The 111,812-nt window shown below is 69.4% G+C and carries 111 protein-coding genes and 2 pseudogenes (1 of these 113 running past the window's edge); 61 read left to right on the top strand and 52 right to left on the bottom strand.

The genetic code is table 11. The features are described from left to right. On the top strand, positions 1 to 2,048 hold the 3' portion of the coding sequence (locus ELQ90_RS00565; RefSeq protein WP_128493329.1) for a TM0106 family RecB-like putative nuclease. It extends 1,576 nt beyond the left edge of the window; 2,048 of the gene's 3,624 nt are visible here — the last part of the coding sequence; its start codon lies off the left edge, out of view; the stop codon is at positions 2,046 to 2,048. Here ELQ90_RS00565 and ELQ90_RS00560 read toward each other — a convergent pair. Next, positions 2,038 to 4,338 carry a nuclease-related domain-containing DEAD/DEAH box helicase gene (locus ELQ90_RS00560; RefSeq protein ID WP_243695942.1) on the bottom strand — a complete coding sequence of 767 codons (2,301 nt, stop codon included), beginning with the start codon at positions 4,336 to 4,338 and terminating at the stop codon, positions 2,038 to 2,040. The genes ELQ90_RS00565 and ELQ90_RS00560 overlap by 11 nt on opposite strands. Next, complete coding sequence (locus tag ELQ90_RS00555; RefSeq protein WP_128493328.1) at positions 4,293 to 4,511, bottom strand: hypothetical protein; 219 nt, start codon at positions 4,509 to 4,511, stop codon at positions 4,293 to 4,295. The genes ELQ90_RS00560 and ELQ90_RS00555 overlap by 46 nt, the downstream gene beginning before the upstream one ends. A gap of 330 nt (positions 4,512 to 4,841) precedes the next feature. On the opposite strand from ELQ90_RS00555, the gene ELQ90_RS00550 reads away from it, so the two are divergent. The 4 genes from ELQ90_RS00550 (at position 4,842) to ELQ90_RS00535 (ending at position 8,252) form a co-directional block, all read left to right on the top strand. Further along, positions 4,842 to 5,864: an aldo/keto reductase gene (locus tag ELQ90_RS00550; RefSeq protein WP_128493327.1), complete on the top strand. Its 1,023-nt coding sequence runs from the start codon at positions 4,842 to 4,844 to the stop codon at positions 5,862 to 5,864. Next, complete coding sequence (locus tag ELQ90_RS00545) at positions 5,858 to 7,102, top strand: MFS transporter (RefSeq protein WP_166408738.1); 1,245 nt, start codon at positions 5,858 to 5,860, stop codon at positions 7,100 to 7,102. Before ELQ90_RS00550 ends, ELQ90_RS00545 begins: the two co-directional genes overlap by 7 nt. Before the next feature lie 59 nt (positions 7,103 to 7,161). Continuing rightward, complete coding sequence (locus tag ELQ90_RS00540) at positions 7,162 to 7,485, top strand: hypothetical protein (RefSeq protein ID WP_128493325.1); 324 nt, start codon at positions 7,162 to 7,164, stop codon at positions 7,483 to 7,485. 92 nt (positions 7,486 to 7,577) lie between these two features. Further along, the gene (locus ELQ90_RS00535; RefSeq protein WP_128493324.1) at positions 7,578 to 8,252 is read left to right on the top strand and encodes a DUF6766 family protein; all 675 of its coding nucleotides are present in this window, start codon (positions 7,578 to 7,580) and stop codon (positions 8,250 to 8,252) included. A 13-nt stretch (positions 8,253 to 8,265) separates the two neighbouring features. Here the strand turns inward: ELQ90_RS00535 and ELQ90_RS00530 are convergent, their stop codons facing one another. Next, complete coding sequence (locus ELQ90_RS00530; RefSeq protein WP_243695941.1) at positions 8,266 to 9,807, bottom strand: MFS transporter; 1,542 nt, start codon at positions 9,805 to 9,807, stop codon at positions 8,266 to 8,268. A 32-nt stretch (positions 9,808 to 9,839) separates the two neighbouring features. On the opposite strand from ELQ90_RS00530, the gene ELQ90_RS00525 reads away from it, so the two are divergent. Both ELQ90_RS00525 and ELQ90_RS00520 read left to right on the top strand, forming a co-directional pair. Then, positions 9,840 to 10,130, top strand: coding sequence for a hypothetical protein (locus ELQ90_RS00525; protein ID WP_128493323.1), 291 nt, complete (start codon positions 9,840 to 9,842; stop codon positions 10,128 to 10,130). Positions 10,131 to 10,159: 29 nt separating this feature from the next. After that, entirely contained in the window at positions 10,160 to 10,585 is a 426-nt protein-coding gene (locus ELQ90_RS00520; protein ID WP_128493322.1) for a YchJ family protein, read from the top strand. A gap of 27 nt (positions 10,586 to 10,612) precedes the next feature. Here the strand turns inward: ELQ90_RS00520 and ELQ90_RS00515 are convergent, their stop codons facing one another. Continuing rightward, the gene (locus tag ELQ90_RS00515) at positions 10,613 to 11,140 is read right to left on the bottom strand and encodes an SRPBCC domain-containing protein (RefSeq protein WP_128493321.1); all 528 of its coding nucleotides are present in this window, start codon (positions 11,138 to 11,140) and stop codon (positions 10,613 to 10,615) included. Positions 11,141 to 11,536: 396 nt separating this feature from the next. Here ELQ90_RS00515 and ELQ90_RS00510 point away from each other — a divergent pair, with 396 nt between their 5' ends. The 3 genes from ELQ90_RS00510 to ELQ90_RS00500 all read left to right on the top strand — a co-directional run bounded on the left by ELQ90_RS00510 (position 11,537) and on the right by ELQ90_RS00500 (position 13,460). Further along, positions 11,537 to 12,214: a nucleoside/nucleotide kinase family protein gene (locus tag ELQ90_RS00510; RefSeq protein ID WP_243695940.1), complete on the top strand. Its 678-nt coding sequence runs from the start codon at positions 11,537 to 11,539 to the stop codon at positions 12,212 to 12,214. 128 nt (positions 12,215 to 12,342) lie between these two features. Then, positions 12,343 to 12,840, top strand: a complete 498-nt coding sequence (locus tag ELQ90_RS16760) for an SRPBCC family protein (protein ID WP_208020532.1) — start codon at positions 12,343 to 12,345, stop codon at positions 12,838 to 12,840. Beyond that, positions 12,840 to 13,460 (top strand): dihydrofolate reductase family protein, encoded by a 621-nt coding sequence (locus tag ELQ90_RS00500; RefSeq protein WP_128493320.1) that lies wholly within the window; start codon positions 12,840 to 12,842, stop codon positions 13,458 to 13,460. The genes ELQ90_RS16760 and ELQ90_RS00500 overlap by 1 nt, the downstream gene beginning before the upstream one ends. 130 nt (positions 13,461 to 13,590) lie before the next feature. Here ELQ90_RS00500 and argG read toward each other — a convergent pair whose 3' ends face one another. From argG to ELQ90_RS00480, 4 genes are all read right to left on the bottom strand, one after another. Further along, the gene (gene argG, locus ELQ90_RS00495) at positions 13,591 to 15,024 is read right to left on the bottom strand and encodes an argininosuccinate synthase (protein ID WP_128493319.1); all 1,434 of its coding nucleotides are present in this window, start codon (positions 15,022 to 15,024) and stop codon (positions 13,591 to 13,593) included. A gap of 128 nt (positions 15,025 to 15,152) precedes the next feature. Further along, the gene (locus tag ELQ90_RS00490) at positions 15,153 to 16,322 is read right to left on the bottom strand and encodes an ATP-binding protein (RefSeq protein ID WP_128493318.1); all 1,170 of its coding nucleotides are present in this window, start codon (positions 16,320 to 16,322) and stop codon (positions 15,153 to 15,155) included. 114 nt (positions 16,323 to 16,436) lie between these two features. Continuing rightward, positions 16,437 to 17,588, bottom strand: coding sequence for a diacylglycerol/lipid kinase family protein (locus ELQ90_RS00485; protein ID WP_243695939.1), 1,152 nt, complete (start codon positions 17,586 to 17,588; stop codon positions 16,437 to 16,439). A 158-nt stretch (positions 17,589 to 17,746) separates the two neighbouring features. Continuing rightward, the gene (locus tag ELQ90_RS00480) at positions 17,747 to 18,607 is read right to left on the bottom strand and encodes a helix-turn-helix domain-containing protein (protein ID WP_128493317.1); all 861 of its coding nucleotides are present in this window, start codon (positions 18,605 to 18,607) and stop codon (positions 17,747 to 17,749) included. Between the two features lie 82 nt (positions 18,608 to 18,689). On the opposite strand from ELQ90_RS00480, the gene ELQ90_RS00475 reads away from it, so the two are divergent. Beyond that, on the top strand, positions 18,690 to 19,100 hold the full coding sequence (locus tag ELQ90_RS00475) for a DUF6157 family protein (protein WP_128493316.1): 411 nt from the start codon (positions 18,690 to 18,692) through the stop codon (positions 19,098 to 19,100). Between the two features lie 18 nt (positions 19,101 to 19,118). On the opposite strand, the gene ELQ90_RS00470 is transcribed toward ELQ90_RS00475, so the two are convergent. From ELQ90_RS00470 to ELQ90_RS00445, 6 genes are all read right to left on the bottom strand, one after another. Then, entirely contained in the window at positions 19,119 to 19,550 is a 432-nt protein-coding gene (locus ELQ90_RS00470; RefSeq protein ID WP_128493315.1) for a DUF6264 family protein, read from the bottom strand. 29 nt (positions 19,551 to 19,579) lie between these two features. Next, positions 19,580 to 19,840, bottom strand: a complete 261-nt coding sequence (locus ELQ90_RS00465) for a Txe/YoeB family addiction module toxin (RefSeq protein WP_128493314.1) — start codon at positions 19,838 to 19,840, stop codon at positions 19,580 to 19,582. Beyond that, positions 19,837 to 20,088 carry a type II toxin-antitoxin system Phd/YefM family antitoxin gene (locus ELQ90_RS00460; RefSeq protein ID WP_128493313.1) on the bottom strand — a complete coding sequence of 84 codons (252 nt, stop codon included), beginning with the start codon at positions 20,086 to 20,088 and terminating at the stop codon, positions 19,837 to 19,839. The genes ELQ90_RS00465 and ELQ90_RS00460 overlap by 4 nt, the downstream gene beginning before the upstream one ends. Positions 20,089 to 20,147: 59 nt before the next feature. Continuing rightward, positions 20,148 to 21,179, bottom strand: a complete 1,032-nt coding sequence (locus tag ELQ90_RS00455) for an LLM class flavin-dependent oxidoreductase (RefSeq protein ID WP_128493312.1) — start codon at positions 21,177 to 21,179, stop codon at positions 20,148 to 20,150. A 65-nt stretch (positions 21,180 to 21,244) separates the two neighbouring features. Then, the gene (locus ELQ90_RS00450; protein ID WP_128493311.1) at positions 21,245 to 21,442 is read right to left on the bottom strand and encodes a hypothetical protein; all 198 of its coding nucleotides are present in this window, start codon (positions 21,440 to 21,442) and stop codon (positions 21,245 to 21,247) included. Between the two features lie 150 nt (positions 21,443 to 21,592). Beyond that, complete coding sequence (locus ELQ90_RS00445; protein WP_166408734.1) at positions 21,593 to 22,576, bottom strand: Ldh family oxidoreductase; 984 nt, start codon at positions 22,574 to 22,576, stop codon at positions 21,593 to 21,595. 292 nt (positions 22,577 to 22,868) lie between these two features. Between ELQ90_RS00445 and ELQ90_RS00440 the strand changes: the two genes are divergently transcribed. From ELQ90_RS00440 to ELQ90_RS00385, 12 genes are all read left to right on the top strand, one after another. Beyond that, positions 22,869 to 24,203: an MFS transporter gene (locus ELQ90_RS00440; protein ID WP_128493309.1), complete on the top strand. Its 1,335-nt coding sequence runs from the start codon at positions 22,869 to 22,871 to the stop codon at positions 24,201 to 24,203. Between the two features lie 96 nt (positions 24,204 to 24,299). Next, positions 24,300 to 25,166 carry an N-acyl homoserine lactonase family protein gene (locus ELQ90_RS00435; RefSeq protein WP_128493308.1) on the top strand — a complete coding sequence of 289 codons (867 nt, stop codon included), beginning with the start codon at positions 24,300 to 24,302 and terminating at the stop codon, positions 25,164 to 25,166. Further along, complete coding sequence (locus ELQ90_RS00430) at positions 25,163 to 26,080, top strand: SDR family NAD(P)-dependent oxidoreductase (RefSeq protein WP_128493307.1); 918 nt, start codon at positions 25,163 to 25,165, stop codon at positions 26,078 to 26,080. Before ELQ90_RS00435 ends, ELQ90_RS00430 begins: the two co-directional genes overlap by 4 nt. Then, positions 26,077 to 27,042 carry an NAD(P)-dependent oxidoreductase gene (locus ELQ90_RS00425; RefSeq protein ID WP_128493306.1) on the top strand — a complete coding sequence of 322 codons (966 nt, stop codon included), beginning with the start codon at positions 26,077 to 26,079 and terminating at the stop codon, positions 27,040 to 27,042. Before ELQ90_RS00430 ends, ELQ90_RS00425 begins: the two co-directional genes overlap by 4 nt. Further along, positions 27,039 to 27,476, top strand: a complete 438-nt coding sequence (locus ELQ90_RS00420; RefSeq protein WP_128496813.1) for a cupin domain-containing protein — start codon at positions 27,039 to 27,041, stop codon at positions 27,474 to 27,476. Before ELQ90_RS00425 ends, ELQ90_RS00420 begins: the two co-directional genes overlap by 4 nt. Further along, positions 27,473 to 27,874 carry a carboxymuconolactone decarboxylase family protein gene (locus tag ELQ90_RS00415; protein ID WP_208020531.1) on the top strand — a complete coding sequence of 134 codons (402 nt, stop codon included), beginning with the start codon at positions 27,473 to 27,475 and terminating at the stop codon, positions 27,872 to 27,874. Before ELQ90_RS00420 ends, ELQ90_RS00415 begins: the two co-directional genes overlap by 4 nt. Further along, a complete protein-coding gene (locus ELQ90_RS00410; protein WP_208020530.1) occupies positions 27,871 to 28,821 on the top strand; it encodes an NAD(P)-dependent oxidoreductase in 951 nt (316 codons plus the stop codon). Before ELQ90_RS00415 ends, ELQ90_RS00410 begins: the two co-directional genes overlap by 4 nt. Positions 28,822 to 28,914: 93 nt before the next feature. Further along, entirely contained in the window at positions 28,915 to 29,643 is a 729-nt protein-coding gene (locus tag ELQ90_RS00405) for a GntR family transcriptional regulator (protein ID WP_128493305.1), read from the top strand. Between the two features lie 137 nt (positions 29,644 to 29,780). After that, positions 29,781 to 30,548: a carboxymuconolactone decarboxylase family protein gene (locus ELQ90_RS00400; RefSeq protein WP_128493304.1), complete on the top strand. Its 768-nt coding sequence runs from the start codon at positions 29,781 to 29,783 to the stop codon at positions 30,546 to 30,548. A 168-nt stretch (positions 30,549 to 30,716) separates the two neighbouring features. Next, positions 30,717 to 31,388: an HAD-IA family hydrolase gene (locus tag ELQ90_RS00395; RefSeq protein ID WP_128493303.1), complete on the top strand. Its 672-nt coding sequence runs from the start codon at positions 30,717 to 30,719 to the stop codon at positions 31,386 to 31,388. Between the two features lie 44 nt (positions 31,389 to 31,432). Beyond that, positions 31,433 to 32,260: a MerR family transcriptional regulator gene (locus ELQ90_RS00390; protein WP_208020529.1), complete on the top strand. Its 828-nt coding sequence runs from the start codon at positions 31,433 to 31,435 to the stop codon at positions 32,258 to 32,260. 49 nt (positions 32,261 to 32,309) lie between these two features. After that, entirely contained in the window at positions 32,310 to 32,648 is a 339-nt protein-coding gene (locus ELQ90_RS00385) for a nuclear transport factor 2 family protein (protein WP_128493302.1), read from the top strand. Between the two features lie 13 nt (positions 32,649 to 32,661). Here the strand turns inward: ELQ90_RS00385 and ELQ90_RS00380 are convergent, their stop codons facing one another. Next, positions 32,662 to 33,753, bottom strand: coding sequence for an epoxide hydrolase (locus ELQ90_RS00380; protein ID WP_128493301.1), 1,092 nt, complete (start codon positions 33,751 to 33,753; stop codon positions 32,662 to 32,664). Continuing rightward, positions 33,750 to 34,628, bottom strand: a complete 879-nt coding sequence (locus ELQ90_RS00375; RefSeq protein WP_128493300.1) for a helix-turn-helix transcriptional regulator — start codon at positions 34,626 to 34,628, stop codon at positions 33,750 to 33,752. The genes ELQ90_RS00380 and ELQ90_RS00375 overlap by 4 nt, the downstream gene beginning before the upstream one ends. 176 nt (positions 34,629 to 34,804) lie before the next feature. On the opposite strand from ELQ90_RS00375, the gene ELQ90_RS00370 reads away from it, so the two are divergent. Continuing rightward, complete coding sequence (locus ELQ90_RS00370; protein ID WP_128493299.1) at positions 34,805 to 35,656, top strand: SDR family NAD(P)-dependent oxidoreductase; 852 nt, start codon at positions 34,805 to 34,807, stop codon at positions 35,654 to 35,656. A gap of 68 nt (positions 35,657 to 35,724) precedes the next feature. Here the strand turns inward: ELQ90_RS00370 and ELQ90_RS00365 are convergent, their stop codons facing one another. From ELQ90_RS00365 to ELQ90_RS00350, 4 genes are all read right to left on the bottom strand, one after another. Then, positions 35,725 to 36,426 (bottom strand): potassium channel family protein, encoded by a 702-nt coding sequence (locus ELQ90_RS00365; RefSeq protein WP_128493298.1) that lies wholly within the window; start codon positions 36,424 to 36,426, stop codon positions 35,725 to 35,727. Further along, complete coding sequence (locus ELQ90_RS00360) at positions 36,419 to 37,732, bottom strand: TrkH family potassium uptake protein (RefSeq protein ID WP_341810143.1); 1,314 nt, start codon at positions 37,730 to 37,732, stop codon at positions 36,419 to 36,421. Before ELQ90_RS00360 ends, ELQ90_RS00365 begins: the two co-directional genes overlap by 8 nt. A 62-nt stretch (positions 37,733 to 37,794) precedes the next feature. Further along, positions 37,795 to 38,742 carry an aminotransferase class V-fold PLP-dependent enzyme gene (locus ELQ90_RS00355; protein WP_424980705.1) on the bottom strand — a complete coding sequence of 316 codons (948 nt, stop codon included), beginning with the start codon at positions 38,740 to 38,742 and terminating at the stop codon, positions 37,795 to 37,797. A 59-nt stretch (positions 38,743 to 38,801) separates the two neighbouring features. Then, a complete protein-coding gene (locus ELQ90_RS00350; RefSeq protein ID WP_128493296.1) occupies positions 38,802 to 39,155 on the bottom strand; it encodes an ArsR/SmtB family transcription factor in 354 nt (117 codons plus the stop codon). 80 nt (positions 39,156 to 39,235) lie between these two features. Here ELQ90_RS00350 and ELQ90_RS00345 point away from each other — a divergent pair, with 80 nt between their 5' ends. After that, complete coding sequence (locus ELQ90_RS00345; RefSeq protein ID WP_243695938.1) at positions 39,236 to 40,570, top strand: NAD(P)-binding domain-containing protein; 1,335 nt, start codon at positions 39,236 to 39,238, stop codon at positions 40,568 to 40,570. A 3-nt stretch (positions 40,571 to 40,573) separates the two neighbouring features. Here the strand turns inward: ELQ90_RS00345 and ELQ90_RS00340 are convergent, their stop codons facing one another. Further along, a complete protein-coding gene (locus tag ELQ90_RS00340) occupies positions 40,574 to 40,972 on the bottom strand; it encodes an arsenate-mycothiol transferase ArsC (protein WP_128493295.1) in 399 nt (132 codons plus the stop codon). Between the two features lie 43 nt (positions 40,973 to 41,015). After that, entirely contained in the window at positions 41,016 to 41,690 is a 675-nt protein-coding gene (locus ELQ90_RS00335; protein ID WP_128493294.1) for an arsenate reductase/protein-tyrosine-phosphatase family protein, read from the bottom strand. Between the two features lie 49 nt (positions 41,691 to 41,739). Between ELQ90_RS00335 and ELQ90_RS00330 the strand changes: the two genes are divergently transcribed. From ELQ90_RS00330 to ELQ90_RS00320, 3 genes are all read left to right on the top strand, one after another. Beyond that, positions 41,740 to 42,498 (top strand): aquaporin, encoded by a 759-nt coding sequence (locus ELQ90_RS00330; protein WP_128493293.1) that lies wholly within the window; start codon positions 41,740 to 41,742, stop codon positions 42,496 to 42,498. 11 nt (positions 42,499 to 42,509) lie between these two features. Then, positions 42,510 to 43,913, top strand: a complete 1,404-nt coding sequence (locus ELQ90_RS00325) for an FAD-dependent oxidoreductase (protein ID WP_128493292.1) — start codon at positions 42,510 to 42,512, stop codon at positions 43,911 to 43,913. Positions 43,914 to 44,002: 89 nt separating this feature from the next. Next, entirely contained in the window at positions 44,003 to 44,704 is a 702-nt protein-coding gene (locus ELQ90_RS00320) for a GAF and ANTAR domain-containing protein (RefSeq protein ID WP_128493291.1), read from the top strand. A 134-nt stretch (positions 44,705 to 44,838) separates the two neighbouring features. Here the strand turns inward: ELQ90_RS00320 and ELQ90_RS00315 are convergent, their stop codons facing one another. Beyond that, the gene (locus ELQ90_RS00315) at positions 44,839 to 45,714 is read right to left on the bottom strand and encodes an NAD-dependent epimerase/dehydratase family protein (protein ID WP_128493290.1); all 876 of its coding nucleotides are present in this window, start codon (positions 45,712 to 45,714) and stop codon (positions 44,839 to 44,841) included. Between the two features lie 57 nt (positions 45,715 to 45,771). Beyond that, positions 45,772 to 46,518 (bottom strand): SDR family oxidoreductase, encoded by a 747-nt coding sequence (locus ELQ90_RS00310; protein WP_128493289.1) that lies wholly within the window; start codon positions 46,516 to 46,518, stop codon positions 45,772 to 45,774. A gap of 140 nt (positions 46,519 to 46,658) precedes the next feature. On the opposite strand from ELQ90_RS00310, the gene ELQ90_RS00305 reads away from it, so the two are divergent. From ELQ90_RS00305 to ELQ90_RS00295, 3 genes are all read left to right on the top strand, one after another. Beyond that, positions 46,659 to 47,477, top strand: a complete 819-nt coding sequence (locus ELQ90_RS00305; protein WP_128493288.1) for a helix-turn-helix transcriptional regulator — start codon at positions 46,659 to 46,661, stop codon at positions 47,475 to 47,477. A gap of 34 nt (positions 47,478 to 47,511) precedes the next feature. Continuing rightward, entirely contained in the window at positions 47,512 to 49,191 is a 1,680-nt protein-coding gene (locus ELQ90_RS00300; protein WP_128493287.1) for an ABC-F family ATP-binding cassette domain-containing protein, read from the top strand. 158 nt (positions 49,192 to 49,349) lie between these two features. Beyond that, the gene (locus ELQ90_RS00295) at positions 49,350 to 50,354 is read left to right on the top strand and encodes an aldo/keto reductase family protein (RefSeq protein WP_128493286.1); all 1,005 of its coding nucleotides are present in this window, start codon (positions 49,350 to 49,352) and stop codon (positions 50,352 to 50,354) included. Between the two features lie 111 nt (positions 50,355 to 50,465). Here the strand turns inward: ELQ90_RS00295 and ELQ90_RS00290 are convergent, their stop codons facing one another. Both ELQ90_RS00290 and ELQ90_RS00285 read right to left on the bottom strand, forming a co-directional pair. Continuing rightward, positions 50,466 to 52,136: a sialidase family protein gene (locus ELQ90_RS00290; RefSeq protein ID WP_128493285.1), complete on the bottom strand. Its 1,671-nt coding sequence runs from the start codon at positions 52,134 to 52,136 to the stop codon at positions 50,466 to 50,468. 182 nt (positions 52,137 to 52,318) lie between these two features. Further along, positions 52,319 to 53,329, bottom strand: coding sequence for a LacI family DNA-binding transcriptional regulator (locus ELQ90_RS00285; RefSeq protein WP_128493284.1), 1,011 nt, complete (start codon positions 53,327 to 53,329; stop codon positions 52,319 to 52,321). A 156-nt stretch (positions 53,330 to 53,485) separates the two neighbouring features. Here ELQ90_RS00285 and ELQ90_RS00280 point away from each other — a divergent pair, with 156 nt between their 5' ends. The 4 genes from ELQ90_RS00280 (at position 53,486) to ELQ90_RS00265 (ending at position 59,002) form a co-directional block, all read left to right on the top strand. Continuing rightward, positions 53,486 to 54,880, top strand: coding sequence for an ABC transporter substrate-binding protein (locus ELQ90_RS00280; RefSeq protein WP_243695937.1), 1,395 nt, complete (start codon positions 53,486 to 53,488; stop codon positions 54,878 to 54,880). An 86-nt stretch (positions 54,881 to 54,966) separates the two neighbouring features. Further along, positions 54,967 to 55,845: a carbohydrate ABC transporter permease gene (locus ELQ90_RS00275; protein ID WP_128493283.1), complete on the top strand. Its 879-nt coding sequence runs from the start codon at positions 54,967 to 54,969 to the stop codon at positions 55,843 to 55,845. Between the two features lie 2 nt (positions 55,846 to 55,847). Then, complete coding sequence (locus ELQ90_RS00270) at positions 55,848 to 56,789, top strand: carbohydrate ABC transporter permease (RefSeq protein WP_128493282.1); 942 nt, start codon at positions 55,848 to 55,850, stop codon at positions 56,787 to 56,789. A gap of 5 nt (positions 56,790 to 56,794) precedes the next feature. After that, on the top strand, positions 56,795 to 59,002 hold the full coding sequence (locus ELQ90_RS00265) for a glycoside hydrolase family 2 protein (RefSeq protein WP_128493281.1): 2,208 nt from the start codon (positions 56,795 to 56,797) through the stop codon (positions 59,000 to 59,002). Positions 59,003 to 59,029: 27 nt separating this feature from the next. On the opposite strand, the gene ELQ90_RS00260 is transcribed toward ELQ90_RS00265, so the two are convergent. Genes ELQ90_RS00260 through ELQ90_RS00250 form a run of 3 tightly spaced genes read right to left on the bottom strand, consistent with a single transcriptional unit; the run spans position 59,030 to position 61,377 of the window. Then, the gene (locus ELQ90_RS00260) at positions 59,030 to 59,332 is read right to left on the bottom strand and encodes an EthD domain-containing protein (protein WP_128493280.1); all 303 of its coding nucleotides are present in this window, start codon (positions 59,330 to 59,332) and stop codon (positions 59,030 to 59,032) included. A 60-nt stretch (positions 59,333 to 59,392) separates the two neighbouring features. After that, entirely contained in the window at positions 59,393 to 60,820 is a 1,428-nt protein-coding gene (locus tag ELQ90_RS00255; protein ID WP_128493279.1) for a dihydrolipoyl dehydrogenase family protein, read from the bottom strand. Beyond that, positions 60,817 to 61,377, bottom strand: a complete 561-nt coding sequence (locus ELQ90_RS00250) for a hypothetical protein (RefSeq protein WP_128493278.1) — start codon at positions 61,375 to 61,377, stop codon at positions 60,817 to 60,819. The genes ELQ90_RS00255 and ELQ90_RS00250 overlap by 4 nt, the downstream gene beginning before the upstream one ends. A gap of 126 nt (positions 61,378 to 61,503) precedes the next feature. On the opposite strand from ELQ90_RS00250, the gene ELQ90_RS00245 reads away from it, so the two are divergent. Continuing rightward, positions 61,504 to 62,046, top strand: a complete 543-nt coding sequence (locus tag ELQ90_RS00245; protein ID WP_243695936.1) for a TetR/AcrR family transcriptional regulator — start codon at positions 61,504 to 61,506, stop codon at positions 62,044 to 62,046. A 9-nt stretch (positions 62,047 to 62,055) separates the two neighbouring features. Here the strand turns inward: ELQ90_RS00245 and ELQ90_RS00240 are convergent, their stop codons facing one another. Continuing rightward, positions 62,056 to 62,496: a hypothetical protein gene (locus ELQ90_RS00240; RefSeq protein ID WP_128493276.1), complete on the bottom strand. Its 441-nt coding sequence runs from the start codon at positions 62,494 to 62,496 to the stop codon at positions 62,056 to 62,058. 123 nt (positions 62,497 to 62,619) lie between these two features. Here ELQ90_RS00240 and ELQ90_RS00235 point away from each other — a divergent pair, with 123 nt between their 5' ends. Further along, positions 62,620 to 63,429 (top strand): hypothetical protein, encoded by an 810-nt coding sequence (locus ELQ90_RS00235; RefSeq protein ID WP_128493275.1) that lies wholly within the window; start codon positions 62,620 to 62,622, stop codon positions 63,427 to 63,429. A 353-nt stretch (positions 63,430 to 63,782) separates the two neighbouring features. After that, a complete protein-coding gene (locus ELQ90_RS00230) occupies positions 63,783 to 64,961 on the top strand; it encodes an RtcB family protein (RefSeq protein ID WP_128493274.1) in 1,179 nt (392 codons plus the stop codon). 36 nt (positions 64,962 to 64,997) lie between these two features. On the opposite strand, the gene ELQ90_RS00225 is transcribed toward ELQ90_RS00230, so the two are convergent. From ELQ90_RS00225 to ELQ90_RS00215, 3 genes and pseudogenes are all read right to left on the bottom strand, one after another. Then, positions 64,998 to 65,609, bottom strand: a complete 612-nt coding sequence (locus ELQ90_RS00225) for a J domain-containing protein (protein ID WP_128493273.1) — start codon at positions 65,607 to 65,609, stop codon at positions 64,998 to 65,000. A gap of 79 nt (positions 65,610 to 65,688) precedes the next feature. Beyond that, positions 65,689 to 65,981, bottom strand: a pseudogene (locus ELQ90_RS00220) (DUF4287 domain-containing protein). Positions 65,982 to 66,103: 122 nt separating this feature from the next. Beyond that, complete coding sequence (locus ELQ90_RS00215; protein ID WP_128493272.1) at positions 66,104 to 67,186, bottom strand: fatty acid desaturase family protein; 1,083 nt, start codon at positions 67,184 to 67,186, stop codon at positions 66,104 to 66,106. Between the two features lie 349 nt (positions 67,187 to 67,535). On the opposite strand from ELQ90_RS00215, the gene ELQ90_RS00210 reads away from it, so the two are divergent. Next, positions 67,536 to 67,802, top strand: coding sequence for a hypothetical protein (locus ELQ90_RS00210; RefSeq protein WP_128493271.1), 267 nt, complete (start codon positions 67,536 to 67,538; stop codon positions 67,800 to 67,802). 162 nt (positions 67,803 to 67,964) lie between these two features. Here the strand turns inward: ELQ90_RS00210 and ELQ90_RS00205 are convergent, their stop codons facing one another. Further along, positions 67,965 to 68,729, bottom strand: coding sequence for an SDR family oxidoreductase (locus ELQ90_RS00205; protein ID WP_128493270.1), 765 nt, complete (start codon positions 68,727 to 68,729; stop codon positions 67,965 to 67,967). A 100-nt stretch (positions 68,730 to 68,829) separates the two neighbouring features. Between ELQ90_RS00205 and ELQ90_RS00200 the strand changes: the two genes are divergently transcribed. Further along, positions 68,830 to 69,687: a helix-turn-helix transcriptional regulator gene (locus ELQ90_RS00200; protein ID WP_128493269.1), complete on the top strand. Its 858-nt coding sequence runs from the start codon at positions 68,830 to 68,832 to the stop codon at positions 69,685 to 69,687. 38 nt (positions 69,688 to 69,725) lie between these two features. Continuing rightward, positions 69,726 to 70,121, top strand: a complete 396-nt coding sequence (locus tag ELQ90_RS00195) for a DUF3054 domain-containing protein (protein WP_128493268.1) — start codon at positions 69,726 to 69,728, stop codon at positions 70,119 to 70,121. Here the strand turns inward: ELQ90_RS00195 and ELQ90_RS00190 are convergent. Then, a complete protein-coding gene (locus ELQ90_RS00190; protein WP_128493267.1) occupies positions 70,115 to 70,573 on the bottom strand; it encodes a DUF4260 domain-containing protein in 459 nt (152 codons plus the stop codon). The two genes, ELQ90_RS00195 and ELQ90_RS00190, sit on opposite strands and share 7 nt — an antisense overlap. A gap of 105 nt (positions 70,574 to 70,678) precedes the next feature. Here ELQ90_RS00190 and ELQ90_RS00185 point away from each other — a divergent pair, with 105 nt between their 5' ends. Continuing rightward, positions 70,679 to 71,248 carry a TetR/AcrR family transcriptional regulator gene (locus ELQ90_RS00185; protein ID WP_128493266.1) on the top strand — a complete coding sequence of 190 codons (570 nt, stop codon included), beginning with the start codon at positions 70,679 to 70,681 and terminating at the stop codon, positions 71,246 to 71,248. Between the two features lie 22 nt (positions 71,249 to 71,270). On the opposite strand, the gene ELQ90_RS00180 is transcribed toward ELQ90_RS00185, so the two are convergent. Continuing rightward, positions 71,271 to 72,065, bottom strand: coding sequence for an aggregation-promoting factor C-terminal-like domain-containing protein (locus tag ELQ90_RS00180; protein WP_128493265.1), 795 nt, complete (start codon positions 72,063 to 72,065; stop codon positions 71,271 to 71,273). A gap of 382 nt (positions 72,066 to 72,447) precedes the next feature. Further along, positions 72,448 to 72,870, bottom strand: coding sequence for an META domain-containing protein (locus ELQ90_RS00175; RefSeq protein ID WP_128493264.1), 423 nt, complete (start codon positions 72,868 to 72,870; stop codon positions 72,448 to 72,450). A gap of 160 nt (positions 72,871 to 73,030) precedes the next feature. Between ELQ90_RS00175 and ELQ90_RS00170 the strand changes: the two genes are divergently transcribed. Continuing rightward, positions 73,031 to 75,112, top strand: a complete 2,082-nt coding sequence (locus ELQ90_RS00170) for a hypothetical protein (RefSeq protein WP_128493263.1) — start codon at positions 73,031 to 73,033, stop codon at positions 75,110 to 75,112. 94 nt (positions 75,113 to 75,206) lie between these two features. Here ELQ90_RS00170 and ELQ90_RS00165 read toward each other — a convergent pair whose 3' ends face one another. Further along, positions 75,207 to 75,866: an SDR family oxidoreductase gene (locus tag ELQ90_RS00165; RefSeq protein WP_128493262.1), complete on the bottom strand. Its 660-nt coding sequence runs from the start codon at positions 75,864 to 75,866 to the stop codon at positions 75,207 to 75,209. Between the two features lie 133 nt (positions 75,867 to 75,999). Between ELQ90_RS00165 and ELQ90_RS00160 the strand changes: the two genes are divergently transcribed. Together ELQ90_RS00160 and ELQ90_RS00155 are read left to right on the top strand one after the other, a co-directional pair. Beyond that, complete coding sequence (locus tag ELQ90_RS00160; protein ID WP_128493261.1) at positions 76,000 to 77,043, top strand: NADPH:quinone reductase; 1,044 nt, start codon at positions 76,000 to 76,002, stop codon at positions 77,041 to 77,043. Between the two features lie 169 nt (positions 77,044 to 77,212). Continuing rightward, positions 77,213 to 78,859 (top strand): sensor histidine kinase, encoded by a 1,647-nt coding sequence (locus ELQ90_RS00155; protein ID WP_128493260.1) that lies wholly within the window; start codon positions 77,213 to 77,215, stop codon positions 78,857 to 78,859. 92 nt (positions 78,860 to 78,951) lie between these two features. Here ELQ90_RS00155 and ELQ90_RS00150 read toward each other — a convergent pair whose 3' ends face one another. Beyond that, entirely contained in the window at positions 78,952 to 79,410 is a 459-nt protein-coding gene (locus tag ELQ90_RS00150) for an ArsR/SmtB family transcription factor (protein ID WP_128493259.1), read from the bottom strand. A gap of 387 nt (positions 79,411 to 79,797) precedes the next feature. Between ELQ90_RS00150 and ELQ90_RS00145 the strand changes: the two genes are divergently transcribed. Next, positions 79,798 to 80,481, top strand: coding sequence for a hypothetical protein (locus ELQ90_RS00145; RefSeq protein ID WP_128493258.1), 684 nt, complete (start codon positions 79,798 to 79,800; stop codon positions 80,479 to 80,481). Positions 80,482 to 80,567: 86 nt separating this feature from the next. Next, on the top strand, positions 80,568 to 81,992 hold the full coding sequence (locus tag ELQ90_RS00140) for a signal peptidase I (protein WP_128493257.1): 1,425 nt from the start codon (positions 80,568 to 80,570) through the stop codon (positions 81,990 to 81,992). Here the strand turns inward: ELQ90_RS00140 and ELQ90_RS00135 are convergent. Both ELQ90_RS00135 and ELQ90_RS00130 read right to left on the bottom strand, forming a co-directional pair. Beyond that, positions 81,958 to 82,719, bottom strand: coding sequence for a glycoside hydrolase family 26 protein (locus ELQ90_RS00135; protein WP_128493256.1), 762 nt, complete (start codon positions 82,717 to 82,719; stop codon positions 81,958 to 81,960). The two genes, ELQ90_RS00140 and ELQ90_RS00135, sit on opposite strands and share 35 nt — an antisense overlap. Next, positions 82,716 to 83,192: a hypothetical protein gene (locus ELQ90_RS00130; protein WP_128493255.1), complete on the bottom strand. Its 477-nt coding sequence runs from the start codon at positions 83,190 to 83,192 to the stop codon at positions 82,716 to 82,718. The genes ELQ90_RS00135 and ELQ90_RS00130 overlap by 4 nt, the downstream gene beginning before the upstream one ends. 100 nt (positions 83,193 to 83,292) lie before the next feature. Between ELQ90_RS00130 and ELQ90_RS00125 the strand changes: the two genes are divergently transcribed. Continuing rightward, positions 83,293 to 84,618 (top strand): acyltransferase family protein, encoded by a 1,326-nt coding sequence (locus ELQ90_RS00125; RefSeq protein WP_128493254.1) that lies wholly within the window; start codon positions 83,293 to 83,295, stop codon positions 84,616 to 84,618. Positions 84,619 to 84,628: 10 nt separating this feature from the next. Here the strand turns inward: ELQ90_RS00125 and ELQ90_RS16850 are convergent. Then, positions 84,629 to 85,036: pseudogene (locus tag ELQ90_RS16850) on the bottom strand (glycosyltransferase); the annotation flags it as partial. A gap of 1,154 nt (positions 85,037 to 86,190) precedes the next feature. On the opposite strand from ELQ90_RS16850, the gene ELQ90_RS00115 reads away from it, so the two are divergent. Beyond that, positions 86,191 to 86,898 carry a GAF and ANTAR domain-containing protein gene (locus ELQ90_RS00115; RefSeq protein WP_128493252.1) on the top strand — a complete coding sequence of 236 codons (708 nt, stop codon included), beginning with the start codon at positions 86,191 to 86,193 and terminating at the stop codon, positions 86,896 to 86,898. Further along, on the top strand, positions 86,895 to 87,602 hold the full coding sequence (locus ELQ90_RS00110) for a GAF and ANTAR domain-containing protein (RefSeq protein WP_128493251.1): 708 nt from the start codon (positions 86,895 to 86,897) through the stop codon (positions 87,600 to 87,602). Before ELQ90_RS00115 ends, ELQ90_RS00110 begins: the two co-directional genes overlap by 4 nt. Here the strand turns inward: ELQ90_RS00110 and ELQ90_RS00105 are convergent. Then, the gene (locus ELQ90_RS00105; RefSeq protein WP_128493250.1) at positions 87,599 to 88,174 is read right to left on the bottom strand and encodes a hypothetical protein; all 576 of its coding nucleotides are present in this window, start codon (positions 88,172 to 88,174) and stop codon (positions 87,599 to 87,601) included. The two genes, ELQ90_RS00110 and ELQ90_RS00105, sit on opposite strands and share 4 nt — an antisense overlap. A 382-nt stretch (positions 88,175 to 88,556) precedes the next feature. Here ELQ90_RS00105 and glgX point away from each other — a divergent pair, with 382 nt between their 5' ends. The 5 genes from glgX to ELQ90_RS00080 all read left to right on the top strand — a co-directional run bounded on the left by glgX (position 88,557) and on the right by ELQ90_RS00080 (position 93,899). Continuing rightward, positions 88,557 to 90,761 (top strand): glycogen debranching protein GlgX, encoded by a 2,205-nt coding sequence (gene glgX / locus ELQ90_RS00100; RefSeq protein ID WP_128493249.1) that lies wholly within the window; start codon positions 88,557 to 88,559, stop codon positions 90,759 to 90,761. Between the two features lie 233 nt (positions 90,762 to 90,994). Further along, positions 90,995 to 91,528: a hypothetical protein gene (locus tag ELQ90_RS16845; protein ID WP_243695935.1), complete on the top strand. Its 534-nt coding sequence runs from the start codon at positions 90,995 to 90,997 to the stop codon at positions 91,526 to 91,528. Positions 91,529 to 91,609: 81 nt separating this feature from the next. Then, a complete protein-coding gene (locus ELQ90_RS00090) occupies positions 91,610 to 92,455 on the top strand; it encodes an NAD-dependent epimerase/dehydratase family protein (RefSeq protein WP_128493248.1) in 846 nt (281 codons plus the stop codon). Positions 92,456 to 92,625: 170 nt separating this feature from the next. Further along, on the top strand, positions 92,626 to 92,922 hold the full coding sequence (locus ELQ90_RS00085; RefSeq protein ID WP_128493247.1) for a DUF6412 domain-containing protein: 297 nt from the start codon (positions 92,626 to 92,628) through the stop codon (positions 92,920 to 92,922). Positions 92,923 to 93,092: 170 nt separating this feature from the next. Then, complete coding sequence (locus ELQ90_RS00080; protein ID WP_128493246.1) at positions 93,093 to 93,899, top strand: YidC/Oxa1 family membrane protein insertase; 807 nt, start codon at positions 93,093 to 93,095, stop codon at positions 93,897 to 93,899. 31 nt (positions 93,900 to 93,930) lie between these two features. On the opposite strand, the gene ELQ90_RS00075 is transcribed toward ELQ90_RS00080, so the two are convergent. Next, the gene (locus tag ELQ90_RS00075) at positions 93,931 to 94,638 is read right to left on the bottom strand and encodes an alpha/beta hydrolase (protein WP_128493245.1); all 708 of its coding nucleotides are present in this window, start codon (positions 94,636 to 94,638) and stop codon (positions 93,931 to 93,933) included. Positions 94,639 to 94,736: 98 nt separating this feature from the next. Continuing rightward, positions 94,737 to 95,516, bottom strand: coding sequence for a glucosamine-6-phosphate deaminase (locus tag ELQ90_RS00070; protein WP_128493244.1), 780 nt, complete (start codon positions 95,514 to 95,516; stop codon positions 94,737 to 94,739). 55 nt (positions 95,517 to 95,571) lie between these two features. On the opposite strand from ELQ90_RS00070, the gene ELQ90_RS00065 reads away from it, so the two are divergent. Then, a complete protein-coding gene (locus ELQ90_RS00065) occupies positions 95,572 to 96,318 on the top strand; it encodes a GntR family transcriptional regulator (RefSeq protein ID WP_128493243.1) in 747 nt (248 codons plus the stop codon). Here the strand turns inward: ELQ90_RS00065 and ELQ90_RS00060 are convergent. Beyond that, positions 96,269 to 97,051 (bottom strand): sugar isomerase domain-containing protein, encoded by a 783-nt coding sequence (locus ELQ90_RS00060; protein ID WP_128493242.1) that lies wholly within the window; start codon positions 97,049 to 97,051, stop codon positions 96,269 to 96,271. The two genes, ELQ90_RS00065 and ELQ90_RS00060, sit on opposite strands and share 50 nt — an antisense overlap. After that, positions 97,042 to 98,904, bottom strand: a complete 1,863-nt coding sequence (locus ELQ90_RS00055; protein ID WP_128493241.1) for a PTS transporter subunit IIC — start codon at positions 98,902 to 98,904, stop codon at positions 97,042 to 97,044. Before ELQ90_RS00055 ends, ELQ90_RS00060 begins: the two co-directional genes overlap by 10 nt. Positions 98,905 to 99,160: 256 nt before the next feature. Between ELQ90_RS00055 and ELQ90_RS00050 the strand changes: the two genes are divergently transcribed. Continuing rightward, entirely contained in the window at positions 99,161 to 99,505 is a 345-nt protein-coding gene (locus tag ELQ90_RS00050) for a hypothetical protein (RefSeq protein WP_128493240.1), read from the top strand. Next, positions 99,505 to 101,901 (top strand): phosphoketolase family protein, encoded by a 2,397-nt coding sequence (locus ELQ90_RS00045; RefSeq protein ID WP_128493239.1) that lies wholly within the window; start codon positions 99,505 to 99,507, stop codon positions 101,899 to 101,901. Before ELQ90_RS00050 ends, ELQ90_RS00045 begins: the two co-directional genes overlap by 1 nt. Positions 101,902 to 101,914: 13 nt before the next feature. Here the strand turns inward: ELQ90_RS00045 and ELQ90_RS00040 are convergent, their stop codons facing one another. Next, positions 101,915 to 102,256, bottom strand: a complete 342-nt coding sequence (locus tag ELQ90_RS00040) for a winged helix-turn-helix transcriptional regulator (protein WP_128493238.1) — start codon at positions 102,254 to 102,256, stop codon at positions 101,915 to 101,917. A gap of 116 nt (positions 102,257 to 102,372) precedes the next feature. Here ELQ90_RS00040 and ELQ90_RS00035 point away from each other — a divergent pair, with 116 nt between their 5' ends. Then, on the top strand, positions 102,373 to 103,032 hold the full coding sequence (locus ELQ90_RS00035; protein ID WP_128493237.1) for an FMN-dependent NADH-azoreductase: 660 nt from the start codon (positions 102,373 to 102,375) through the stop codon (positions 103,030 to 103,032). Positions 103,033 to 103,172: 140 nt separating this feature from the next. Here the strand turns inward: ELQ90_RS00035 and ELQ90_RS00030 are convergent, their stop codons facing one another. After that, positions 103,173 to 103,907, bottom strand: a complete 735-nt coding sequence (locus ELQ90_RS00030) for a CBM35 domain-containing protein (protein ID WP_128493236.1) — start codon at positions 103,905 to 103,907, stop codon at positions 103,173 to 103,175. Positions 103,908 to 104,252: 345 nt separating this feature from the next. Here ELQ90_RS00030 and treY point away from each other — a divergent pair, with 345 nt between their 5' ends. Both treY and treZ read left to right on the top strand, forming a co-directional pair. After that, positions 104,253 to 106,772, top strand: a complete 2,520-nt coding sequence (gene treY / locus ELQ90_RS00025) for a malto-oligosyltrehalose synthase (protein WP_128493235.1) — start codon at positions 104,253 to 104,255, stop codon at positions 106,770 to 106,772. Between the two features lie 183 nt (positions 106,773 to 106,955). Beyond that, positions 106,956 to 108,854, top strand: a complete 1,899-nt coding sequence (gene treZ / locus ELQ90_RS00020; protein WP_128493234.1) for a malto-oligosyltrehalose trehalohydrolase — start codon at positions 106,956 to 106,958, stop codon at positions 108,852 to 108,854. A gap of 31 nt (positions 108,855 to 108,885) precedes the next feature. Here the strand turns inward: treZ and ELQ90_RS00015 are convergent, their stop codons facing one another. From ELQ90_RS00015 to ELQ90_RS00005, 3 genes are all read right to left on the bottom strand, one after another. After that, positions 108,886 to 109,512 (bottom strand): DinB family protein, encoded by a 627-nt coding sequence (locus ELQ90_RS00015; RefSeq protein WP_243695934.1) that lies wholly within the window; start codon positions 109,510 to 109,512, stop codon positions 108,886 to 108,888. A gap of 57 nt (positions 109,513 to 109,569) precedes the next feature. Beyond that, positions 109,570 to 111,207 carry a molybdopterin-dependent oxidoreductase gene (locus tag ELQ90_RS00010; protein WP_128494064.1) on the bottom strand — a complete coding sequence of 546 codons (1,638 nt, stop codon included), beginning with the start codon at positions 111,205 to 111,207 and terminating at the stop codon, positions 109,570 to 109,572. 219 nt (positions 111,208 to 111,426) lie between these two features. After that, entirely contained in the window at positions 111,427 to 111,750 is a 324-nt protein-coding gene (locus ELQ90_RS00005; protein ID WP_341810217.1) for an HNH endonuclease, read from the bottom strand. Between the last annotated feature and the right edge of the window lie 62 nt (positions 111,751 to 111,812).

Here is a 111,812-nt window from a genome sequence, read left to right as displayed (position 1 = left end):
TCGAGCCAGGGCAGCCGCTCCCCACGGCGGGCGAGCCGCAAGCGCCCGAGCCGTCACCGCTCCACGACGAGTTGAGCCGACTCGCAGGCGACCCGCTCGACCCCGAGCGCGACGTCGACCACGCCGCGCTCGCCCTGGCGGCCGCGGCCATCGACTACCACCGGCGCGAGCAGAAGGTGTTCTGGCAAGAGCACTTCGACCGCCTCGTCGCACCCCTCGACGAGTGGGCGGACGTGCGCGACGTGTTCATCGTCGACTCGGCCGAGGTCGTGCGCGACTGGTACCGCGAGGGCAACCAGCGCACCGACCGCCGCGTCCTCCGCCTGCACGGAACGCTCGCTCCCGGCAGCTCGCTCAAGCCGGGCAGCGAACTCAACGCGCTCTACGCCTACCCTGCGCCGTTCACGAACCCCGGGGCCAGCCAGGGCGCGCGATCGTGGACGGGTGTCTCGGTGCAGGCGAACGACGAGGAGGGGACGATCGTCGTCGTCGAGAACCTCCGCGGCGGGCGCGATCCGTACGACGACGTCCCCGTCGCGCTCACTCCGGGGGCGCCGCCGCGCGCTGGAGCACAGGCCACGGCGATCGAGCACTGGGGTCACCGCATCGTCGACGCGATCACCGCATCGGGCGGCGCCGTCGGGGCTGCTGCATGGCCGGCGGATCCGGTGGTCGACATCCTCCGGCGCACGCCGCCACGAACTCGCAGCGGCCGACCGCTCCCGCACTCGCTCGGTGAAGACGGCGTGCCCCGCACCATCCCGGACGTCGTCGCCGCGCTCCTCGATCTCGATCGCTCCTACGTCGCAGTCCAGGGTCCGCCCGGCACCGGCAAGACGTACGTCGCCACCCACGTCATCGCCGAGCTCGTTCGCGAGCGGCGCTGGGCCGTCGGCGTCGTCGCCCAATCGCACGCCGCGGTGGAGAACCTGCTGTCCGGTCTCGTGCGCAACGGACTCGCCCCGTCCCTCGTCGCGAAGGCGCTGAGCGCGAGCGTCGGCCCCGACGACGCCGACCGCCCCTTCACCGTGCTGCCGAAGAACGGGCATTCCGCGTTCGCGGCCGAACGCGTCGCGGCCGGCACCGGATACGTCATGGGCGGAACGGCGTGGGACTTCAGCAACACCGACCGCTTCGGCCGCGAGCAGCTCGACCTGCTCGTCGTCGAGGAGGCCGGCCAGTTCTCGCTCGCGCCCACGATCGCCGCGAGCGTCGCCGCCAAGAACCTGCTCCTGCTGGGCGATCCCCAACAGCTCCCACAGGTCACGCAGGGCATCCACCCCGAGCCCATCGACACCTCCGCTCTCGGTTTCGTCGCCGACGGCGAGGACGTGCTCCCGCACGACCTCGGATACTTCCTGGCACAGAGCTGGCGGATGGATCCGGCGGTCACTGCCGCCGTATCCGACCTCTCCTATGCGGGTCAGCTGCACTCCGCTCCCGCCACCCGCGAGCGCCGACTCGACGGACTCGCCCCGGGAGTGCACGTCGTTCCCGTCGAGCACGAGGGCAACGCGACGCACTCACCGGAAGAGGCCGACGCCGTCGTCCGCATCGTTCACCAGGCCCTCGGGCTCGAGTGGACCGATCCGGGCACGATCCTCGACGGGGCGCCGCTCGATCGTCACCCGCTCGCGCAGTCCGACATCATCGTGGTCTGCCCGTACAACGCCCACGTCGGCGAGGTGCACGAGGCGCTGCGCCGGGCCGGACTGCCCGACGTGCGTGTCGGAACCGTCGACAAGTTCCAGGGACAGGAGGCCGTGGTCGCGGTCCTGTCGCTTGCGGCGTCGTCACCCGCCGAGGTGCCCCGCGGCATGTCCTTCCTCCTCATGAAGAACCGGCTCAACGTCGCGATCTCGCGGGCCAAGTGGGCGGCTTTCCTCGTCTACAGCCCGGCGCTCACCGAGTACCTCCCGCACACCCCCGCCGCCCTCACGGAGCTGAGTGCGTTCCTCCGCCTCCTCGACAGCGCCGTCAGCGACAGCACCGCCACGGACAGTGCCATCACGGACGGTGACGTCACCGACAGCGCCATTACCGACTGAGCGGTCGCGGTCGATCGACGGGTGCGGGCGTGCCCACGACGCCGACCCAGAGTCCGTCCCGCGCCCGCGTCATCGCGACGTACAACTCGCGCCGTTCTCGTTCGGCTCGCTCGCGAGTCGACTCGGATTGGGTGGCGGAGATGTGCCTGCCAGCGCCGGGAAGGTGATGGGACTTGAGGCGGGGGAGCAGCACTTGCTTGAATTCGAGCCCCTTGGCCCGTTTCACCGTGCCGACCTTCACAGCGTCGACGAACGACCCGTCGTATTTCTCCAACTCGATCGTCGGGATGCGAGCGGCCTTCAGAGCGCTGAGGACTGCACGGACGTGCCAGGTCGTGAGCGTGAGGACACCGATGTCCCCCAGTGACACATCCGGCCGCGAGATCAGAGCCCGGATGCGCGAAACAATCGTCTCATCTTCGATGGTCTCGCTCGTCGACCGAACAACGCTCGGAACCTCTCCGTTGCGGGTGACGGTCGTCGGGCGATCCGCGCGCTGCTGCATGCCTTCGATATCGGTGAACTCGTCACCGAGCACCATCGACTGGGCGAAGTCGACGATCTGGGCTGTATTGCGGTAGTTGACGTCCATGACGACGCCCCGGCCCTGCAGCGAGAGGCCGACTTCAGACAGGGTGTACCCACCCGGGTAGATGCTCTGCTGGCCGTCGCCGATGAGAGTGAACCCGTCTGTCTCGGGCCCGACCAGCGAATACAGCATGCCGATCATCGCGCACGACAGGTCTTGCGCCTCCTCGACGATGACCGAGGAGTAGCCGGTCAGGGGCTGCTTTCGAAGGGAGGCGGCCGCAAAGAGAATCAGGTCGGGGAAGTCGGCGACTCCGAGGCGACGTAGATTATCGGTGTAGGCGACGAAGAGCCGCCATACCTCGCGCCGCTGGTCGAGCGTCAACCTGCGGCGGCGACCCGGCCGCGCGCATTCGGCGTATTGATCAAAGGTCGAGAGGCCGCGTCCCTTGATGACGTACTCGATCTCCTCGCTCCAGTACGTCGAATTCGAGTCCAGGGATGCGAGCGGGCCACCTCGCCCGACCGTGCTCCACGCAGTGGCGAAGGCGTCCTTCGCCTTTTCCGGATCGAGCCGGATCTCGATGCCGCGCTCGTCCAGAATGCGACGAGCGAACTGATGGACGCCTGAAAACTCGACGCGATCCACGAGTTCGGGGGCGAGGCGCGCGAAGTTCGCCCGCAAGACCACCGGGAGCGTTCGCACATACGTCGTGACGAGCACCTTTCCCGGTCGTGAGCGCGCAAGGTATGCAGCACGGTGGAGGCCGACGACTGTCTTCCCCGTCCCTGCGGAGCCTCGGATTCGGGCAGGACCGTTGAAGCTCCGGCGAACGAGTTTCGCCTGATCCGGGTGGAGGAAACTCATCCAGTGTTCGATGGGCTGGGCCAGGGCTGCCTCGAGAAGAGCCGAATCGACCTCGTCTTCGTCGAGCAGTGGTGCATCGAAGTCCTGTGAGTCGAGGACGGGTTCAGGTACTTGTGCGGTCACCGAATCGGTCTGAAGGCCAGAACCCAGCGCGGGGAAATGCAGCATCGTCGCTGCGAGCACCGCATCGACCTGTGCAGGGGTCAGGCGGGTCCCCCGACGCGAGATGTGACGCAGGATGTCCCCCTCACCGACGATGTCGACGGTACTGATCGAGTGGTGGATCCCCGTGCGGTCGGCCATCACCATGATGGGACGAACCTCGCCGGGGGCGAGCCCGACGGTGGCCAGTGCGGCTTCTGCGCCGAACGCGAGATCGGCGAGCCGCAAGACGTCATCCGTCACGTCCTCCTGATCGCGGAAGCATCTGCCGAGGACGACCTGGAAGTCCTTCCACCACTTCGTGTCGACGATGAAGACGCCGCCCGGCCCCACGACGACGAGATCGACTTGAGCTCGTCTACTGCCAGGCCATTGCCTGTCGGGCAGGAGGTGGTAGCCCCGACCGGCAAGCCGGGAGAGGCCGTCGGCTACCCGACGCTCAGACACTGCCGCAGCCCCGTAACGCCCCGCCGCTGCTCGAGCTTCGGCGGCAGCCCGATCGTGAGCGAGCGCGAGCTTGCGCTGGCGAGCAGACTCTTGTCCCGCCGAATACCCAGCCGACATCGAAGCCTCCCCCTCTGAGCGATCACTCCTCTCATCCTGCCGAGGAAAGGCGGCCGAAAGCTCGCCGCAGGAGAGGCGACTACCCGAATTGGGGTATCCGCCCCGTGTCCTGCCCGCCGGCTTCAGCCGCCGAACAGCCTCGAGAAGAAACCGTTGCCAGGTGACCAACCGACGGACTCGAGCGCTGTGGCCACGGGTTTCTTGACCTCGTCCGTCGTGAACGCCCAGCCGTAGACGCGGCCGTTTCGGGTGCCGTTGCGATCTGTCTGCTGCGTCTCAACGGCCGCGCCGAGTTGGAAGGACATGCGCTTCCCCGGCCCACTGTGCCAGGACTTCGACATCCCCCACGCCCTTGACGTTCGCGTGGGCCTCCGACCGCGATGACTTCTCGTGGAACTTCCACGTCGCCTTCTCCGGATCGAGGACCACGCGGAGTTCGTAGTCCTCCTACGCCGTCCCGGCCTCGTCGAACTCGCATGGCGTGCTGGGCCGCGACGCGTGCATGACCGGTCCGCTGTTCCCGATCGGTCGCTGAGCTTGTCGAAGCGGGTCGCGGGGGGTCTGCGGTTCCGTGCCCTTCGGAAGACTCAGGGACCGTGACCTTCGGCAGGCTCGGGCGCCACGTGTCCACCCGTCGTCGGGTGTCGGAGGCACGGCCTACGCTGGAGGACATGGAGAAGCGCATTCTCGGTCGCACTGGTGCGACCGTCTCGGTCATCGGACTCGGTACGTGGCAGCTCGGAGCGGACTGGGGTGACGTCTCCGAGGCGGACGCGCTCGCGGTCCTCGACGCGTCGGTCCAGGCGGGGGTCACGTTCTTCGACACCGCCGACGTCTACGGCGACGGCCGCAGCGAGAGCCTCATCGGCCGCTACCGCACGCAGAACCCCGGGGTCGACCTCACGGTCGCCACGAAGATGGGCCGCCGCGTCGATCAGGTGCCGGAGAACTACACGCTCGAGAACTTCCGTGCCTGGACGGATCGCTCGCGCCGCAACCTCGGCGTCGACACCCTCGACCTCGTGCAGTTGCACTGCCCGCCCACGCCCGTCTTCTCGAACGACGCCGTCTACGACGCGCTCGATACCCTCGTCGACGAGGGCGCGATCCGCCACTACGGCGTGAGCGTCGAGACCGCGGAGGAAGCGCTCGCCGCCATAGCCCGACCGGGTACGGCCACCGTGCAGATCATCCTCAACGCCTTCCGCCTCAAGCCGCTCGACCGCGTCCTGCCCGCCGCGGCGGAGGCCGGGGTCGGCATCATCGCGCGCGTCCCGCTCGCCTCCGGCCTGCTGAGCGGCAAGTACACGACCGAGACGACGTTCGCGGAGAACGACCACCGCACCTACAACCGCTCGGGTGGCGCGTTCGACGTGGGCGAGACGTTCGCGGGCGTCGACTTCGAGACGGGTGTCGCGGCGGCGCAGGACTTCGCGGCCCTCGTCGCAGGCGAACCCCTCGCGGGTCCCGACGGCGAGCCCGACTCCGGCGAGTTCAGCACGGCGCAGGTCGCGCTCGCGTGGGTCGCGCAGCAGCCCGGCGTCAGCACGGTCATCCCGGGTGCCCGCTCGGTCGAGCAAGCCGCGGCGAACGCCGCAGCGGGCGACGTCCCACCGCTGAGCGACGGCTTCCAGTCGTCGGTCCGCGACCTGTACGACCGATACTTCCGCGCGGCCATCCACCACCGGTGGTAGCGGGCGGGCGCCGGAGACTGGGCCCGGCGTTCGGCAACCTCTTCACGTCGAACCTCGCCTCGAGTCTCGGCGACGGCATCGCACGCACGGCCGCTCCACTCCTCGCGGTTCGTCTCACCGACGATCCGCTGCTCGTCTCCGGGATCGCGGCGCTCGCGATGCTGCCATGGCTGCTCTTCGCAGTGCCCGCCGGCATCATCGTGGACCGGATCGACCGGCGCACGGCCCTCGCGCTCGCGAACGGAGGCCGAGCGGCGCTCGCCGGTGTGCTCCTCATGCTCTCGGCCACAGGGTCGCTCACGATCTGGTGGCTGTACGCGATCATCTTCCTCTACGGCATCGGCGAGACCATCTACGACGGGGCGATCCGCGCGATCGTGCCGAGTGTGGTCACCCGCACGGAGCTCCCGCGAGCGAACTCGCGCATCGAGGCGGGCGAGCTCGTCGTGCAGAACTTCCTCTCCGGTCCGTTCACGTCGGTGCTCTTCGCGGTGTCGGTCCTCATCCCGCTCGGCGCCAACATCGTGGTCTACGCGGGCGCCGTCGTCCTCGCGGTGCTCCTGCCCACGGCCGCGGCGGGCACGCACCTCAGTGGTGAAGCGGTGGATCGGGTGCAGTGGCACCGGCAGTTCGCAGACGGCTTCCGCTTCATCTTCGCGAGTCGCATGCTCACGACACTGCTCGGCCTCAGCACCTTCATCGGCCTGTGCGTCTCGGCCGCGACAGCGAGCTTCGTCCTGTACCTCCTCGACCGGCTGGCGCTCCCCGAAGCCCTGTTCGGGCTCTTCATGCTCACGGGAGCGGTGGGCGGCATCCTCGGCAGCATGGTCGCGCAGCGCCTCAAGGAACGCTGGGGTGCAGGGCTCACGATGGCCGTCGCGAACATCGTGGCGACGCTCGGCTTCGTCTTCGTGGGCCTCGTCCCCACGCTCTGGGCCGCGGGCGTCGGCTACTTCGTGACATCAGCGGCGATCCTCGTATGGAACGTGCACGTCATGTCGCTGCGGCAGAGTGTCATCCCGAGCCGGTTGCTCGGGCGCGTGCACGGATCGTGGCGCACGGTGCTGTGGGGATCGATGCCGCTGGGGTCGCTCATCGGCGGTGCGCTCGGTCGTATCGATCTGACCGTGCCGTTCATCGTCGGCGGTGGGGCGGCGACTCTCGCGGCCATCGTGTTCTTCCGCTTCCTCACGACGTTGCCCAACCCCGAGGACGTCGACAACGGCGACTCCCGCTGACTCCGCGTCGAGGTTCCGGCGGCGGCCGCGAGGACGTGAGGCGCTGATACCGTGATCTGATGCCGTCCGAAGCTTCCGACCCGCCCGTCGTCGTCCCCGACGAACGGAGGAATGCTCCCTGGCGGGTCGTGATCCTGTCGGCCATCGCTCGATTGTGCGAATCCGTGGCCCGAGGGGCGAGTCGGCTCGCTGAACGATCGAGGACCGCGGCCGGCATCGTCGGCGACGAAGTGAGCGGGGTCGTCGGCGATGTCGTGACGGATGACGAGATCGAGGCGGCGCGGAGGCTCTTCGGGGTCGGCGCCGAACCCGTCGACCGGGATCCCTCCTGGGAAGCCGGGACGAGCGTGCAAGCCTTTCCGACGACTGACCCGAGGCCCTAGCCTCGGGTCAGTCGCACCATCTTCTTCTCCTGGACGGCCCTGATCGTCGTCGGACTCGTGTACATGCTCGCTGTCGGCTTCTCGGATCTCGCATCTTGAGGTGGCTCAAGGAGCAGGGGCTCAGCCTGTTCTTCCTGGCGATCTTCCTCGCGGCGCTCATCGGCCAGTCGGTCTTCGGTCTCCTCGCGTACAACGAGGACCAGCTGTCCCATGGAGCCCCGCCCGTCTCGTACATCGAATTCGTCACGTCGTCCGACTTCGTGGTGGATGTCGCCGAGAACTGGCAGTCCGAGTACCTCCAGTTCTTCCTGCTGATCCTCGCGACCATCTGGCTCGTGCAGAAGGGCTCGACGGAGTCGAAGCAGCCCGGCCAGGAGGGCATCGAGTCAGACGAGGAGCAGGACATCCGCGGCGGTGCCGAGTCGGACTCGCCTCGCTGGGCTCGGGTCGGCGGATGGCGGACGGTCGTCTACTCCAACTCGCTGCTCATCGTCATGGGCGCTATCTTCGTGCTCTCGTGGGCGGCGCAGTCGGTCGCGGGCGCCGCGTCCTTCAGTGACGAGCAGGTCGAGCACGGCGAAGCGGCGGTGTCGTGGGCCGAGTACGTGGTCTCGCCGGACTTCTGGAACCGCACGCTGCAGAACTGGCAGTCGGAGTTCCTCGCCGTCGGGAGCATGATCGCTTTCTCGATCTACCTGCGGCAGCGAGGGTCGCCCGAATCGAAGCCCGTCGGCACTGCGCACGACGAGACCTCCGCCGAGGGGTGAGGGCCGAGGCGGACTACCGGTCGCGCGGTGACCCCTCTGCTCCTCGCGTCGGAATCCCCACGACGAACGACACCGCGAGCGCAAGGAGCGCCACGACCGCCGTGTAGCCGAGCGTCGCGACGAAGGGCGCGACCGGCTGTCCCGAGTCGATGACCCACTCGCCCGCGACCGCGCCGGCGCTCACGACCGAGCCCACCGCCGACAGCGATGTCACGAGAGTGAAGACGAGCCCCGACAGCGCGAGCGACACGCTCGCGCCGACGGCTTCCGAGAGGGAGAGGGCCGAGGTGTTGCGCCCCTCCTCGCCGCGTTCCGACGAGGCGAGGACGATCGTCGTGATGCGCGGGAACATGAGGCCCATCCCCCCGCCCGCGAGGAACCAGCCGACGACGGCGACGATCGGGTGCAGCGAGAACGCGGCCGTGGCGACCTGCACGACGGTTCCGACGAAGAGGAAGACACCACCGGCGCGCATGAAGACCCGGTGAGGAGTGCCGTCGCCCGCTCGGCCCTGAATCGCGGAACCGCTGGCCCAGGCGATGGCGCCGGCCGTGAGCGTGACGCCCGACAGCCACGGCGGCAGGCCGTACCGGTCGTGCAGGAGGAGGGGCAGATAGACCTCGGCGGCGAAGAACGCGGCGGCGATGAGGCCGCGGAGGAGGACGGCGGCGGGGAGTCCGCGTCGAGCCGTGAAGGTGCCGCGCGGCAGCAGCCGGTGGACGAGCAGCGCGATGACGACGAGCGCTACGGCGCCCGCGACCCAGCGCACGGCCCCGGGGAGTTCGCTGCTGAGACTGAGGCTCACGACGGCGACCGCGACGGCCGCGCCGAGGGCGAGTCGCGTCGAGTCGCCGAGGCGCCGCACGTCGCCCGGTGGAGTCGATGTGATCACGTCGTCGCGCTCCGACGATTCGTCTCCCGCGGGGGCGAGCGATCGCAAGGCCGGCGCGACGAGCACGAGCGCGACCGCGACGAGCGCGACGACGCCGAGGAAGACCCACCGCCACCCGACCGTGTCGGCGACGATGCCCGCGACGAGCGGTCCGACCATCGAGGGGACGACCCACGCGGCGGCATACGCGGCGAAGATCTTCGGGTGCAGAGGCGGCGGGTACAGCTTCGCGACGAGCACGTAGATCGCCACGGTCATCGCGCCGGACCCGAAGCCCTGCACGAAGCGGCCGGCGACGAGCATGGGCATGCCCTGGGCGAAACCCGCGATGATGAGACCCACCGTGAAGACGAGGACCGCGGCGATGAGTGGTCGCGAGGGCCCGCGGCGATCCGCCCAGATCCCCGCACCCACCATGCCGACGACGCTCGAGGCGACGGGAGCGGCGAAGGCGAGCGAGTAGAGCGCGGCTCCGTCGAGTTCGTCGCTCACGACCGGCATGACGGTCGTGACGGCGAGCGACTCGAACGCGGAGAGGGTGATGAGCGCGCACGTGCCGATGGTGGTGAGGGCGAGCCCGCCCGCCAGGATGCCGCGGGGAAGGACGTGGCCGTCGCCGGATCGGGGCGCGTGGGAGGCGGGGGACGGATCGGGAGTGCTCACAGTGGTTCGAGCCTATGGGCTAGCGTCGAGCGGTGCCCTCCTACCGCGTGACGATGACCATCGGGATGCTGAGGCCGGGATCCTCGCCCGAACAGGTGCAGCCGACGGCGGCCGATGCCGCCGCCGAGATCGCCGTGCTCGAGTCCTCGACTGTCGACGTGACGCGCGGGGAGGCGCGACTCGTCGTGCGGTTCACGGCCGACGACCCGGAGCTCGCCCTGCAGGTGGCGCGGCACGTCGTCGCCTCGACCGATCGGGTGGCGCACATCACGTACTCCACGGTCACGGAGCGCGACGGCGGGACGTGGCGCCGGGTCGGCTGACGGGCCGTGCCGCTGGTAGCGTGCGGGGAATGGTCACGAAGGATCCGGGAGAGACGCGCGTGACGCTCTCCGACGACGACCGCTGCCCGTGCGGGAGCGGCGACCCCTACGGGCGGTGCTGTGGTCCGCTGCACCGGGGCGAGGCGGTGGCGCCGACCGCCGAGCGCCTCATGCGCTCGCGCTTCACCGCGTTCGTTCTCCACGACGCGCGCTACCTGCTCGCGACGTGGCACCCGACGACGCGGCCCCCGCGGCTGCACCTCGACGCCGACGTGCGCTGGCAGCGGCTCCTGATCCTCGGCCGCTCCGGGGGCGGTCCCTTCGACGCCGATGGCACGGTCGAGTTCGAGGCGATCTTCCGCACTCCGGATGGCCGCGGCGTGCAGCACGAGAACAGCCGATTCGTGCGCGAGGACGGCCGCTGGTTCTACGTGAGCGGCGTCGTCGACGACTGACCCCGCCGATGGCACTGCGCCAGCGGGTCAGTGGATCTGCGTGATCTGTCCGGCGTAGTACGAGGACTGCGCCGGGTAGTAGTCGTCGAACTCGGGGAGGGCACGGCCCGACCGCGCTGCGACGAGCATGTCGAGGTAGTACTCCCAACCGGGGCCGATGCTCGCGACCATGTCGGCGACGGCCTCCCGGTCCGTTCCGAGGTGCTGGACGAGGGTCAAGCGGGTGGGGTCGGCGTCGCCGGACGGGGCGTCGATGAGGAGCTCGAGTCGCCACTCGCCGTAGTCGTCGAGCATCGTGACGGCGAGGCGCCGTTCCGGCTCGCACGCGTCGATGCGCAGCTCACTCGTCGGTGTGCCGTCCTCGAAAGCGAGACGTACCGCGACGATCTCGCCGACGCGCCCGTCGCCCTCCCACGGGCCGAACCACAGTGCCGTCCGGTCGGAGGCGGTCACGTCTCGCCAGACGGCGGCGGGGGAGTCGGTGAACTCGCGGGAGATCGCGACGTCGTAACCGTCGGTGCTGCGGCGAATGTGACCGGTGGGACGAGGACTCATGAGGGCCTCCGCTTGTGGTGCGTCGGGATGAGGACCGATCCGCGTCGATGCGGACGCCCACATCGTACGCCCGGGACCACCCCGCCGGACAGAGGAAAGCGGGTCGCGTGACGAGGGGTACCCGGGGAGTCGGGGCGGGCACGACGCAACGGACGCCGTGTCGGTCCAGCGTCCGTCGTGCGCCTGTCGCACCCCCCGAACCACTCGCGGACAGTGGCCGAACGAGATCCGCGAGGACTCTCCTCCATTCGATACCGACCGGAGAGTGGTGTCACGCCCCCATTTGCAGGGGGTGCGTTCCGGTCGGTCGTCGGCTAACGCACGCGCCACGAGTGCGTCCGGGCGCGCGGTCGCGTAGCGTCGTGACCCGTGAGTGGCGACGGGGAGAGGGCGAGCGTGTCGGTTGACCGAGTGACGGGGGCGTCGGCGGAGACCGGGCGCGACCAGCCCGTGATCGCCGGTCTGGACGCTCTCGTGGCGGACATCGAGGCACGCGCTGAGGCCGCGGCGGGCGCCCGAATCGTCGTCGGCATCGCCGGGGCTCCTGGTTCCGGGAAGTCGACGGCCGCCGCCGCGGTGATCGATCGTCTCGGCACGGAGGCCGCCCTCGTGCCGATGGACGGTTTCCACCTCGCCGACGAGCAGTTGCAGGCCCTCGGACGGCGGGACCGGAAGGGCGCCCCCGACACGTTCGACGCGGCCGGGTATGTCGCCCTTCTCGCCCGCTGCCGCGCCGCGGGGAGGGACGTGGTCTACGCGCCGCGATTCGTCCGGGAGATCGAGGAGTCGTACGCCCAGGCGATCGCGGTTCCCCCGTCCGCCCGCGTCGTCCTCACGGAGGGCAACTACCTCCTCCTCGACGTGGAGCCGTGGAACGAGCTGGACCGCGTGACCGACGTGCGGTACCACCTCGACGTCGACGAGGACGTCCGACTGGAGCGACTCATCGCGCGCCACGTCGCGTTCGGGAAGTCCCCGGAGGAGGCTCGCGCATGGAGCCTCGGTCCCGACGAGGCGAACGCGCGCCTCATCGCCGCGTCGGCGCACCGAGCGGACGCGCTCCTCCGTCTCTGACCGCCGCCTCCGCCGCCCGCTCCGCCGCCCCGTCGGATCGCTGACTCTGCTGAACGCGTCGCTGGGGTTCGTGGTCGGTTTCCCTTCGACGGGCTCGGGGAGCGTCGGGGTCACCGACCTCAGGCAGCGTGACGAATCGCGGCGGCGATCTCTGCGGCCGCCGCATCGACGTCGCGGGCGACGCGGTCGTCGTCGCCGCCCTCCGAGTCCCGCACGAAGGCGGTCACGCCGCGCTTCGTACGTCGTCGACATCGGTCGCGACCGCAAGTGGGTGTGCCGGAGTTGTTGAATGTCGCCGATCGATCCAACGCGCACGAGCCGATCTTGCACACGTACCGATATGGGTATATGTTGTTGTCATGGCTCGAGCAGCGACGACATCAGACGTCTTCAACGCGGCAATGCTCCATGGTGAGCATCGCGGGGACCCGAATGCGTTCGGGTCGGTCCTCACGTTCGAATCGGACGGCGATGCGACTCGGATCGAGATGCGTACGGTGTTCCCCACTACGGAACTCCGCGACGAAGCGATCGAAAAGCACGGCGCGATCGAGGGTGGCCGGCAGACCCTGGGTAACCTGGCCGACTACGTCGCAGAGCTCGTTCGGACCGGAGCAATCGACTGATGGCCGGAACAGTCTTCTTCAGCGTCTCGATGTCCCTCGACGGGTTCATCGCGCCCGATTCGCCTGAGGAACTGATGGGGCAGCAGTGGATGGAACTGCAGCACTGGGTCTTTCGGCAACGGTTCTTCCGCGAGAATCTCAAGCTCGGAACGGGCGGAGAGGAAGGGCGCGATAATGACATCGTGCGGGAGACGTTCGAGCGCACCGGTGCAAGTGTGATGGGCAAGCGCATGTTCGACGCGGGCGAGCAGATGTGGCCCGAGGATCCACCGTTTCACACGCCTGTGTTCGTTGTGACGCACGAAAAGCGTGCCCCCTGGGTGCGGCAGGGTGGGACCACTTTCCACTTCGTGAACGACGGCATCGAGTCCGCGCTCCGGCAGGCCAGGGATGCAGCCGGTGATCGAGACGTCCGCGTCTCGGGCGGCGGAGAGACCATTGTGCAGTATCTCAATGCCGCCTTGGTCGATGAGTTCCACGTGGCGCTCTCGCCCGTGCTATTTGGCTCGGGAATCCGGTTGTTCCGAGGCGTGGAAGCGGGTCGAGTGGCGCTCGACCTGGTCCGCGCGGAACCGTCGCCGAAGACGACCCACCTCTATTACGCGGTGCATGCGCGGTAATCGCGGCAGAAAAGAGAGCACCACGTCAGCACCTCGACGGATCTCTTCCGACGTTACGTAGCGTGATGGGTGAGCGAGTCGCGGTCCCGATGGGCGACGACGATGAGCGCGCTTATGCGCGTGCTGTTCGTCAGTCCGTGCCGGAGTCGAACGCCGCGCTCTCGGACGCGGCGTCCGTCGCGCGCTCGAGCGCACCGGCGGCCGACTCGTCGGACTCGACGATCTCCTCGGCGTGGCCCGCCTCGAGGCTGCCGACGAGCTCCGCCGTCGCTCCGCCGATGATGCCGGACGCCGCGTACTGCTCGAGTCGGGCGCGCGAGTCGGCGATGTCGAGATTGCGCATCGTCAGCTGTCCGATCCGGTCGCCGGGACCGAACGCCGAGTCGCCGACGCGCTCCATCGAGAGCTTGTCGGGGTGGTAGCTGAGCGACGGGCCCGTGGTGTCGAGGATCGTGTAGTCGTCGCCGCGACGGAGGCGGAGCGTGACCTCTCCCGTGACGGCGGAGCCGACCCAGCGCTGGATCGACTCGCGCAGCATGAGCGACTGCGGGTCGAGCCAGCGTCCCTCGTACATGAGGCGACCCAGGCGGCGGCCCTCCGCGTGGTAGTTCGCGACGGTGTCCTCGTTGTGGATGGCGTTGAGGAGGCGTTCGTAGGCGATGTGCAGCAGCGCCATGCCGGGGGCCTCGTAGATGCCGCGGCTCTTCGCCTCGATGATGCGGTTCTCGATCTGGTCGGAGACGCCGAGGCCGTGTCGGCCACCGATCGCGTTGGCCTCGAGCACGAGCTGCACGGCGTCCTCGAACTCGGTGCCGTTGATCGCGACGGGCCTCCCGGCCTCGAAGCGGACGGAGACGACCTCGGTCGCGACGTCGACGTCGTCTCGCCACGCGGCGACGCCCATGATCGGTTCGACGAGGTCGAGACCGGAGCTGAGCTCCTCGAGCAACTTCGCCTCGTGCGTCGCGCCCCAGATGTTGGCGTCGGTGCTGTACGCCTTCTCGGTGGCGTCGCGGTAGGGGAAGCCGCGCGCGACGAGCCATTCGCTCATCTCGGTGCGGCCGCCCAGCTCGGTGACGAAGTCCGCGTCGAGCCACGGCTTGTAGATGCGCAGGCGCGGGTTGGCGAGGAGGCCGTAGCGGTAGAACCGCTCGATGTCGTTGCCCTTGTAGGTGGAGCCGTCGCCCCAGATGTCGACACCGTCCTCCTTCATGGCGCGCACGAGCATCGTGCCCGTGACGGCGCGGCCGAGGGGCGTGGTGTTGAAGTAGGTCTTCCCGCCCGAGCGGATGTGGAACGCGCCGCACTGGAGGGCGACGAGGCCTTCCTCGACGAGAGCGCTCTTGGCATCGACGAGCCGCGCGATCTCGGCACCGTACTCGGTGGCGCGACCGGGGACCGAGGCGATGTCGGGCTCGTCGTACTGACCGATGTCCGCCGTGTACGTGCAGGGCACCGCGCCCTTCTCGCGCATCCAGGCGACAGCGCAGGAGGTGTCGAGCCCCCCCGAGAATGCGATGCCGACTCGTTCACCGACGGGGAGACTGCTCAAGACCTTGGACACGAGACGAGTTTACGGGAGAGCGAGCCCCCTCCTCCGCATCGTGACGCGGTGGGCGACGAAGTCTCGCCTCGTGGCGGGCACTCGCGTGATCAGGAAACCATGCTCGCGCCGACCAAAAATCGCTCCGGCTATTCGAGCATCTGCCGGTCGATGAACGCTGCCATGCCGGGCACGGTGAATGCCACGACGCCGTGCTCCGGGGCGTACACGAGACCTTTTGCGATGAGAGAAGCGCGCGTCGGTCCGAGGCTGGTGAGTTTTCGGGAGAGTCTCGCTGCGATCTCGCCCGAAGGGCTTCCGTTGTCCCCATCGGCCGCCATCGCCCGAAGATACGCCTGCTCTGACCGCGTCGCCCGATCCCATCGAGCGCGAAAGAAGCCGTTGTCAAGTTGGTTGTTTCCCTGCGCCACGCCCAGCCGCGCGGCGGCTTCATCGATCCGAGGACCCGTGGCGGCATTCCACGTCTCCTGACCGAATTGCTGGAGAAAGTACGGGTATCTGCCCGACGCTCCTACCACGACCTCGACCGCCGCGTCATCCCACTCGGCTTCCTCGAGGGCTGCAGGGATGGTCAGGGCCTCGGCGACGACGTCCGCGTCGAGCTGCTGAATGCGAGTGTACTGGAACCGCTCAGCATAGGATCGCGCCTCTGCGAGGATGCGAGGAAGGCTGGGTAGACCTGCGAAGGCGAACAAGACAGGCCAGTCGTCTTGCGCGGCAGCATGTGCGACGGTGCAGAGGGTCGCGAGTTCACCGTCATCGAGGTCTTGTGCTTCGTCGATGAGAATGGCTAGCCCGACCTCTTCTTCGGCCGCGGCCTCGGCGAGGTCCTTGATGAGCTTCTTGAGATCTGTCTCCAGGATGCCCGTGTCTGCGCCACCCCCGGGCGTACCCGATAGATCCATCCCGAAGCCCCAGGTTCCTGTCGCGTCGTATGAAGCTTTGAAACTCAACGCGGTTCTGAGGCCTTTGAGGAGGCGTCGTCCAGCGCTCGGTCGAGCGAGGTCGGCGAGCGATGCGTAGAGTGCCTCACCGATGAGTTCACGGAGGCTCTTGCCTGTCCCTGCCTCGACTTGAGCGACGATCCAGTCCTTCCTGGCAGCGTTCCGCCGGAATTCCGACAGAAGAACCGTCTTTCCCACTCCGCGCAGGCCGTACAGGACGAACGGTTGATCGGTACGGCCAATACGTACTCTCTGCAGAGAGGTATCCCACGCACGCAGGGCGTCGTCGCGACCGACGAGAGCTGCAGGTTTGCGGCCGGCACCGGGAGAATAAGGGTTGCGAACCGGATCCATGAGGCGTGTCCTCCCGTGCAAGCTATAGCAATTTATAGGCAAGTATAGCGAAACGCTATACTGTCGCAGTTTTGCTTATACACAGTCGGGTAAAGGCGCGGACGGCCCGTGGCTTCAGGTGTCGGCGGGGACGCGAACCGTGAGACCGCCGGGGATGACGCGGGCCTTGAACGCCGTGGCCCTGCCGAAGTCGTCGCCGTCGAGCTCGATCTGCTCCGGCCGGCGGAGCTTCACGATGAGTTCGCGACCCTTCACGTAGTTGAGTGCATCGACGTCCTTCGTGAGCATGAGGCGGCCGAGCTTGCTGCGCCGGAGCACCCCGTTCTCCCACAGCACCTTCACGCCGATCTGCAGCCAGCCGATGAAGCCCTCCGGGCGCAGGAGCACGATCTCGAAGTAGCCGTCGTCGATCACGGCCTCCGGGAGGAGGAGGACGTTCGCCTGGAGCGTCCCGGTGTTCCCGACGATGATCGTGTGGGCGCGCAGTGAGCGAGCCGGGTTGCCGTCGACCGAGTAGCGCAGTCGCAACTGGTTCTTGTCGCGGAGCGCCTTGAAGATCGCGTCGACGTAGGCGAGCCAGCCGACCTTCTTCTTGAGTTTCTCGTCGGTGTTCGCGAGCATCTTCGCGTCGAGCCCGAGGCCCGCCATGACGAGGAACGCGTGCCGGCTGATCTTCCCGTTCTCGTCGCGGATGTCCATGAGCGCGATGTCCATGTTGCGGTTCTTGCCCGCGAAGGCCGCGTTGACGGACGTGTCGAGGTCGTCGAGCGTGAGGTTCAGGTTGCGGGCGAGCAGGTTGCCCGTGCCCGAAGGAAGGAGTGCGAGGCTCGCGTCGCTGTCGTACATCGCCTCGGCGACGGCGCGGACGGTGCCGTCACCACCGGCGGCGAGGACCATCGAGGCGCCTTCCTCGAGCGCCTTCTTCGTGACACCGGCTCCCGTGTCTTCGACGGAGGTCTCGAACCAGAGGGTCTCCTGCCACCCCGCCGACTCGGCCTCTCGGGCGACGGTGGCCTTGAGGACGTCGACGTCGACCTTCACGGGGTTGTAGACGACGGCGGCGAGCTTGTGCTCGGGCTCGGGTGGCGGCGCGGGCGCCTCCTCCTCGGCGTCGGCGGGTGGTTCGCTGTCCGTCTCCGGCCCGCCGGCCGCCTCGGACTCGTTCATTGCGAAGACGCCGTCGTCGCCCGTGGTGACTTCGGCGGTGCCCTCGTTCATCTCCGGCTCGTCGTCGGCCGGGCGGTCGGGAGTGTCGTTCGCAGTCATTCGGAGCCTTCTCGCTGTGGGGGTCGTTGAATGGAGCTCGGCGCCACGGTGCGCGACTTCCGAGCGTACGGCCATCGGCCGCGAAGACGCGTCCCCTTGACCGACGTCGAAAAGCATCCGCCGACGTCCGGGAGGGGAACGGTGGACCCGATCCGTCGTCATCCGGGCAACAGGCTCAGCGCTTCGCGGCGGTACGCGTCGGGCGAGATTCCGGCGACGGTGCGGAAGTCGTTCGTCAGGTGGGAGTGATCCGCGTAGTTGAGCTCGGCGGCCAGAAATGCGAGGTCATCGTCGGGGCGTGCGACGAGCAGGCGGGCCAGCTCTTGGAGGCGGATGCGGCGGCTGACCCACTTGGGGCCTCGCCCCAGCGTCTCGGCGAAAGCACGCTGGATTGTGCGCTCGCTGCAGTGGAAGTGGTCGGCGAGTGCTTTCCCGGTCCGTTCGTGGAGGCGCGTGCGCAACTCGTCGAGCAGCGCGTTCGCGAGGAGACCCGATTGCGTCGGCGACCTCCGCGCGACGATTCCGGCGATCACGTGGTCTGCCCGCTGGGCCTTCGCCGCAGGATCGGCCGCGGACGCGAGAGAACTCATCAGCTCGTGAAGCGACGCGTCGAGCTCCGGTGTGAGGGCCACCGTCGAATCCGCGACGCTCGACGGGGCGAGATCACCGAGGACCGCTAGGCCGGCGGGCCTCAACCGAACGGCGAACACCGCTCCGCGTCCGAGAATCGTCCGCCTCCACGCCCGCGCGTGTACGCCCGTCACCACGAGAGGGGCCGGTACGTTTCCCTCCTCAGTCGTGAGGGTGATCGCAGGGAGGTCGATGACGCGCTGAGTGAGCCGTTCGTCCTCGTCGAGGTCCCAGGACACGTGCCAGTACTGGTCGACCACTGCGGACACGGACGGATTGGGGGCGATCCAGTTCGCCGCGAAGCGCTCGAGTCGGGCAGGGAACAGGACGCCCGACCGCTCATCGGGCACGATGGGCCGCCTCGCCTCATCGCCTGCGCTCGTGGTCATGGCCCCTAGTCTCGTCGACGGACAGCGGCACCGTGTCGTCTTTTTTCTAGCCCGTATCCGAGCATCCGCGGAGACTGTGGGCATGGGAAGCACTGTTTACACGGCGACGTTCATCGCGGTCGCGGAGGACTGTCCGACGGCGGGTCCCGAGGAGCCGCCCGTCAGCGCGAAGGGCCCGACGGTGGCCTCGCTCCAGTACGAGCTCATCTCGCAGCGTCCGTACGAGCTGACGAGCGACGACGTGTTGTTCGAGGTGTACGCCACCCGACAGGGCATACCGGAGGGCGACCGTGAAGCCGCGCGCGCGGCCTTCTTCGCGAAGGACCAGGCGTGCTTGCGATCCTCCCCGCTCGGGAAGCGGTACGGCTGGGGCATCCACCATGACAGCGACGGGCGGGTCGCGCTCGTGCCGCTCGGGTCGGACGACTACGAATCGTTCGTCGGCGACGCCTCACTGAAGCAGCTCAAGGCGATGCGTTCGAAGCGCGCCTGACTCGAGCCGGTCGCGGCTCTAACGGCCGAGGCTCGCCTGCATGAGCGCGATCGCCACTCCCCAGACGGCGAGAGCAGCGACCGCGCCGACGAGCGGCACCCACCATGCGCGCTTGCCTCGCGTCAGTCGCGCGATCGTCCACACGATCGCGGCGACGAAGACGACGGGAGGGCCGGCGAGCGCCAGGAGGTAACCGACGGTCATGAGGCTGTAGTCACACGTGCCCGACATGCACCCATCGCTGATCATCGCGAAGAACAGCGAGATGAACGCCAGGAACACGAACCCGATCACACCGAGGACCATGAGGACGATCGACGCCGTGACGTCGACCTTCCGGCCCGTCGACCACGGAGCCGAACGACGCGGCGGCGGGTCCCCCGGTCCAGCGAGGGGCGGAGTCGATCCCTGCGGCGTCGACTCCGGGACCGTCGGTTGCTGCGAGGACATGCGGCGACCCTATCGTGCGCTCGGCAGGCTCAGTAGTGGTCGCGGGCCTGCAGGATGACGATGTGCGTGTCGGTCACGAGGTAGACCACGCGATTCGTGTCGTCGATGCGGCGGGACCACGCGCCCGACAGGACGTGCTTCAGCGGCTCCGGTTTGCCGATCCCCTCGAACGGATCGCGCAGGATGTCGCGGATCAGGAGGTCCAGCCGCTTCAGAGTCTTCCGGTCCTGGCCCTGCCAGTACGTGTAGTCCTCCGACCCGTCCTGGTCGAAGGCGAGCTGGCGGCTCACGCCTCGTCGAGCTCGTGCGTCTCGAACTCGCCGCGGCGCGCCCGTTCGAGTGAGGCGAGCAAGCGCTCGGCGCCCTTCGCGTTCCGCAGGAGATACGCGGTCTCTGTGATGGCGTCGTAGTCGTCCTTCGATATGAGGACGGCGTTTCCGTGCTTCGAGACCACTTCGACCGCCGAGTGGTCGTCGTTCACCTGCTGGATGAGTCCGAACAGGTTGCGTCGCGCTTCGGTCGCCGTGATCGCGGTCATGACGCAACTCCCTCGGGTGGTACAGGAAAGCGTACCACTGATACGCGATCCAGCGGGCTTCAGCGGTTGGGCTTCCAGCCGATCGCGGGGGCGACGTGCTTCGTGATCGTCTCGAGGAGGTGGGTGTTGTACTCGACGCCCAGCTGGTTCGGGACCGTGAGGAGCACGGTGTCGGCGGCCTGCACGGCGGCGTCCTTCGCGAGCTCCTCGGCGATGACGTCGGGATCGCCGATGAAGCTGCGGCCGAAGCGCGCGAGGGTGTTCGCGTCGAGGTAGCCGACCTGGTCGGAGGAATCGGCGGCCTCGCGGCGGCCGAAGTAGGCGCGGTCCTCGTCCGTGACGATCGGCAGGACGCTGCGGCTGATGGAGACGCGGGGCTCGCGCTCCCACCCGGCCTCGGCCCACGCGGAGCGGAACATGGCGATCTGCTCGGCCTGGAGCTCGTCGAACGGCACGCCCGTGTCCTCCGTGAGGAGCGTCGACGACATGAGGTTCATTCCCTGCTGGGCCGTCCATACCGCCGTTGCGCGCGAGCCGGCACCCCACCAGATGCGGTCGGACAGGCCAGGTGCTTGCGGCTGGATCGCGAGGGGCTGGTCGACGCCCGTCATGAGCGTGTTCGAGCGAGCCATGCCCGCACCCGCGATCGCCTCGCGGAACATCGCCGTGTGCTGGTGCGCGATGTCCGTGTCGGTCTCGCCGTCACCCGGCACGTAGCCGAACGCCTTGTACCCGTCGACCGCGGTCTCGGGTGATCCCCGGCTCACGCCGAGTTGCAACCGTCCGGCGGAGATGAGGTCCGCGGCCGCCGCGTCCTCCGCCATGTAGAGCGGGTTCTCGTATCGCATGTCGATGACGCCCGTGCCGATCTCGATGCGACTCGTCTTCGCTCCGACCGCCGCGAGAAGCGGGAACGGTGAGGCGAGCTGCCGCGCGAAGTGGTGCACGCGGAAGAAGGCCCCGTCGACGCCGAGCTCCTCCGCCGCGACCGCGAGGTCGATCGACTGGAGCAGGGCGTCGCCACCGGTCCGGGTGCGCGACCCGGGTCCCGGATGCCAGTGTCCGAACGAGAGGAAGCCGATGCGTGTCATGCCCCGTGCAGCGTCGGCAGGCTCACGGTTATTCCATACGCTCGCATACACCGAGCGAGCGTCGATCAGGCGGGAGGACCCGGATTGCGGTGGAGCGGACGCCGGAACTCGTGGTCCTCACCGAGCTCGCAGTCGCACCACACCCGGATCGAGCGCCGCGTCTCGACGGTCGTGATGACCTCCACGTGTCCGCGGATCATCGGTCCCCCCGAATACATGCGGGAATCGATGTCGACGGCCTCGAGCAACTCCGTGCTGACCATCTCGTCTCCCTCTTTCTTCTCTCCCATTGCTGGGCCCCCCGATTGTCGGATTCGTGAGCGATGCGTGAGTGTCGCTCACTTGAGAGAGGGGGGCGAGGCGTGATCATGACGCGGGTTCCGCCCTTCGACAGGGTCCGCCCGTCGGCAGGCTCAGGGACCGAGGGCGCGGATGGCGTCGAGGACGGCGTCGCCGACGTCGATCGAGCCGCGGGCACGGCGCTCGTTGCGGAGAGCACGGGAGCGGTCGAACGGCAGGCGTACGGGCGACGAGGGGTCGAGCGGTCGGGAGGCTCGGACGGTGTCCGCGAAGGCCGTCGCCTCGCGTTCCAGGTGCCCGGCGTCGGCGAAGAGGTCCGAGCGCATCGCGACGATCGACATGCCGAACCCGGAGAGCTCGGGCGGGAGGGCCGAGGATCCGGCGTGCATGCCGAGGAGTTGGACGGCCATGGCGAGGCCGCTGCCGCGGTGCCCGCCCCACGGGGCGAGCGCGCCGGCGAGAGCGGCGACGGGATCCGTCGTCGGAGCGCCGTCGGCGTCGAATGCCACGCCGGGCGGGAGAGGCCGCCCATCGCGAGCGGCGAGCACCGTGTCGGCGTGTGTGATCGCCGAGGTGCCGATGTCCCACACGATGGGTCGATCGGTCGTCGGGACGGCGATGCACACCGGATTCGTGCCGACGAGCCGTTCCCCGCCTCCCGCCACGGCGACCCACGGCGAGGCGTTCGACGTCGCGATCACGACGAGTCCGGCGTCGGCGAGCGGTTCCGCGTAGTAGGACAGCATGCCCGTGTACCAGATGTCGCGGACGGCGACGGCGGCGAGACCGTGCGCGAGGGCCTTCTCCCGCACGAGTTCGGCGGCGAGCGGTGCCGCGAGGTAGCCGACCTCGTCGTGAGCGTCGATCGTCGCCACGACGGATGAATCGCGGACGACCTCGGCGCGCTGAGACCCGCGAGGACGCGTCTCGAGTCGGTCCGCGATGCTGAGCACGCGAGCGAGGCCGCTGTAGACGAGCCCGCGCAGCTCGCAATCGAGGAGGTGGTCGACGATCGTGTGCGCCTCCGCCGGTGCGTAGCCCAGCCGTTCGAGCGCGCCCGCGCCGAGGGACTCCGCGTCCGTGATCGAGATCTTCACGGCTCGTCTCCCGTCTGCGTCGATGATGCCGACGAGGGGAAGCGGGTGTCGTCGTCGACGGTCTCGACCACGGTGCGGACGCGGTCGAGATTGTCCGACAATACGTCGGACATGGAGCGGAGGGCAAGAGAACGTCGTGTCGAAACGGGCCGAAATTGCCGATCCGACGTGTTGGAGGGGCCGGAGTCACGGAGCCCTCACATCCGCTATTGACAGATTGTCGGACAATCGTGTTTGCTAACGTGCAGCACCGGCCGCCACCAGGGTCGGTCCCCAGTACAAGGAGGTACTCGTGGCTCAGCCCACCAACTCTGCCGAGCAGAGTCGTGCGAAGGTCGGCCTCGCCGTCGGCATCGGCAACTTCATGGAGTGGTTCGACTTCGCCGTCTACGGCTTCTTCGCCGCGATCATCGGTGCTCTGTTCTTCCCGCCCGAGACCTCGCCGTTCGTCGCGATCCTCTCGTCGCTCGCCGTCTTCGCCGTCGGCTTCGTCATGCGCCCGCTCGGCGGATTCATCCTCGGCCCGATCGGCGACAAGTACGGCCGCCGCATCGCCCTCTCGGTCTCGGTCCTCACGATGGGCATCGCGACGACGCTCATCGGCCTCACGCCGACCTACGAGACCATCGGCGTCTTCGCCCCGATCCTCCTCGTGGTGCTGCGCTGCTTCCAAGGCCTCTCGGCCGGTGGTGAGTGGACCGGTTCCGCAGCCTTCCTCGTGGAGAGCACCCCGACGAACCGCCGCGGCGTCTACGCGAGCATCATCTCCGGGACCGCCGCCCTCGCGACGATCGTCGGAAGCCTCTTCGCGCTCTTCCTCAACAACACGCTCTCGGAGGAGGCGCTGCTCAGCTGGGGCTGGCGTGTTCCGTTCCTCATGGCCGCTCCCCTCGCGCTCATCGGGCTCTACATCCGGTGGAAGCTCGGCGAGACGCCCGTCTACCAGAGCGTGCAGGCGAAGGGTGAGGTCAAGCGGAACCCCCTCACGGGTCACTTCCGCAAGAACCTCAAGCCCATCCTGCTGACCCTGGCGATCGCCGCCGTGCAGGGCCTCGGGTTCTACTACCTCGCGACCTACGTCGTGAACTACCTGACGACCACGCTCATGATCGAGCGCGGACCGGCCCTCACGATGAGCGCGATCGGCCTCACGGTCTACATGATCCTGTGCCCCATCGCGGGAGCGCTCAGCGATCGCCTCGGGCGGCGGAAGCTCAACCTCACGGGCACGGCGCTCTACGTCCTCCTGCCGATTCCGGTCTTCATGCTCATGTCGGGCGGCAACGGCTTCGCGGTCGTCCTCGGGATCGTCCTGCTGTCCATGGCGCAGTGCCTCGTGAGCGTCACGACGGTCGTCATGCTCGTCGAGCTCTTCCCCGCGTCGAGCCGCTCGTCCGCGAGCGCCATCGGCTTCAACTTCGCCCTCGCGTTCATCGCCGGACCCGGTCCGTTCATCGCGACCTGGATCGCCGGCGCGACGGGAAGCGCCGTCGCGCCCGCCGGGTACATGGTGCTCGTCGCGCTGCTCGCGCTGCCCGTGGTCTGGAAGTGGCTGCCGGAGACCGCCGGCCGTGACATCTCGGCCGAGCACCATGCAGCGGAGACGGACGACGCTCTCGTGCGATAGTGCGACGAGACGGATGAGCAGGCCGCGTGCTGCCCACCTCAGGGCGCACGCGGCCATCATCCCGGCAGCGGCCGGGAGCGACAGGAAAGGAACGCGGTGACGCACACGACAGCGAAGTCGGACGCCCTCTACGAGGTCACGATCGTGAAGTACGGCACGAGGCAGGGCCACCGGAGCGAGATCTACCTCAACCACCACCTGTACGGGCGGCCGGACGAACCGCTCGACATGGACTACTTCGTGTGGGTCGTCCGGAACGCCGAGCGCACCGTCGTCGTCGACACCGGGTTCTCGCGAGCCGGCGGCGACAACCGCAAGCGCACCTTCCTGATCCAGCCGGCCGAGGCCTTCGCCCACCTCGGCATCACCCCCGAGCAGGCGCCGCCCGTGCTCGTGACGCACGCGCACTACGACCACATCGGCAACCTCGACCACTTCGATTCGTCCACCGTCACGATCGCGGCCTCGGAGTACGCGTTCTGGACGTCGCCGCTCGCCGTGCGGAAGCAGTTCCACCACTCCGTCGAGGACGCCGAGCTCGATGCGCTGCGCGCCGTGCACGACGGCGGCCGGCTTCGCACCTTCGAGGGCGAGATCGAGATTGCGCCGGGCATCACGATGAGGGAGGTCGGCGGTCACACGCCCGGGCAGAGCGTCGTCTTCGTCGATACCGCTGAGGGTCGGGTGCTCCTGGCGTCCGACGCGGTGCATTACTACGAGGAGTACGAGGACGACATCCCGTTCGCGTTCGTCGCGGACCTCCCCGCGATGTACCGCGGCTTCGACCTCATCACAGACCTCGTCGCCTCCGGAGAGGTCGCCCACGTGGTGCCGGGGCACGACCCCGACACCCTCAATCGCTTCACGCCCGTGACCGATGGCCCGCTCGCGGGACTCGCGGCCACGATCGGCGGAACGGCAGCGACGACGCCGACGCACTCGACGAAGGAGACCATCGCATGACCGGAACCACCAGCACGACCCGCCGCTTCGAGGGGGCCGTGGCCGTCGTGACGGGGGCCGGCAGCGGTCTCGGTCGCGCGTCGGCCGTCCGGCTCGCGAGCGAGGGGGCGCACGTCGTCGCCGTCGACGTCAACACGGCGGCCGTCGAGGCTCTCGTCGCGGAGCTGCCGACCGCGAGCATCGCGGTCACCGCCGACGTCTCCGACGAGACGGCGGTCGACGGCTACATGCGAGCGGGCATCGAGGCCTTCGGCCGCATCGACGTGTTCCACCTCAACGCCGGCATCTTCGGGAGCTTCGCCCCGATCCCGGACCTCGAGGTCGATGACTTCGAACGCGTCATGGCCGTCAACGTGCGGGGGCAGTTCCTCGGTCTGCGGGCGGCGCTGCGGCACTACCGCGACCGGTCGGAGTCGGCGGGCGAGCCCGTCCCCGGATCCATCGTCTTCACGGCGTCGATCGCGAGCCTCCGCGGCTCCGCCGATCTGCTGCCGTACCAGACGTCGAAGCACGCCGTCACGGGACTCGTGCACGGCGCCGCCGTCTACGGTGGTCCGCTCGGTGTGCGGGTCAACGGCGTCGCCCCCGGCATCGTGCCGACGGAGCTCTTCGCCGCCGCGGCGACCACGAAGGGCGGCGGCAACGACATGACAGCTCGTGCCTCGACCACGCCGCTGCGGCGAGCCGGCACCCCCGAGAACATCGCCGGAGTCGTCGCGTTCCTGCTGAGCGACGACGCCGCGTACACGACGGGCGAGATCGTGAGTGCCGACGGCGGCGCGTCGATCGTCAACACGGTCCGTCCGTCCGGCGGAGCCGGAGCCTGGGACCCCACGAGCATCGACGACGGACTCTACGGAGAGGGCTGGCGCGGTACGCCGAGCGGCCACGAGAACGAGGGGAGCGCATCATGACGGATGCGGACACGACCACACCGAGCATCGGGTTCATCGGGCTCGGCAACATGGGCGGCCGGATGGCCCGCTGCATCACCGCAGCGGGCGTTCCCGTCCTCGGCTTCGACACGCGTGCCGAGTCGATCTCCGGCGCGGGGGCCGACGCGGCCGCGAGCGCCGTCGATGTCGTCGCGGCGAGCGACGTCGTCCTGCTGTCGCTGCCGGACAGCCGCGTCGTCGAGGCCATCGTCTACGCCGAGGGTTTCCTCGACGCCGTGCACGACGGCCAGGTGATCGTCGACCTCAGCACCTCGTCACCCGACTCGACCCGCGCGATCGCGACGAAGGTCGCCGAACGCGGCGGCGTCTACCTCGACGCGGGCATCTCGGGCGGTGCGGCCGCGGCCGAGAAGGGCACGCTCACGCTCATGGTCGGTGGCGACGGCGACGCTCTCGAGCAGGTCCGTTCCGTCCTCGACCACTTCTCGTCGACCGTCTTCCACTGCGGGGAGTCGGGCGCCGGCCACACGGTCAAGCTGCTCAACAACTTCCTCAACGCCGTGACGCTCTCCGCCACGGCGGAGGTCATGGTCGCGGCGAAGAAGGCGGGGCTCGACCTCGAGACGGTGCTCGACGTCATCAACGCGAGCTCGGGAGTGAGCTTCGCGAGCCTCAACAGGTTCCCGAAGATCATCCACGGCGACTACCTCAAGGGCGGCCTCACGAACACGCTCATGCTCAAGGACGTGACGCTCTACACGCAGCTCGTCACGAGCCTCGGTGTCGCGAGCCTCAATTCCGCCGGCCCCGTCGCGAGCTTCGGGCTCGCACGGGCGCTCGGCTACGCGGACGAGATCAGCAACACCGTCGTCGACGCGATCGGGGACATCTCGGGAGGCGTCCGCCTCCACGACCCGTCGCACGACGGGTCGGACGGTGCCGCGGCCGACGGCGCGCAGGAGAAGGAGACGAACGCGTGATCATCACTCCGCCCACCGCGCATGCGGGAACCGCCGGCAAGCCCGGCTCCCAGTTCACGGGATCGGTCTTCCCCTACGTGACGATGCCCGCGACCGACGGCGTCACCATCAACACCGTCAACTTCACACCCGGGGCCCGCACCTACTGGCACCACCACGAGAACGGGCAGATCCTGCAGGTGCTCGCCGGCCGCGGGCTCATCCAGGCGGGCGACGGCAGCGTTCGCGTCCTCCGGGCCGGCGACACCGTCTGGTGCCCGCCCGGTGAGCGGCACTGGCACGGCGCGGCTCCCGACTCCTTCATGACGCACACTGCGATCTCACTCGGCACGACCGTGTGGGCTGACCCCGTGGACGACGCCGACTACGCGGCGCCCGCGATCGAACCCGGCGACGCGGAGACCCCCGCGGCGCCCGACACCCAGGAGGCATGACCGTGACGACCGAAGGAACCCACGCCGAGTCGTACGAGCGCGGCATCGAGATGCGCAAGGCCGTGCTCGGCGCCGCGCACGTGGAGAAGTCGCTCGAGAACGTGTCCGACTTCGCCCGTCCCATCCAGGAGCTCGTGACGGAGTACTGCTGGGGCGAGGTGTGGACGCGACCGGGTCTCGACCGCAAGACGCGCAGTCTCCTCAACCTGGGCATGCTGACGGCCCTCAACCGTTCGCACGAGCTCGCCGTGCACGTGCGCGGAGCGCTCACGAACGGGTGCACCGTCGAGGAGATCCAGGAGGCGCTCCTCCAGACGGCCATCTACGTCGGTGTTCCGGCGGCGCTCGAGTCGTTCCGGGTCGCCGAGAAGGTCATCAACGAGCAGGCCGCGAAGTGAGCGATCCCACGCCCACGGCCCCTGAGCCTGTCGAAGGACGGGCAACGGTCGCGTTCGTCGGGCTCGGCAACATGGGCACACCGATGTCGTCGCGTCTCGTCGCTGCCGGGTACACCGTGCGCGGCTTCGACCTGAGCGACGAGGCACGGGACCGCCTCGCACAGGCCGGCGGCATCCCGGCGTCGTCGGCCACCGACGCCGCGACCGGTGCGGACCTCACCGTGCTCATGCTGCCGAACTCCGCGATCGTCACGTCGGTCGTCGATGACCTGCTCGCCGCCGGAGCGCTCGCCGATGGCGCCCTCGTCGTCGACATGAGCTCGTCGGAGCCGCTCGAGACCCGAGCGCTGTCCAAGCGCCTCGCTGCGGTCGGCGTCCGCCTCGTCGACGCTCCCGTCTCGGGCGGTGTGAAGGGTGCGCAGGGCGGAACGCTCACCATCATGGTGGGCGGGTCGGACGACGACGTCGCCGAGGCCCGCGCCGTGCTCGACCACCTCGGCCGCGTCGTGCCGACGGGCGCCGTCGGCTCCGGTCACGCCGTCAAGGCGCTCAACAACCTGCTGTCCGCGACGCACTTGTGGGTCACGAGCGAGGCGATCGAGGCCGGAGTCCGCTTCGGACTCGACCCCGAGGTCATGCTGTCGGTCTTCAACGGGTCGAGCGGTCGCAGCGGTTCCACCGAGAACAAGTGGCCGAACTTCATCCTCCCCGGCACGTTCGATTCGGGCTTCGGCTTGCGGCTCATGCTCAAGGACATGCGGATCGCCGCCGGTCTCGCTCGAGCGGTCGGCGCCCCGACGGAGCTCGGCGAGGACGCGATCGGCTTCTGGGCGACGGCCGCCGACGCGCTCGAGCCCGCCGCCGACCACACCCGCGTCGCGGAATGGATAGCGCAGCACGCCGCCGTCGACTCCGGTCCACCGTCCGAGGAGGGGGAGCGGCGATGATCTGACCCGCCTCGCCGACGGTCCTCGATCGCGGCATCCGCGGCCCGGAACCCCTGGACCCGCCGTCCCACCCCGCCGATACAGTGGAGCATCATGCTGGACAACTCGCTCGCGGAACCGTGGAGCTTCCCGCCCCTCGGGCGTACCGCGGCGCCCGTTCGGGAGCAGGTCGTGGCCGCACTGCGGCAGGCGATCCTCGACTTCCAGTTGAAGCCGGGCCAGCGCCTCGTCGAGCGAGAGCTGATCGAGAGCATGGGGGTCTCGCGAACGACCGTGCGGGAAGCCCTCAGCGTCCTCACGAGCGAGGGTCTCGTCGCCGTGGTCCCGCAGCGCGGCGCGCACGTCGCGGCGCCGTCCCTCGACGACGCCGAGGACCTCTACGACGTGCGGGCATCGCTCGAGTCGCTCGTCGTCCGCCGCTTCGTGGAGCGGGCGACGGACGAACAGGTCGCGCGCCTCAGCAGCACGGTCGACGGCATGGCAGCGCTGCTCGAGCGGGAGTCCCCCGAGGACGAGGACGACTATTCGGCCGTGGAGATCCGCGAGTTCCTCGCTGCGAAGGACGTCTTCTACGACGTGCTCGTCGAGGGTGCGCAGTCGGCGTCGCTCACGCAACTGCTCGAATCCATCCAGGCCCGCGTTCGCGTGCTGCGCGTCACGTCGCTCGCGACGCGGCACCGGCTGCCCGCCGTGGTCACGGAGATGCGGGAGATCGTCGCCGCCATCGCCGCCCGCAACTCGGACCGCGCCGCCCGACTGCTCACCGAGCACATCGAGACGGCCGCCCGCCTCGCACTCCGCACCCTCCGCGACAACGCCTGACCGGCTCGCGGTCCCTCTGTCCCTGAGCCTGTCGACCCTTCGACAAGGTCAGGGACCGTTCGTCCCCCTGCACACACCTTCTACGGTCCCTGAGCCTGCCGAAGGGCACTCAACTCAACCAAGGAGTACAGACAGACATGACCGAATTCACCCCCCGCCAGCAGGAGATCAAGGACGCCTTCGTCGAGCAGCGCGGCACGTGGAGCCCGCTGTGGGAGAGCATCCTCCGCCTCGACCCGGAGTTCCTCCTCTCCTACCTCGACTTCTCGATGGTGCCGTGGAAGAAGAACCACCTCGACGCGAAGACGAAGGAGCTCATGTACATCGCGGTCGACGCGGCCGCGACGCACCTCTACCAGCCGGGTATCCGCCAGCACATCAAGGCGGCGCTCGACGTCGGGGCCACGCCGCAGGAGATCATGGAGGTCATCGAGCTCACCTCGACGCTCGGCATCCACGCCATGAACATCGGCGTGCCCTTGCTCGTCAAAGTGCTCGAGGAGAAGGGTCTGCGCACCGGTCCGGCGCCCCTCGACGAGAACCAGGAGCGCGTGAAGGCCGAGTTCACGGCGAACCGCGGTTACTGGCACTCGTTCTGGGACGAGATGCTCGAGCTCGACCCCGAGCTCTTCGAGGCGTACACGAACTTCTCCTCGGTGCCGTGGAAGACGGGCACCCTCTCGCCCAAGGTGCGCGAGTTCGTCTACATCGCGTTCGACGCGGCCGCGACCCACCTCTACGTCCCCGGCCTCAAGCTGCACTACGAGAACGCCCTCGGTTACGGCGCCACGGTGGGGGAGCTGCTCGAGGTGCTCGAGATCGCGAGCGTCATCGGCATCCACGCGGCAACGACCGCGGTCCCGATCCTCGTGGAAGAGGTCGAGGCGCGCGGTGACACCATCTGACCGGACTGGGCGCCGGCCTCCGACGACCGTCGCCCTCCGAGCGCTGCTCCTTCTGACCGGCGCTGCGTCGATTGGTGCAGCGCCGGTCGCCCGATGACCGCGCCCGGTGATCGGTGTCGCTCGCCGAGCCGCATGCTCCCTCCCGCACACGTGCGACAGGATGGGGACATGCCTTCCCCTCGTGTCCTCGGTCGTCCGTCCGCCTTCCTCTTCGACTGCGACGGCGTGCTCGTCGACTCGCTCGCGTCGGCCGAGGCGGCGTGGGCCGCGTGGGCGACGACCTACAAGCCCGACTTCGACGTGCGCGACCTGCAGCACGGGCGCCGGGCGATGGACACGATCGCCGAGCTCATCGAGGCGGACCTCGTCGAGCAGGCGTTCGAGGATCTGCTCGCGCGTGAGCTCGAGACCGTCGACGGGACGGTCGCGATTCCCGGTGCCGCCGCTCTCACGGCGTCGTTGCCGACCGGTCGGTGGGTCGCCGTCACCTCCGGTCCGCGGAAGCTCGCCCTCGCTCGGCTGAATTCGGCGGGCATCACGCTCCCCGAGCGCCTCGTGACGGCGGAGGACGTGGACCGCGGCAAGCCCGACCCGCAGCCGTACGAGCGTGGAGCCGAGCAGGCCGGTGTCCCGATCGGCGAGTGCGTCGTCTTCGAGGACGCGCCGGCAGGCATCGCCGCCGCGCGCGCCGCCGGGGCCGGCTGGGTCGTCGGTGTCGGAGCGGGCGCCTACACGCCGTGGTCCGAGGGCCTCCTCCCCGACGTCGTCGTTCCCGATCTCTCCGCCGTGCGCTTCGTCGACGGCGAGCTGCTCATCGACGAGGAGCTGCCGAAGCCGTAGTGGGTCGCTCGACCCCGCACGTCCCGACGATCCAGGATGGTGTCGTGGCACCCACGATGACGATCGGCGACTTCTCGCAAGCGACGCGCTTGAGCGCGAAAGCGCTGCGGTTCTACCACCGCGAGGGCCTTCTCGCTCCCGCCGCGATCGACCCGCACAACGGCTACCGGCTCTACTCGCCCGAGCAGATCGCCGACGCCCAGGTCATCCGGAGGCTCCGGGCCCTCGAGGTGCCCGTGGACACCGTCCGCGAGATCCTGCGCGCGCCCGATATCGCAAGACGGAACGTGCTCGTGGCCGATCACTTGAGTCGGTTGGAGGCTCAGCTCGACGCGACGATCGCGGCGGTCGGGACATTGCGGCGACTCCTCGATCCGCCGACTCCCGTGGCGGTCGAGCATCGCAGTGTCGATGCGACACCGGCGCTCGTGATCCGGCAGACGATCGACCTCGCCGACCTGGGCGACTGGTACGTCGGGGCCAGCGCCGAACTGCGCGAGCAGGCCGAGCGCGCCGAGCGGGCCGGCTGCTCGATCGCCGGCCCGCTCGGAGGACTCTGGGCCGCCGAGTTGTTCCTCGATGAGCGCGGTGATGCCGCGTTGTTCCAGCCGCTCACGTCCCTCGCTTCCATACCGACGCTCGGAGGACGCACCCGAGCCGAGACGCTGCCGCCCACGGAACTCGCCGTGGCCGTGCATCGCGGTCCTGACGCGTCGATCGGAGACACGTACGCGGCGCTCGGCACCTACGTCGCCGAGAACGAGCTCGGCGTCGCCGGGCCCGTCCGCGAGCACTACCTGCGAGAACCGGACGCCGGTTCCGACGACGTCGAGACCGAGATCGGGTGGCCCGTCTTCCGCGTCACGCGCTGACCTCGGCGGCGCTTGACCTTCCCCCAACGGGAAGGCCGAGAGTCGAACCATGACAACGACAGACGACCTCTCCCCCTCCATCGCGACCTTCTATGAGCTCATGGACGGAGCGGACAAGGCGCTCGCCGTGGATCTCTTCACGGCCGACGCGACCGTGACGGACAACGGCCGGACCTACCGCGGCCGCGACGAGCTCCTCGAGTGGCTCCGCGGTGAGGCGAGCGCCTACACCTACACGTCGACGTGGGTTGCCGCGGACGAGACCGACGGCATCGCGGTGATCGACATCCTCCTCGAAGGCGACTTCCCCGGCGGCCGCGTCCAGTTGCGCTACACCTTCGACCTCGCACCCGGCGGTCTCATCCGCGAGCTCACGATCGCGGCTTGATCCGGACGACGGGTCAGCGGCGGAGCTCGAGAGCGCGGCGCACTCCGCGCACGTAGCTCTCGGGCTCCTCCCACGCGGCGAAGTGCCCCCCATTGGGAAACTCGATCCAATCGGACACGCTGAAGAACCGCTCGACGAAGCGCCGAGGCGCGTTGACGAGATCCCGTGGGAACACGGTCATGACCGTGGGGATCTCGATGCGCGGCCAGTCCTTCGGAGCCGCTGCCGCGTAGGGGGCGAAGGACGTCCCGATCGCGCCGCTGAACCAGTACGCCGAGATCCAGGTGAGTGCCTCGTCGAGGGAGAAGGCCGAGCGTAGGTCGCCGTTGGAGTCGGTCCAGTCGACGAGCTTCTCGAGGATCCAGGCGGCGAGGCCGGCGGGGGAGTCACCGAGCCCGGTGGCGAGTGTCGCCGGGCGGGTCGACTGCTCGTGCATGTAGCCGCCCTCGTTCGCCTGCCACTCGTGCCCGCGACGCACGTAGGCGTACTCCGTCTCGTCGAGCTCGCCCGGCAGGTCGACGAGGAAGTGGTACTGCGACAGGTCCGTGAGGTGCAGAGCATCGACCGACGCCTCGTGCCGCGCGGCGATCGCCTCCGCCACATCGCATCCGACGTCGCCGGCCGAGAGGACGTATCGCTCATGACCCAGCTCCGCCATCGCGGCGACGACCGCGTCCGCCATCTCGACCGACGACAGGCCGCCGCGCTCGACGGGAGCCGCGAAGGGGAAGCCGGGGAGAGCGGGGACGACGACGGTCACGTCAGGGAGCAAGGGGAGGACGCGCTCGAAGCGGAGGACCGAGTCGGGCCACCCGTGGAGGAGGACGACGACGGGGGCGTTTTCGCGATCGGCGAGCCGTTCGACGAGCCGGAGCGGCACCGCCGTGTGCTCCGTCTCGAGCCATCGCCACGAGGCGATACGGCGTTCGTGCTCCCGCCAGTCGTACCCATCGCCCCAGTGGTCGAGGACCTCCGCGAGCAGTCTCGGGGACACTCCCGCCGGAACGTCGAGTCGAGGGAGCGGTACCACGCGGCGATTGCGAAGCCGGGCGCGGAGGTCGGCGAGGGCGACATCACCGACCCGGGTGAGCGTGTGTTCTCTCATGCATCCTCCAATCGTCCGGCGGAGACATCTCCGCCCGTGAGGGACCAGCTCGCGAGCACGTCGAACGCGCGGCGCGAGGGCGAGGCCGGTTCCGTCGTGTACGCGAAGAGGGTCGTGGCGGGGTCGCCCGGGAGCGAGAGCGTCTCGAACTCGACCGTGAGGTCGCCGGCGATCGGGTGCCGCAGCCGCTTGGAGCCGTACGTGCGCTGGTGCACGCGGTGCTCGTTCCACCACCGCTCGAACTCCGGGCTCGAGGAACGCAACTCGGCGACGAGTTCGGTCGTGGCACGGTCCTCGGGATCCGTGCCCGCCTCGAACCGCAGGTTCTCGACCGAGGAGCGGGCCTGGTCCTCCCAGTCGACGAACAGTGAGCGTGCGCCCTCGTCGAGGAACATCCAACGCGCGTAGTTGCGCTGCGCGGCGGGGAACCGACCGAAGTCGGTGAAGAGCGCCTTGCCCATGCGGTTCTGCGCGAGGACGTCCGCTCGTCGGCCGAGGACGAGGACGGGGACGTCGTCGAGCGTCTCGAGCAGTCGATACAGCCCGGGACGTACACGCTGGACCGGGCGGATCGCCGACGTCGGTCCGGCGGTCCCCGCTCCGATCAGGTCCACGAGGTGCGCCCGTCCCGCCGCATCGAGCCCGAGCGCGCGCCCGATCGCCTCGGTGACGGCGGGCGACGGGACGATGCGGCGACCCTGCTCGAGCCGTGCGTAGTAGTCGGTCGACACCCCCGCGAGGAACGCGACCTCCTCGCGCCGCAGACCGGCCACCCGCCGGACGCGACTGTCGGTCGGAAGGCCCGATCGCTGGGGGTCGCACTGGCTCCGCGCGCGCCGCAGGAAGTCGGCGAGTTCGGTGTTCTTGTCCGCCATGAACCCATTGTGTCGTCGCGGCTGTCACGAGGGGAGGCCCGAAGTGGACCGCTGAGTCCTCGTCTCGGGAGACCTCGCCACGTCAGGGCGCGTTATGCCGTCCCGGACGGCACACGACGGCGGGAGGCTCGAGAGGTCGGCGGATCTCGTCGACCTCGACACGAAGGAGCAGCGACATGACCTACCCCACAGATCGACCCGCCACCTGGTTCGTCACCGGCACCTCACGCGGGCTCGGCTTCGAGCTCGTCTCCCAGCTCCTCGAACGCGGAGACAACGTCGTCGCGACGAGCCGGTCCGCCGAGCGGCTCACCGCGGCGCTCGCCGATGCCGACACGAGCCGCCTGCTCGCTCTCACCGTGGACCTCGCCGCCGCCGAGCAGGTGTCGAGCGCGATCACAGCCGCCCACGACCGCTTCGGAGGGCTCGACGTGGTCGTCAACAACGCGGGCTACGGCTACCTCGCCGCGGTCGAGGAGGTGTCGGACGCGGACGCCCGTGCGATGTTCGACGTGCAGGTCTTCGGCGTCTGGAACGTCCTCCGCGCCGCGCTCCCCGGTCTCCGCGAGCAGCGGAGCGGACACATCATCAACGTGTCGTCGATCGTCGGTCTCGTGCCCTTCCCCGGCTGGGGTCTCTACGGCGCCGGGAAGTCCGCGCTCGAGGCTCTCACGGAGTCGCTCGCCGCGGAGGTCACCGACCACGGGATCCGCGTGAACCTCGTCGAGCCCGGGTACATGCGCACCGACTTCCTGCGCCCCGTCTCGATCGGACTACCGGACGCGACGAACGACGCGTATCCGGCGATCCGCGAGATGGTGCGCGAGCACCTCGACGAGGTGCCGGGCACCCAGCTCGGCGACCCCGTAAAGGCCGCAGCCGCGATGATCGCCGTCGCGACGTCGGGTTCCGCGCCCCTGCACCAGTTCCTCGGTTCCGACTCCCTCGGACTCGCCGAGGGACGCATCGAGGCGCTCGGGGCCGACCTCGAGGCGTCGCGCGCACTCGCCGTGACGACTGACGTCTGACACGCCGCTGTGGTCTCGCGTCTCGTCGAGAGAGAGTCTCTCGCGAGGAGACGCGGCAAGGACCCGCGTCAGCGGAGGGCGGCGAACCGTTCCGTGCGCTCGACCGGTCCGATGACGATGAGCGTGTCGCCCTCGTTCACGACGGACGCGGCGCCGGCGGCGTGCCAGACACCGTCGGCTCCCTTGATCTTCACGATCGTGATGCCGTGCTTGCGCCGCACGGCCGCCTCCTCGAGGGTCTTCCCGATGATCTCGCGCGGCGCGATCGTCTTCGCGACGACGAGGTCCCGGTCGAACTCCACGTAGTCGAGCATCGAGCCGCGGACGAGGTGGGCGACGCGGCGCCCCATGTCGGCCTCGGGGTAGATGACGTGGTCGACCCCGAGCTGCTCGAGGATGAGCCCGTGCTGCTCGCTGATGGCCTTCGCCCAGATGGAGCGGACGCCCATGCGCTTGAGCAGCGACGCGGTGAGGATGCTCGCCTGGATATCGGAGCCGATGCCGACGACGATGCGGTCGAAGTCCGCGACGCCCAACTGGTCGAGGGCGGCCTGGCGGGTGGAATCCGCTCGGACGACGTGGGTCAGCACGCCGTTGAGCGACTGCACCGTGTCCTCGTTTGTGTCGACGCCGAGCACTTCGGTGCCGGAGCGGACGAGTTCGGTCGCGAGGGCGCCGCCGAAGCGGCCGAGGCCGATGACGACGACCGAGGTCGCGTCGCCTCCCTCTCGGTGGGATCGCCGACTGAAGAACGAGTTGCGGTTATCCAATGATCGGACGCTCCTTCGGGAGTTCGTACTGACGTTTCTGCGTGGACAAAGCGAGGGCCGAGCCGAGGGCGACGGGACCGAGGCGCCCAATGAACATGAGGACGATGAGGATCGCCTGAGCGGCGGGCGGCAGGCTGGCCGTGATCCCCGTTGAGAGCCCGACGGTCGCGAACGCCGAGATGACCTCGAACACGACGCGGTCGAGCGAGTAGTCCGTCATGAGCATGATCGCGAGCGTCGCACCGATCACGAGCGCCACGGACAGCAGGGCGACCGTGAGCGCCTCGCGGTGCGTCGAGCGGGGCAGCCGCTTGCCGAACATGTTGACGGCCGTGTCTCCGCGCAGTTCCGCGACGATGATGAAGAAGAGGACGGCGAACGTGGTGATCTTGAGCCCACCGGCCGTGCCCGCCGGTCCGCCGCCGATGAACATCAGGATGTCAGTCACGAGCCAGCTCGCCGGGTGCATCTGCGAGACGTCGATCGAGTTGAACCCCGCGGTCCTCGGCATCACCGACGCCGTGAACCCGCCGAGCACGCGGCCGGCGGGGTCGAGCGCACCGAGCGTCGCGGGGTTCGACCACTCGAGGATCGTCAAGACGACGGCGCCGACGACGAGCAGGACGATCGACCCGACCACGACCGTGATGGTGTTGAGCGTCCACGCGCGCGGGAAGCGGAACTTCTTCCGCAACTCCATGATCACGGGGAAGCCGAGGCCGCCGAGGATGACCGAGGCGCAGATCGGCAGACAGATCCAGGGGTCCGCGACGAAGCCCATGAGGTTGTCGCTGAAGAGGGCGAATCCGGCGTTGTTGAACGACGAGACGGAGTGGAAGACGCCGAGCCAGAGTGCTCGGGCGGGCTCCTCTCCGTAGCCGATCCACCAGCGGAGGGCGAGGAGGACGGCGACCGCGAACTCGATCGTCACGGTGATGAGAGCCACGCCGGTGAGGACGCGACGCACGTCGCCGACCGCGACCGTGTGCGTCTCGCTCACGGCGGTGAGCCGCGTCCGGAGCCCGAGGCGACGCGCGACGAAGAGTCCCAGGAGGGTCGCGAGCGACATCACCCCGAAACCGCCGATCTGGATGAGGACCAGGATGACGACCTGGCCGAACGGAGACCAGAACACCGGGGTATCGACGACGATGTGCCCCGTGACGCACAACGCGCTCGTCGCCGTGAAGAGTGCCTCGATGAACGTCGCCGAGCGACCGTGCACGGCGATGGGCAACGACAGCAGCGCCGTGCCGATCGCCAGGACGCCGGCGAACGCGAGGGCGATGAGCTGACCCGGCTGCACGGACCGGAGGATCGTGGGGCGGGCGCGCCCGCGCCCGCGCCCGCTTCCGCCCAACGCCGCCATCAGGCGGCCGTCTCCCGCTCGAGTTCCTCGCGGACGGCGTCGATGCCGAGGCGCACCTCGGCGAACGACGTCGACAGCGGCGAGAGGCCGATCCGGAGACCGTCGGGGGAGCGGAAGTCGGGGATGACGCCGCGGCGCCAGAGCGCCGCCGTGACGTCCCGGAAGCGGGGGTGCGACACCGTGATGTGGCTGCCGCGGAGCTCGGGGTCGCGCGGGGTGGAGACGGTGACGCCGAGAGGCGCGAGCAGGGCGTCCGTGAGACGCAACGCGTACTCGGTGAGGGCGACGGACTTCGTCCGGATCGCCTCGATACCGGCTTCGGCGACGAGGTCGACCATGTCGGCGATCGGCTGCATCGCGAGGACCGGCGGGGTGCCGCTCAAGAAGCGCCGCATCCCCTGGGCCGGCACGTAGACGTCGGCCATCGCGAAGACGTCGGCCGCTCCCATCCAGCCCTGGATCGGCTGCTCGAGCTCGGCCTGGAGCCCGCGGCGCACGTACGCGAACGCCGGAGCTCCGGGCCCACCGTTGAGGTACTTGTATGAGCAGCCGACCGCGATATCGACGCTCCACTCGTCCATCTGCATCGGGACCGCACCCGCGGAATGGCAGACGTCCCAGAGGATGAGGGCGCCGGCGTCGTGCGCGAGGCGGGTGAGGCCGGGCATGTCCGCGAGGTAGCCGCTCCGGTAGGCCACGTGGCTCAGGACGACGAGTGCCGTCTCGTCCGAGACCACCGTCGAGAGCTGGCCGGCGGTGACCCCGATGGTGCGGTCCACCTCGATGACGTCGAGCTCGAGGCCGAGTTCCCGCGCGATGCCCTCCATGACGCCGCCGCCCTGCACGAACCGGTCACGGAACGACGCGAGCGGATCGGCCGCATCGAGCGGCGCCGGATCGAGCGACGCCAGGGTCGATGCCTCGGGCGCGGCGGGGGGCGTGGTCACACGGTCACGCTACCCCGCGGGAAGGCTGTCGGTCGGCTCTTGGCGCGTGCGGGCGCGGCTCAGCGGATGGTCGACGTGAGGAACGGCGCGTGCCGCTCGATCGCGTCGGGCACGACGCGGAAGTACGCCCAGCGTCCGCGCTGCTCGCGCGTCACGAGTCCCGCCTCGACCAACTGCTTCATGTGGTGCGACACCGTCGGTTGCGACAGTGCCACCGGATCCGTCAAGTCGCAGATGCACGCTTCCCCGCCGTCGGCCGACGCGATGAGTGAGAGGAGGCGAATCCTGCTGGGGTCACTGAGCGCCTTGAACGTCCTGGCCAGGTGCTCGGCGTCGGCCGGGGCGATCACCTCGCCGGGCGAGAGGACGCAGCAGCCGACCGTGGAGGTGCTCGCGACGGACGTGGAGGTCATGAATCGAGTGTCGCACGTCATATTGACATCTGTCGATATGTAATCCACAGTCGTCATATTGACACTCATCGATTGGACGGATGATGCAGACCACTGGGACCCTCCCCGTCGTCGTGATCGGAGCCGGCCCGCAAGGGCTCGCCGCCGCGGCGCACCTCACCGAGCGGGGCGTCCCCGTGATCGTGCTCGAAGCCGGGGCCGCCGCGGCCACCGCCGTGCGCGAATGGGGCCACGTCCGGCTCTTCTCCGAGTGGAGCGAACTCGTCGATGCTGCCGCCGCCCGCCTACTTGAGCCCACCGGCTGGACCGCACCGACCCGCGGTTTCCCGACCGGTGCCCAGTGGATCAGCGGATATCTCGCGCCGCTCGCCGACGCGCTCGGCGAGGGGATCCGGTACGGCGCTCGCGTCGTCGGCGTCTCCCGACGTGGCCGCGACCGGCTCGTCGACGCGGGGCGCGCCGAGCAGCCCTTCACCGTGCACGTCGAGCATGCAAACGGTGAAGAGGAGCGACTCGACGCTCGCGCTGTGATCGACGCGACCGGAACGTGGGCGTCTCCGAACCCGGCCGGTGCCGACGGGCTCCCGGCGCTCGGTGAGAGGGCTGTCTCCGAGCTGCTCGACTACCGCATCCCCGACTACCGGCACCGGACGCGCTATGAGGGCACGCACAACGTCGTGGTCGGATCCGGTCACTCCGCAGTCACGGCCGTGATCGCCCTCGGGCGCATCGCTCGACGCGACTCGTCGACACGCGTGACGTGGGTGTTGCGCCGGGGTGCCGTCGGGAACACCTTCGGAGGAGGCGCGGCCGACGAGTTGCCCGCTCGCGGCCGGCTCGGAATCACGGCGAGGGAGTTCGTCGACGCCGGACTGATCGAATTGTTCACGGGCTTCCGCGTGGAGAGGATCGACCGCGACGGTGAACGGGTCGTTTTCACCTCGGAGGACGGACGGAGACTCGCTCCCGCCGATCATGTCGCCGTCCTCACCGGTTTCCGTCCCGACTTGTCCTTCCTCTCGGAGTTGCGTCTCGAACTCGACCCGACGTTGCAGGCGCCCGTACGGATCGCCGCCGAGATCGACCCCAACATCCACTCCTGCGGTTCGGTCGCTGCCACCGGCGTGCGGGATCTCGCCCAGCCGGAGCCCGACTTCTATCTCGTGGGAGCGAAGTCCTACGGTCGTGCGCCGACCTTCCTCGCGATGACGGGCTACGAGCAGGTGCGGTCGGTCGTCGCGGAACTCGCGGGCGACCATGAGGCCGCCGCGCGAAAGGAGTTGGCACTCCCCGACACGGGTGTCTGCGGAGGGGCCGGGCTCTTCGACTCGACGGGCACGGCGATCGGTGGCAGTTGCTGCGCTCTTCCGGAGAAGCCCGTCATTCAGATCGGTCGCGCCCCGGCGAACGCCTGATCGTCAGCGAGTGAGGATCGTCGACTGAATCTTCTCCGTCACGGCCTCGCGCAGTGGCCGAACGGCGTCGAGGTCCCATGCCTCCGGGTTGGGGAACGACCACTCGAGGACCTCGCCGCGCGGTGTCGACGGAAGGCGCAGTCCCGGCTTCATGAGCACGACGATGTCGGCCTCGTCGAGGTCGGTCTCGGTCACGGCGCGGGGGACCATGCTCGTGATGTCGACGCCCAGCTCGCCGACGGAGGCGGCTACCGCGTCGTTCACGTGATCCGCCGGCGAGAGTCCGGCAGAGGTGGCCGTGAAGCGGTCTCCCGCGAGGTGCTCGAGCAGTGCGGCGCCGAGCTGCGATCGCCCGGCGTTGTGCTGGCAGATGAACAGGACGGTGGGCTTGCTGTCGCTCATGGGTCGCTTTCGTCGGTGGTGCCGGTGTGTGGACATCGTGTGCTCAGGATGCGGCGAGCCGCGGTGCCAGATCCGAGATGCGTCGCTGCAGCTCGGCGTAGGTGGTGTCGAAGGCGGCGGCGGTGCCGATTCGAACCGGGTCCGGGATCGACCAGTGGAGGTTCCCGGTGACGCCCAACTCTTCGTGGGCGTTGTCGCAGACGGTGACGACGAAGTCGTTCGGCGTGATGATCTCGCTGAGGGCTCGGGGTCGGGCGTCGGTGAGGGCGAGATGGTGCCGCTCGGCGGCGGCGACCGCTCCGTCGTCGATGCGCGGCGACGGATGGGTCCCGCCTGATGCGGCGGGGATGGCCGATTGCTGCTTCCAGAGGGCTGCCGCCAACTGCGAACGTGCCGAATTCGCGGTACAGACGAAGACGACCCGCTCGGCATGCTCCACGACGCCCGGAATCAGGCCGTCGAGCGCCGTGGGCGAGAGGCGGACGTAACTGCGCCTCTTGTCGGCCTCGGAACGGGAGCGGGACACCATTCCGACGGCTTCGAGCGTGTTCAGGTGGTGCGTCACGAGGTTCGCCGGCATCCCGAGCGCCACTCGGATCTCTGAGGGGGATAGATCGCCGAGCGTCAGGAGGTCGACGATGCGGAGGCGAGCGGGGTCGCCGAGAGCGGCGTGCCTCGCAGCGCGCCGGTCGATCGGATCCTGTCGCTCACTGTTCATTGATTCAATATTGACTGAGCTAATTCCATCGGTCAAGATGGCCATCGCCATGAACGCTTCCCGCCCCGCCGTTGCTCTCTCCCGGCCCCATCTCGCACGGCGCCTCCTCGCCGAGTTCCTCGGCACGGCGCTGCTCGTGACGATCGTGGTGGGCTCCGGGATCGCGGCCGCGAGCCTCTCGCCCGACGACGTCGGCTTGCAGCTCCTCGAGAACAGCCTCGCGACCGCGTTGGGACTCGCCGTGCTGATCCTGATGTTCGGCCCGGTGTCGGGAGCGCACTTCAATCCCGTCGTCACCCTCGTGGATTGGATGATCGGAGCCCGCGCCGCTGCCGGGCTGCCGCTGCGCGACGTCGGCCCGTACATCGCCGCTCAGGTCCTCGGCGGCAGTGCCGGTGCGGTTCTCGCGAACGTGATGTTCGAGTTGCCTTCGCAGCTGTCATCGACGGATCGTGTGACCGGCGGCCACCTCGTCGCGGAGGTCGTGGCCACGGGCGGACTGGTGCTGCTGATCTTCTCGCTCGCCCGGACCTCGCAGGGTTCGGTGACGGCTGCCGCTGTCGGCGCCTATATCGGTGCGGCCTATTGGTTCACCAGTTCGACGTCGTTCGCTAATCCCGCCGTCACCGTCGCGCGCGTCTTCAGCGACACGTTCGCCGGGATCGCTCCCGGCTCCGTGCCGCCCTTCATCCTCATGCAGCTCCTCGGCGGGGCCCTCGGCCTCGCCCTGGTGCTCGTGCTCTACCCGACCGCCGCTCGCGCGGCCGACGACGTCGTGGTCCCCCACTCCGTCGACGCGAAACTCTGAAAGGCCGCCTCATGCATCTCGTAGCGATCGGCGGAAGCGACGCCGGTATCTCCGCCGCACTGCGCGCCCGCGAACTCGACCCCGCCGTCGACGTGACGGTGGTCGTCGCGGACTCCTACCCGAACTTCTCGATCTGCGGAATCCCGTACTACTTCTCCCGGGAGGTGGACCGGTGGCAGTCGCTCGCGCACCGCACCCGCGCCGATCTCGAGGCGACCGGCATGCGGCTGCGACTCGACACCCTCGCGACGGGCATCGACGTGGCCGAGCGGAAGCTCGCTGTCCGGAATGCCGACGGTTCGGAGGACACGATCGCCTATGACGGGCTGATGGTCGGAACAGGTGCTTCGCCGTCGACGGCGGGTATCGCGGGGATCGGCGGCCACGACGGGCTGGGGCCTGACGACGGCGTCCATCTGCTGCACTCGATGGGCGACACGTTCGCGCTCGAACGGTACCTCGAGGAGCGGGAGCCGCAGACGGCGATCATCGTCGGCGCGGGTTACGTCGGACTCGAGATGGCCGAGGCGCTCACGGTGCGTGGGCTCGCGGTGACGCAACTGCAGCGGGGACCCGAGGTGCTCTCCACCCTCGACCCCGAGCTTGGCGTGCTCGTGCACGAGGAGCTCTTCCGGCACGGCGTCGACGTCGTCACCGGCGCCCGCGTCGCCGCCGTGGCTCGCCATGACGGCCGCCTGGTCGTGTTCGGTCAGGATGAGAGTGGAGCCTTCGAACGCGGAGCCGATCTCGTCCTCGTCGTCGTCGGCGTCCGCCCCAACACGGGTCTCCTCACCGGCGCTGGAGCGACGACGGGACCGGGCGGCGCCGTCGTGGTCGATGAGCGGATGCGCACGGGCCTCCCTCACGTCTGGGCCGCCGGCGACGGCGTCGTGACGCATCATCGGCTGCTCGGCGTGACCTACCTGCCCCTCGGAACCACCGCGCACAAGCAGGGTCGCGTCGCGGGGGAGAACGCGATCGGCGGTGACGCGCGCTTCACCGGGAGCGTCGGCACGCAGGTCGTGAAGGTGTTCGACCTCGTCGCCGCCCGTACCGGTCTCCGCGACCGCGAGGCCGTCGGTGCCGGACTCGAGCCCCGCAGTGCGACCGCCATCGCCGACGATCACAAGGCGTACTACCCGGGCGCTACGCCGATCAGCATCCGCATCACCGGCGACACGAGCGACGGACGGCTCCTGGGCGCGCAACTCGTCGGAGCCCGCGGTGCGGAGATCGCGAAGCGCGTCGACACGTTCGCGACCGCTCTCCACCACGGCATGACGGTCGAGGCGATGAGCGACCTCGATCTCTCCTACACCCCTCCGCTCGGCTCGCCGTGGGACGCCGTGCAGGTCGCTACGCAGGCATGGAGCAGAGACGTCAACCGACGTACTCCCGGGATCGTCCCGTCGTGACCAGATAACCAGTGCCCCGCACGCGAGTGGCGGAGAGCGGCCGAGCGCAAGCGGTACATATCGAGGCGGGTCTGAACGAAGGTGAAGCCATGACCGATCTGATCCGCGCTGAATCCGTCCGAGTATTCGTCCAGCTGGCCGATGCGCTCCGCTCGGGGCACGACGTCATCGACATCATGGACATCCTCGTGCAAGCGACCGTCGAGCTGACGGAAGCGGATCAGGCGGCCGTCGTCCTGGCCGATCAGGACGGCGGACTCCACGTCGCCGCGTCGTCGAGTGAGCGCAGCATCGACGTCGAGGAGGCCCAGATCGGCACCGAGGAGGGCCCGTGCCTCGATTGCATCCGGAGCGGCGAGCTCGTCGAGGTCGAGGACGTCGCGGCGTCCGCTCATCGGTGGCCGGTCTTCGCCCCTGTGGCTCTCGAGGCCGGGGTCGGGTCGGCTGTCGCGGTTCCCATGGCACTGGGAGGCCGAACGATCGGTGGGATGAACGTCTTCATCAATCACCCCGGCCGGATGAGCGCCGCGGCGATCACCTTCATCCAGGCGATGACCCAGGTCGCGATGATGAGCGTCGTCGTGCGCCGCGAGAACGATCGGGAAGTCGATCAGCTCCAGCGTGCGCTCGACAGCCGCCTGCTCATCGAGCAGGCGAAGGGCTTCATCGCCTTCCAGAAGTCGACGACGGTGGAGAGCGCCTTCGCCGCCCTCCGCGATCATGCTCGCCGCAATCAGGCTCGACTCACCGACGTCGCGCGCGCGGTGGTCGAACGCGAGATCACGATCTGACCTGACCCGCCCGTCCGGGGCGACGGGCTGCTGCGACACGTGGTCCCACCTACTGTCAGTCCAGCGGAGCGGGTCTCGCGGATCCTCGAGACGTGGAACAGGCGATCCGGGCCGACCGGCCGCTCACCGACGCGTCAACGCCAGGTGCGCTCTGCACGCCAGCCGATGGTCTCGCCCGCTCGTGACGAGTCGAACGCGCTTGCCGTCCCGGTGATCGGGCGGAGTCGCGTGATGTCCGGCAGGTGTCGGTCGAGGAGCTCTTCCGTCGGCACCTCGGAGAGGGTGTCGTCCGCGACGATCACGAGGGCCTCGTACCCCCGGTGGGCGGGGAGCGGATCGAGCGAGAGGATGCACGCGCGTGCCGCGTCGCTCAGTTCGGTGTATCCCCAGAGGCCGACCGCTCCCTCCGCCTCCGGCTCGGTCGCCGCTCGCTCGCGCGCCTGCTCGACGGACGCGATCCAGTGGAAGCGCAGCGCCGTCACGGTCATACCGCGGCGCGCGAACATGCGGCTCGTGCTCTCGGTCACGTCCTTCGACAGCGCGTAGGGGTCGACGAACGTGAGCGGGGTGTCCTCGTCGACGGGGACGGAGTCGAAACGCAAGGGCGGCGACGCCCACTCCTCCGACCAGGCCGGGCCGTAGATGGAGGCGCTCGACGCGACGGCGGCGACCTGGATTCCCGCGAGCCAGGCCTGCTCGAGAGCGTTGAAGCACGAGAGCGTGTTGATGCGCATGAGGTCGACGGGCTCGATGTTCACAGGCGCGGGGATCGCCGCGCAGTGGATGACGGCGTCGGCCCCGCGCATCGAGTCCGCGACGGCCGCGGGGTCGAGCAGGTCGACGGGAGTCTCGCCGACGAGATCGGCCTCGATGACGCGGTCACCCGCCTCCTGCAGCTGCCGCACGACCTCGCTGCCGAGCTTGCCCGACGACCCGCTCACCCAGACCGTGCGGGGAGCGGGTGTTCCGTCTGTCGTGCGGGGTGCGGGGGCATCGTCGCGTCGCTGCATGACACCGACTGTAGCGGCGTGACAGGAACCCGATCAGCCCCGATGCTCGGCCACAGCTCAGCCCGCGCGACCCGGCAGCATCGAGAGGGCCTGCGACCGGGCCGCGAGCAGCTCCGCGTAGGTGCCGTCGCGCTCCGCCCAGCGCAAGCGCTGTGCCGCGGTCACGACGACCTCGTTCGGCGTCGGTTCTCCGGTGAGGAGCGCGAGGGCCTCGTCGAGGTAGGCGTCGAGCGGCAGGGCGGACGGGTTGACCTTCTCCTGACCGGCGGTCGCGACGGCCGGCGGGACGAGCTCGGTCACTCGGACGCCCGTGCCGTCGAGCTGGGCGCGCAGCGACTCCGTGTACGCGTGTACTCCGGCCTTCGAGGCTCCGTACGACGGCATGGGCGGGAACGGGAGGAACGCGATCCCCGACGACACCGTGATGATGTCCGCGTCGCCCCGCGCGAGCAGGTGCGGGGTGAAGGCGTCGAGGACGCGGATCGTGCCGAGCAGGTTCACCGTGATCGTCGTCTCGGCGCCCGCCGCGTGCGCTGGGTCCTGCAGATCCTCCATGAGCATGACGCCCGACATCGTCACGACGAGGTCGAGGTCGGGGTGTGCGGCGAGTACGTCGTCGCGGGCGCGGGCGATCGATTCGGGGTCGGTCACGTCGATCGCGACGGTCTCGAGGTCGTCGACGCGACTCGTGTCGCGACCCCCGACGATCACGGTGCTGCCGGCCGCGACGAATCGTCGCGCGAGCCCCAGCCCGATGCCCGACGTGCCTCCCGCGATGAGGACGGTACGGTGGGTGATGTCCATGGTGAGTCTCCTTCTGATCGGTACACCGGAATCGTCGCCCCGCATGCTTCGGCGGGGAAGATCCCCGCCGAGACCAGGAGTGCTGAGACGAGGAGTGACGGGGCCTCTCTCGGAGCGCGCGACGCGCGTACCGTGGGGGCGTGAACGGGAACGAGGAGCCGGGGCGACTCGGCGAGTACTTGCGGGCGCGGCGTGCGCTCGTCCGGCCGGAGGCGCTCGGCCTGACCGCCGGGTCGAACCGCCGCGTGCCGGGGCTCCGGCGCGAGGAGGTCGCGCTGCTCGCCGGCATCAGCGCCGACTATTACCTGCGGCTCGAACGCGGCCGCGACCACAACCCGTCACCCCAAGTGCTCGATGCCCTCGCGCGCGTCCTCCAGCTCGACGACGTCGAGGCCGATCACTTGCGCGGCCTCGGAGGCACCGCACCACGACCGCGCCGTTCCCGCCGCCTCGACCGTGTCCCCGATCGCCTGCATCACCTCCTCGCGGCGATCGGCGTGCCCGCCTTCGTCGAGAGCCGTCACTTCGACGTGCTCGCGTCCAACCCGCTCGCCGTCGCGCTCTCGCCGCGGCTCGTCCCGGGCGAGAACCGGTTGCGCTCGCTCCTGCTCGATCCCGCCGAGCGCGACTTCCACGAGGACTGGGAGCGGGCCGTCGAGGGATTCGTCGCCCTCGCTCGTCACACCCTGGGAGACGATGTCGCGGACGAACGAGCGGTGGAGCTCGTCGGCGAACTCTCGCTCGCGAGCGCGCGCTTCCGGTCGATCTGGGCACGCCACGACCTCCGCCCGCTCGAGGGCGGCTCCACGACGCTGCGCCATCCGACGGTCGGCGACCTCCGCCTCCACCGGGAGAAGCTGCCCGTCGGCGACGTCATCCTCGTGCTCTACTACCCCGACGAGGAGAGCGCCGCCGCCGAGAAGTTCGGGCTGCTCGCCTCGCTCGCGGCCACCGGATGAGGGGTGGGTGGCCCTCACGCGAGAGAATGAACGGATGAGCGCTTCCTTGGTGGCCAGCGGCCTCGCCGGCGGATACGGCCACCGCACCCTCTTCGACGACCTCGACCTCACGGTCGCGCCGGGCGACGTCGTGGGTGTCGTCGGGGCGAACGGCGCGGGCAAATCGACGCTCCTGCGGTTGCTCGCGGGCGTCGACGAGCCGCAGGCCGGCACGATCACCCTCAACCCGGGTGACGCCTTCGTCGGGTGGTTGCCGCAGGAGCACGAGCGCGTGCCCGGCGAGACCGTCGCCGACTACGTGGGGCGGCGCACCGGATGCACTCAGGCGACGCTCGACATGGACGCGGCCGCCGCGCTCCTCGCGACGCCCGAGGCGGCACCCGCCGGTGTCGACGCCGGCGACGCCTACTCCGTCGCGTTCGACCGCTGGCTCGCGAGCGGGGCCGCGGACCTCGACGAGCGACTCCCCGTCGTCCTCGCCGACCTCGGCCTCGCGAGCGGCGGCACGGTCGGCCCGGAGAGCGCGATGACTGCGCTGAGCGGAGGGCAGGCCGCCCGGGTCGGACTCGCCGCCCTCCTGCTCAGTCGCTTCGACATCGTGCTTCTCGACGAACCGACGAACGATCTCGACCTCGACGGCCTCGACCGGCTCGAGCGCTTCGTTCGCGAGCAGCGCGGCGGCGTCGTGCTCGTGAGCCACGACCGCGAGTTCCTCACCCGCTGCGTCACGACGGTCCTGGAACTCGACCTCGCGCAGTCGTCGAACCGCGTGTTCGGTGGCGGCTACGACGCCTACCTCGAGGAGCGCGAGACCGCCCGTCGTCACGCGCGCGAGGCCTACGACGAGTTCGCGGACAAGAAGGCCGACCTCGTCGGCCGGGCCAGGACGCAGCGCGAGTGGTCGAGCCAGGGCGTGCGGAACGCGATGAAGAAGTCGCCGGACAACGACAAGATCCGGCGGAAGGCCGCGACCGAGTCGAGCGAGAAGCAGGCGCAGAAGGTCCGGCAGATGGAGAGCCGCATCGCGCGCCTCGAGGAGGTCGACGAGCCGCGCAAGGAGTGGAAGCTCGAGTTCAGTATCGGGGCGGCGCCTCGTTCGAGCGCCGTCGTCTCGACGCTGAGTGGCGCGCTGTTCCGGCAGGGCGACCCCGAGAGCGGAGAGTTCGTGCTCGGGCCCGTGTCGTTGCAGATCAACGGCGGTGACCGTATCGGCATCACGGGCCCCAACGGCGCGGGCAAGTCGACGTTGCTCCGCGGTCTCCTCGGGCGGCAGGCGCCCGACGAGGGCACCGCGAGCATCGGGGCGAGCGTCGCGATCGGCGAGATCGACCAGGCACGCGCCCAGCTCGACGGGTCGAAGCCGCTCGCCGAGGCCGTCGAGGCGATCCTCTCCGAGTGGCCGCAGGGAGAGGTGCGCACGCTGCTCGCGAAGTTCGGTCTGCGCGCCGACCACGTGTCGCGCCCCGTGGACGAGCTCTCTCCCGGCGAGCGCACACGGGCAGGACTCGCGCTGCTGCAGGCGCGGGGCGTGAACGTGCTCGTGCTCGACGAGCCGACCAACCACCTCGACCTCGCGGCGATCGAGCAGCTCGAGCAGGCGCTCGAGAGCTACGACGGCACGCTGCTCCTCGTCACGCACGACCGTCGCATGCTCGACACGGTCCGACTCGATCGGCACTGGCGCGTCGAGGGCGGAACCGTCGCCGAGCGGTGACCCGCCGGCTCATCTGTCGCCCGAGGGCGGCAGTTTGGTCTCGAGGGCGCTAGCGGTACGTGGCGCCCTCGTGCGGGGGTAGCCCTTTCGTGTAGCGGGGAGCGGGGGTGCGTGCAATCCCGAATCTGCGGTCAGGGGGTGGGCGTAGCGTTGCGAGCATGGAATTCCGATACCTCGGCAACAGCGGACTCAAGATCTCAGAGATCATCTACGGCAACTGGCTCACGCACGGTTCTCAGGTGGAGAACGACACCGCCATGAAGTCGGTGCGCGCGGCCCTCGACGCGGGCATCACGACCTTCGACACCGCGGACGGCTACGCCGACGGCGCGGCGGAGACCGTGCTCGGCGAGGCCCTCAAGGGCGAGCGTCGTGCCGGCATCGAGATCTTCACGAAGGTGTATTTCCCGACCGGCCCGAAGGGCCACAACGACACCGGCCTCAGCCGCAAGCACATCCGGCACTCGATCGACGAGTCGCTGCAGCGGCTCCAGACCGATTACGTCGACCTGTACCAGGCGCACCGCTACGACTACGAGACCCCGCTCGAGGAGACGATGATCGCGTTCGCCGACGTCGTCGAGCAGGGCAAGGCGCTCTACATCGGCGTGTCCGAGTGGACGGCCGAGCAGCTCTCCGAGGCGCACGAGCTCGCCGAGGACCTCGGCATCCAGCTCGTCTCGAACCAGCCGCAGTACTCGATGCTCTGGCGGGTCATCGAGGAGAAGGTCGTCCCGACCTCGCGCGACCTCGGCATCTCGCAGATCGTCTGGTCGCCCATCGCCCAGGGTGTGCTCACCGGCAAGTACAAGCCGGGCGAGGAACTCCCGCAGGGCAGCCGCGCGACGGACGAGAAGGGCGGTGCGGACATGATCAAGCGGTTCATGAACGACGAGACCCTCACGGCCGTGCAGAAGCTCAAGCCCATCGCCGACGACCTCGGCATCACGATGGCCCAGCTCGCCGTCGCGTGGACGCTCTCGAACGACAACGTCGCGGGAGCCATCGTCGGCGCCTCCAAGCCCGAGCAGATCGAGTCGAACGCGGCGGCCGCCGGCGTGAAGCTCGACGAGTCGGTCCTCAGCGCGATCGACGAGGCGCTCGGAGACCTGCCCGAGACCGACCCGTCGGAGACGAAGTCCCCCGAGGGCCGCCTGGTCTAGGCACGTCCGCTCCTGAACCTGTCGACGGGCCCGCCGCCTCTTCCGAGGCGGCGGGCCCGCTCTGGTCCCTGGGCCTGTCGGCCGATGGGAGGACGGCTCTCGCGTCGCCCGCTAGGCCGGCAGAGTCCACTTCTGCGGGGCGAGTCCGTTGCAGTCGTAGATCTGCAGGTCGGTACCGTCAGCGACGTTGCCTTGGGGCAGGTCGAGGCAGCGACCGGACTGCGGGTTCAGCAGGCTGCCGTCGGCTTGCGGTCGCCACTGCTGCGCTCCGGCGTTCGGCAGGCAGTCCCACAACTGCACGGGGCTGAAGTTCGCCGTGCCGTTGTTCGTGATGTCGAGGCACTTGCCGAACGCGCGGATGGTGCCGTCGGGTGCCACGGACCACCGCTGCCCGGTCGCGATCCCGCACGTGTAGAGCTGCACGGCGCGACCGCTCACGGCGGTGTTGGTGTCGACGTCCACGCACTTCCCACCGAGTCCCGTGATCTGACCCGTCGGCCCCGGGAGCGAGCCGATCCCGAATCGCAGTTCGCACTGGTTGCCCTGGCCGCGCCACGTCGCCGCGAAGTAGACGAAGCTCGTGCCGTTCTCCCGCGCGATCGCCGGAGTCGAGTACCCCGGGCACGACGGCACTCCGGCCGCATACCCACCCGTCGGGTTCACCGTCACCGGCGCCTCGAGCTCGGTCCAGGCTCCGACGCTGAGGTTCGTGTTGGCGAACAGCACGGTCCCCGATTCCGCGAGCACCGTCTTGTTGCCGGTCGGTCCCGCGACGACGCGCTGGCCGGACAGGAGGATGGTGCCGTTGGCTCCGCCGCCCGGCGCCCAGGAGATGTACGGGGTGTGGAGGAGCTGTCGGTTGTCGGTCGTCTGCACGAGCGTCCCTGCGTTGCCGAGGGCGCCCCAGTTGAGCCCGTCCGCGCTGAACTTGACGTACACCTCGCACGCGTGGTCGGCGTTCGTCGCGTCGCGGCATAGCTCGTACGACATCACGAACTGCCCGTTGGGCAGCTCGGCGAAGGTCTGCATTCCCGGCCGCGCCAGGTTGTCCGCGGGGAACGCGACGTCCTGCACGAGGGTGCTGCTCCAGCTCACGCCGCCGTTCGTCGACGTGTAGTGGCCGATGACCTGGTTGTTCGTCGCACTGTTCGCCGGGCGCTCGTCCGAGATGAAGCACGCGAGCGTGTTGTCGTCCGCGACGAGGAACGTGGGCTCCCAGATGCCGTGACCCCACCCGTTCGGCTGGCCGGAGGTCTGCGTGCAGTTCGACAGGTACGTCCAGGTCTGGCCCTTGTCCGTGCTCTTGAAGACCTCGACCTTCTGCGCGGAGTAGTCGCCGACGCTCCACGCCGTGCCCGCCGCGAGCAGGTCGCCCTGGTTGAGGCCCGGGATCGTGCGCGGTACTTCGAAGAGCGTCGGTGCCTCGAGGTCCCACCCCGCGGTGTTCGAGGAGATCGTGGAGATCTGGCTCCAGCTCGTCCCGCCGTTGGTGCTCCGGTAGATCGGCAGGTTGGTGGGGCCGTTGTGACCGCCGCGCGCGAAGGTCGCGAGCATGGTCTGGTTGGTCGAGCCGTCGTGGTCGAGGCGGATCGCCCGCGGGTATCCGGCTGTCCCGTTCGGGTACGTCGCCAGGTTGGGCGAGTAGAGGATGTTGCCGGCCTGCGCTGCGGCGGCGGGCGGAGCGGCGGTGGGCGCGAGGCCCACGAGGAGGCCGCCGAGCACGGCGGCGAGAAGCAGGAGAAGCAGTTGCGGCCGATGCCGCAGACCCGCGATGGACGTCATTGTTCATTCCCTCTGTGTCGAAGACGCGCCAACGCACTGCACACTCTGCACCAGGTTTGCCATCGTTGCAAGGGGCGGGTCTACGGCCCACCATCCGGTCCCGAGCGTGTCGAAGGGTGGCGCGCGCGGGCTTCAGCGACGCACCTCGCGGCGGTCGCGCATCCGGTGGAGAGGATCAGGCGTCAGCCGCCGGAGCTCTCCCGGACGTGAAGTGCGTGCGGCGCGACGATCTGTTCCGGAGGGAGGTCGGGCTCCTCGATACGCGCCGCGATGCGCGCGACGGCGTGCTCGGCGATGAAGGCCGTGTCGAGGGAGACGGAGGTGAGCGTCGGACGCGAGTAGTGGCCCTCCTCGATGTCGTCGATGCCGACGATCGCGACGTCGTCGGGCACCGTGAGACCGGCGTCGAAGACGGCGCGCATCGCGCCCATCGCCAGAAGGTCCGAGAAGCACAGGATCGCGTCGGGTCGGGGATCGAGCCGGAGCAGTTCCGTCGCTGCGGCATAGCCGTCGGCGCGGCTGTAGTGTGCGGCGGAGCGTGTATGACCGGGGTTCGGCTCGATACCGGCTTCGCGGAGGGCGAGTTCGTAGCCGGCGGTGCGCTGCTGCGGAGTGGCGTATTGCTCTTGCGGCTGTGCCCCGATCGCGGCGATGCGCGTCCGCCCGCGCTCCAACAGGTGCCGGACGGCGTCGTGGGCGGCGCGTACGTTGTCGATCGCGACGTGGTCGAAGCGGTCGTCGAAGTCGTGTTCGCCGAGCAGTACGAGCGGGATGCGGGTCGAGGGGTTCATCTCGAGGAGCTCGGCCTGGGTGACGAGCGGACTGAAGAGCACGCCGTCGAAGAGCATCTCCCGGTCGTCGCCGGTGAGCAGCTCGCGCTCGCGTTCGTGGTCATGCCCGGTCTGGTCGATCATGACCCGGAAATCGAGCTCGGCGGCCGCCGCGATGACGTCGCGAGCGAGCGCGCTGAAATACGGGACGTCGATCTCGGGGACGATGAGGGCGAGCATGCCCGTCCTCCCGGTCCGCAGGGTGCGTGCGGCGGGATTGGGGCGGTAGTCGAGCTCCTCGACGGCGGCGAGCACGCGGGTGCGTGTGCGGTCGCTCACATGCGTGTAGCCGCGCATGACGTTGGAGACGGTGCGGATCGACACCTGCGCTCGCTCGGCGACGTCACGCAGTGTTGCCGGCATGGTCATCCCCTCGTAGTCGTCTCGAATGTCTCGCCAGCATAGCGTTTGCAACGATGGCAAACACCCGCTATGGTTTTGCCTACGTTGGCAAACGTCGATCCGTCGCCCGAGATGATCGCGGCAGCAGACGAAACCCATGTCACAAAGGAGTGTCAGTTGCACCAGCTCACGCCTACCCGTGCCACCCGGCGGCGCATCGCGCGCCGTCGCGGTCTCACCGTCATCGGCGGCGCGGCGATCCTCGCGCTCGGCCTCACGGCATGCGGCCCCGACATCACCGCCGGCTCCGGCGACGGGGACGCCTCAGCGGGCCGCCTCCAGGCGCCCGACGGCGACTCGCCCTCCGGCGAGATCACCATCTGGGACCGCTCGGGTGACCTCTACGAGGTCTTCGACGCGGCCATCGAGGACTTCAACGAGGTCTACCCCGACATCACCGTCAACCACGAGGCCGTCGACATCGACGCCAAGCTCCAGAACACCCTCATCACGGGGACCGACGTGCCCGACGGGGTGTTCCTCGACGACGCGAAGGTCGCCGGACTCTCCGATTACATGTGGGACCTGAGCGACGTGCTCGACCCCTACGTCGACGACATCGCCCAGCAGAAGATCGACGTCAACTCGATCGACGGCGGCATCTACGGTGTCCCGTACGACTCGAACCCCGGCCTGCTCTACTACAACGCCACGGCGCTCGAGGCACAGGGGATCGACGCGACGACCATCGAGACCTACGACGACCTCCTGGCCGCGGCCCGCGAGTATCAGGAGGCGGTGCCGTCGGCCAAGCCGATCCACCTCGAGCAGTCCGCGTTCCTCGGTCAGCTGCAGCTCGAGATGTACGCGAGCCAACTCGGCACGAGTCTCGCCGACGCCGATGGAGAATTGCGGTTGGATTCGCCGGAGTACGAGCAGATCCTCGGCTTCCTCGACACCGTGCAGAAGGACGGCCTCGGCACGCGGGCGGAGTACCTGACCCCCACGGACATCGCCGAGCTCGAGTCCGGCAACCAGGTGTTCTACCCGTGGGCGATCTGGTTCAGCTTCGCGCCGCAGCAGCTCCTCCCCGAGACGGCGGGGGACTGGCGCGCGATGCCGCTTCCCGCGTGGGAGGACGGCGGCGCCCGAAGCGGGGCGATGGGCGGTTCCTCGTTCTCGATTCCGAGGGACGCCGAGAACGCCGACCTCGCGTGGCTCTTCTACGAGTTCCTGATGTTCGACGAGGCCGGCTACACCGCCGTGTGGGGACCGAACGACGTGTACCCGAACGGTCTCAACACGTCGATCCCGAGTTACGAGCCCGCGGCCGATCCGGCGGCACCGCTCTTCGAGCCGGTCGACGCCCTCGGCGGGCAGGACCTGTGGTCCGTCGCGACCGAGGCGAGCACGGAGATCCCGGCCGCGGCGCCGACACCCTCGTGGTGGGCCGGTGCCGTCGACTACCTCGGCAACGACGTGCAGCGCATGCTCGACGGCGAGCTCTCGCCCGCCGAGGTGCTCGAGAAGTCGTCCGCCGACATTCAGGCGAACCTCATCGACAGGCAGTGACGGGTGCGGGGCCGGCGACCGCGCCGGTCCCGCTCCTCAGTTCGATCACCGCACGATCCACCCGACACCTCCAGAAGGGAGAGGACATGGCAGTCCTCACGGCAGCGAGAACTCGGCGCCGCCTCGCGCCGTACCTCTTCGTCGCACCGTTCGTCGCCGTCTTCCTCGCCTTCAGCGTCTACCCGCTCTTCTTCACGGCGCGACTGAGCTTCACGAACTGGCGCGGTTCGGGTGCCGCGGAGTGGGTCGGATGGGACAACTACCTCTACCTCCTCGGCAATCCGGGCTTCTGGAGCTCCATCGGCAATTCGGCCGTGCTGTGGTTGCTCATCATCCCGGCACAGCTCGTGATCGCGCTGCTCGCCGCTGTCCTGCTCGACAACGCGAAGCTCAAACTGCGGAGCGTGTACCGCGTCGCGTTCGTCGTGCCGTTCGTCACGCCGCTCGTCGCGATCGCCCAGATCTGGGTCGTCGTCTTCGACCAGGACTACGGCGCCGTGAACGGACTGCTCGGCCTCGTCGGGGTGCCCGACGTCGGCTGGCTCACGACGAGCGAGTGGGCGAAACCGACGCTCGCGCTGCTCTTCGTCTGGAAGACGACCGGCTTCATCGTGCTCATCCTGCTCTCAGGACTGCAGTCGATCGACGCGAACGTCTACGAGGCCGCCGGGCTCGACGGGGCCGGCCGGATCCGGCAGCTCTGGAGCATCACGGTCCCGCTCCTGCGGCGCACGATCATGTTCGCCGTCGTGCTGCAGACGCTCGCCGTCTTCCAGATGTTCGCGGAGCCCTTCGTCGTGACGCAGGGCGGGCCGTACGGGTCCACGACGACCGCGGGCTACTACCTCTACAACCACATCACGCGAGCCGATCTCGGCACGGGAGCGGCGAACTCGTTCCTCCTCGTGATCCTCGTGATGGTGCTGTCGCTCGCGTTCGTGCGGCTGCTGAGAGCGAAGGACTGACCATGACCGCCTCGACTCTCACGGTTCCCGGCACGGACGACGCCGACAGCGTCCCGCGCGACGACACGGCCGCCAGCGGCGGGTCGCCGCGCCGCCCGCGTCGCTCCCGCCCGGCGATCACGTCGCACGTGTTCCTCGCGCTCCTGCTCGTGGGTTTCCTCGCACCGGTCGTGTGGGCGCTGCTCTCGGCGTTCAAACCGGCGAACGACATCATCTCGTCGCCGCTCGCCTTCGACCCGTCGCGCTTCACGCTCGACAACTACATCGCGATGTTCGAGGACGTACCGATCGCCTCGGGCTTCCTCAACACGGGCATCGTGCTCGTGTTCAAGGGCGCCATCACGCTCTTCTTCGCGCCGCTCGCCGCTTACGCCTTCGCCAAGTACGAGTTCATCGGGAAGAACCTGATCTTCGGGGCGGTGCTCGTGACGCTCATGCTGCCGACGATCGTGCTCATCATCCCGCTGCTGCTCGAGATGAAGCAGTTCGGCTGGGTCAACACGTACCAGGCGCTCATCCTGCCGGGGTCGGTCGACGCGTTCGCGATCTTCTGGATGCGGCAGGTCATCGCGGCCGTCCCCGACGAGCTGCTCGACGCGGCACGGGTGGACGGTTGCGGCGAGTTCGGAATCTTCTGGCGCGTCGTGCTGCCCGTCATCCGACCCGGCCTCGCCGGTCTCGCGGTGCTCACGATCATGAACATCTACAACGACTTCGTGTGGCCGGTCGTCGCCGCGAGTTCCGACCGTATGGCGACCCTCCAAGTCGTGCTCTCGACGCTCGCACAGAACATCACCGGCAACCGGATCGGCGCGGACTACGCGACCGTCACCGGGGAGCTGCTCGCTGCGAGCTCCATCGCACTCATCCCGTTGCTCGTGCTCTTCATCGCACTGCAGCGGCACTTCATCAACGGAATCCTCGCTGGAAGCGTGAAGGGCTGACATCCATGACACTGACGACCGAACCGACGTCGACGACCGACGCGACCTCGCCGACGACCGATGCGGAGGCGCTCCCCACGGCGACCCTGCCGAAGCCCGAGTACCCGCGGCCCGACCTCGACCGGTCCGAGCGCTGGCTCAGCCTCAACGGCGAGTGGGGCTTCTCGAGCATCGACGGCGAGACGACGATCCTCGTCCCGTTCGCATGGGAGACCCCGGCGTCGGGCGTCGGGCGCACGTGGCTCGAGGCGGCGGCGTACCGCCGCTCGATCGCGGTGCCCGAGGACTGGCAGGGCTCTCGCGTCGTGCTGTGCTTCGGAGCGGTCTGGCACCGCGCCCTCGTGCGCATCGACGGCGGCGTGGTGGGCGAGCACGTCGGTGGTTACACCTCCTTCGAGTTCGACGTCACCGAGCACGTCCGCCCGGGTGTCGAGTCCGAGCTCGTCGTCGAGGTCGAGGCGCCAGCCGACAAGCGCTCGATCGTGCACGGCAAGCAGCGGTCGATCCCGCGCGACGACTACGACGGCGTCTCCTTCACCCCGACGTCCGGCATCTGGCAGAGCGTGTGGTTGGAGGCCCGCGGTGCGACGTACGCACGAGCCGTCGAGCTGCGGGGCGACTCGCGAACCGGCATCGACGTCGCCGTGCAGCTCGCCGGCGACGCGCCGGCCGGGAGCCCCGTGGTCGCGACCGTCGTCGCCGGGTCGGTCGAGCGCGAACGCATCGAGCTGGTGGCGGACGAGAAGGGGAACGCCCTCGGCCGCATCGAGCTCGCCTCCCCTCGGTCGTGGTCGCCCGACGACCCGCACCTCTACCGTGTCGAGGTCGTCGCGGGCACCGGTGACGGAGCCGACCGCGTCGTCGCGACGACGGGACTGCGGACGATCGAGGTGCGCGGCGAGCAGCTGTTCCTCAACGACGAGCGGCTCTACGTGCGCGGGGTGCTCGACCAGGGCTATTGGCCGGAGACCGGTCTCACCGCCCCGGACGACGAGGCACTGCTCGCCGACCTCCGGCTCGCTCGGGATCTCGGCTTCACCCTGGTGCGCAAGCACCTCAAGTTCGAGGAGCCGCGTTGGCTCCACGCCGCGGACGAGATGGGCATGCTGGTGTGGGCGGAGCCCGCGTGCCCGAGCCGCTTCAGCCCCGAGGCCGCTACGGCGTTCGAGGCGCAGATCGAGCCGATGGTCGAGCGCGACGGGAATCACCCGTCGATCGTCATCTGGGGTCTCTACAACGAGGAGTGGGGACTGGACTGGGACATCCCGGGCAGCGCCGAGCGTACCGCGGCGTCGGTCACCGCCTACGACGCGCTCGCCGCCCTCGACCGCTCGCGCCCGATCGTGGAGAACTCCGGGTGGTCGCACGTGCGCACCGACCTCGTCGACTGGCACTACTACGAGCCGGATCCCGCGACGTGGGCCCGGAACGTGGCCGAGCTGGCCTCGGGCGAGCGGCACGACTTCCCGGTGAAGCTCGGACCGGACTTCATCGTGGACAAGAGCCTCTACGGCTCGGTCGATCATCCGCGCGATGGCGTCCCGATCCTCAACAGCGAATACGGTGAGGGCTTCACGAGTCTCGAACGCGCCTGGCACGTGCGCTGGCAGACGCAGGAGCTGCGGCGTCACGATCGCTTCGCCGGCTACGTCTACACCGAGCTCGCCGATGTCGAGCACGAGAGCGCTGGCCTGCTCGACACGCATCGGCGCCCCAAGGATTGGGGTGGGCTCGACCCCGCGGACGCGAACGCCGACACGGTCCTCATCGTCGACCTGATCCCCGCGCGGGCCGGTGCTGACATCCCCGTCCCCGAGTCCGAGCTGACGCTCTCCGTGGCCGTCTCCCACCACGGTCGCTCCGCCATCGGTGGTCGGATCCACGCGGCGTGGGTGTCTGCCGGGCGACCGTTCCGGTCGGTGCCGCACGACGAGGGCGGACACCCCGACCTGCCGAGCGTCTCGTCGGATCGGCTCGAGGTCGCCCCGTTCGTCGTGAGCGAGTCGGCGTCCGTGAGAGTCGCAGCTCCCGAGGGACCCGCTCGGCTGCTGCTCTGGCTGGTCGACGACGACGGCCACGTGGCCGCTCGTTCGTTCGTCGACGCCGCTCCCGTCGAGGAGCCCAACAGACGGGGTGCCCGGGAGGAGCGCCCGACCGACGCGTGGCGCGCGTCTCCTGCCAACGCGGCGCGCGCCACGTCCGCCGACGCCTGAGGGCGTGGCGCGGGGAACCCGCCGCGGTCAGTCCTCGATGTCGGAGAAGAGGCCTGTGAACGACGTGCCCGTGCCGAGAAGCTTTCCGATGAACTCGCCAGCCTCAGGGGTGGCGACCGCTGCCGAAGCCTCCTCATAGGAGTCGAAATAGAGGTCGAGGGTGCGGTGCGCCGGAGTCGGCGTGCCGTCCTCCTTCGGCCAAACCTTCGCGGACTCGCGTCGCCGGAGAGCGGGGAGCCGATCCGCGAGGGCGGCGATCTCCGGGTAGGCGGACTCGAACGCGTCGGGTTCCGCCGGGTTGTCGATGATGAACGTGATTTTGGTTGACATGGTTGTCTCCTTCTCGTCTGTGTGGTGCTGTCGTGGGACGTGCGGCCCGAGGCGAAGCGTTCAGAGCCCGGCGGTCTCGAGGAGCCGCAGCCACACCTCACTGACCGTCGGGTACGCGGGAACGGCGTGCCAGAGCCGCTCGAGCGGGACCTCCGCGGTGATCGCGATGGTGGCGGCGTGCAGCAGTTCCGCGACGTCGGGCCCGACGGCGGTGAAGCCGACGATGCGGTCGCCCTCCTCGTCGATCAGCATGCTCGCGCGTCCCGCGTAGCCGTCGGCGTGGAGCGAGGCGCCGGCGACCGCCGCGAGGTCGTACTCGATCACGCGCACGCGGAGCCCGGCACGCTCGGCACTGGCGACGGTGTGCCCGACCGACGCGATCTCGGGGTCGGTGAAGATGACCTGGGGGACGGCGCGGTGGTCTGCGGTCGGTGTGTGGCGACCCCACGGGCGGTCGTCCACGGGCGCACCTGTCGCGCGCGCGACGACGACGTCGCCGACGGCGCGCGCCTGGTACTTGCCCTGATGGGTGAGGAGCGCGCGGTGGTTGACGTCGCCGGCCGCGTAGAGCCAGCCGTCGTCGACCGGTCGGCCGTCAGCGCCCAGCACACGGAGCGTGTCGTCCACCGTGAGCCAGTCGCCCGGCGTGAGTCCCACCTGGTCGAGACCGATGTCGTCGCTGTTCGGGCGCCGGCCCGTCGCGACGAGGATCTCGTCGGCCTCGAGAGAGCGGCCGTCGGTGAAGGAGACGTGCACGACGCCGTCGCGGCTGACGGCCGACGGGCCGTCGCCCACGAGGACCTCGACGCCGTCCTGCCGGAGCGAGGCGACGACGTGGTCGGCCGCATAGGGCTCCACGTTCGGGAGGACGCCGTCCCGCGCGACCACGGTCACGGTGGACCCGAGCGCGCTGAAGGCCGTCGCCATCTCCATGCCGACGACACCGCCGCCGACGATGACGAGCCGGTCCGGAACCCGGCTGGTCGAGACCGCCTCGCGGCTCGTCCAGGGTTCAGCATCCGCGAGACCCGGGATGGCCGGGACGATGGCGCTCGTGCCGGTCGCGACCACGACGGCGTGGCGGGCGGTGAGCTCGACCGTCGCGCCGTCGCCGGCCGTCACGGTGACCGTCTTCCGTCCGGTGATGCGACCGTGACCTCGGACGAGGGAGATCCCGACCTGGTCGAGCCAGCCCACCTGACCGTCGTCCTGCCAGTTCGAGGCGAAGCGATCGCGGCGGGCGAAGACGGCGGCGGGGTCGAGCCCGCCGGTGATCGCGGCGGCGGCACCCGGAAGGCGTCGAGCGGCGCGCAGCGCGGCCGCGTCGCGGAGGAGCGCCTTCGTCGGCATGCACGCCCAGTAGGAGCACTCGCCTCCCACGAGCTCGGACTCGACGATGGCGGCGGTGAGCCCGCCCCGGACGACCCGATCCGCGACGTTCTCTCCGACCGGGCCGGCGCCGATGACGATGACGTCGTACTCGCTCATCGGGTGGCCGCCTTCGCAGAGCGGTTCAGCCGGAGGGCGGAGATCAGGAAGAAGATGCCGCCGAGCGTCGCGTATCCGGCGAGGCTCGCGAGCGACGCCGACGGGCCGCTCGACATCAGGATGAAGCCCGAGCCCGCGAAGACCGAGATGCCTCCGCTCAGGATCATCGGCCACTGCCCGCCGAGCGACCGGCGCGTGATGCCGACGACGAGCTGGACGGCTCCAGCGGTGATCGCCCAGGCGCCCCACACCACGAGGACCGCGGCCAGGCCGGAGGTGACCGCGAGCGTGAGGCCGATGGCCGCGAGCAGACTGAGCGCCATGTTCACGTAGAGCAAGGGCGTCGGGCGGGTGGCGCGCGACGTGCGGTAGTCGATGACGGCGGCGAGGAGGTCGAACACGGGATAGAGGACGAGGAGCGCGATGCTCAGCGGGTTGAGCGTCGACGCGGTGACGGCGACGAGAATCGCCCACACGATCGCGAAGCCGAAGCGTGTGACGTAGAGGTTGCGGAGGGCGACGGCGATGGGCCGCCGTCCGGAGAGGGTGTCGGTCATGGATGTTCCTGTCTGTGTGATCGAGGTAGAATGACTAGTCACTCTACACGGCTCGACGATAGCGTCGAGCCGCGCGATGCACAAGACCGACAGGAGGCGCTTATGATCGGGGCCGTGAAGGTGTCGATGCGGGAACAGTTGATCGAGGCGGCGACCGAGCTCTTCTACGCCGAGGGTCTCCGAGCTGTGAGCGTCGAGAAGGTGATCGAGCGGGCGGGTACCACGAAGGTCACGTTCTACCGGCACTTCAAGAGCAAGGACGATCTCGTCGTCGCCCACCTCGACCGCCGCGCACAGCTCGAGCGCGAGGGTATCTCTGCGGCGATCGAGCACGCGGACGGCGACGCGGACCGGGCCTTCCAGCTCATCTCGGAGGCGCTCGGGACGATGGCGTGCGAGCCCGGGTTCCGGGGCTGCCCGTTCATCAACGCGGCCGCCGAGTACCCGGACCCGGAGAGCGCGGTGCGTCAGACGGTCGACGAGCACCGCGCCTGGTGCAAGTCGGCGTTCGCCGAGATCGTCGCACCGCTGCAGCTCGAGGACCCGGCAGCCGTCGCAGACGACCTCATGCTGATCCGCGACGGTGCGATGGTGGCGGGGTACCTCGACGACCGCGACACTCTCGCCGCGTCGTTCCTCCGCAGCTGCCGTGCCCTCACTCGCGCCTGATCGCCGGGGCTAAGCGGTCGGCGACTGCTTCTTCTCGTCGGGGTCGTTCGGCGTCCAGCCGTACCAGCCGTCCTTCGTCGGTGCCACGGTCCAGTCGCCGCACGCGAACACGCGATCGGTCTTGAAGACGTTCGGCGCTCCCTCGATCGAGAAGGCGGGTGCGGATTCCCGATCGACCTCGGTGCACAGGGCGGCGTCGAGGTCCGCGGCACTGTCGAGCAGAAGGACCGCGACCTTCCCATCCGTCGACTCGTGCGTGCGGATGTCGGTCGCGTCCGACGGCACCCATGGCGCGTTCCCGTCCCAGTCCTCGAGCGCGGTGACGTCGGCGTACTCGCCGGTCTTCTCCTTCTGAAGGATGGTGCTCACGGCACTGCAGCCGGTGAGTGCGGTGACGGCGATCAGGGTCAGAGCGAGAGTGGCGACGGTGCATCGGGGTGTGGTGTTCATGCCTCAAGAGTCCCCCGCGGGCCGACCGGACCGCGTCCGCCCGACGTCGTTCGGTCGTCACCCCGGCGGATGATCCGGAGTGCATCTGCCGAGCGGTATGCGGGCGTCGCTAGAGTCGCGACCATGACAGCTCGAATGGCGACGGTGGGCAGTGTCGCGGCCACTGCAGCGGCTTCCGTGCTCCTGCTCGCCGGTTGTTCGGTGGGTCCGGGGACCGAGGGGACGAGGGAGGTCGTGCACCTCGGCGTCCGCGCGATCCCCGTCACGACCTCCGACGACATGGACGACTTCGCCCTCGCGGCCTCACGGGTGAACCGCGGCGGAACCCTCATCGACGTCGACGTCGTCGAGGGGGCGAAGCGCGGAGACGTGATCGGGACGTTGTACTACCAGGTCGGCGTCCCGCGGGCCGAGTTCATGGGGGCGGCGACGGGCGAGCAGCTCTACGCGTGTTACAGCGTCGATTTCGACTTCTGGGGCCCGCGTGGCGACTTCGCCCACTACAGCTACCTGCACGAGTATCCCTGCCCGACCGAGGGGCCGATCCCAGCGGTCGACCTGGAGACCGACGACGGGAAGGAGACCCGGATCGTCCCCGCATCGAACGCGGCCGAGGCCGCCATCGAGGTGTTGCAGCAGCTTCCCGGCGAGCCGGGAGAGCCCCCGCTGATCAGCGAGGCCATCTCCGCGCTCTTCAACGCCTCCGGCTCCACGTCCTGGCTTCCCGTCGAGAACGCCCCGCCTCGAGTGGTGGTGAACGGCGGTGACGTCGGCGTCGCCATCGGCGACGAGAACGAATGCGTCCTGGTTGCGCGCGTCGGTGGAGTGACCGAGCAGAAGGCGATCGCACCCGTGAAGCTGCAGCCGGGTGAACTCGGCTGTGCGCCGGAGTCCGCGCTCGCGAGCGACGAGGCCCGCTCGAGCCCGCACTGATCGGTACACCGCTGTTGACGTCCGCATGCGCGAACCGCTAACGTCTCAAGGCTGCGCACTCGCGCGGCATGCCACCCGAGAGGAACGATCACGATGAGCGAGCTCTGCACCCCGCAGCGCAACCAGCGTGACCTGCCGTTCGCCGAATTGCTTCAGCTGAAGCAGCTCGATGAGCGCTGCTCGTCGTTCCCTCCGGTCGAGGCCCACTAGACGCATCGCGTCTGTACAGCCCCGAACCGCACAGGTCCGGGGCTTTTCTCTTCGTCGTGAGGTGGGGAGACTGCACCCGGACGGGTTGCTCTCCCGCGGACCGGCCGCTCGCCGGTCCGCACGACACGAAGGAAAGAAAGGACATGGAGAAGATCTCCTCGCGGCTGCTGTCGTGGGCGAGCCTCATCGACGACAAGACCGTCGAGCAGGCACGCACCTCGTCGCAGATGCCGTTCATCCACCCGCACATCGCGCTCATGCCGGACGCCCACCTGGGCCTCGGCGCGACGGTCGGGTCCGTCATCCCCACGCTCGGCGCCATCATGCCGGCGGCCGTCGGCGTCGACATCGGCTGCGGCATGATCGCCGTGCGCACGCAGTTCACGAAGGACGAGCTGCTCGCGCGTAACGGCGGTGCGCTCTCGGGGCTCCGCGAGCAGATCGAGCGCTCGGTCCCGCTCTCGGCGGGCCGCGACAACAAGCGGATCACGGAGACGGCGCAGCCGCGCATCGCCGAGCTGGAGGCGCTCGCCGAGGAGGCCGGCTTCGATCCCGGCTCCTACGTGAAGGCGTGGCGGAACCAGCTGGGCTCCCTCGGGAGCGGCAACCACTTCATCGAGGTCTCGGTCGATGAGACGGACGCGGTGTGGATGTTCCTGCACTCGGGCAGTCGGGGGATCGGCAACAGGATCGCCCAGCACCACATCAAAGTCGCCCAGCGGCTCGCGAAGCAGTTGTGGATCGACCTGCCGCACCCGGACCTCGCATACCTCGCGGAGGGACAGCCCGAGTTCACCCGGTACATCCGCGAGCTGCGGTGGGCTCAGCGGTTCGCTCTGCTCAACCGGGAGGAGATGATGGATCGCGTCGCCGACCAGGTGAGCCGGTGGATGGGGGAGCCCGTCGTCGAGGCGGAGCGCATCAACTGCCACCACAACTTCACGGAGAGCGAGCGGCACTTCGGGAAGCAGGTGTGGGTGTCGCGGAAGGGCGCGATCCAGGCGGACGAGGGCCGGCCCGGGCTCATCCCCGGATCGATGGGCACCGCGTCGTACGTCGTCGAGGGGCTCGGGAACCCGCTGTCCCTCAACTCGTCTCCGCACGGCGCCGGTCGGGAGTACTCGCGGTCGGCGGCGCGGAAGACGTTCACTCGGGAGCAGTTGCGGGAGGCGATGCAGGGCATCGAGTTCCGTGACACCGACGCGTTCCTCGATGAGATCCCGCAGGCGTACAAGCCGATCGACCGGGTGATGGCCGACGCGGCCGACCTCGTGTCGGTGCGGCACACGCTGCGTCAGCTCGTCAACGTGAAGGGCGACTGACCGTCGGTCCCTGAGCTCGTCGACCCTTCGACAGGCTCAGGGACCGGCCTTCGCGGTGCGACGTCGCCGAGCCGCGAATCCCGCGGCATTGATCGCGACGATCGCCGGCATCGTGATGAAGAGGCCGAGCAGCCCGCCGATCGTCGTGATCGCGACGTTCACGACGAGGGTCGCGATCACGAGCACGACCATGACGGCGAGGAACCCGCGCCGACCCGTCACCGCGAAGGCGAGCGCGGCGGCGATGAGCGCGACCCAGCGGGTGATCGGCTCGGCGAGAGTCCACGGGTACGGCACGTCGTAGATGGACAGGAACGCCGCGATGAGAAGCAGCCCACCACCGACCGCGATGAGAGCGGGGCTCGGCGCGCGAGGCACGATCACCCAGTACGGGAATTCGTCTGCGGGACTCGGACGTCCGGGCTGCTCCTCGTCGAACACGATGTAGCCGTCCGGGACCGTCGTCCCGGCACTCGTCCGGGAGAGCAGGACGTTGCGCGCCTCGACAGCCTCACGGAACGCTTCCGCACTTCCGCCCTCGACGTCGGGATGCGTGCGACGAGCGCGCGCCGCGAAAGCGTTCGTCACCTCATGGGGCGACGCATCGACGTCGATGCCGAGCACCTCCGCAGCGCGTTCAGGGCTCACCTCGTCAGGCTACGTCCGATCACGCCCGGATGGGGAGGGTGGCGGAACCGGCGCAGAGGCGCTCGCGTCAGCCCCGCGGTCAGCGGTGGGGATTCGTGGCGGCGCCGTCGAGCCAGAGGTCGGTCGACGCGTCGCTGTGGGCGCCGACGGTGCCCACATGCTTGTCGGAGATCGTCGGTCCGTTCTTGATCACGTTGTAGAGCGCCATCGCGTGGCCGCGCCGAGGCCGTAGTCCTCCGCGAGCCACTCGAGCACCGCCGCGGCCTTCGTGTCGGGCCCGGCGATGCCGCGCTCGGCGCCCTTCGCGATGAGCTCGCGCGGGGTCAGCCCCGTCTTCTTCTCGATCGTGTCGAGGTACGCCTGGAAGGACATCGGCCTTCTCCTCACCGCCCGTCGTGCGCGACGGGACGTTCGCTGGTCATGACCATCGTCATGCTACGGGCGACGTGCCGCCGCGCGCAGCGTCCGTCCACGTGGCACGACGGCCGCGTCGGTCACCCCATCTGACGCTGCGCCACGAGGGGGCACTCGAAGGGGTCGCGCTCGCCGAGTCCGACACGGTTGATGTAGCGGATCACGATCCCGTACGACGTGAACAGCCCGACCGACATGTACGGCACGTCGTGTGATCGGCAGTACTCCTGCACGATCGCGGCCGCGCGGCGCAGGTGCGGCCGCGGCATCGACGGGAACAGGTGATGCTCGATCTGGTAGTTCAGCCCGCCCATCGCGATGTCGATGAGGCGGCCGCCGCGGATGTTCCGGCTCGTGCTCGCCTGGCGGCGGAGGAAGTCGAGGCGAGCGTTCTTCGGCACGATCGGCATGCCCTTGTGGTTGGGGGCGAACGAGGCTCCCATGTAGAAGCCGAAGACGCCGAGCTGCACGGCGAGGAACGCCGCCGCGATGCCCGGCGACAGCACGAGGAAGACGAGCAGGGGGAACCCGATCAGCCGGACCGTGAGCATCGCGATCTCCCACCAGCGGTGTTCCACGGGCTCGCGGGCCAACACGCGCCGCACGCTCGATGCGTGCAGCGAGACGCCCTCGAGCAGCAGGATCGGGAAGAAGAACGCGCCCTGGTGCGCCATGATCCATCGGGTCACCGGGTTGCGGCCCCGACGCGCGCGATCGGGCGTCACCGCGATGACGGGGAGATCGATGTCCGGGTCGGCGCCGAGCTTGTTCGGATTCGCGTGGTGGCGGGAGTGCTTGTGCCGCCACCAGCCGTAACTCATGCCGACGATCAGATCGCCCACGATGAGACTCGCCCAGTCGTTCGCACGGCCGGAGACGAAAATCTGCTTGTGCGCGGCGTCGTGACCGAGGAATGCGACCTGCGCGAACAAGACGCCGAAGACCGCGGCCGTGCCGAGCTGCCACCAGGAGTCACCGATCCAGGTGAACGCCACGAGCGCCGCGACCACCACGAGCGGCAGCCCGATGAGTTTGGCCCAGTAGTACCCGTATCGCCGACGGAGGAGCCCGGCCGAGCGGATCTGCTCGGCGAGCGCCGTGTAGTCGCTCACTCCGCGCGAGCCCCGCTCGCGCCCGGTTGTCCGGATCACCGCATCCGTCATCTCGCACCCCTGCCATGTGAAGAACTCCCGGGGTCTGGGGGAGAAAGGATTCCAGTACACGCCTCGCAGGATCATGGTCGGTAGACCTTGCGATGACGGCGTCGGTGTGCGCTGGCCCGCCTCCGGGGGTGGTCGCCGACCAGACGACGGATCGTCAGTGCGGCCGTGCCGCAACCGCTCTAGAGCATCAACCGGCGGGACCACAGGCCCTACGCGAAGGCGTCTGCGGCGTCCTATGCTCCCACTATCCGCCGTGCAGCTGCTTGCTCCTCAGGCGTGCGGCGTCGGTCCGGAGGGGACCGACGCCGTCGACCGAGCGGCCACAGACCGACGAATAGGAGAGCCGGCTATGCCAACGATCTTGCTCCGGGAGGCCCAGACCGGGCGTCTGGCCTCGATCAATCTGGCGGCGATCGCTTACGTCACCGCGGTGAGAAGCGAGGGCGCGCTGAACGGGAGTGAATCGGCTATCGCTCTCGTCATCACATTCCTCGGCGACCGTCACGAGGTCCGGTATGTCCCCATCGACGACGAGGGGGAAGAAGACCCGGGGGTGGAGACGGCCGACATGGCGGTGGCCCAGTTCGACCTCGCGGTTTTCGCCGCCGAACGGTGACGGGTTCGCCGAACCCGTTCGTCGACGGTGACGCGGCGAGGGAGGACGACGTCGGCATCAGCCTCCGTCGAGGCCCATCGGATCACCGACTTCTTCGAGAGCGCGGTCACCGCGTCCTCTCCCTCCGTGACATCTGGTGGGGGTCACTCCTCACCCTGCCGCTCAGTGGCCGTGCGGGTCCAACTGGTTGAGGGTCGCGACGACGGTGTCGTAGTCGCCGCGGGCCTCGCCGTACCGCAGGAACTTGACGTTCTCCACCTGGATCTCCGTCGCGTCCGGCTGGCTCTCGATGAGGTGCATCACCTCGTCGATGAAGTCCTCGAGCGGCATCGCGAAGTCGCTCTCGGCCTGACCGGGCATGAGGTCGGTGCGGACCGACGGCGGTTCGAGCTCGAGCACCCGAACGCTTGTCCCCCGGAGTTGCAATCGGATGGACTCGCTCAGCATGTGGATGGCGGCCTTCGAAGCGTTGTAGGTCGGAGTGATCTGCAGCGGCGCGAACGCGAGCCCCGACGAGACCGTCACGATCGTCGCGTCCGGTCGGTTCTGGAGCTGCTCGATGAATGCGGCGATGAGTCGGACCGGTCCGAGGACGTTCGTCGTGACGATCTGCTCCGCCGTCTCGAGGAAGCCGTCGGCGCGCGTCCAGTCCTCGGCGCGCATGATGCCCGCCATCGGGATGAGGACGTTGACCTCGGGGTGCTCCGCGATGACCTGTCGGGAGACGGTCGCGATGCTCTCCGGGTCGCTTGTGTCGATGCGATACGCATGCATGCCGGGGTTCTCGGCCGTGATCCGGTCGAGCAGTTCCGTGCGTCGACCGCCGATGATGATCTCGTTGCCCCTCTCTCGCAAGGCGATGGCCAGTGCGAGGCCGATGCCGCTCGTCGCTCCGGGGATGAAGATGGTGTTTCCGCTGATGTTCATGATCCGAGCCTCGCCCGTCGTCGGAGTCGCTTCAAGGGAGCGCATGTCGGGGGATCGGCGGTCCCTGGTTGCCTCGCCGAGGGCGGGGGATACTTCAGTCGTGGACCGTGACGCTCTCGCCGAATTCCTGCTCCGACACCGCGACGGACTGCGCCCGGAGGACGTGGGCCTCCGCGCGGGCCCGCGGCGCCGCGCGCCGGGGCTCCGCCGAGAGGAGGTCGCGCAACTGGCCGCGATGTCCACCGACTACTACACGCGGCTCGAGCAGCGCCGGGGTCCGCAACCGAGCACGCAGATGCTCGCCTCGATCGCCCGGGCCCTGCGGCTCAGCCCGGACGAACGCGACTACCTCTTCCGTGTCGCCGGTCACAGCGCCCCGGACCGCGCGGCGACGACCGACTACGTGGCCCCGGCCCTCCTCCGCGTGCTCGACCGGCTCGTCGACACCCCGGCCCTGATTCTCAACCTCCTCGGCGAGACCCTCGTGCAGAACGATGTCGCACGTGCGCTCTTCGGAGACGAGAGCCACCTGACGGGACTCGAGCGCAGTTCCGTGTACCGCTGGTTCCTCGATCCCGAGCGGGAACGGGCCCACTACCCGGAGGACGATCACGACCGGCAGAGCCGTGCGAACGTCTCGTCGCTCCGGGCCGCCTACGGCGCGATGGGCGCGCAGTCCCGTGCAGGTGAACTCGTGCGGGAGCTGCTCCGCCGGTCCCCGGAGTTCACGGCCATCTGGGAGACCCAGGAGGTGCGGCGCCGATTCGAGGACCACAAGGTGCTCCTCCACCCGGAGGTCGGTGCGATCGAGGTCGACTGCCAGGCGCTGCACACGGAGGACGAGTCGCAGGTCCTGCTCGTGCTCACCGCCGCGCCGCGCTCCGAGTCGGAGGACAAGCTCAAGCTCCTCGCGGTGCTCGGCACCCAGCGGTTCGCGGATCGTCCCGCCGGCCGCTGACCACGGATTGGCCTCGTGAGGCCTGCGACGATGGAGGCATGACCCGCGCCTCGTCCCGTCCGATCCTCCTCGCCCTCGCCCTCGACGTCATCGCGGTCGTGGTGTTCGCGGCTCTCGGCCGGGCGACGCACGACGGCGACGTACTCGGGCCGGGCGGGCTCGGTCTCGCGGAGACGTCCTGGCCGTTCCTCGTCGCGCTCGCGCTGGGATGGGGCGTCTCGCTCGCATGGCGTCGACCGCTCGCCCCCGTCCGGACCGGGATCCCGGTCTGGCTCGTCACGGTCGTCGGGGGGATGCTGCTCCGCGCCGCGACCGGTCAGGGGACGCCGTTCGCCTTCGTCATCGTGACGACCATCGTGCTCGGGCTGGTGCTGGTCGGGTGGCGCGTCGTCGCCACGGTGGTCGCGCGCCGGCTGGTGCCCGACCGTCAGTGATCGCGGTTCGTGCCGATGTGGCCGAGGTGCGTGTGGGTGAACGCGTCGGGCCGCTTCAGGCCGTATCCGAGCGTGCGGTCGACGGCGACGTGGAAGGCCCACGAGACCGCCGCGAGCATCGACCAGAGACCGACGGTCGGGGCCGGCGACCAGGCGATGATCGCGATCCCCGCGAGGATCGCCGGCCAGACGTAGGTGTGCACGGCGTTGTATGCCGCGGCACCCACTCGCGGTGACCGCAGGTAGCCGAGCTGTGACAGGTCGAAGAGCAGGAAGGCCGCGAGCGGCACCCACCACCGGTCAGGGGCGAGGGCGAGCAGCGCGACGATCGAGAGCGCGATGATGAGTCCCCCCTCGAGTCGCTGCACGAGCTCCGGGTTGGTGAGGCGAGGGGAGTCGGCGGGTGCGGCGGGGTGCGACGAGGCGGTGGCGGGGTCCGGTGTGAGCGTCATGGCGGCTATGCTCGCTCGCTTGCAAGCTAATGTCAATAGCCGTTGGTTAACTAAGCTTCAAGTCGAGACGACGTGCCCTCGACGGGCGCGACTGAAAGGACACCCATGCCGAGAGCCGGATTGACGGAAGACACCGTCGTCGAGCGCGCCGCTGAACTCCTCGAGCGGAATCCGTCGACCGATCTCACGCTCGCGGCCGTCGCCGAGAGCCTCGGCGTCCGCACGCCGTCGCTGTACAAGCACGTCGATGGACTCCCCGGCCTGCGACGCGGCATGATGCTCCGCGCGAAGAGGAGCCTCGGCACCGCCTTGGCGCGCTCGACGATCGGGCGGTCCCGCGACGATGCGGTACGGAGCCTCGCTGCGGCCTACCGCAGCTGGGCGCTCGAGAATCCAGTCCAGTACGGGCTGACCGTGAGCGCCCCCGAACCGGAGGACGCCGACGATCGGGCTGCGAGCGAGGCGGCTCTCGAGGTACTGCTCGCAGTGCTCGCGGGCTACGACCTCCGCGACGACGACGCCATCGACGCCGCCCGGTTCCTCCGCTCCGCCCTCCATGGTTTCGTGAGCCTCGAGACGACGGGCGCCTTCCGGCTCTCTGCCGACCTCGAGCGGAGCTACCGGAAGCTCATCGAGAGCGTCGTCGTCTCGCTCGCGAGTTGGAGCCGGTCCTGACACTCACGGTGAGGCGGCGGGATCAGTACCAGTTGTTGGCCTGCGAGTGCGACCAGGCGGAGCACGGCGAACCGTAGGCGCGGTCGATGTAGGACAGGCCCCAGGCGATCTGCGTGGAGGCGTTGGTCCGCCAGTCCGAGCCGATCGTCGCCATCTTGCTGCCGGGAAGCGACTGCGGGATCCCGTAAGCACCGCTCGACGCGTTCTCGGCCGTGTAGGACCAGCCGGATTCCTTCTGCCAGAGCTTGCTGAGGCAGGAGAACTCGCCGTCACCCCAGCCGTAATCGGAAGCGGCCATGGTGCGCGCCGTGGCTTTCGCGCCCTCGGGGGTGTTGGCCTCGGCGCGGGCCTTCGCCTCCGCGGCTGCCGTCGCTTCCGCAGCCTTCTGCTCGTCGAACTCCTGGGCGGCGGCCTGGGTGTCGTTCATGACGTCGACGACCTGACGGGTGAGGTCGACGACCGTCTCCGAATCGAGCGATTCGTAGGCGCCGAGCTGGTCCATGGTCGCCGTGAGGGTCGTCGCGTCGACCTTGCCCTCGACGTCGGCGGCGACGACCGCGGCGGTCTCGAGGACCTCGACGGCCTTGTCCTCGGCGTGCGCGGTCGCGACACCGCTGTAGACGCCGAGGTGGTCGGACTGGAGGCCGCTCGTCGCGTCGAGCTGCGCGGTCGAAGCGGCGAGCTGTTCACTCATGGCCCGATCGGAGATCGCGAAGCCGGAGCCGGCGGCGAGGCCCACGACGGCGACGGTCGCCGCGACGGCGAAGCGGTTGCGGCGCGAGGTCTTCCGGGTCGCGCGGCGGGCGGCGCGGGTCACGGGAGGGAGTGGGGAGAGCATGGTGGTGCGGGGGGTTTCGTGGCGCATGCGTTACGTGTGTGTCTTCTCGGTCGGGGAACGAGGGGGTGCGGGCGAGTCGGGCTCGCGGCGTCGGACCGTGCTCGTTCCGGACTTCTCGGTTCGGAGTGCGTATGGAGTACTGCGTGTCGGGTATTCGTCGGCCCGGGAGCGTGAGGACGGACAGGTCACGTCGTCGGCGACCTCGCGATGATCGGGTGATCGAGCGCGGTCGAACGGCCCCGCCGGGCACAAGTCAGCAAGCCTGCGGGGTCAACCTGGCAGAACCCGGGTCAGAACCTGGCAAGAACCTGAGTGAACCGGCGCGGCGGGCGAGGGAGAGGCTCTTTGGAGCCACCTCGCCTCAATTGCGGTCGAGGGTTCCGATGTGGTCGCCCGCGGCGTTCCGGATGATGATCGCGTCGCCATCGAGTTCCACCGTCCGCAGCGCGCGCAGCCAGGTGTCGACGCCGACACACGCCCTGAGTGTGCTCATGAAGGGCTTGACGGTGATGGTCGCTCCGTCGACCGTGTAGGTCGACGAGATCCCGTTGCATCCGTCCGTGCCCGTGACCTTGCCTCCGTCGAAGACGAGGTGCGGTTGCTCCGTGGCGGTCGATCCCCACGTGCCGACGATCGCCTCCGCTGGGTCTGCATCGGCTCCCGAACTGCCCGCAGTCGATCCGTTGGCGCACGCGGCGAAGAGGGAAGCGGAGGCGGCGAGGAGGGCAAAAGCGGCGGCCAGGCGTCCGTTTCGGCGCGAAGTGGAGGGGGCTTGTCCGGACATGGTCCAAACTTTATCGGAAGACCCTCTTAAGAGGGTGTGATTCCTCTGGGTATCTCGATACCGTCGGAGGCAAGGGTTGCTTCACCCGAGCGATCGCTACCGTCCGGACCCGATCCGGACGGACCCGACCACCCGTACGAACACCATTCATAGGAGATCTGTGTCCGCCCAACCCCCCAGACCTCGCCTCCGTCGCGCTCTCGCGCTCGGCACGGCGACGGCATTCGGCCTCGGTGGCCTCTTCGCCACCCCGGCCTTCGCTGAGACCACGCCCGACGAAGCTCCCACCTCGGGTCCCGTCTACCAGGCCAAGTCGCTCGAGATCCTCGCCTCCGACGGTGTCGAAGCCGTCGGCACCGATGGCGACGGCAACGTCGTCATCGTCGTCTCAGAAGAGAACGCGACCGCGAACGACTTCGCGGACCAGCACGAGAACGTCGTCATCCGCGAGATCGAGGGCGGTCTCAAGGCCCTCGCCGACACGGACGTCGTCGGTGGGGCCGGCTACATCGCGGGCGGGCCCTCGACGGGCGACCAGGCCGGGCTCTGCTCGGTCGGCTTCAGCGCATGGGACCCGTCGGGCAACCCGGCTGTCGTCTCCGCCGGTCACTGCACGCTCGACGGTGCGTTCGAGCAGGCTCTCCTCACCCTCCCGTCGGGTGACACCGCAGGCGGCGGCGACCCCGAGGGCAACGACGTCGCCGTGAGCTACCCGCTCGGCAACATCGGATTCTCCCAGTACGGCGCGTCCGGCAACGAACCCGGAGCCGAGGGCGACCCGAACTCCGTCGACATCGCCGTCATCGACGACATCAACCCCGCCCTGACCCTCCTCCCCGAGGTGACGGACTGGACGACCGCTGAGAGCGACGACCTCTCGCTCTCGACGACCGAGATCAGCTCGGTCGGCGCGGTCGACATCTCCAAGCCCTTCTCCAAGAGCGGCCGCACGACCGGGCTCTCGACCAGCAACGGCATCGACGCGTTCGTCGGCTGGGCGGAGGTCGGCGATCGTTTCGTCAAGGGCTTCGGTAGCGGCATCGCGACGAGCGATGGCGGACCCGGCGTCCTCGAGGGCGACTCCGGCGGAGCCGTCTTCCAGGGCGAGAAGGCCGTCGGCGTCGTGAGCGGCGGTTCGGAACCCGGCGACTTCATCTGGGCCGCCGACCTGCAGGCCGGTCTCGCTCTCACTGAGGGCTACACGATCATGCTCGCGGTCGACGCTCCCGTCCTCGCCTCGCCGGCCGACGGCGGAGAGGTCGAGCGTGGCGCTCGCATCACCGGCACCGGCCCCGCCAACGCGGAGATCGTCGTGACCCCGGCCACGGGTGACGAGTTCACCGTGCTGGCGAACGGTGAGGGCAACTGGCAGTTCAATGCGCCCACCGCGCTCGGCGCCTTCGCGTTCGACGTGCAGGCCGTCATCGGCTTCAACACCTCGTCGGTCAACTCCTACGAGCTCGAGGTCGTCCCCGCCCCGCTGACCGCTCCGGTCATCACGTCCCCGGTGGACGGCCGCACGGTCGAGACCGAGCTCACGGCCATCACGGGCACGGGCTTCCCGGGCGCCACGGTCACGATCGACGGCGACGTCGTGGGCACCGCGACCGTCGGCGACGACGGCAGCTGGAGCGTCCCGGCCGATCTCTCCTACGGCTCGTACACGGTGACGGCGACGCAGTCCTTCGAGGGCGAGACCTCCCCGGTCGCGACGTCGAAGTTCGCCGTCGTCCCGGTCGCGCCGACCATTTCGACGCCGGCTGACGGGTCGTACTACCAGGCCGCCGACGCACCGGAGACCTCCTCGGGCGTCGGCATCGAGGGCGCCCTCGTGACGCTCTCCGTCAACGGTGAACTCGTCGGCTCCTACGAGATCGAGGGCGAGCTCCCCGTCGAGGACGAGACCCCGGTGGATGACGCCGACCTCATGGCCGCCGCTGCATTGCCCGGTGACAACTGGGAGATCGCCCTCGGCGACGCTCTGGTCGCGGGTGACAACGTGATCTCGGTCACGCAGGCCATCGAGGGTGTCACTTCCGCCGCGGCTTCGGTCACGGTCGAGATCATCGGCGCCGCCGACGAGACGCCCGGCGCCGGTAACGGCAACGACGACGGCGACGACCTCGCCGTCACCGGTGGACCGGACCTGCTCCCGATCGGACTCGCGGCCTGGCTCTTCATCGCCGCGGGTATCGCCAGCGTCGTCGTGGTGCGCAAGCGCCGCGCGACCGTCGAGGGCTGATCACCGCAGCAACCGTTTGAATGACGAGGGGCGTCACGACCGCGGTCGTGACGCCCCTCGTCTCATTCGGGGCGCGACGGGCGGGGGCGAGCCGTCAGGCGCCGAGGACATGGCGGGAGCCGTTGAGGGCAGCGGCGGACTCGTCCCACAAGGCGACGAAGCGCGACGCGAGCGTCTCCTCGAGTCCCGCGAGCGATGACACCGCGAAGATCACCGCCGCCGCACGTCCTGGCGCGTCCGCGCCGAAGCCGGATGCGACGGCGGCGATCCACGCCTCCGCTGCGGCCTTGACCGTCGAGTAGTTGGCCGTGTTGCGGTGCGGCTTGGTCGCGGACGTCGACGACACGATCGCGAGCCGACCGGCGGTCGAGGCGACGAGGTCGGTGTAGAAGGCGCGACTGACGTGCCGCAGCGCGGTGAGGGACGTCACGAGGGTGTCCCAGTCCGCGTCCGACTGACCGGGGATGCCCTCTCCGCGGCGGAACCCGCCAACGAGGTGGAGCACTCCATCGACGGGGCCGACGGTGTCGCGCACGCGAGCCGCGAGCTCGGCGACGGCGGCCTCATCCGTGAGGTCGACGAGCTCGGTGGTGACGCCGGGCACCTTCTCGGCGAGGGCCGCGAGCTTGGCATCGTCTCGCCCCGTCGCGATCACGCGGGCACCCGCGGCCACGAGGGTCTGTGCGGCCGCGAGACCCGCATCGCTCGTCGCGCCGGCCAGGAGAACGACCCGATCGGTCATCGCTGCAGTCATGCGGCCACACTATCGCCGCTGTCGAATGGCCCGTCCTGAGCCTGTCGACGGGCCTGTCCCGAGCTTGTCGAAGGGGAACGATCCCGTCCAGGGGGTGGATGCTGCGGTCAGCCCGTCGTAGCGTCGAAGGATCATGAGTACCGAATCGCGAACCCAGTCAGCCGTCGTCTACGTCGAGACGGGCGATGCGTCCGTCCTCCATCTCGTCGAGCGCGAGATCCACGATCCCGGTCCCGGGGAGGTGCGCGTGCGCGTCGTGCGCTCCGGCGTAAATCCCACGGACTGGAAGTCGCGCACGGGATCCGGTCCCGGCCAGCGCCTGCCGTTCGGCGAGGTCGTCCCGAATCAGGACGGCGCGGGAGTCGTCGACGCCGTCGGAGACGGGGTGACCGGTTTCGCGGTCGGCGATCGCGTGTGGACCTTCCTGTCCGCCCAGGAGCGGCCGACGGGCACGGCGCAGCAGTTCACGATCCTGCCGGTCGACCGCGTCGCGCCGCTTCCGGAGGGTGCGTCCTTCGATGTGGGAGCGAGCCTCGGGGTGCCGGCGGTCACCGCCCACCGCGCACTCACGGTCGCGGAGGACGGTCCCCGGCGACTCGCGCCGGGAGCGCTCGAGGGTCGGACCGTGCTCGTCTCGGGCGGCGCGGGAGCCGTCGGTCACGCCGCGATCCAACTCGCCCGCTGGGCCGGAGCGACCGTCGTCGCCACCGTGAGCGGCCCGGAGAAGGCGACCCTCGCGACCGCGGCGGGGGCACAGCACGTGGTGAACTACCGCGACGACGACGCGGCCGAGCAGATCCGCGCTGTCGCCTCGGACGGCGTCGACATCGTCGTCGAGGTCGCGATCGCCTCGAACCTCGACCTCGACCTCGCGGTGCTCCGCCCCCGGGGTGTCATCGCGAGCTATGCGGACGGCGGAGGGGATTCCGTCGAGGTCGCCATCCGCCCGAACATGGTCCGGAACACCCGCTTCCAGTTCATCCTCATCTACACGATGGGTGAGGAGGCGCTCGCGGCCGCCGCCGAGGACGTGACCGCGGCCGTCGCCGTCGGCGTACTCGAGGTCGGGGAGGAGAACGGACTGCCCCTGCACCACTTCGCACTCGAGCAGACCGCCGACGCGCACCGGGCGGTCGAGGCCGACACCGTCGGGAAGGTCCTCATCGACGTGGAGTGATGCCCGTCCCGACCCGCCCCGACGCGCCCGTCTGCGTGAGCGACATATCCGGATTACGCGAGATCCGGGTCGCAATCGCCATGTCGGCGTCACGGATTTCGTGAGCCGTCCCGCCCTGTCCTACCATGCGGGGGGCGACACGTCGTCGTGACGATGCGGAGGGGGACCCATGCCGCTGCATGCTCAGGGCTCGACTATTCGGGCGCGATGGGAGCTGTTCACCCGTGGACAGCTGCCCTTCCTCGTACTCCTGGTGCTCATCGCGCCCCTCGTCGTCATCTCCGAACCGGACGGCGCGTGGACGGGTCCGTTCGTCGGTGGGCTCGTCGTCGCGGCGATGGCGACCGTCGCGGCGATCGTCATCCCGTGGGAGACATTCCGCCGACAATGGATCGCCGTCGTCCCGATTCTCGACCTCGTCTCGTCGGCCTTGCTCTATGAGACGGCGTACGAGTCGTTGCCCGCGTCTTTCCTGTTGTCAGCGTTCCCCATCCTGTGGCTCGGATACGGCTTCCATCGCTGGGGGCTCCCGCTCGCCGTGGCCGGAGCGTTCTTGGTGTCACTCTTCCCTCTCGTGTGGCGCGGAACCGTCCCCGACGGCGCCTTCGAGTGGGGACGAGCGCTCATCATCCCCTTGTGCGCAGCCCTCACCGCCGTATGGCTGCACTTCGTCTCGCGGGCGTTGCGCGCCCGCGTGAGCGAGGTGGAGCGGGTGTCCAGCGACCTCTCCGAATCGATCGAGCAGCTCGAGGACCGAAAGCGCCTGACGTCTGCGATCATCGATGCCATCGATGTCGGTGTGGCCTTCTACGACGCCGACGGCACGATGCAGCACTTGAACGCGACCGGCCGTGAGCTCTTCCGATATGCCGGGAAACCGGAGTCGCGTGCCGACGAAGCGGGACTGTTCGTCTTCGGGCCCGACCGGGTCTCACCCGTCCCTCCGGAGCAACAGGTCAGTACTCGCGCCCTCGGGGGCGAGCACATCACGAACGAGGTCGAGTGGATCGGTCAGCCCGGTAATCAGCGGGCCGTGCTCGTATCCGCGAGGGGCGTCACGCGGGATGACGGCGCGCGACTCGGGACGGTCGTCATCGTCCACGACGTCACGCAGCTCGCTCGAGCCGTGCAGGTCCGCGAGGACTTCCTGCTCTCCGTGACGCATGAGCTCCGCACGCCGCTCACCTCGATCGTCGGATACGTCGATCTGATATCGGATGCGCTCGATTGGAAGGGTGCGGGCGTCGGACGCGAGTTCGAGGTCATCACCCGCAACGCCGAGCTCCTCCTCTCCCGTATCGACGACCTCCTGCGGCTGCCCGAAGGCGAGGTCGCGATCGAGCCGACGACGATCGACCTGTCGCACCTCGCGGAGCGCAGCATCGAGGACATCCTTCCGCGAGCCGAATCGAGCCGCGTGAAAGTCCGAGCGGATGTCACGCCGCCCGTCGTCGCCGACGTCGACGAGGGGCGTTATCGCCAGGTGATCGACAACCTCCTCTCGAACGCCGTGAAGTACACGCCCCCTGGAGGCTCCGTCACGGTGGAACTCCGCGAGATCGACGGCGTCGCGCGACTCGTCGTGCGCGATACCGGCGTCGGCATGACGCAGGAGGAGGTGTCGCAGCTCTTCGACCCCTTCTTCCGGGCGCGGCAAGCGCGGGACGGCGCGGCGGGGGGATTCGGCATCGGGCTCTCGATCGCGCACGGAATCGTCCTCGCGCACGACGGCACGATCGATGTGGAGAGCGAGCCGGGCGTCGGGACCACCGTCACGGTGCGACTTCCCGCGAACGGAGGCGGCCCAGTCGGCTGAGCCGGGCCGCTGAGTCCGGGCCTGATGGCCCACGTTGTCGTCGACCGTCCCGGGGCGAGAGAAGCAGCCGAGACGCATCAGACGGCTGCGGGCTAGGCGACCGGTTCCGAGCCGCGGACGCTCGCCCCGGCACCGCTGTCCGGTGTCAGGGCAGCGTCGCTCGGCTCCGGTTGTGACGCTCGCTCTCCGGAGCGGTGGAGTTCCGGCAGGTCCGTGGCCGCTTGCAGGAAGTCGCCCACGCGAGTGGCCATGCTGCCGAGAAGTGTGCGACCGACGGCCAGGATGTCCGCGACCTCCGTCGCTCTGAGCCGGTAGGAGACCTGGTTGCCGTGGCGCTCCGCTGTGATGAGGCGCTGGCGACGCAGCACGGACAACTGATGCGAGAGGTGTGACGGCTCGACGCCGAGCTCCTCGAGGAACTCGCTCACCGGGACCTCCTCTGATGCGGTGAGCATCTCGAGGATGCGGATGCGCATGGGGTGCCCGAGGCTCTTGAACACATCAGCCATGACCTCGTAGTGGGGCTGATGCGGATCGGCGCCGGTGGTCACAGCGGTCTCCTCCAGTGGGATCGGTCGTCGGGAACCTCCCCCCGGGCCCCACTCTAGCGGCGAGGGACGCTCGAAGACAGGGACACCGGAGTCCCCCCAAATCTGGGGTGAAATCTTGTTCAATTGATGAAGTGCTTGATTCACCCGAAACGAAACCGTAATGTCTCTTCCGGTAGGGCGCCGGTTCACCTTCGAACCAGAGCGCCACCCGCTCAATCGCTTCGTCTTCTCGCTCGAGCCGATCAACCTTCCCTCCGCAAAGCGGCTGGGAAAGCCCGTCGCACCCGCCACCCGAAGGAGCGCAAACGCGACGACGACCGACGGTCCTCGACGCGCGCTCCATTGCGCCGCTTCTTCAGACCCACCGATCACCGTAAGGACACTCCCATGCACAGCACCACGACCCGCTCCGTCCCGGCACCTACCGAGCCCGCTCCTGCCGGAGCCGGTCGGACTGCCACGCGACAGAGGCTCGGACGCCGGGTCGCCACGCTCGCCGCCGCCCCCCTCGCCATCCTCCTGGCCGGCGGGGTCGTCTGGCAGGGCTCACAAGCGGCGTTCACGTCGACGACCCGCAACACGGGCAACGCGTGGTCCTCCGGACGTGTCATGCTCACCGACGACGACAAGGGAGCAGCGGCCTTCACCGTCGAGAACATCGTTCCCGGACAGAGTGGCCAGAAGTGCATCGTCGTGACGTCTGATTCCTCGGTCGCCGGAGTCGTCAAGCTGTACCAGCGGGACCTTCAGACCTCCGGGCAGGGCCTCGAGAAGCACATCACCCTCATTCTCGAGGAAGGCACTGGCGGGTCATTCAACGACTGCACGGGCTTCGTTCCTGCTGGAACGACGGGCTCACCGCAGGCACTCTCCAACATCACCGCCGTCGACTACTCGACGGGAGTGCACCCCTGGAGCACGACCGGGACGCCCGGCGAGGCGAGGACCTACCGAGCGACCTGGGCCTTCGACACCTCCGGCATGACGCAGCAGCAGATCGACGCTCTCCAGGGCGCGAGCGTGCACTCCGACCTCGTGTGGGAGTTCCAGAACACCGCGCCGCAGTCGTAGGGCGATCCTTTCCTCGGGGTCACCGCGACGCGCCGGTGACCCGCTCTCTCCTTTCCCCGCAGCGATCAGGACGGAATCATCACCTCGTGGACGAGCGCCGCAACGGTATCGGTCCGGAGGGTCCCTCCTGGAGGGCCGGTCGGCCGTGGTTCGTCGCGTCACTCGTCGCTCAGTCGTATCTCACCCTCATCGCCTCACTCGCGGCCGTTGCGATCGTCCCCGTGTTCCTGGGCTGGAGCGCAACGGTCGTGCAGAGCGGTTCCATGGAGCCGAGCATCAGCCCCGGCGATGTCGTCCTGACCGCGCCCGTACAGACGGAGCGCGAGGCCCCTCTCGGTCGGGTCGTGTCCTTCATCAGCCCAGCTGACGCGGAGCCGGACGGCGTCGAGAAGATCCGTCTGCACCGCATCGTCGACGTGAACGACGACGGCACATTCGTCACGGCGGGGGATGCGAACGCCGACGTCGACAGCACCCCGATCGCACGCGACCAGATCATCGGCGAGGGTCGGTTGCTCGTCCCGGCGATCGGCCTGCCGAGCTGGTGGATCGGGCGCGGCGAGACCGCTCCCCTCGCGCTGTGGGTCGGCCTGACGGCGGCCTCGCTCGTCGTCGCGTGGGGCGCGCCGAGCGCCCGCCCGATCCCGCTCCGACGCGAGCGGCATGCTGCAGCCGGAGTCGAGGATCCAGCTTCGGCCGGTGACGGCGACGACGCATCGTCGTCACCGAGTTCGTCGGAGAGTGCCGATGCCGGTCCCCCCGCTGACGTCGGACGGCGTTCGCTTCTCTCGGGCATCGGAGCGATCGCCGTCCTCGGACTCGCCGGTCTGCCGCGTGAGCCGTCCTCCGCGGCCTTCACCGCATCGACCTCGACGGGAGGTTCGTGGCGGGTCGCGGCGCTCGTCCGGCTCGATCTCGGGCGCGCCACGACGTACGCGCTCCTCGCGAGATCGAGCGTGTCGAACCTGCACTCCCACGGTGCGACGTGGATCGACGGCGACATCGGGACGAGCCCCGGGACCTCCGTCACGGGCTTCGGGTCGTCGAACGTGAGCGGGACGACCGAGCGCAACACGACGGCGGCGCGGAACGCCATGGCCGACGCTGTCGCCCTCGCCGACGCACTCGGCGAGCGGACCCCGGGCTCGACGCTGGCGCCGACACTCTCCGGCACGATGTTCCCGGGGGTCTACGCGACGGCGGACGACGTCCACGTCTCGGGCGCGCTGACGCTCGACGCGCGCGGCGATTCGAGTGCCGTCTTCATCCTCCGCTCCCGCAACCTCACGGCCGGTGCGAGCGCGCTCGTGCGGCTCACCAACGGTGCGCGGGCCGGCAACGTCTACTGGAGGGCGACATCGAGCGTGACGCTCGCCCGTGACAGCGGCATCGTCGGCACGATCCTCGCTGACGGTGATGTGACGATGGCGCACGGCAGCCAGGCGACGGGCCGACTCTTCTCGCTCTCGGGCGCCGTCAGCATCGATCGGGCGACGGTTCTGGTGCCCTGAACGGCGTTCCACGCGCGGTGGAGGAGGAACACCACTCCGGCCTGAAGGAACGTGGCTCCGGTATGCCAGGCAACGTCCATTGGCGCATGACCGGGAACGACTCGCCCGGTGCCGGGAGCGTCGACTCGGACGTCGTGCTCGCCGATGGCAACGCCACGATGCTCGACCGCAGCGACTTCTCACGTGACCGCTGCGCGGTCAGGACACGGCGCAGCGACCGGAACCGGGTGCCTCGACGAGCCAGCGGGGCCGATCGGCGCTGAAGGCGTCCGCGACCTCGCCAGAACGGGCTTGTCCCGCGCCTCCCCGTACTCGGCATAGAAGTCGGGACCGCCGAGTCGTCGCCGTTCAGACCGACGTACGAACCTGTCAACTGGGCCGTGAACTTCCCGGCCTCCGGGACCTCGTTCTCGCCCCACGGGTGTTCGGATCCCCAGTGGTAGAGGGACATGCCGACCCCGTCCACCGCCTCGTCGCCGGGATAGTAGGGCGCGTAGGGGTCGTCGACACCGGTGACGACACCGTCACCGTCCGTGTCGAGCGCCTGGAGGTCGTCTCCCGGCTCGGTGAGTTCGTACCGGCCACCGCTGAACGGGTACCCGCCGCCGTAGTTCGGAGCCCACATGGTCTGGGCGGCCGGGGCGGCGTGCACGGTGTCGGCGACGCGACCGAACGTCTCGACATAGGCGGACGGCTGCTGTCCCCGGGCGTACCAGGAGCCGTTCATCTCGTGCGCGAAGCGGACGACGACGGGGCTCCGGCGGCATTGGCCTCGCCGAGCACGTCGCTGAGTTCGTCGAGGGCGTCGTCGGTCACGGCCTCGAGCCCGTCGACCGGCTCGAGGGTCAGCAGGAGGGTGCCGCCCACCGACGCGACCTGATCCGCCGCGGCGAGCACGTTCTCACGGTCCGTCGAGGCGAACGGGAAGTCCGAGAACGACACGGCGACGGCCGGCGCCGACCCGCTCGCATCGGCGTACTCGGCGAGCGTCTCGCGTCCCCAGTCCAGATTGACCCCGAACAAGACGCCTTCCTGCGGAACCGGCGCGCTCGTGACCGCCGGGTCGCACGGTGGCGTCGAGGAACACGCGGCGATGCCGAGCGACCCGATGAGGGCGACCGCAACGAGGCGTCCTCGAGCGAGCTTGAGCGGTGGACGGTGGTGGGTCGACTGCTCGGCGATTCCCCTGGACGTCGTCATCGAAGTGGTCGGCCCTTCAGCTCTCGTTCCCTGCCAGTACCATTCTGACCGACAGAATCCAGCCCTCCGTCCTTGCAGCTTCGCGCCGTACGATCGACGGATGCGTGAGGGGACGACGACATCGACGCGCTTGCGCGCTCTCGACGGGGTGCGCGGGGTGGCGGCCGTCGTCGTCGTGATCTATCACGTGAGCCTCATCGCCCGCCCCTTCGCGACAGGCGGCGGCCGCGCGGAAGCCGTGTGGACGGGCGTCACCGAGTCGCCGCTCAAGCTGCTCTTCGCCGGCACGGAGGCCGTGCTCGTGTTCTTCGTGTTGAGTGGACTCGTCGTGGTCCTTCCGCTCCTGCGCCGCTCGACGTCGTGGGCGGCATTCTTCGCCTCGCGCCTCGTGCGGCTCTACGTGCCCGTGTGGGGTGCGCTCCTCCTCGCGGTCGCCCTCATCGCGGTCGTGCCGCGCCGTGAGGGCGCGGTGTCGTCCGGGGAGTGGATCGACGAGGCCAACGCGTCGAGCGTCTCGGTCGGGTCGTTCCTCCACGAAGCGAGTCTGGCTCCGGCGAGCTACGACATCGTCAACACCCTCTGGTCCCTGCGCTGGGAGCTCGTGTTCACGGCGCTCCTCCCCGTCGCCATCGGTGTCGCGCTCCTCGTCCGGCGGAGTCTCGTCGCGCTCGTGGGGACGGGCCTCGCGGCCGCCGCGACGACCGTCGCCGGTCGCGTGCTCGGCGTCGACGCGCTCGTCTACCTGCCCGTCTTCCTGCTCGGCACGCTCGTCGCCGTAAGACTCGACGATCTCTTGGCGTGGGCTCGTCTCCGCCCGCGTCCGCTGCTCTGGTCGGTCGTCGGTTCGTCGTCGGCGCTCCTGCTCATCGCGAGCTGGCTCGCGCGACCCTTCGCACCGCCGCGCACGATCGTCTCGGAGGTCTTGTGGGGATTCGCGGGGCTCGGCGCCCTCGGTCTCGTCATCGTCGCCGTGTGCTCCCCCGCACTCGACCGGCTGCTGTCGACGCGCATCCCGCAGTGGGCGGGCCGGGTGTCGTTCAGCCTCTACCTCGTGCACGTCCCGGTGCTCGCGACGATCGCCTATGCGGTCGGCGACCGATGGTGGTGGGTCGTCGGCCTCGTCGGCGTCCCGCTCAGTTTTGTGATCGCCGAGGTGTTCTTCCGGCTCGTCGAACGGCCGTCGCACGTACTCGCCCGCCGGACGGGGCGACTGGTCGGCCGTGGCGTCGCTGCCGCACGGGAGCGGTTCGCCCGCCCCGCGATCAGGACGTCGAGTGAGAGCCGCGGCGAGCCCGACTGCGTGAGCGCCGCCGAGCCGCTCGCAGGTCGTGAGCCCACGCTCGCGTCACCGCGGCGGGGTCGAACGGTCGCGCCGATCGCTCGGCGTTCCGCCGCATCGCCGCGATCCGCTCGTCGGGGAGACTGACGAGCTCTTCGATCGCCGCGGCGAGGGCGTCGACGTCGCCGGGCGGGACGACGTAGCCGTTCCACCCGGAGCGGATGATGTCCGCCGGGCCGTAGGGGACGTCGTACACGATGGGGAGGCAGCCGACGGCGAGCGCCTCAGCGAGGACGAGCGGGAAGCCCTCGGACGTCGAGGTGAGGAGCAGGAACGACGCATCGGCGAGGCGCTCGCGGGCGTGCGGATCGAAACCGCGCAAGCGCACGTGCTCGTGAGCGCCGAGGCGCTCGATGACGCCCTCGAGAGCCTGCCGCCGCGGTCCCTCACCGAAGACGTCGAGGGTCGTCGGGCGGTGCGAGCCCGTCGCGGCGAGCGCCCGCTGGGTGTCGACGGCCCGCATTGCGTGGCTGACGCGCTTGCGCTTCTCGAGAGACGCGAGCATGATTCCAGCGGTCACCGGCCGCGAGGCGGCCACGGTGACGGTGCTCGCGGCGCCTTCGCGCACGTTGCGCACGACGATGAGGTTGTCCTGCCGCCCGAGGAGCGCCTCCACGTCGGAGCGCTGGCGTTCGCTCAGCACCGCGACGGCGTCGAACGCCGAGAGGTTCTCGAAGACCCGACGGCGCGACTCACGCAGCCGCCCGAGCGGCCGCTCCGTGCCGACGAGGTGCGACGCGTGCACGAGGTGCACCGTCGTGACGTGGGGGCGGCGGTACTCGGCCACGAAGGGAGCGACCGTCTTGCTGTCCACGATGAGATAGCTCGGTGTGCGCGCGGTGAGCCGGTCGAGCCACGCCGCGTAGAGGTGCCAGATCTTCCCCCATGACCGGACGGGCTGCCCGCCGCCGTCGCACAGCACGATCGAACGGCCGCCGCCGTCGAGGTCTCGGCGATCGCTTGCGAGCAGGGATCCGTCGAGCCGGTAGTGGTCGATCTGAAGCGCCCGGCCGCCGTCGGACGACCACCGGGTCCGGCTGAGGACACGATCGCCGCGGCGGAGTTCGGTGATGTCGTCGGACGGCCCATCGGGCAGCGGAAGGAAGGGATGGCGCTCGAGTCGTAGCGATCCGCCGGGAAGCCGGTTCTCCCGCAACCAGTCCCACAGGTTGAGGAGCCGCATCCCGTCGATGAGCTCGCCCCGTTCGCGCAGCTCGAGCTCCCGAGCGGGGTAGTCGGCCTGCTCGTCGAGGGTGAGCACGGCCACGGTCACGCCGCCGTGGCGCACGAAGGCGCGGGTCCGGGCGAGGAGGGCGGCCGTCATGCCGCCGTAGCCATCGGAGATCGACCACGTGAGGGCGAAATGGCGGCCAGTGGGCAGGCGACCGCGTGCGGCGCGGAGACGGTCCGCTCCGAGCAGTCGAGCGCTGGCGATCGCCCTCCTCCCCATGTCGAGCGGGGAGCCACCTCCGCCGGTCACCGCCATCAGCCGTCCCCTTCCATGCCGTGCCGTGCCGTCCCGCTGACACACTCCCCAAGCTCTCGACGCTACGCCGTGCCGCCTGAAGACGTCCTGACCTTCCCCACCGCGGGCGCGCTGCATTAGCGTTGACGGGTGGTCCCGACGCACGCACAACTCGACACCGGGGAGGTCCGCACGTGAGCGAGGCACGTTTCGCAGCCGCTCTCGCCGCCCTCTCGCAGCCGCACGACGGGTCCGGCTCGCTCACGGAACCGATTCTCGACGTGATCCCGGTGACGGGCGCTTCGGTTTCGACCCTCGGCGACTTGTTCGGATCGGAGACGGTCGAAGCGAGTGACGCCGTCATCGGCCGCATCGACGAGCTCCAATTCGACCTCGGCGAGGGCCCGTGTTGGGACGCGATCTCCGTCGGTGAGCCCGTGCTCGAGCCCGATCTCTCGACTCCCATCCGGACCTGGTCGGCGTTCGCGGACGCGCTGCATCGAGAGCACGAGATCGGCGCGCTCTTCGCGTTCCCCGTCAGCGTCGGGTCGCTCCGGCTCGGAGCTGTCGATCTCTACAACGAGGAACCCATGCGGCTCGACGGCGTCGCGATCGATCGTCTCCTCGTGCTGAGCGGGCTCCTCGGTCGGCGTGTCCTCGAGCGGGCCATCCGCCTGTCGGGCGACGCGGACACGGGCATTTCACGCCACGGCCGACGCCTCATCCACCAGGCGACGGGCTTCGTCATCGCCCAGCTCGGAGTCTCCGCCGATGACGCGTCGCAGCTCATCCGCGCCCACGCGTTCGCCAAGGGCCAGAGCATGGAGGAGGTCGCGCAGCAGATCCTCGACCGGACGCTCACCTTCACCGTCTCGGGCGCCCGGATCGAGGGGGACGCATGACCGAGAAGACGCGCGAACAACAGCTCCTCCAGGTGTTCGTCACGCTCGCCGACACGCTCGTCGCCGACTTCGACATCGTCGAACTCCTGCAGATGCTCGTGGAGACGTGCCAGTCCACGTTCGACGTGACGGCCGCGGCCATCCTGCTGTCCGGTGAGGACGGTCTCGATCTCGTCGCCTCGACGAGCGAGGAGAGCCGGACCGTCGAGCTCATGGTCCTCGCATCCGAGGAGGGTCCGTGCCTCGACGCCTTCCACGAGGGGCGCGCGGTCACCGTCCCCGACCTGCGCGAGGGCGAGGGATGGGCGGGGTTCCGTGCCGTCGCGCTCGAGAACGGGTTCTCGGCCGTCCATGCCCTGCCGATGCGGTTGCGCGAGCAGAGCATCGGCGCACTCACGCTGTTCGAGAGTCGTGAGGACGTGTTGAGTGCCGACGACGTCGACGCCGCGCAGGCCCTCGCCGACGTCGCGACGATCGGCATCCTGCAGGAACGCGTCATACGCGAGAACCAGACGGTGCGCCGGCAGCTGCAGACGGCGCTCGACTCCCGCATCATCATCGAGCAGGCGAAGGGCGTCGTCGCCTATACCCACGACGAGGGGATGGACGAGGCGTTCCGCCGCATCCGCGCCTACGCGCGGGAGACGGGACGCGCGCTCACCGAGGTCTCGCGGGCCATCGTCGCGCGCGAGATCATCGTCTAGAGCTCGGCGTCGCCCGACTCCTCGCGCGACTCCTCGGCGTCGTCGGAGTCCGAATCGAAACCGGAGCGTTCCGTGTAAGCGGCGGTGATCGGCGTGACGTTATCGTCGGTCCCCTGCCAGCGAGCCGCGGCGGTCGTCGACCGTTCCGCGGTCGCGGTGTCGGCCGGGGACGCCGTGGTCGATCCAGACGTCGGCTCACCGATGACGTCCTCGAACGAGAGTTCCCAGATCTCGTGGAGAGTCGTGTCGAGAGAGAACGATCGCGCGACGACCTTCTGACGGAGGCGTCCCATGCGCTCGCTGATGTCGTGCAGGGTGCGGCGCGCTTCGAAGGGGTCGACATCGGCGTCGTAGCCGTCAACCCGATCGACTCGGCTCGAAGCTTGCACAGCGACGGGAAGCCCGGCCCCGACGAGCAACCTCGAGGTCGCGGGCATTCCTTCTGAAACGGTCGGGATGCGCACGACCGCGCAGGATCCGTCGACCGCGAGGCTCTCGGCATAGTCGAGCACGGCGACGGCGACCGAGTCGTCCGTCTCGAATCGCGTGTTCGCGTAGAAGATCGTCTGCATGATTGCACCCCGGATTTGATCAGAGCCATGACCGGTTCTGAGCGGATCGGCTCACCGGATGGCGTCGTGCGGAAATCCCGAGGTCTGGGGGAAAACTCCGCCAGGGTACGTCGTGAACCTGGGAGACGACAAGGGTGACGGCGCGCGAATGGGCGCGGCGCGGCATGTCAACCGGTCGGCGCGATGTGAAGGAGACGGCGGCGAGCCGTTACCGTTAGATCGCTCGCGCTAGTCGCCGTCCGCAGCGCGTCCTGCGGCGAGCGCGCACCAGCACCTGCACAAGGGCGACGTCGTCAGCTCGACGCGCACGCACGAAACAGAACACGCACTGAAGGCACCACCCGCACCGCATTCGAACCCGCCCCTGACCTGGAGGTCGCACGTGGAAACCTGGCCCGGAACCGCTTACCCGCTCGGCGCATCGTACGACGGCGGCGGCACGAACTTCGCGCTCTACAGCGAGGCGGCCGAGCGCGTCGAGCTGTGCCTCTTCGACGAGGACGGCACCGAGACGTGCGTCGAGGTCATCGAGGTCGACGCGTACGTGTGGCACTGCTACCTCCCGAACGTCCAGCCGGGGCAGCGCTACGGCTACCGCGTGCACGGTGAGTACGACCCGGCGAACGGCAAGCGCGCGAACCCGAACAAGCTCCTGCTCGACCCGTACGCCAAGGCGACGGCGGGTCAGTACGACTGGGACAACGCGCTCTTCTCGTACAATTTCGGCGACCCGGATTCACGCAACGACGAGGATTCGGCGCCGCACTCGATGCTGAGCGTCGTCGTGAACCCGTTCTTCGACTGGGCGGGCGACCGCAAGCCGCACACGCCCTACTCGGACACGGTGATCTACGAGGCCCACGTGAAGGGCCTCACCGAGCTGCACCCCGAGATCCCCGAGGACCAGCGCGGCACCTACGCGGGCCTCACGCACCCCGTCGTCATCGACCACCTGAAGAAGCTCGGCATCACCGCGATCGAGCTCATGCCGGTCCACCAGTTCGTGCAGGACTCGACGCTCGAGGACAAGGGCCTCGCGAACTACTGGGGCTACAACACGATCGGCTTCTTCGCTCCGCAGAACACCTACTCGGCGACGGGCGAGCTCGGGCAGCAGGTGCAGGAGTTCAAGTCGATGGTCCGCGCGATGCACGCCGCCGGCATCGAGGTCATCCTCGACGTGGTCTACAACCACACGGCCGAGGGCAACCACATGGGCCCGACGTTGAGCTTCAAGGGCATCGACAACGAGGCCTACTACCGCCTCGAGGAGAACGACAAACGGTACTACACCGACTACACGGGAACGGGCAACACGCTCAACGTGCGACACCCGCACTCGCTCCAGCTCATCATGGACTCGCTGCGCTACTGGGCGACGGAGATGCGCGTCGACGGGTTCCGCTTCGACCTCGCGTCGACGCTCGCTCGCGAGTTCTACGACGTCGACCGCCTCTCGACCTTCTTCGAGCTCGTGCAGCAGGACCCGGTGGTGTCGCAGGTCAAGCTCATCGCGGAGCCGTGGGACGTCGGCCCCGGCGGTTACCAGGTGGGCAACTTCCCGCCCCAGTGGACCGAGTGGAACGGCAAGTACCGCGACACCGTGCGCGACTACTGGCGCGGCGAGCCCTCGACGCTCGGCGAGTTCGCGGCGCGCATCACGGGTTCCGCCGATCTCTACGAGAACTCGGGCCGCCGCCCGTTCGCGTCCATCAACTTCGTCACCGCTCACGACGGCTTCACGATGCGCGACCTCGTGTCCTACAACGAGAAGCACAACGACGCCAACGGCGAGGACAACAACGACGGCGAATCGCACAACCGCTCGTGGAACTCGGGCGTCGAGGGCGAGACCGACGACCCCGGCGTGCTCGCCTTGCGCGCGCGTCAGCAGCGCAACTTCCTCGCGACGCTCCTGCTCTCGCAAGGCGTGCCGATGATCCTGCACGGCGACGAGCTCGGGCGCACCCAGGGCGGCAACAACAACACGTACGCGCAGGACAACGAGATCAGCTGGGTGCACTGGGACAAGGCGGACGAGCCGCTCATCGAATTCACGGCGGCGGTCTCGCGACTGCGCCGCGAGCACCCGACGTTCCGGCGTGGCGGCTTCTTCGACGGCAAGCCGTACGAGCGCGAGGAGGGCGACCCGCTGCCCGACATCGTGTGGCTCGGCGCCGACGGCTCCGAGATGGGCGAAGACGATTGGGAGGCCGCGCTGCAGCGCACCGTCGGCATCTACATCAACGGTGGCAGCATCCGCCAGCGTGACCGTCGCGGCAACACCATCCACGACGACGACTTCCTCCTGTACTTCAGCGCAGACGTCGAGGACGTCGAGGTGACCATCCCGCCGGCATCATTCGGCGCAGCGTGGGAGGCCGTCGTCGACACGGGCGAGGAAGCCGTCGACGGCCCCCCGCTGCCCGCTGGCGCGAAGCTCACGCTGGCGTCGCGTTCACTCGTGGTGCTGCGCGCGGCGAGCGAGCCGGAGACGGAGCCCGATCACTCGGTCGCCGCGTCGCTCGCGATGCGCACCTCGGCGATCCCGGTCATCGGAACACAGACGCCGGAGTCGAACGGCTGAGCCGGATCACGGCGGCCCACGAAGCCCGTCCGAGCGACCTGCTCGGGCGGGCTTCGTCGTCGGCGCAGGTGGCGGTCCGCTCGTTCCGGTTCGCGAACGCCGTGCTGAGCGCGGCGCTCCTGGGCATGCGACCGGACCTCGTCCGCGTCTGCGCAAGGGGGTGAGCGCACAGGAGGTCCGCGCCTAGCGTGGGGGTCGAGGCGCCCGTCCGTGGCGTCGGAAACGGAGTGACCATGAGTTCGATCAGCCCCGACGACATCCGCTGGAACGACGAGGCGCGTGCGAAGATCCTCGACGACTCCGACCGCGTGCTGCGCGAAGCCGTGCTCGACGTCGCAGGCACGCACGCGGACGGATCGTGGGAGGACGCGTTCGCCGAGTTGAACGCGCGACTCAAGGACCGCTTCATCGACTTCGAGCCGGGGCCGGACCTTCGCCGATTCGCCGAGGCGATCGTCGCCGACGAGATCGAGGGCGTCGGAGGCGGCTCGACCGGGAGTTCCGCCGCCGCGGGCGCCGATTCCGAGACCACCTCGAGCGGCTCCTCCGACGACTCGACGGCCGGCGACGGCGGCGGAGCCTACGCCGACCGCACCGCCGATCAGATCGCGGCCGACGCCGGACTGTCCGAGCCCGCGACACCCGAGACCGACGGTTCAGCCCCGGACTCCGAGGCGGGATCGACGCCCGACTCGGACGAGGGCGCGTCCGTCACGGACGGCAACGCCACGAGCGACATCACGAAGACCGGCGAGCCGACCGACTGACCCCAGCGGACGCGGGACCCCTCCCGCGCCGTGCCCGGGCCGATCATCGGCGCGGTGAGATCGAACCGACAGGATGAACGCATGAGAATCGCCGTCACCGGAGGATCCGGGAAACTGGGTCGCACCGTCGTCAGTACGCTGCGCGAAGAGGGTCACGACGTCGTCAACCTCGACCAGCACGGCGAACGAGGGGAGGGCTTCGTCCGCGTCGACCTGTCCGACTACGGTCAGGTCATCGACGCGCTCGCCGGGGTCGACGACCAGCACGACGGCATCGACGCGCTCGTGCACCTCGCCGCGATCCCCGCTCCCGGCCTGCAGAGCGACGTCGCGACGTTCCACAACAACATGAACGGCACGTTCCACGTGTTCTGGGCGGCGCACCGCCTCGGCATCGAGCGCATCGTGTACGCGTCGAGCGAGACCGTGCTGGGCCTGCCGTTCGACGTGCCACCGCCGTACCTGCCGATCGACGAGGAGTACGCGGCTCGGCCCGAGAGTGTCTACTCGCTCGTGAAGCACCTCGAGGAGCAGCTCGCGATCGAGCTCGTGCGCTGGGATCCCCGGCTCTCGATCACGGCGCTGCGGTTCTCGAACGTCATGGACCCGGAGGACTACGCCGCCTTCCCGTCGTTCGACGAGGACGCGCGGGCGCGGAAGTGGAACGCGTGGGGCTACATCGATGCGCGCGACGGTGCGCAAGCGGTGCAGCGTGCGCTCGAGGTCGCTGGTCCCGGCTTCGATCGCTTCATCATCGCGGCCGCGGACACCGTCATGACCCGGCCGAACGCCGAGCTCGTCGCGGAGGTGTTCCCGGAGGTGCCGATCGTGCGCGACCTCGGCGAGAACGACACGCTCCTCTCGATCGACAAGGCGCGTAAGGTGCTCGGCTTCGAGCCGCGCCACACGTGGCGCGACCACGTCTGACCGGCGCTCGTCGCCACATGGTGGCTGAACTCGTCGAAACGCGGTCACCCGGGCCCGCGGCCCGCGCATCGCGCAGGTCCGCGGCCCGCGCATCGCCCAGGTCGGCGCATCGCCCAGGCCCGCCGAGCCCAGGCCCGGCCCGCCGAGCGCGGCGCTGGTAGCCTGACGGTGTGATCGCGTACCTCGACATGCTCGTGCGGTTCTTCGCCGCGGCGTTCGACGTGTCCGCGGCCTCCCCGGCTCTCACGACGGTCGCCGTCCTCGGTGTGCTCGCGCTCGCCGCGAGCGCCGCCGTCACCACGCGCGCCGTCATGCGCGTCGTCGCCGCCCTCCTCGGCTCCACACCCACGGATCGCGCGGCCGAGCCGCCGCCCGTCGTGGCCGTGTGCGCTCAAGACGATCCCACGACCGAGGGACACCCGCGGCCGCGAGCGCCGGGACTGCCCGTCCCGGCTGCCGCCCGCTGATCCGACCGACTCCCTGACCGCGCGTTCCCCTGGACGCCACGCATCTCCGGAGCGTGCGTCCACACCGATCGGGTTCGATCACGCCTCCGCCTCGCGCAGATGCGCGCACGGATCGACGGCAGCCAGACGCCATATCACGTCTGACGACCCGTCCACAGTGAGGACCCTCCGTGAACCCCTATGAATTCGGCCCCGTCGCGGCCGTGCTCGACGCCGCCTACGCCGTCGTGATGTCCATCAGCTCGCTCCTCGAGCCCGTCGCCGGCACCGCCGCCGCGGCTCTCGCCGTCGTCCTCGTGACCCTCGTGGTCCGCGCCGCGCTCATCCCCGTCGGCGTCTCGCAGGTGAAGGCCGCGAACGCTCGGAAGCGGATCGCCCCGCAACTCGCGGAACTGCAGAAGAAGTTCGGGAAGGACCGCGAGAAGCTCCAACGGAAGACGCTCGAGCTCTACCAGCGCGAGAAGGTCTCGCCGACCGCCGGGTGCCTCCCGATGCTGCTGCAGATCCCCGTCGTGTCGACGATCTACGGTCTCTTCATCGTCATGACGATCAACGGCCACCCCAACGCACTCTTGAGCGAACGGCTGCTCGGCATGCCGCTCGGATCGAGCTTCGCGACCCTCGCCACGACCGGGTCGCTCGACCTCGGCACGGTCCTGATGGCGCTCGTCGCCGTCGTCGTCATCGCCGTGACGGCACAGCTCTCGCGCCGCCTGCTCGCCGATCCGCTGCCCGGAACGCCGGGCGGACCGCCCGCTGCGCCCACCGCTCCGGGCACCCCCGACCTCACGGGTGTCATGCGCACGCTCAGTTTTGTGCCGTTCATGACCGCGATCGTCGCGCTCTTCGTACCGCTCGCCGCGACGATCTATCTCGTCGTGACGACGGTGTGGACGTTCTCCGAGCGCTGGATCCTCCGGCGCGCGCTTCCGCCCGCGGAAGCGGCGGGTCCCGGGACGGCGGCGGTCCCGGTCTGAGGGCCGCCCGCACGGTCGTCCGACGGGGCTCTCAGTCCTCGGAGCGCGCCAGCCCGTCGACCCAGCGGGTCACGTAGGCGCCCGCGGCGGCGAGGAACGTGTCGGAGAGGTCGTGCCCGAGGAGGGGATGCTCCGCCGTCGTCAGCGTGCTGTGCGGGGGGAGGAAGTAGGCGACGCGCTGCACGTCCATGAGGGTGATCGCCTCGTCACGCAGCCCGCGCATCCAGTACACGGGCGGGCGGACCTCGAGGAGCACGTCGTCGCCCTCTTCGTCGCCCGTACCGAGCAGAGCGGCGATGAGGACGGCCGTGTCCACGGCGCGCGGCGCGCGACGCATCATGTGGATCGCGACCGCTCCGCCCTGGGAGTAGCCGACGACGGCGACGGGGCGTCGCGGGGCGATCTCGTCCTGTGCGTCGGTCGATCCGTCCACCCGTGCGACGGTCGATCCGTCACGTTCCGCGATCCATGCGAGGACGGCGTCGGAGGCCGGGGCCACGTGCTCCGCCGCGGCCTCCTTCGCCGGTCGCCCTCCGGGGTCCGGCGGCACGCTGAACCACGAGTAGCCGTCACGGCGTGGAAGCGGACCGCGCAGCGATACCGCGACGACGTCGTCCGGCAGGAACGGGAAGAGCCGCACGAGATCCTGCTCGGTCCCGCCGCGGCCGTGCAGCAGGACGATGAGCGGAGCCGTCCCGTCGTCGGGCCGCGACCAGACGGCCCCCTCCTCGATGCTCATCCCCTCACCCTTCCACACCCTCTCCCCCCTAAAAATCCCGCGGGTGCCCGAATCTTCGAGCACGGAGGGGATTTTCAGGGGGGTCAGGTGGGGGGGGGTCAGATGCCTTGCCAGGCCGGCTTGTTGGCGTAGGCGTAGCGGTAGTAGTCGGCGTCGAGGAGGGCGGACGCTGCGGCCTCGTCGACGACGACCGTCACGTGCTCGTGGAGCTGGATCGCGGAACCCGGGAGCGACGCCGTGACGGGCCCCTCGACGGCGCCGGCGATCGCCGCGGCCTTCTCCTCCCCGAACGCGAGCAGCACGAGGTGCCGGGCCGTGAGGATCGTGCCGAGTCCCTGCGTGATGCAGTGCATCGGCACGTCGTCGATCGTGTCGAAGAAGCGGGCGTTGTCGGCACGCGTCTGCCGGGTCAGCGTCTTGACCCGCGTGCGCGACGCGAACGAGGAACCCGGCTCGTTGAACCCGATGTGCCCGTCCGTCCCGATCCCGAGGAGCTGGAGGTCGACGCCGCCGGCCGCGGCGATCGCGAGCTCGTAGTCGGCTCCCGCGTGCTCGATCCCCTCGGGGCTGCCGTCGGGCGTGCGCACGAATGCCGGGTCGAGTCCGAGGGGCTCGACGACCTCGCGCGTGATGACGGAACGGTAGGACTCGGGGTGGGCGGGGTCGAGGCCGACGTACTCGTCGAGCGCGAATCCGCGTACACGCGACACGTCGACGCCCTCGAGGCGCGTCGTGAGCGCGCGGTAGACGGGGAGCGGCGTCGACCCCGTGGCGAGGCCGAGCACGGCGTCGGCCCGCTCTCGGACGAGGCGGACGATCTCGTCGGCGACGAGCGCGCCGGCGGACTCCGAGTCGGGGACGATGATGACTTCAGCCATGGCGTTGGCCTTTCCGTGTGGGTCGAGCGGTGGAGCGAGGTGACAAGATCGAAGGATGACCGTGCCGAAGTACCGCGAGCTCGCCGAGGCGATCCGTGCGGAGATCGCGCGGGCACCCGTCGGCTCGCCGACGACGAGCGAACGGCAGCTCGCCGAGGACACCGGTGTCTCCAGGATGACAGCGCGACGCGCGATCGACGAACTCGTGCGCGAAGGACTGTTGACGAGGGAGGTGGGACGCGGGACGTTCGTCGCCCGACCCGTCGTGAGCGTCCCGCTGCAGCTCACGAGTTTCACCGAGGACATGCTCGCTCGCGGCTACACGCCGTCGAGCACCGTCCTGCACGCGGGTCTCGTGCCCGCGGACGAGAACGTCGCGTCGATCTTCAGGCTCGATCCGGGCGCCGACGTCATGCTGCTCACGCGACTGCGCCTCGCCGACGGGGTGCCGATCGCGATCGAGCGGAGCCACATCCGCGCCCGGCTCTTCCCGGGCATCGAGGACATCGACTTCGCCCACGAGTCGCTCTACCGCGTGCTGATCGAGGACTACGGCGTGCGTTTCGAGGCGGGGGAGCAGGTCATCCGCGCCGCGATCGCCCGAACGGCCGACGCCGACACGCTCGACATCGCCCACGGTTCCCCCGTGCTCGAGCTCGTCCGCACGTCGGTCTCCCACGGCGAGGTCATCGAGTGGACCACGTCCACGTACCCCGGTTCCCGCTTCGAGCTCTCCGCGCGGATCGCTCCCGTCACAGTTCAGGGATCCGCTCCGCAAAGCGCGCTACGAGCTCGTCGTTGAAGTCGTCGTTCCCCGGCATGTTGGCGCTGCGCCACCGCGGGGCGTCGGGGGCGATCTCGTAGAGCTCGCGCAGGATCATCGTCCACACGGTCGTCGTGGCGAGGCTCGACACCGGCGCCGTGACGGGCGCGTCGGTCGGCCACGTCGCATCGCCGGGCGGCACGGCCGTGTCGATCACGATGTCCGCGACCTCGACGAGAGGCCGCGCCGCGCGCCGCGGAGCCGCGAGCCCCGCGGCTCGCGACGTGATCGCGACGACGGTCGCTCCCGCCTCCGACGCGACCTCGGCGATCTCGACCGGGAACGGGTTCGTGCCGGAGTTGGAGAACACGACGACCGTGTCCACCGACGTCATCGCCGCTCGGCGCGCCGCGCGCTCGCCGAGACCGACCTCGCGTTCGGCCGCCGTGGCGAGGCGTGCTCCCGTGAAGGGGAGCACCGTCGGGTGCCAGAGGGGACGCACGAACGCGAGCCCTCCCGCGCGGAAGAAGGTCTCGAGGACCGCCGCCATCGAGTGGCCGGCCCCGGCGGGTCGGACGAGGCCGCCCTGTTCCGCGGTGCGGGCGATGGCCGCAGCCGCCGCTCGGATCTCGTCCCCGTTGCTCGTCGCGACGTGGGAGACGTACGCGCCGAGATCGATCGCTCCCGCCGTCGTTCCCGCTGTGGTTCCCACTGTGGATCCCGGCGCCGCTCCCGTTCCCACGACGTCCTTCGATTCCTGATTCACAGCCATCCCTTCTCCTGCAGCGCGTCTTCCAGTCGGGCACGCACGTGCTTGACGTCGACGAAGCTCGTGATCGGCACGGCGACCGGCGCGATGTCGCCGACCTCGGTGAGGTAGCTCGACTGAGCGATCACGAGGTCGACCTTCCGGCCGCGGGCCGAACCGACGTCGGAGTGGTCGATCGTCGCCGTGACGCCCATCTGCTCGAGCGCCTTCTGCGCCGTCGTGCGCAGGATGAGACTCGACCCCATCCCCGCTCCGCAGACGGCGAGCACGGACAGCGTGTCGGGTCGCGCGATCGTCGCCTGGCCGCTCCGGGCCGCGCGGCGGGTGGTGGCAGCCGTCGCATCAGTCGCCTCCGCCGGGTGGGCGGGATCGGGGACAGCGACGGAGTCGACGGATCCGTCGGCGTCACGATCAGCGCCGTCAGCGTCGGTGTCGGCCTCAGCGTCAGCCCCAGCCGCGTCCAGCGGCTCGTCACGGTGACGGCGACCGAGCACCACGAGGATCGCGACGGTGATCGCGACGACGAGACCCGCGATGACCCACAACGTCCACGCACCGAGGGGGGCGAGCACCGAGCCGAGGCCCACGAGTAGCCAACCGACGGCGAACCAGTCGGAGTCGGCGAGCGTCGCGAGCTCGGGAGCCGTGTCGCCCCAGACGCCCCAGCCGATCCACTGGCCGAACGCGAGTACGACGCCGTTGAGCACTCCGCCGAAGACCGCGCCGCGCCAGCCGGCGACCGCGTTGCCGAACACGCCGCCGGCGCCGCCGCCGAAGAACAGCATGATCATGGGCGGCACGAGCACGAACCACCCGGTGCTCGCGAAGAGTCCCATCAGGAGGAGGAAGACGACCGTCGAGGAGAGGAAGCCGAGCATGACGGCGGTCGGTGCTCGCGTGAACGTGACGGGGAGGTCGAGCGCGGGCTTCGCGCCGGGGAGCGCCCGCTCCGAGAGCCCCTTGAATGCGGGCACGATCTCGGAGAGGAACATCCGCACGCCGAAGAGCAGGATCGCGATACCCGCGGCGAAGCGCAATGCCTGGAGGAGCGCCCAGACGCCCGGCAGCACCGTCGCGTCGCCCATCTGCTCGGCGAGGACCGTGGAGTCGGCGAATGCGATCGCGATGAGCATGATGACGCCGATGACGAACGCCGTGGAGACGTTGATGTCCTTGAAGAAGGAGAGCGCGCGGGGCAGCTCGAGGTTCTCGGAGTCGTGCCGCTTCGGGTCGCCGAGGCGGAGCGCCTTCGCGCCGTAACCTGCGGCTATCGCGATCGTGGAGTCGGTGTGGGCGAGGCCGACCTGCTCGTCGCCCATGACCTTGCGCATGAGCGGTGCCGTCCAGAGGGGCTGCAGCACCCAGTAGCACCCGATGAGGAGCGACCCGACGGCCGCGAGCACCCAGCGGTTGACGTCGCCGAACGCCTCGACGAGGCTCGCGGCGATCACGACGCTCATCCAGTACATGAGGTGACCCGTGAGGTAGACGAACCGCGCGGCGCGGAACAGTCGCACGAGGAGCAGGTGCACGAGGAAGCCACCAGCGATGATGAGGGGGACGACCGACCCCTGGCCGGCGCTGAAGTCGACGAGCGTCGATTCCGCGGTCGGTGGCTGCAGGCCCATCGCGCTCGCGACGATGACCTGGAAGCTCGAGAGCCCCCCGACGAAGATCTCCACGCCGATGTTGAGCACGACGACGCCGATGGTCGCGCGCAGTCCGCCCGCGATGACCTGTTCGACCGGTTTGCGTTGGAGTGCCAGCCCGATGATCGCGATGATGCCGATGAGCACCGCGACCTGGCTGAACAGGTTGTTGGTGATGACTTCGACGATGTCCTCGAAGGTCGACATGGTGCTCCTGTCCTCTCGTGAGGTGTCGGCCCGATCGCCGCCACTGAGGCGTTCGGGGGAAGCGTTCTGCGTCCGGGGAGGACGTCCTCAAATGGTATAGCCCACTTGTTTCCGACATGCTACGCGCGGGAGACGGAATGGTCGAGCCTTCGGTGTCGAGGGCGCGGTCCGTCGAACGGAAACTGCCGCCCTAGCGTCGGACTCCTCGGCTGGCAAGGCTCTGGCCCCTCGAGTGACCCAAACGTAGCGTGGAGATATGACTGATCAGAGCAGCACCGGTCCCGAAGGCGTCGACCCTGAGCTGGCCCCGGACGGCCTCGGCACCGGTGGATTCGGAGACGACGGCGTTGGAACCGACCTCCCGGGCGACGCCGCGAACGACAGTGGTACCGCGACACCCGGAGGCGTGGCGGACGATACGCGCACGAACGAGGAGGTCGAGGAGACTGCGGCGGAACAGCCCGGAACCGGTCGCCAGGGCCCGATGGTCGACGACGCATCGATCGACTGGAACCGGCTCGATGGTGCCGAGACGGGCGGAGCCCCCGCTGGCATCCCGACCGACGCCGAGCCGACGGACGGCGAGGCGCCGGCTCCCTGATGAGCGCCGACGACGAGCTCTCGCGCTCGCTTCCCGCCGTCGACGCCTGGTGGCGCGCGGCGAACTACCTGAGCGTCGCACAGATCTACCTCATGGGCGACCCGCTCCTGCGGGAGTCGCTCCGCCCGGAGAGCATCAAGCCGCGACTTCTCGGCCACTGGGGCACGTCGCCGGCCCTGAGCCTCGTCTACGCGCACCTCAACCGCATCATCGTCGAGAAGGGCGTGCCGACCGTCTACGTGTGCGGCCCCGGTCACGGTGGTCCCGCGATGGTCGCGAACGCCTGGCTCGACGGGACCTACTCGGAGCTCTTCCCCGAGATCACGCCGGATGAGGCGGGGCTACGACGCCTCGTGCGGCAGTTCTCGTTCCCCGGCGGCATCCCCTCGCACGCCGCACCGGAGACGCCCGGCTCGATCAACGAGGGTGGCGAGCTCGGTTACTCCCTCATGCACGCCTACGGCGCGGCCCTCGACAACCCGGGCCTCGTCGTCGCGTGCGTCATCGGCGACGGCGAGGCCGAGACGGGCCCGCTCGCGACGAGCTGGTGGGGCAACGCCTTCCTCGACCCGCGCACCGACGGCGCGGTCCTCCCGATCCTCAACCTCAACGGCTACAAGATCGCGAACCCGACGATCCTCTCCCGGATCCCCGAGGAGCAGCTCGTCGAGTTCTTCCGCGGCCACGGCTACGAGCCGATCCTCGTGAGCGGCGGGTTCGACGGTGACGACCCGATGCTCGTGCACCGGAGTCTCGCTCAGGCCCTCGACGACGCGTACGACCGCATCTGCCGGATCTGGACGAGCGCGCGCGATGCGGAGACGCTCGCCGACCGCACCGACGAGCGGCCGCCGATGATCGTCCTCCGCACGCCCAAGGGATGGACGGGGCCGGCGGAGGTCGACGGCCACGCGGTCGCGGGAACGTTCCACGCGCATCAGGTCCCGCTCTCGGGCGTGCGCGACAACCCCGAGCACCTCGCCCAACTCGAGGGCTGGCTCCGTTCGTACCGTCCGGAGGACCTCTTCGAGGCCGACGGCTCGCCCGCGGCGATCCTCGATCCGCTCCGACCCGTCGGAGGCCTCAGGATGAGCGCGAGCCCGCACACGAACGGCGGCACGGTCGAGCCTCTCGTCCTCCCCGACATCGCGCCGCACGCCGTGGACGTCGATCCGGACGGCGACGGCGCGCGCACAGAGAGGGCCGGCGCGACGGGCGTCCTCGGAGGGTGGTTGCGCGACGTCGTCGTCGCCAACCCCACGACTTTCCGGGTCTTCGGCCCCGACGAGGTCGCGTCGAACCGCCTCCAGGCCGTCTTCGAGGAGACCGATCGCGCCTGGCAGCTGCCGACGGTCGCGACGGACGAGCACCTCGCGACTGACGGGCGCGTCATCGAGGCGCTCAGTGAGCACCTCATGCAGGGCATGCTCGAGGGCTACCTGCTGACGGGCCGGCACGGTCTCATCACGACCTATGAGGCGTTCGTCCACATCGTCGACTCGATGTTCAACCAGCACGCGAAGTGGCTCGAATCGGCCGCCCACATCCCGTGGCGGAAGCCGGTGCCGTCTCTCACCTACCTGCTCTCCTCCCACGTGTGGCGGCAGGACCACAACGGCTTCTCGCACCAGGATCCCGGTTTCCTCAACGTCGTCGTCAACAAGCAGGCGGACGTCGTGCGGGTGTACCTGCCGACGGATGCGAACACGTTGCTCGTCACGATGGAACACGTGTTCCAGACCGAGAACCGCGTGAACGTCGTGGTCGCCGGCAAGCAGGAGCAGCCCGCGTGGCTCTCCCTCGACGAGGCCCGCGCGCACGTCGACGCCGGTCTCGGCCGGTGGGACTGGGCCGGGACAGAGGTCGATGGAGAGGAGCCGGACGTCGTGCTCGCGTGCGCGGGCGACGTACCGACGCTCGAGACCGTCGCCGCCGCCCAGCTGCTGCGGCAGCGCGTGCCGGACCTCCGGATCCGCGTCGTGAACGTCTCGGATCTCATGAAGCTGCAGGATCCGGAGCAGCACCCCCACGGCTTGCCCGACGAGGACTTCGACGCGCTCTTCACGCGTGGCAAGCCCGTGATCTTCGCGTTCCACGGCTACCCGACGCTCGTCCACCAGCTCGCGTACCGGCGCACGAACCACGGCAACATCCACGTGCGCGGCTTCGTCGAGAAGGGCACGACCACGACGCCCTTCGACATGGTCCACCTCAACGATCTCGACCGGTACCGCTTGGCTCTCGACGTGCTCCATCGCGTTCCCGGACTCGAATCGAAGCCCGGCATTCGCAAGCTCGCCGACGAGTGGCACCAGGTGCGCACCGACGCGCGCGTCTACGCGTACGAACACGGCGAGGACCCGCCGTGGATCACGGACTGGCGCCTCGAGCGCTAGCGGCGCGCCCGTCTCAGCGCTGCGGGTCGAGAGGGAGATTCTCGTGGGCCCAGGCGCCGAGGGCGGTGAGCACGGGCAGAAGGCGTTCGCCGCTCTCCGTGAGGGCGTAGCTGACGGCGACCGGCGGGCCCGGGTTCACGCGCCGGGAGAGGAGCGTTGCGTCGGCGAGTTCGGAGAGTCGGTCGGACAGCACCGCGTCGCTGATGCCGTCGACCGAGCGGCGGAGCGCCGCGAACGAGAGCGGGCCTCGGCCGAGCACCTCGATGATCATGCCGTTCCACCGCTTACCGAGGATGGAGAAGGCGTGCGTGACGGACGCGTCGCATATGCGGCGGTCGCCACTCTCCGTTGCCATGGGAATGATTCTACCGTGCTAGCGTTACACGAGTCGCTCTGAAAAACAGAGCGATTATCCTGTGCCCCTTCCCGTGCACCGCTCTTGTGCACCCCTCCTGTGATTGGACGACCCCCGTGACCCTCTTCCGCCTCGACGCCAGCATCATGCCCGCCACCTCAGCCAGCCATGCGCTCGGCGACATCGTGGAGGAGCAGTGGGTGACCGCACACCCGGACTCCACCGTGCTCCGCCGCGACCTCGCCGCCGACCCGATCCCGGCGACCGCGTGGCAGAACTCCGTCATCGGCCGGTTCACGCCCGAAGCCGACCGCACGCCCGAGCAGCGCGAGGCCATCGCCCTCGCGACGACGCTCGCGGACGAGCTCGTGAACGCCGATGCGATCCTCTTCGCCGTCCCCCTCTACAACTACGGCGTCTCGCAGCACGTCAAGACGTGGTTCGACCTCGCGTACACGGACGAGCGCATCAACCCGACCGGCACCGCCTTGAACGGCAAGCCGGCGACCCTCGTCACCGTGCTGGGAGGCAACTACAACCCGGGCTCGCCCAAGGAGGGCTGGGACCACTCCACGCCGTGGCTGCGTCGCGCCTTCGCCGACGTGTGGGGCCTCGATCTGCGCGTCGTGCAGCGCCCGTTCACCCTCGTGGGTGTGAACCCCGCGATGGACGCGTTCACCGACGTCGCCGCCGAGATCAAGCAGCAGGCCGAGGAGCACGCTCGTCGCTCCGGCAAGGAGATCGCGGAGCTCCGCGGCAACGGCTCAGCGGCGTAGTCCGAGCGGGGCTCGGCCACGACAGACGCCCACGGTCCCTGAGCCCGTCGAAGGGCGACGAGATCTCGACGACTCGAGACCCTTCGACGAGCTCGGGGATCGTGTTGGTTCCGTGGACCGGCTCAGGGACCGTACGGCTGCTAGAGCGTCAGCGCCAGGCGGTCGAGGTTGAGGAAGTTCGCGTCGCCCGGGCCGTACGCCACCGTGATGGTGTTGTGTCCCGGCTGCAGAACCGCCGTCGTCGACACCGTCGACCACGCGTCCCACGCTGCGGTCCCGGGGAAGGCGACCGACGTCGCGCTGCCGCCGTTGACGCTCACCGAGCGCACAGCGTTCCCGGCGCCCGCCGCGTAGCGGAGCTCCACGGGGTACGTTCCGGCGTCGACGACGTTGACGTGGAACGTCACGCTCGTGCCGCTCGTGTTCCAGCCCGCGAGGTAGCCGCGGCCACTGCGGCCGGCCGCCGTGCTCTCCGAGTCGACGCCGTTCCTCACGGCGTTCTCGGCCTCGTAGACGCCCGATCCCTCGACGACTCCCGTGTAGCCGTCGGGTGCCGCCTGCTGCAGGATCGCGACCGTCGCTCCCGCGGCGAGGCTCTGCAGCGCGGCGCTCGAGAGTTCGGGAGTCGGGGCGGTCCAGTCGTAACCGCCGACGCCCGACGAGTTGACGTGATTCGCGGCCTGGGTGGCGTTGTCCGTGAGCACCTGCTCGTACTGCGTCTGTCCGGCCTCGTCGATGAGGTGCCGGATGTTGCGGGTCAGGATCGGTTTGAATCCGCCGGTGTCGTCGATGCCCTCCCGGAGGAAGGTGCCGGAGGAGGTCAGGGACGGCCACCCTCTCGCCGTCGGTTCGGGCGGGAGCGACGATTGGCTCATCCCCTACGACGAGGGCGTCGAGACCGCGCTCGTGCCCAATCCGGACACGAATCCCGGATCGGGATGGAACGTCTTCCCGCTCTTCCACGCGCGCTTCGGCGACGGTGACGTGGTTCCCGACCCCGCCACCTTCGAAACTCCGGCACCGCCGTTCGATGCGGTGCAGCCGCTCGCTGGAGGCGACGAGAACTGCGCGACGGTCGTCCCCGAGTCTCCGTCTCCCGAGTCTCCGTCTCCGGCGCCGGCTCCGACTTCCACGCCGAGCGCGCCCGTCGAACCCTGAGGGACGGATGCCGTGAGCGCAAGTCCCCGCGCCACACCGTTCACGACCGGCAGGATGGGGGCATGCCCACTCCTCGCCACGTTCCCCGCGCTCCCCGTTCGACGTATCGCCTGCAGATCCACGAGGGCTTCGATCTGAACGCGGCGGCCGAGCTGACCGACTACATCGCATCGCTCGGTGCCGACTGGGTCTACCTCTCCCCGATCCTTCAGGCCGAGAAGGGCTCGAACCACGGCTATGACGTGACCGACCACTCGCTCGTCGACCCGGATCGCGGCGGTGACGAGGGACTGCGAGCCTTCTCGAGCGCGTCGCGCAAGCGTGACCTCGGCGTGCTCGTCGATATCGTGCCGAACCACGTGGGCGTCGCGACCCCCGTTCAGAGCGTCTGGTGGTGGGACGTGCTCGAGAAAGGGCGCGACTCCCGGTACGCCGAGGCGTTCGACGTCGACTGGGATTTCGGCGGCGGGAAGCTGCGCATCCCGGTCCTCGGCGACGACGACCCCGCCGATGAGGGCGGCGAGCTCGGCAAGCTCACGCTCAAGACCGTCGAGGACGGATCGGGTTCGAGCGCCCTGCGTCTCCTCTACTACGACACCGAGTACCCGGTCGCCGAGGGCACGGCGCCGCAGGGTGTCGACTCCGACCCGATCGCCGTGCACGCGGCGCAGTCATACGAGCTCGTCAATTGGCGGCGCGCCGACAGCGAGCTCAACTACCGCCGGTTCTTCGCCGTCAACACGCTCGCCGCGATCCGCGTCGAGGTGCCGTGGGTCTTCGCCGAGTCGCACGAGACGATCGTCGGCTGGATCCGCGACGGCATCGCCGACGGTGTGCGCGCCGACCATCCGGACGGGCTCCGCGACCCCGGCGCGTACCTCGACGCTCTCGCCGAGGCGACCGGTGGTGCGTACGTCCTGATCGAGAAGATCCTCGCCCGCCACACGGACGAGGAGGGGCGCAGCGTCGCCGAGCGGATGCCGGCGCACTGGAAGACCGAGGGGACGACGGGGTACGACGCGCTCGCGTCGATCGACCGCCTCTTCGTCGACCCCGCCGGCGAGGAGGCGCTCGACGCCCTCGACACGCGGCTGCGCGGTCACGATGCTCGACCCGTCGACTGGCACGACATGGTCCACGACGGCAAGCGCGAGGTGACCGACGGGATCCTCGGCTCCGAGGTCGCGCGCCTCGCGCGGGAGGCTGCCCAGATCCTCGGAACGGTGGACGCCGGAACCGGACCCGACGCAGACAGCGACGACGCGCACGAGGCGATCGCGGAGCTGCTCGCGTGCTTCCCCGTCTACCGCTCCTACCTCGCGGCGCCCGTCGAGGGCGAGGCGCCGACCGAAACGTACACGGACGGCATCGAGAACCTGCACGCGTCGGCCGACGAGGCGAAGCGTCGCCGTCCCGAACTCGCCGAGGCGATCGACCGGCTCGTGCCCGTGCTCTCCGACCCCACGACCGACGTCGCGAAGCGTTTCCAGCAGACGTCCGGCATGGTGATGGCGAAGGGCGTCGAGGACCGGTCGTTCTATCGCTGGACGCGGCTCACGACCCTCACTGAGGTGGGCGCGGAGCCCGACGAGTTCTCCGTCGACGTGGCCGAGTTCCACGACCGGCAGCTCGACCGCCTCGAGAACCTCCCGCTGAGCATGACGACCCTGTCGACCCACGACACGAAGCGCAGCGAGGACGTGCGTGCGCGCATCTCCGTGCTCGCCGAGGTCCCCGAGGAGTGGGCGTTCGCGCTCGACGCGATGCGCGAGATCGCCGGAACTCCCGACGGGCCGTTCGACAACCTGCTCGCGCAGGCGATCGTCGGGTCCTGGCCGTCCGACGTCGTGCTCGAGTCGGAGGCGGCGCTCGCCGAGTACCGGGAGCGTCTGCACGCGTACGCGGAGAAGGCCTCCCGCGAGGCGGAGACGTCCACGGCGTGGACGGCCCCGGACGAGGCGTTCGAGACGGCGATGCACGCGTTCGTCGACGCGGCGATCGATCACGAGAAGCTGCGCGGCATCATCGAGCAGGTCGTGGATCGTGTGCTCGCGGCCGGCCGAAGCAACTCGCTCGGTGCGAAGCTGCTGCAGCTCACGGGTCCCGGAGTGCCGGATGTCTACCAGGGCAGCGAGCTCTGGGACCTCTCCCTCGTCGATCCCGACAACCGTCGGCCGGTCGACTACGGTCACCGGCGTCGCCTGCTCGCGGAGATCGACGGCGGTGCCGTCCCCGCCGTCGACGACTCGGGAGCCGCGAAGCTGCTCGTCACCGCGTCGGCGCTCCGGCTCCGCCGCGATCGTCCGGAGCTCTTCGGTTCGTACACGCCGCTCAGCGTCTCGGGTCCCGCGGCCGAGCACCTCGTCGCGGTCGACTACGGCGGGGCGATCGCGCTCGCCACCAGGCTCCCGCTCGGGCTCGTCGCTCGTGGCGGCTGGGCCGACACCACGGTGAGCATCCCCGCCGGCGCGTTCGTCGACGTGCTCACCGGGCGCGCCGTCGACGGCGTCGAGGAGGTCGCGGCGCTGCTCGACGTCCTGCCCGTCGCGCTGCTCGCCCCTGTCGAGCCGACCGGCGAGTGAGGCGTCGGCCGTGCACCAGCCACTCAGCCAACACCAGCCATCCAGCCAGCACCAGGCACTCAGCCGGCACCAGGCACTCAGCCGGCACCAGGCACTCAGCCGGCACCAGGCACTCAGCCGGCACCAGGCACTCAGCCGGCACCAGCCACTCAGCCAGCACCTGACCCAGGAAGCAGAACTCCGATGACTCGACCGATCTTCGACGTGTGGGCCCCGAAGGCGAACAACGTCGTGCTCCAGCTGGACGGCGACCGCCTGCCGATGCGGGAGGACGGCGGCGGCTGGTGGACACCCGCGACGCCCGTGGCGCCCGGACCTGAGGGGAACGATTACGGCTTCCTCATCGACGTCGACCCGAAGGAGCCGCCGAGCGCCGAGGCGAAGCCCCTGCCCGACCCCCGCTCGCGCCGCCAGCCCGACGGGGTCCACGGACTCAGTCGCACCGACGACCCGCTCGCGCACGAGTGGACCGACACGGCGTGGACGGGACGCCAGCTCCCCGGAGCCGTCATCTACGAGATGCACGTCGGCACGTTCACCCCTCAGGGCACCCTCGATTCCGCGATCGATCGACTCGACCACCTGGTCGGACTGGGCGTCGACGCGGTGGAGATCCTCCCGGTGAACGCCTTCAACGGCACGCACAATTGGGGTTACGACGGCGTGCTCTGGTACGCCGTCCAGGAGACGTACGGCGGGCCCGAGGCGTATCGGCGCTTCGTCGAGGCGTGCCACGAGCGCGGACTCGCGGTCATCCAGGACGTCGTCTACAACCACCTCGGCCCGAGCGGCAACTACCTGCCCAACTTCGGCCCGTACCTGCACGAGGGGCACGCGAACACGTGGGGGTCGTCCGTCAACCTCGACGGCGAGTACTCGGACGAGGTGCGCCGGTACATCATCGACAACGTCCTCATGTGGCTGCGCGACTTCCACGTGGACGGGCTCCGGCTCGACGCCGTGCACGCGCTCGTCGACCACCGTGCCGTGCACCTCCTCGAGGAGATCGCCGAGGAGGTCGATGCGCTCTCGGCTCACGTCGGGCGCCCGCTCACGCTCATCGCGGAGTCGGATCTCAACGATCCCCGCCTCATCCGCTCGCGGGAGGCGCACGGTTTCGGCCTGACCGCGCAGTGGAGCGACGACTTCCACCACGCCGTGCACGTCGCGGTGTCGGGGGAGACGACGGGCTACTACGAGGACTTCGAGCCGCTCTCGGCGCTCGGCACCGTGCTCGAGCAGGGATTCTTCCACGCCCGCTCGCTCTCGACGTTCCGCGGTCGTGCGCACGGTCGTCCGATCGACCTCGAGCGCACCCCCGCGTGGAAGCTCGTCGTCTTCAACCAGGATCACGACCAGATCGGCAACCGCGCGACGGGCGACCGTCTGGCGGAGACCGTCGACCGCGGCGGACTCGCGATCGCAGCCGTGCTGACCCTCACCGCTCCCTTCACCCCCATGCTGTTCATGGGTGAGGAGTGGGCGGCGTCGACGCCGTGGCAGTTCTTCACGTCGCACCCCGAGCCCGAGCTCGGTAAGGCGACGGCCGAGGGACGCATCGCCGAGTTCGAGAAGATGGGCTGGGATCCGGACGTCGTGCCGGACCCGCAGGACCCGGAGACGTTCTCGCGGTCGAAGCTCGACTGGGGCGAGCCGTACCCGTCGGAGTCGTCGCTCCCGCTCGACGCCGACGGGCCGGACGAGGTCGGGGCCTTGGCGCACGTCGACGGCCACGCCATGCGTCACAACGACACGGACCATACCCGCATGCTCGAGCTCTACCGCTCGCTGCTCGCGCTCCGGAAGCAGCGTCCGGAGCTGACCGACCCGCGGCTCGGACGCGTGAGCGTCGACGTCGACGAGGCCGCTCGGACCCTCGTCATCCACCGCGGGTCCGAGACCGGTGAGCTGACCATCGTCGTGAACCTCGGGGAGGAGCGGGCGACGTTCGACCTCTCCGGTTCCATGCTGCTCGCAACAGACGCGATCCTGTCCGACGCTGACGCTTTCGGTGCCTCAGAGTCGTCCGGCTCGGTCGGCATCACAGTCGGCCCGCGCGCAGCGGCGATCGTCGCCCGCTAGGCACGGCACCGGTTGTTGGTCTCGGCGGTCGTCACTGGAAGGTGGCGGCCGCCGCTTCGATCCGCGCCCGGTGGGCGACCCACTCGTCCGCCGACCGCCCGGGGATGTTCGGGTCGCCCTGGCCGTTGCCGATCGAGCCGTCGATATATTCGCGGATGATGTCGGCGTGCCCGGCGTGACGAGCCGTCTCGATGCACATGTGCACGAGGATTCGGTGCAGCGTGACGGAGCGGCGCTCTTCCGGCCACCAGGGCACCTCGCCCACGGCGCCGAGTGGGAGCGACTCGATCGTCTCGTCGCTGTGGTGGGCAGAGAAGTGATGGAGCTCGATGATGCTCTCCCGCGTCTCGTCGGCGGGGACCCACATGTCGGCCTCCGGCTCGGCGTCGTCGGCGAACCACGGGAGGGTCGCCGTCCGGCGACCGAAGACGAGACCGAAATAGTCGAGTTGCACGCTCGCGACGTGTTTCACGAGCCCGAGCAGATTCGTGCCCGTCGGCGTCATCGGCCGGCGGACGTCGTACTCGGGGAGGCCGTCGAGCTTAGCCAGCAGATCACGGCGTCTGACCCGGAGGTATGAGAGCAGAACCGACTTGTCGGAGGTGGTGTCCATCGGGACGGCGGTCAGGACGTTCGGGGACGAGGCGTCATCACTCATGGCTGCGAGTATGACGCCGACCACCGACGCCCCGCCACAGCCGCCATCCCACGAGGGCTATGTGACCTGGACGAGGATGCGCTGCCAGCCGCTCGAGCCGTTGGGGGCGATCGGCGCCCGTTCTTCGATCTGGAGGTTGCCGGCCTTGTCGGTCGCACGCACGGCGAGGTAGTGCGAACCCGCGTCGGGCTCCCAGTCCACGTACCACTGCACCCACGTGTCGTCGTTGATGGGCGACGACATCGTGGCGGGCTGCCAGTCGCCGTCGTCGATGCGGACCTCGACGCGTTCGATTCCGACGGACTGAGCCCACGCCATGCCGGCGACCTTGGTCGGGCCGGCGGTGATCGCCTTGCCGGTGCGTGGGGTGTCGATGCGCGACGAGAGCTTGATGGGTGCTTCGGCGCTATAGCCGCGGGGCGTCCAGTACGCCTCGTCCTCGGCGAAGGTCGTGACCTTGAGCTCGGTGAGCCACTTCGTGGCCGACACGTACCCGTAGAGGCCCGGCACGACCATGCGCACGGGGAAGCCGTGTTCGAGGGGCAGGGGTTCGCCGTTCATGCCGACGGCGAGGATAGCGTCGAGGTTGTCGTCGGTGAGAGAGGCGAGCGGCGTGCTCGCCGTGAACCCGTCGACGCTGCGCGAGAGGACCATGTCCGCTTTCGACTGCGGGGCGGCCTGCGCGAGGATCTCGCGCACCGGAACTCCGAGCCAGCGGGCGTTGCCGACGAGACCGCCACCGACCTCGTTCGAGACGCAGGTCAGGGTGACGACGAACTCGCGCAGGTCCATGCCCAGGATGTCGTCGAAGGAGAGGGTCAGCGGTTCGTCGACGAGTCCCGTGACGGTGAGGCTCCACGTCGACGTGTCCACGCTCGGAACGGTGAGCGCGGTGTCGACGCGGTAGAAGTCTTCGTTGGGGGTGAAGAGGGGTGAGACACCGTCGATGTCGAGTTCCGCGCCGTCGGGGACCGGGACCGTCGCCGAGGGCTTCGGCAGGGTGACGGCGTTGCGGATCGCCGTGATCGACGACGTCGCGACGTTCACGACGCGTGCGCCGACGCCCACGACGGCTGCACCCGCAGCCGAGATGCCGAGGATGCGGAAGAAGCCGCGCCGGTCGAGCGCCGCTCGAGCGGCGGGCGAGGAGGCGGCGGGGGAGTCAGTGGCGGTGGAGTCAGTGGCGGTAAAGTCAGCGGCGGTGATGTCAGCCGCGGGGGAATCAGTGGCTGTGGCCGCCGCCGCGTCACGGTGCCATGCGCGAAGGCCACGCGCGAGAATGAAGAGGATCGCCCCGCCCCCGAGAGTGCCGAGCACACCGGGGAGGACGGCGAGCGGAGTCGCACCCGCTCGCGTGACCGTCGCGATCGTCGCGGCGATGCCCGCCATGGCGATGATCACGAGGCCGATGGGCGGCTTGATGTACTGCAGGACCCCGCCGACGGCGGCCGCGACGACGATCGCGATGCCGAGGCTCACGAGCAGGAAGATCTTGTCGTATTCGCCGAACGTGGCGATCGCGAACTCCTTGGCCCACTGCGGGACGATGTCGATGACGAAGGACCCGACCGCGAGGATCGGGCTGCCGTTGCGGGCCACGACGAGCGCCACGAGTTCGGCGACGGCGAGGAAGACGGCCGCGCTCACGATGCCGACGAACGCCGCCCATGCCCAGGGGTGCCTGGGCGCCCGCACGGTGTCAGCTGCGTGGGCTGCGTCGGTCGTGCCGCCTGCGCCGACCCCGTCGGTCGTGTTGTCGCGCCTAGTCACGTCTGCCTCCGAACCCGCGGACCGGATTGTCCGCTGGAAGGTGTTCGACGCGGCGCACCTGCCGGATCGGATGGGTGTCCGGAAGCGGATCGGATGGGTATCCGGAAGCGCCCGAAACGGCAGCGCCGATCCTCGGTGCACCGGTTAACCCATGGCCCCGGCAGCCGATAGCTCCGTCATTCCACGGCCGCGTCCGCCCGCAGCCGTCAGCCCGTGGCTGCGGTCAGCCGGTAGCTCGGAGCGGTGATTTGCCCGTGCTTTCGTGACGTGAGTCCATTCGTGGTGTGCGGGTCCGCGGACGTGTGGGATTCCGTTGGGCATGCTGATGCGCCAGGGTCCGGAGTCGATCTTCTGGTGGTGTCCCCAGCAGAGGAGCACTCCGTTGTCGACGTGAGTTCGGCCGCCGTGCCGGTGCGGGGTGACGTGGTGGACTTCGCACCAGCCGGCGGGGATGCTGCAGCCGGGGATGATGCAGCCGCCGTCGCGTCCGATGATCGCGCGGCGCTGCGTGGCGGTGAAGCAGCGTTGCA

Source organism: Labedella phragmitis, from assembly GCF_004078635.1.
GTDB lineage: Bacteria > Actinomycetota > Actinomycetes > Actinomycetales > Microbacteriaceae > Labedella > Labedella phragmitis.
The sequence above is the reverse complement of the archived record's forward strand: the minus strand, read 5'-3'. Positions and strand labels throughout refer to the sequence as shown.

Bases quoted from the DNA above. Each gene is read 5' to 3' on its own strand.
- ELQ90_RS00320 (WP_128493291.1), top strand. From the start codon at position 44,003: ATGACCGATCTGATCCGCGCTGAATCCGTCCGAGTATTCGTCCAGCTG.
- ELQ90_RS16845 (WP_243695935.1), top strand. From the start codon at position 90,995: ATGAGTTCGATCAGCCCCGACGACATCCGCTGGAACGACGAGGCGCGT.
- ELQ90_RS00300 (WP_128493287.1), top strand. From the start codon at position 47,512: ATGAGCGCTTCCTTGGTGGCCAGCGGCCTCGCCGGCGGATACGGCCAC.
- ELQ90_RS00375 (WP_128493300.1), bottom strand. From the start codon at position 34,628: ATGGCGGACAAGAACACCGAACTCGCCGACTTCCTGCGGCGCGCGCGG.
- ELQ90_RS00195 (WP_128493268.1), top strand. From the start codon at position 69,726: ATGACCCGCGCCTCGTCCCGTCCGATCCTCCTCGCCCTCGCCCTCGAC.
- ELQ90_RS00050 (WP_128493240.1), top strand. From the start codon at position 99,161: ATGACTGATCAGAGCAGCACCGGTCCCGAAGGCGTCGACCCTGAGCTG.
- ELQ90_RS00030 (WP_128493236.1), bottom strand. From the start codon at position 103,907: ATGAGCCAATCGTCGCTCCCGCCCGAACCGACGGCGAGAGGGTGGCCG.
- ELQ90_RS00325 (WP_128493292.1), top strand. From the start codon at position 42,510: ATGCATCTCGTAGCGATCGGCGGAAGCGACGCCGGTATCTCCGCCGCA.
- ELQ90_RS00270 (WP_128493282.1), top strand. From the start codon at position 55,848: ATGACCGCCTCGACTCTCACGGTTCCCGGCACGGACGACGCCGACAGC.
- ELQ90_RS00045 (WP_128493239.1), top strand. From the start codon at position 99,505: ATGAGCGCCGACGACGAGCTCTCGCGCTCGCTTCCCGCCGTCGACGCC.
- ELQ90_RS00460 (WP_128493313.1), bottom strand. From the start codon at position 20,088: ATGACCGCGATCACGGCGACCGAAGCGCGACGCAACCTGTTCGGACTC.
- ELQ90_RS00105 (WP_128493250.1), bottom strand. From the start codon at position 88,174: ATGCAGACGATCTTCTACGCGAACACGCGATTCGAGACGGACGACTCG.
- ELQ90_RS00475 (WP_128493316.1), top strand. From the start codon at position 18,690: ATGGGAAGCACTGTTTACACGGCGACGTTCATCGCGGTCGCGGAGGAC.
- ELQ90_RS00295 (WP_128493286.1), top strand. From the start codon at position 49,350: ATGGAATTCCGATACCTCGGCAACAGCGGACTCAAGATCTCAGAGATC.
- ELQ90_RS00255 (WP_128493279.1), bottom strand. From the start codon at position 60,820: ATGAGCGAGTACGACGTCATCGTCATCGGCGCCGGCCCGGTCGGAGAG.
- treZ (WP_128493234.1), top strand. From the start codon at position 106,956: ATGACTCGACCGATCTTCGACGTGTGGGCCCCGAAGGCGAACAACGTC.
- ELQ90_RS00455 (WP_128493312.1), bottom strand. From the start codon at position 21,179: ATGACACGCATCGGCTTCCTCTCGTTCGGACACTGGCATCCGGGACCC.
- ELQ90_RS00450 (WP_128493311.1), bottom strand. From the start codon at position 21,442: ATGGTCAGCACGGAGTTGCTCGAGGCCGTCGACATCGATTCCCGCATG.
- ELQ90_RS00430 (WP_128493307.1), top strand. From the start codon at position 25,163: ATGACCGGAACCACCAGCACGACCCGCCGCTTCGAGGGGGCCGTGGCC.
- ELQ90_RS00500 (WP_128493320.1), top strand. From the start codon at position 12,840: ATGGCCGGAACAGTCTTCTTCAGCGTCTCGATGTCCCTCGACGGGTTC.
- ELQ90_RS00125 (WP_128493254.1), top strand. From the start codon at position 83,293: ATGCGTGAGGGGACGACGACATCGACGCGCTTGCGCGCTCTCGACGGG.
- ELQ90_RS00110 (WP_128493251.1), top strand. From the start codon at position 86,895: ATGACCGAGAAGACGCGCGAACAACAGCTCCTCCAGGTGTTCGTCACG.
- ELQ90_RS00395 (WP_128493303.1), top strand. From the start codon at position 30,717: ATGCCTTCCCCTCGTGTCCTCGGTCGTCCGTCCGCCTTCCTCTTCGAC.
- treY (WP_128493235.1), top strand. From the start codon at position 104,253: ATGCCCACTCCTCGCCACGTTCCCCGCGCTCCCCGTTCGACGTATCGC.
- ELQ90_RS00090 (WP_128493248.1), top strand. From the start codon at position 91,610: ATGAGAATCGCCGTCACCGGAGGATCCGGGAAACTGGGTCGCACCGTC.
- ELQ90_RS00520 (WP_128493322.1), top strand. From the start codon at position 10,160: ATGGTCACGAAGGATCCGGGAGAGACGCGCGTGACGCTCTCCGACGAC.
- ELQ90_RS00385 (WP_128493302.1), top strand. From the start codon at position 32,310: ATGACAACGACAGACGACCTCTCCCCCTCCATCGCGACCTTCTATGAG.
- ELQ90_RS00275 (WP_128493283.1), top strand. From the start codon at position 54,967: ATGGCAGTCCTCACGGCAGCGAGAACTCGGCGCCGCCTCGCGCCGTAC.
- ELQ90_RS00370 (WP_128493299.1), top strand. From the start codon at position 34,805: ATGACCTACCCCACAGATCGACCCGCCACCTGGTTCGTCACCGGCACC.
- ELQ90_RS00330 (WP_128493293.1), top strand. From the start codon at position 41,740: ATGAACGCTTCCCGCCCCGCCGTTGCTCTCTCCCGGCCCCATCTCGCA.
- ELQ90_RS00550 (WP_128493327.1), top strand. From the start codon at position 4,842: ATGGAGAAGCGCATTCTCGGTCGCACTGGTGCGACCGTCTCGGTCATC.
- ELQ90_RS00555 (WP_128493328.1), bottom strand. From the start codon at position 4,511: ATGTCGAAGTCCTGGCACAGTGGGCCGGGGAAGCGCATGTCCTTCCAA.
- ELQ90_RS00515 (WP_128493321.1), bottom strand. From the start codon at position 11,140: ATGAGTCCTCGTCCCACCGGTCACATTCGCCGCAGCACCGACGGTTAC.
- ELQ90_RS00250 (WP_128493278.1), bottom strand. From the start codon at position 61,377: ATGACCGACACCCTCTCCGGACGGCGGCCCATCGCCGTCGCCCTCCGC.
- ELQ90_RS00245 (WP_243695936.1), top strand. From the start codon at position 61,504: ATGCGGGAACAGTTGATCGAGGCGGCGACCGAGCTCTTCTACGCCGAG.
- ELQ90_RS00425 (WP_128493306.1), top strand. From the start codon at position 26,077: ATGACGGATGCGGACACGACCACACCGAGCATCGGGTTCATCGGGCTC.
- ELQ90_RS00060 (WP_128493242.1), bottom strand. From the start codon at position 97,051: ATGGCTGTGAATCAGGAATCGAAGGACGTCGTGGGAACGGGAGCGGCG.
- ELQ90_RS00345 (WP_243695938.1), top strand. From the start codon at position 39,236: ATGATGCAGACCACTGGGACCCTCCCCGTCGTCGTGATCGGAGCCGGC.
- ELQ90_RS00015 (WP_243695934.1), bottom strand. From the start codon at position 109,512: ATGAGTGATGACGCCTCGTCCCCGAACGTCCTGACCGCCGTCCCGATG.
- ELQ90_RS00230 (WP_128493274.1), top strand. From the start codon at position 63,783: ATGGAGAAGATCTCCTCGCGGCTGCTGTCGTGGGCGAGCCTCATCGAC.
- ELQ90_RS00260 (WP_128493280.1), bottom strand. From the start codon at position 59,332: ATGTCAACCAAAATCACGTTCATCATCGACAACCCGGCGGAACCCGAC.
- ELQ90_RS00065 (WP_128493243.1), top strand. From the start codon at position 95,572: ATGACCGTGCCGAAGTACCGCGAGCTCGCCGAGGCGATCCGTGCGGAG.
- ELQ90_RS00135 (WP_128493256.1), bottom strand. From the start codon at position 82,719: ATGAACGGCTCCTGGTACGCCCGGGGACAGCAGCCGTCCGCCTATGTC.
- ELQ90_RS00265 (WP_128493281.1), top strand. From the start codon at position 56,795: ATGACACTGACGACCGAACCGACGTCGACGACCGACGCGACCTCGCCG.
- ELQ90_RS00185 (WP_128493266.1), top strand. From the start codon at position 70,679: ATGCCGAGAGCCGGATTGACGGAAGACACCGTCGTCGAGCGCGCCGCT.
- ELQ90_RS00155 (WP_128493260.1), top strand. From the start codon at position 77,213: ATGCCGCTGCATGCTCAGGGCTCGACTATTCGGGCGCGATGGGAGCTG.
- ELQ90_RS00350 (WP_128493296.1), bottom strand. From the start codon at position 39,155: ATGACCTCCACGTCCGTCGCGAGCACCTCCACGGTCGGCTGCTGCGTC.
- ELQ90_RS00210 (WP_128493271.1), top strand. From the start codon at position 67,536: ATGCCAACGATCTTGCTCCGGGAGGCCCAGACCGGGCGTCTGGCCTCG.
- ELQ90_RS00175 (WP_128493264.1), bottom strand. From the start codon at position 72,870: ATGTCCGGACAAGCCCCCTCCACTTCGCGCCGAAACGGACGCCTGGCC.
- ELQ90_RS00335 (WP_128493294.1), bottom strand. From the start codon at position 41,690: ATGAACAGTGAGCGACAGGATCCGATCGACCGGCGCGCTGCGAGGCAC.
- ELQ90_RS00130 (WP_128493255.1), bottom strand. From the start codon at position 83,192: ATGACGACGTCCAGGGGAATCGCCGAGCAGTCGACCCACCACCGTCCA.
- ELQ90_RS00405 (WP_128493305.1), top strand. From the start codon at position 28,915: ATGCTGGACAACTCGCTCGCGGAACCGTGGAGCTTCCCGCCCCTCGGG.
- ELQ90_RS00240 (WP_128493276.1), bottom strand. From the start codon at position 62,496: ATGAACACCACACCCCGATGCACCGTCGCCACTCTCGCTCTGACCCTG.
- ELQ90_RS00205 (WP_128493270.1), bottom strand. From the start codon at position 68,729: ATGAACATCAGCGGAAACACCATCTTCATCCCCGGAGCGACGAGCGGC.
- ELQ90_RS00315 (WP_128493290.1), bottom strand. From the start codon at position 45,714: ATGCAGCGACGCGACGATGCCCCCGCACCCCGCACGACAGACGGAACA.
- ELQ90_RS00145 (WP_128493258.1), top strand. From the start codon at position 79,798: ATGCACAGCACCACGACCCGCTCCGTCCCGGCACCTACCGAGCCCGCT.
- ELQ90_RS00380 (WP_128493301.1), bottom strand. From the start codon at position 33,753: ATGAGAGAACACACGCTCACCCGGGTCGGTGATGTCGCCCTCGCCGAC.
- ELQ90_RS00490 (WP_128493318.1), bottom strand. From the start codon at position 16,322: ATGGATCCGGTTCGCAACCCTTATTCTCCCGGTGCCGGCCGCAAACCT.
- ELQ90_RS00470 (WP_128493315.1), bottom strand. From the start codon at position 19,550: ATGTCCTCGCAGCAACCGACGGTCCCGGAGTCGACGCCGCAGGGATCG.
- ELQ90_RS00290 (WP_128493285.1), bottom strand. From the start codon at position 52,136: ATGACGTCCATCGCGGGTCTGCGGCATCGGCCGCAACTGCTTCTCCTG.
- ELQ90_RS00540 (WP_128493325.1), top strand. From the start codon at position 7,162: ATGCCGTCCGAAGCTTCCGACCCGCCCGTCGTCGTCCCCGACGAACGG.
- ELQ90_RS00480 (WP_128493317.1), bottom strand. From the start codon at position 18,607: ATGACCACGAGCGCAGGCGATGAGGCGAGGCGGCCCATCGTGCCCGAT.
- ELQ90_RS00075 (WP_128493245.1), bottom strand. From the start codon at position 94,638: ATGAGCATCGAGGAGGGGGCCGTCTGGTCGCGGCCCGACGACGGGACG.
- ELQ90_RS00070 (WP_128493244.1), bottom strand. From the start codon at position 95,516: ATGGCTGAAGTCATCATCGTCCCCGACTCGGAGTCCGCCGGCGCGCTC.
- ELQ90_RS00340 (WP_128493295.1), bottom strand. From the start codon at position 40,972: ATGAGCGACAGCAAGCCCACCGTCCTGTTCATCTGCCAGCACAACGCC.
- ELQ90_RS00485 (WP_243695939.1), bottom strand. From the start codon at position 17,588: ATGACTGCGAACGACACTCCCGACCGCCCGGCCGACGACGAGCCGGAG.
- ELQ90_RS00415 (WP_208020531.1), top strand. From the start codon at position 27,473: ATGACCGTGACGACCGAAGGAACCCACGCCGAGTCGTACGAGCGCGGC.
- ELQ90_RS00285 (WP_128493284.1), bottom strand. From the start codon at position 53,329: ATGCCGGCAACACTGCGTGACGTCGCCGAGCGAGCGCAGGTGTCGATC.
- ELQ90_RS00055 (WP_128493241.1), bottom strand. From the start codon at position 98,904: ATGTCGACCTTCGAGGACATCGTCGAAGTCATCACCAACAACCTGTTC.
- ELQ90_RS00160 (WP_128493261.1), top strand. From the start codon at position 76,000: ATGAGTACCGAATCGCGAACCCAGTCAGCCGTCGTCTACGTCGAGACG.
- ELQ90_RS00040 (WP_128493238.1), bottom strand. From the start codon at position 102,256: ATGGCAACGGAGAGTGGCGACCGCCGCATATGCGACGCGTCCGTCACG.
- ELQ90_RS00400 (WP_128493304.1), top strand. From the start codon at position 29,781: ATGACCGAATTCACCCCCCGCCAGCAGGAGATCAAGGACGCCTTCGTC.
- ELQ90_RS00235 (WP_128493275.1), top strand. From the start codon at position 62,620: ATGACAGCTCGAATGGCGACGGTGGGCAGTGTCGCGGCCACTGCAGCG.
- ELQ90_RS00165 (WP_128493262.1), bottom strand. From the start codon at position 75,866: ATGACTGCAGCGATGACCGATCGGGTCGTTCTCCTGGCCGGCGCGACG.
- ELQ90_RS00190 (WP_128493267.1), bottom strand. From the start codon at position 70,573: ATGACGCTCACACCGGACCCCGCCACCGCCTCGTCGCACCCCGCCGCA.
- ELQ90_RS00215 (WP_128493272.1), bottom strand. From the start codon at position 67,186: ATGACGGATGCGGTGATCCGGACAACCGGGCGCGAGCGGGGCTCGCGC.
- ELQ90_RS00310 (WP_128493289.1), bottom strand. From the start codon at position 46,518: ATGGACATCACCCACCGTACCGTCCTCATCGCGGGAGGCACGTCGGGC.